Origin of the sequence: Sphingomonas sp. IBVSS2 (assembly GCF_002127225.1) — a bacterium.
In the GTDB taxonomy this organism is placed as follows: Bacteria; Pseudomonadota; Alphaproteobacteria; order Sphingomonadales; family Sphingomonadaceae; genus Sphingomonas.
In genome coordinates this window covers 1-109,278 of record NZ_NFUR01000002.1, presented here as the reverse complement: position 1 = coordinate 109,278, position 109,278 = coordinate 1, and the positions used below count along the sequence as shown (strand labels likewise).

Here is a 109,278-nt window from a genome sequence, read left to right as displayed (position 1 = left end):
GGCGTTCGATGAAGCGGCCGAGCGCAGGGTCCCCGTCGGTCCAGTCGCCGACCAGCACCGTCACCTTGTGCGCGGCCAGCGCCCTGGCGACGGCATCGGTCTCGATCACGGCCTTCTCGTTGACCTTGCAGGTGAGGCACCAGTCGGCAGTGAAATAGGCGAAGACCGGCTTGCCCTGCGCGGTCAGCTCGGCGAGGCGGGCCTCGCTGAACTTCTCGGCGCCCGGCACCGCCCTGGTCTCGGCGGGCACGGCGCCGACCAGGGCGACCGCGCCGAGGGCGAGGACGAGGAGCGGCACCGCCGGCAGCCAGGCACGCGCCTTGCCGCGGCGCTGGCGCAGGCCCGTCCACCACAGGCCCAGCACCGCGAGCAGCGCGGCGGCGAGGCCGATCGTCATGCCGCCCACCCCGGCCTGCCGCCCCAGCACCCAGGCGAGCGCGAGGGCGGTGAGGAACATCGGCACCGAGAGGATACGGCGCAGCGTCTCCATCCAGGCGCCGGGCCGGGGCAGCAGCCGGCGGAAAGCGGGCACGAAGCCGAGCAGCAGGAAGGGCAGCGCGATGCCGAGCCCCAGCCCGCCGAACACCGCCAGCGCCGCGGGCCAGGGCAGCACCAGCGCCGCGCCCAGCGCCGCGCCCATGAACGGGCCGGTGCACGGCGTTGCCACGAAGGCGGCGAGCGCGCCGGTCATGAAGGCGCCGCCGGTTCCCCTGGCGGCCGCGCGGTTGACGAAACCGGGGGCGGAAAGCTCGAACAGCCCGGCCAGGTTGAAGGCGATGCCGGTGACCAAGAGGAGCAGCACCAGGATGACGCGCGGATCCTGCAGCTGGAAGGCCCAGCCCAGCGTCGCGCCGCCCGCCCGCAGCGCCAGCAAGCTGCCGCCCAGTGCCAGGCAGACCAGCACTACGCCGGCGGTATAGGCCAGCGCCTCGGCGCGCGGGCTGCCGCCCTCGGCATTGGCCTTGGCCAGGCTCAGCGCCTTGAGGCTGAGGATCGGGAAGACGCAGGGCATGATGTTGAGGATCAGCCCGCCCAGCACCGCGCCGAGGAACGCGAGCAGCGCGCCGCTCCACGGCATCTGCGCGGGCGCCGTTTTCGCGGCGGCCACGGCGCCGGGCACCGCGCGCACCCAGAAGCCCTGCTTGCCGAACGCCAGCAGCCCCTCGATCGGCCCGACCGACTTCACCCCGGCCGTCTCGACCACCACGCGGTCGCCGTCGCGCGTCACCTTCTGGGGGGCGGCATAGTCGAAGGCCCCGTGCGTGGCGGGAAAGAAATACCCCTCGCCCCGTGCCGTCGCGGCGGCGGGGAACGGAATGGCGAGGCGCAGCGCCTTGCCCTCGACCTGATAGGCCCCTTCCGCGCCGAGCGGCCTGGGCAGCGCCGCGCGCCAGACGTCGAACTGCGCGCGCATGCCGGGAACCACGCTGCCGTCGCCGATCTGGAGCGTCGTCGACAGGTCCGCCTTGCCCGGCACGCAGATCGCATCGGTGCAGACCAGATAGTTCAGCTTCACTCGTATCGGAAAGGCGCCCGTCGCATCGGCCGGGATCCTGAGCGTCACCAGCGGCGCGAACGGGCCTTCATAGACATAGTTCATCAGCCCGGCGATCGTCAGCCGCTCGGGAACCGGATAGCGGATCTCGCCGGTGCTCGCCCCCTTGGGCAGGATCCATTCGGCGCGCGCCGGCAGGCCCGCATCGCCGGGATTGAGCCAATAGGCGTGCCAGCCCTTCTCGGGCACCGAGGCGAGCGCGAGCGTCACCTCGCTGCCGGGCGCGGGCCGATCGCTCTCCGCGACCAGCGTGATCTTCACATGCTCCTCGCCCGGCGCCTGGGCCAGGGCCACGCCGGCAAACAACCAGAGCAACAACGCCATCAATCCGAAACGAACCGCCGCCATGGAGCGTCCTTGCCGTGGAAGAGCTGTTGGCCCAATAGCAGCCCGGCAGGATTTGCACACGCCGGAGGTGGCCAAAGCATGAAGTCGTTCCGTCCGCTCGCAGCGGCAGCCGCCGCGCTGCTCGCAGCAGCCCCGCTCGCCGCTCAGGAAGCCGCGCCGGCGCGTAATGTCCCGTCCCAGGCTCCGCGCGCCGCGCCGTCGCTGGTGGTGGTGATCTCGGTCGACCAGTTCTCGGCCGATCTGTTCGCGGAATATCGCGCCCAGTTCAGCGCCGGCTTCGCCCGGCTGATGTCGGGCGCGGTCTTCCCCTCGGGCTATCAGAGCCATGCCGCGACCGAGACCTGCCCGGGCCATTCGACGATCCTGACCGGCGATCATCCCGCGAAGACCGGGATCATCGCCAATGACTGGACCGATTTCAGCGCGCCCCGCGCGGACAAGACAGTCTATTGCTCCGAGGACGAGAGCGTGCCCGGCAGCACCTCGAACAACTACACCGTCTCGGACAAGCATCTGAAGGTGCCGACGCTGGGCGAGTGGATGAAGCTCGCCGATCCGCAGAGCCGAGTCGTCTCGGTGGCCGGCAAGGACCGTGCCGCGGTGATGATGGGCGGCCACAAGACCGACGAGATCTGGTGGTGGAACGGCAAGGCGTTCGTCTCCTATGCCGGCCGCGCCGAGCCGGCGATGGTCACGCGGATGAACGCCAACGTGACCAAGCGGATCGCCGAGGCGCAGGAGCCGCTCGAGCTGCCGCCCTTCTGCCAGGCGCGCAGCCGCGCCTTCCAGCTCAACCCGAACCGCAGCGTCGGCGACGGCCGCTTCGCGCGCGCCGCCGGCAACAGCACCGCCTTCCGCGCCTCGCCCGAGTTCGACGAGGCGATCGTGGCGACCGCCGCCGGGCTCGCCACCGACATGAAGCTCGGCCAGTCGGGCCATACCGACCTGCTCATCGTCGGCGCCTCCGCCACCGACTATGTCGGCCACACGCTGGGCACCGAAGGCAGCGAGATGTGCCTGCAGCTGCTCTCGCTCGACCAGACGCTGGGCAAGCTCTTCGCCGTGCTCGACAAGACCGGCGTCGACTATGCCGTGGTGCTGACCGCGGACCATGGCGGCCACGACATGCCCGAGCGCAACCGCGAGCATGCCGCGCCGATGGCGGCGCGCGTCGCCAAGGGGCTCGACGCCAAGACGATGGGCAAGGAGATCGGCGCGGCGCTCGGCATCGCCGGCCCGGTGCTGGTGGGCGGCAATTCGGGCGACGTCTATCTCTCGCCCGACCTGAGCAAGGCCGATCGCGCCCGCGTGCAGGCCGAGGCGATCAAGCGCTGGTCGGCCAATCCCCAGGTCGAGGCGGTGCTCACCCGCGCCCAGATCGCGGCGACGCCGATCGTCCACACTCCGCCCGAGACCTGGACCCTGCTCGAGCGCGCCCGCGCTTCCTATGATCAGCAGCGCTCGGGCGACCTGGTGATCGCGCTCAAGCCGCGCGTCACGCCGATCGCCGGCACCGAGGGCGGCTCGATCGCCACCCATGGCAGTTTCTGGGACTATGACCGCCGCGTGCCGATCCTGTTCTGGCGCAAGGGCATGACCGGCTTCGAGCAGCCGCTGTCGGTGGAGACGGTGGACATCGCCCCGACGCTCGCCGCGCTCATCCATGTGCCGGTGCCGGTGGAGATCGACGGGCGCTGCCTGGATCTCGACGCCGGTGCGGGGGACAGCTGCAAGTGACGTAACTTCTCCCTCTCCCCGCAAGCGGGTAGAGGGAGTTACCGCCGCCGCTCGAAGATGCGGATGCCGGGGCCGAGATCGTTCTGGCCGAGCGTGCCGAGCTGGCCGGTAAAGTCCGCGACGAAGGCGGGATTGCCCGGCGCGCCGGGCGCCATGGTGGCGGTGTTGGCTTCGATGCGCAGGCCCGTGCTCGGATAGGTGCGCCCCTCCGCCGCGACCACGATCAGGGCGGAGCTGTTCTCCTTGCGCGGCCCCTGGACGAAGGTGTTGCCGGCGATCAGGCCGGTGCCGCCCTCGGACAGGTCGATCATGTAGTTGGTCTTGTTGCCCCGGCTGTCGTCGAAGCTGTTGCCGGTGATCGTCACCCGGCGGGCGCGCAGCTTGACGTAATGACCGCCGGTGCCGCGCTCGAAACGCGAATTGGTGACGACCACGTCGCCGTCCACCGCGAGATAGATCGCATGGCTGCAATTCTCGGTCTCGCACTGGCCGAGGCCGGCGAAAGTCGTGTGGTCGATGGTGATGCGGCGCACCGTCTCGTGGCCGCCGCCGAGTATGCCTTCCTGGCTGTCGAGGAACATCGAATTGGTGACGGTGAGGTCGCCCATCTCGATGCGGATGCCGGCGCCATTGCCGTCGGGCACCGAAAAGCCGCGAAAGACGATGCCGTCCACCGCCGAGCCCCGGCCACGCAGCACGAAGGCGGCCTTTTCCTCGCAGGTCTGGCTCTCGAAGATCGCGGTGCCGGGCTGGACTGCCTTGAAGGTGATCCTGCCCCCGGTCTGGACCGTGCATTCGCGATAGGTGCCGGGCGCGATCAGGATCGTCGCGGTGCCGTCGCGCACGGCGTTCACCGCATCGTCCAGATGCGCGAAGCCCTGGCCGGTCTCGGCAACGACGAAGGGCGCGCGCTGCTGCTGGGCGGCGGCGGGCGCGGCGATCAGGGCAATGGCCGAGAGAATGGGCAGGCGCATGGCCCCTTCGATAGGACCGCAGGCGTTAAAATTCCTCCCCGAGCTCGTCTCGGGGAGGAATTGCGTTACCGCAGCGTCTTGATGATCCCCGAGAAATCGAGCCCGGCGCCGTCGCCGTCGACGAATGCCTGGTAGAGTTCCTCCGCGCGCGTGCCCATCGGCACGTTAGCGCCGACGCTCGCCGCCGCCTCCAGCGCCAGCTTCAGGTCCTTCAGCATCAGCGGCGCCGCGAAGCCGCCCTGATAGTCGCGGTCGGCCGGGCTTTCGGGGCCGACGCCGGGGACCGGGCAATAGCTCGTCATCGACCAGCTCTGGCCCGAACTGACCGAGGCGATGTCGTAGAAGCGCTGGGCGTCGAGCCCCAGCTTCTCGGCCAGGGCGAAAGCCTCGCACGTGGCGATCATCGTCGCGCCCAGGATCATGTTGTTGCAGATCTTGGCCCCTTGGCCCGCACCGCTGGCGCCGGCATGGATCACGGCCTTGCCCATGTCCGCCAGGAAGGGCTCCGCCCGGCCGAACGCCTGCTCGGTGCCGCCGACCATGAAGGTGAGCGTGCCGGCATTGGCCGCGGCGATGCCGCCCGAGACCGGCGCGTCGACCGCCATCAGCCCGCGCTCGGTGGCCGCCTGCACCATGCGGCGGGCCGTGTCGACGTCGATCGTCGAGCAATCGATCAGGATTGCACCGGGCGAGGCGTTGTCGAGCAGCGTGTCGGTATAGACGGCCTCCACATGCCTGCCCGCCGGCAGCATGGTGATCACCGCCTCGGCGCCCGCGATCGCCTCGGCGGCGCTGGCGGCGGGCAGGCAACCCGCGGCCTTCGCGCGATCGAGCGCGTCCTGCGAGAGATCGAAGGCGCGGACGTCATGCCCCGCCTTGGCCAGGTTCGCCGCCATGCCGCCGCCCATATGGCCCAGGCCGATAAATGCTACGCGTGCCACTTGGTCTTCCTCTCTTCTTATCGGGGGTCAGGTATCGCTTACTTCCCGGTCCAGTTCCCCGGGCGCTTCTCGACGAACGCCGTCATGCCTTCCTTCTGGTCGGCGGTGCCGAACAGCGCGTGGAACAGCCGGCGCTCGAACTGCACGCCCTGGGCCAGGCTGGTCTCATAGGCCGCGTTGACCATCTCCTTGTTGGCCAGCACCGCCAGCGGCGCCATCGCGGCGATCGCTTGCGCGGTCTTCACCGCTTCCTCGACCAGTTCGGCGGCCGGCAGGATGCGGCTGGCCAGCCCGGCGCGCTCGGCTTCCTGGGCGTCCATCATCCGGCCGGTGAGGCACATTTCCATCGCCTTGGCCTTGCCGACGGCGCGGGTGAGCCGCTGCGAGCCGCCCATGCCGGGCGAGACGGCGAGCTTGATCTCGGGCTGGCCGAATTTGGCACTGTCCGCCGCCAGGATGAAGTCGCACATCATCGCCAGCTCGCAGCCGCCGCCCAGCGCATAGCCCGCAACCGCGGCGATGATCGGCTTGCGGGTGCGCGTGAACGCATCCCAGCCGGCGAAGAAGTCGTGGCCGTACATGTCGGCAAAGCCCTGGGCCTGCATCTCCTTAATGTCCGCCCCGGCCGCAAAGGCCTTCTCGCTGCCGGTGATCACCGCGCAGCCCTGCGACGGATCGGCGTCGAACGCCTTCATCGCGTCGAGCAGCTCGGACAGAACCTGGCTGTTCAGCGCGTTGAGCGCCTGGGGACGGTTCAGCGTGATCAGCGTGGCGGCGCCGCGCTGCTCGACGAGGATGGTTTCGTAGGTCATTCAGGCCTCCTGGGGCAGGCGTTCGAGATTGGCGAGGAGCGCGGCGAGCTGCGCGGGAGTCGCATGCTCATGGGCTTCCTCGATCGAGCTGGGGCTATTGTCATAGGGGATCGGCTCGTCGAACTGATCGGTCGCAAGGTCCCAATAGCGTCCGTCGATCCGGTTGTAGAAATGGGTGCCACCCTTGGTGGCAGTCTTGAAGATCTCCCCGCCGAACGCACGCTGGGTGGCGAGCGCCGTCACCGCGCACTGGTTGCGGCACGGATTGGCCGGATCGAAGGCGTCCGCGATCGTCTCGGCGCTCCAGGCGCGTTTGACGGCATGGTAGAAATCGGCGGGGGTGGCGTAGCGCATCAGGGCTCCCATTGCTGATCGGCCGGCAGCGGCGCGAAGATCGCATCGACCATCGCATCGCTGACGCCTTCGAGCGTAGCAGGGTTCCATTGCGGCGCATTGTCCTTGTCGACGATCAGCGCGCGGACGCCCTCGATAAAGTCATGGCTCCGGGCAACGCGGCCGCCGATCGCGAATTCCTGCGCCATCTCCGCGGCGAAGCTGTCCCTCGACCGGCCCTCGCGGACGAGGCGGAGCGAGACCTTCATCGACTGGGGCGATTTGGTGCGGAGCGTCGCGAGCTGGGCGGCGGCCCATTCGCCGCCATCCGCCGCGAGCGCGGCGAACACGCCTTCCACCGTATCGGCGGCGAAGAGCCGGTCGATGATGTCCTGGAAGGCGCGTATCTTCGCGTCGGGCGCCGGGATCGACAGCTCGGCGAGAACCGATTCGACCGATGCCGGATCGGCGGCGATGCGCGCCTTGGCCCCGTCGAGCGCGGCGGCGGGCAGATAATGGGTGGCGAGGCCGAGCGCGAGGCACTCGGCGCCGTCGAGCCGGTGGCCGGTCAGCGCCAGAGACTCGCCGATCTTCCCCGGCAGGCGCGAGAGATACCAGCCGCCGCCCACGTCCGGGAACAGGCCGATGCCGGTCTCGGGCATGGCGAATCGCGTGTTCTCCGTCGCCACCCGGTAGCGCGCCGGCTGCGAGATGCCGACGCCGCCACCCATGGTGATGCCGTCCATGAACGCGACGATCGGCTTGCCATAGGTGAACAGCGCGTGGTTGAGCTGGTACTCGACGCGGAAGAAGTCGCGTGCCTGGCTGCCGTCGCCGGCGCCGCTCGTCGCGATCATCCGGATGTCGCCGCCGGCGCAGAAACCACGCCCCTCGGCATGATCGATCAGCACGATCTCCACCGCGGGATCGTTCCGCCACGCCGTCAGCGCATCGAGCATCGCGCGGCACATGCCGGTGTTGAGCGCATGGATCGCCTTGGGGCGGTTGAGCCGGATGCGGCCCGCCTTGCCTTCGATCTGGAGGATGACTTCAGCGTCCATTTTCGTCCTTCATCAGATTGCCCACCCGCACGCGGGGCCATAGCCTCGCCGCGACACGAGGGAGCGACACGCCATGACCGGAACCGGCACGACGAAGTGGTACAACATGCACAAGGGCATCGGCTTCATCACGCACGACGGGAGCAAGGAGGACGTGATCGTGCGTCTCGCGACGCTGCACGCGGCGGGCCTCGCGCAGCTCGCCGAGGGTCAGCGCCTGGAATTCGAAGCCAGGATGGGCTCGCAGGGGCTGGAGGCCATCATGGTCCGCCCCATCTGACGCAGGGCTCATTGGCGGGTGAGCTCGCGGCCGACGATCATGCGCATCACCTGGTTGGTGCCCTCGAGAATCGAATGGACACGCAGGTCGCGCCAGAAGCGCTCGATCGGATAGTCCATCAGATAGCCATAGCCACCGTGCAGCTGAAGCGCGCGATCGACCACCGAACTGCCCGTGTCGGTCGCCAGCCGCTTGGCCATGGCCGCGAATTTGGTCTTGTCCGGCGCGCCCGATGTCACCTTGGCGGCGGCGAGATAGAGCAGCGCGCGCGCCGCCTCCAGCTCGGTCGCCATGTCGGCCAGGACGAACTGGGTGTTCTGGAAATCCGCGATCGGCTTGCCAAACTGCTGGCGATCCTTGGTATATTGCACCGCCTCGTCGAGGCAGCGCTGGGCGCCGCCGAGCGAGCAGGCGCCGATGTTCAGCCGGCCGCCGTCCAGGCCCATCATGGCGAACCGAAAGCCCTCGCCTTCGCCCCCGATACGATTTTCCACCGGCACCCGGACATTGTCGAAGGTTACCTGGCGGGTAGGCTGCGAATGCCAGCCCAGCTTGCGCTCGTTCGCGCCGAAGCCGACGCCGGGCATGTCCTTTTCGATCACCAGGCACGAAATGCCCTTGGGTCCCTCCTCGCCGGTGCGGACCATGGTGACATAGATCTCGTTCTCGCCCGCGCCCGAGATGAACTGCTTCGAGCCGTTGACGACATAATGGTCGCCGTCCAGCACTGCGCGCGTCTTGAGCGCGGCGGCGTCCGAGCCCGAGCTCGGCTCGGTGAGACAATAGGAGGCGATCCGTTCCATCGTGATCAGCGAGGGCAGATATCTGTCCTTGACCGCCTGGCTGCCGAAACGGTCGATCATCCAACTCGCCATGTTGTGGATCGAGATGAAGGCGCTGGTGGAGGGGCAGCCATAGGCCATCGCCTCCATGATCAGCGCCGCCTCGAGCCGGCCCAGGCCGATGCCGCCGCTCTCTTCCGAGACATAGATCGAGGCGAAGCCCAGCTCCGCCGCCGCCCGGATCGTGTCGCGCGGGAAGATGTGCTTCTCGTCCCATTCGGCCGCATGCGGGGTGATCGCATCGGCGGTGAATTTCCGGGCCATATCCTGGATGGCACGCTGGTCGTCGGTGAGTTCGAACTGGGTCATGGCTGGGTCCTTGGGCCGGAGAAACGCGCCGGCGATGAGAAAGTCGACATCTGCACTCCCCTCCCTGGAAGCGAGGGGTCGGGGGTGGGCGTTTGCGCGCGATACGGCAAAGCGGGAGATAGGCCGTCCGTATTGCCCGGACGGGACCCACCCCTAACCCCTCCCTTCCAGGGAGGGGAACATAGCCGGCGCATGCGCGGCGTCATTTCCCCGCCCCCGGCTTCTCGTGCAGCACGCGCTCGGCGAAGAGCGCATTGGCGACCTTCACGTCGTTGCGCTCGTACCAGCGCGGCTTGGCGAGCTTCTTCTCCCAGGCGAGCTGCTCGATCATCGTGCCCGCCGTCCAGGCGACGTCCGGGCGCTCGCGGTGGATCGGATCGGCATAGGCCTCGTCCGCGCCGATGATCTCCCAGCCGTCCTGGCGCAGCGCGTCGATCAGGTCGCCCAGGAACAGGCCCGCCATGTCGGTCTCGTGCAGCAGCAGGACGTGCGCCGGCGAGCGGCCGAGCGCGCGGCGGGCCAGTTCGTCGCCGAAATCGGCGGACTGGACGTGCGTCTCGACATAAAGGTCGCGCAGCGCGTCCATGTCGACGGCCTTGCCCGCCTTGCGCGCGGCGATGGCCTGGCCTTCCATATTCCAGTCCGAGCCGTCGATCGTCGCATAGCCGTTCATCATCCCGCGCGCGGCCAGCCCGGCGCGGACGGCATCGCGCTTCGCCTTGTCGGGCCCGCCCTCGTCCAGATAGGGGAAGCGCAGCCAGGGACGATACGCCTTGCCCTGCGTCTTCAGATAGGCCTGGGCGCGATCGATATCGGCGAGGAAAGTCTCCGCCGCGACCTTGGACAGCTTCAAATGCGTGTTGGTGTGGTTGCCCAGCACCCCGCCGGCCGCGACATAGGCGGCGATGCGCTTCGGTGCGTCGATCCCGTCGCCGAAATGGACGATCCGGTTGGGATTGAGGAAGAAGACCGGCTGGGGGACGTGGCGCGAGCGAAAGGTCTCGACCAGGCGGGCGGTGCGCTCGTCGGGCGTGAGGAACGCGCCGCGGCCGCGCGGCACGTCGTCGAAACTGAGCGCGATGCGCTTGGCCGCCTGGGGCGGCGTCGACGCGATCACGCTGATCGTGCGCTTGCCCGGCACCACCATCGCCAGCGCGATGCAGGCGATCATCGCCTTGAGCACGAAGCGCAACCCGGTCATCGCCCCTCTCCCCCGGTTCCAGCCATTCCCGCCAATAGACGCTGGCGAAGGGCGGCGCCATAAGGCTGCGCATGGAGCGGCTGTTGCTTATCGATACGGCGATGCGGCTGATGGGGGTGGGCCAGCTGCTGCTGATGGCGCTGGTGGCGGGCCGCAGCGGCGCGCCGGCCCCGATCCGCCGGGCGACGATCGCGCTGCTGGTGTGCGTGGCGGCCTATCTCGCGATCGTTTCGCCCGCCTTGCAGCTGTGGCGCTCGGCGGCCTGGCCGGTGATCCAGCTCTTCTCGCTCAACGCCCCGCTGGCGCTGTGGGTGTTCGCCCATCTGATCTTCGAGCGGCCCGTCGACAGGCGCCTGTTCGCGCTTGCCCTGGGGGTGACGCTGATCGACTGGCTGCTCTTCACCCATGCGCTGTACGTCACCCACCGGATGCCGGTGGCGGCGGGCGCGGTGCAGCACGGCATCGCCTTCCTGCTCGCGGTGCATGCCATCGTCATCGCCATCGCCAATCGCGGCGACGACCTGCTCGAGAAGCGCCGCATGTTCCGGCTGGGCTTCGTGATCGTGGTGGGCGTGCAGACGCTGGGCATCGTGGTGGTGGAAAGCGTGTACGACCTGCTGCGCACCGACATCTGGCTGATGTTGCTCCAGTCGGGCACCGCGCTGATCGCGATCCTGGCGTTCGGCGCCGCGATGCTCACCACCAATGCCGAGCTGCTGTTCGACAAGACCGCGCCGCCGCCCGCCCGGGCCCCGCTGTCGCCGGCCGAGCATGTGCTCAAGCAGAAGCTCGACGCGGCGATGGCCGCCCATGTCCACCGCGAGCCCGGGCTGGGCATCGGCGTGCTCGCCGGCAAGCTGGGCGTCCCCGAGCATCGGCTGCGCGCGCTGATCAACCAGCGGCTGGGCTATCGCAACTTCTCGGACTTCCTCAATTCGCACCGCATCGCCGATGCCAGGGCCTGGCTGAGCGACCCGGCCAGGGTGGACCTGCCGGTGCTCACCCTGGCGATGGACCTGGGCTATGGCAGCCTCGCCCCGTTCAACCGCGCCTTTCGCGACGCCACGGGCACCAGCCCCAGCGAATATCGGCGCGCGGCGATCCTCGATCCCGAAAAAGGCTGATCGATTCCGGAAATGCGCGGCATTTTCCGGGCGCAGCGGGACCGGCGCGGCGCCGCAGCCTAGCAAATCGGCATCCGCTTTCGAGGATGCGACATGCAGCATTGGATCGTACCGCTCGCCGCGCACGGCGCGCACAGCTTCGCCGTCGAACTGGCCCGCTATCTCGTCGCCGCCGGCGGGATGACCGCCATCCTCTGGGCCGGCGCACGCTGGACCGCGGCCCGGCGCATCCAGAAGCGCGCCCCCGCCCGGGGCGACCGGGCCCGCGAGCTCGGCCATTCGCTGCTGTCGGTCGGCATCTTCGCGCTGTGGAGCATCGCCACGCTGGCGATGAACCAGGCGGGGATCATCCATCTCGCCTTCGCCGCCCCGCCCTGGTGGCAGGCGGTGCTGGAGTTCGTGGCCATCGTGGTCGTCCACGACGCCTATTTCTACTGGATGCACCGCGGGCTCCACACCCGGGCGATGTTCCGCCGCGCGCACCTGACCCATCACAAGTCGCGCACGCCCACGCCCTGGGCAGCCTATAGCTTCGCGCCGATCGAGGGCGTGCTGGAGGGCATGTTCCTGCCGCTCTTCCTGCTGTTCGTGCCGATGCACGCGGTCGTGGTGCTCGCCTTCCTGCTCCACCAGATCGGCCGCAACGTGCTGGGCCATTCGGGGCACGAGCTGATGCCGCCGGGATTCACGCGCTTCCCGCTCACCGCCTGGCTGACCACGGCGACGCATCATGACCTGCACCATAGCGGCGGCGGACATAATTTCGGGCTCTACTTCACCTGGTGGGATCGCTGGATGGGCACCGAGCACCCGCGCTACCACGAAGCCTTCGCGGCGGCGGCGCGGCCATGGTTCGGCGCCGGCCGATCTCCGGCCTCCGCCGCGTCCCATGACATCGCGTCCCAGCCATAGACGAAGCGATGCTTGCACGGCGCGGTGGCGGGATCGACGATGCGGAAGCGCGAATATATCGCCGCGTCGCGCGCGTCGCCGGCGAAGACCCGCCCCTGCAACCGGACGATCCGCCGTTCCTCGCCCCGGAAGAAGCGCGCGGGACCATCGACGGCATAGGCGGCGCCCCGCTCATCGCCGAGACGATAGATATGGGTGTCGCCATAGGTCGCGACGAGCGTGCCGCGATCCGCGGGCATCTCCCAAAGCTCGCTCTCGACGATCTCATAGCCCGCGCCGCGCCCCTTGACCCGGGCACGCATCGTCTCGGTCCCCGCCTTGAAATCGTCGAGCATCTGGCCGGCGGGGAGATCGAAGCTGCTATAGTTGAAGCAGATCGCGAGCGGCCCCTTCAACCGCTCGGGCCGTGCTTCGGCACCCTGCGCAAAGGGCAGGACGAGAAGGGCCAGCGCGATCGTCCCCGCCATGCCCTCACCCCATGGTCGGGATGATGAACGCGCTGTCGCCGGTGCCGCCGCCATCGGGCCAGCGCTGGGTGATCGTCTTCACCTTGGTCCAGAATTTCACGCCTTCCATGCCGTGCTGGTTGGTGTCGCCGAACGCCGAGCGCTTCCAGCCGCCAAAGGTGTGATAGGCGACCGGCACCGGGATCGGCACGTTGATGCCGACCATGCCGACATTGACGCGCGCCGCGAATTCGCGCGCGGCATGGCCGTTGCGCGTGAAGATGGCGACGCCGTTGCCATATTGATGGTCGCTCGGCAGCCGCAGCGCCGTCTCGAAATCGGGCGCGCGGACGATCTGGAGGACGGGTCCGAAAATCTCTTCCTTGTACGCCTGCATCTCGGGCGTGACTCGGTCGAACAGGCTCGGCCCGATGAAAAAGCCCTGCTCATGGCCCTGGAGCTGGAAGCCGCGCCCGTCGACCACCAGTTCCGCGCCTTCGTCCACGCCGGTCTGGATCCAGTTCTCGACGCGCTGCTTGTGCGCGGCGTTCACCACCGGGCCGTAATGCGCCTCGGCATCCGTGGACACGCCGACCCGCAGTGCCTCGATCGCCGGGATCAGCTTCTCGCGCAGGGCATCGGCGGTCTTGTCGCCCACCGGCACGACCACCGGCAGCGCCATGCAACGCTCGCCCGCCGAGCCGAAGGCAGCGCCGGACAGGTCCGCCACCACCTGGTCGAGATCGGCATCGGGCATGACGATGCCGTGATTCTTCGCGCCGCCCATCGCCTGGACGCGCTTCCCCGCCTCGACGCCGCGGCGATAGACATAGTGCGCGATATCCGACGAGCCGACGAAGCTGACCGCCGCGATCGCGGGATGATCCAGGATGGCATCGACCATTTCCTTGTCGCCGTGCACGACCTGGAGGATGCCCTCGGGCGCGCCCGCCTCGCGCATCAGCTCCGCAAGGCGCACCGGCACCGACGGATCGCGCTCGCTGGGCTTGAGGATGAAGGCGTTGCCGCAGGCGATGGCGACCCCGAACATCCACATCGGGATCATCGCCGGGAAGTTGAACGGCGTGATGCCCGCACCGATGCCGAGCGGCTGGCGCATGCTGTACACGTCGATGCCCGGGCCGGCGCCCTGGGTGTATTCGCCCTTCAGCACGTGCGGGATGCCGCAGGCGAACTCGATCACTTCCAGGCCGCGCTGGATGTCGCCCTTGGCATCGGCGATCACCTTGCCATGCTCGGAGCTGAGCAGGTGCGCCAGCGCGTCCATATTCTTCTCGACCAGCGCCTTGAACGCGAACATCACGCGGGCGCGGCGTTGCGGGTTGGTCGCGGCCCAGCCGGGCTGCGCGGCCTGGGCGGCGGCGATCGCCTTGTCGAGATCGGCCTGGGTGCCGAGCTGGACCCGGGCCTGGACCTGGCCGGTATTCGGGTCGAACACGTCTCCAGTGCGGGCTTCGCCCGTTGGGCCCTGACGGGCGCCCGCGCCGCCATCATGGCCGACAATGACATGGTCGATGTTACGCATTTCGCTCTCCTGCGGACTCCGCCGGCCCGACTCGTTCGTGTAATTTAATTACGCAGTGGCACAAGCGACGGGCGCTGTCACGCGCCGGCCGATGGGAAAGCTCAGGCCGGGACGCAGCCGATCGGCACGGGGAGCAACCGGCCCTGCGCGTCGCCGATCATCATCACCTCCACGCCGAACGCCGCGCGCAGCGGCTGATGGGCGAGCGCCTCACCGGGCGCACCAAAGGCGATCATGCCGCCGCCGCCGAGCAGCAGCACCGCGTCCGCCACGCGCGCGGCCAGCACCGGATCGGCGAGCGTGACGACGATGCCCGTCCCCTGCGCGGCGGCCGCGCGCAGCTGCACGATCCGGGCGAGCTGCGCGGCCGGGTCGAGCGCGCTCAGCGGATCCTCGGCCAGCAGCCAGCCGGGGCGGGCGGCCAGCGCGGCGGCGAGATCGGCGGGGCCCCGGCCGAGCAGGCGGCGGCGATCCCGCTCGACCAGCACGATCGCCCGGGCGCGCTCGGCCCGGCCCAGGCGGCCGATCAGCCTGCCGCCCAGCCGCACATGGCCGGCATCGGCATCGGCACGGCCGGCGAGCGCGCGCAACAGCAGGACCTTGCCCGCGCCGGCGGCGCCGAGAATCGCCGTCACCTTGCCCGGCACGAGCACCGCATCCACGCCCTGGAGCACGCGGCGCTCGCCCCGGTTCAGGGCCAGATTCTCGATGCTGAGCTTCATTCCCCGCCCTAGGCATCGACAGATGACAACCGGGTTACAGTCCGCAGCGCGTTTTTCGGGAAGAATCGGCCGCAACCCGCGAAAAAATGCGCTTTGTCTCGGTACTGTAACGCTGGGCTAAGTGCGCATTTACCAACCGCCCCCTATCCGGCGGGGGATGTCCTTGGCCGATCCCTCGCCCGCCCCAGGCGGCACCTGGCTTACCGAGCGCGAGCTCAGTCCGCCGTTGCTGACGCTCACCGACACGATGTGGCGGGCGGCGGAGCTGTTCGGCAGCGATCCCGAGCTGCGGCTGGTCGCGATCGTCGACGAACGCGAGCGCCCGCTCGGTGCGATCTTCGAGAAGGACGTGCGGCGGCTGCTGCTCAACCCCTTCGGCCACGCGCTGATGCGCAACCCCTCCTATGGCGCGGCGGTGTCGCGCTATGTCCGCGCCTGCCCGGTGGCGGAGATGACCGACGATCTCGGCCGGCTGATGGAGAGCTACCGCGCCTCGGGCGGATCGGAGGGGATGATCCTGACGCGGGGCGGCCGGGTGCAGGCGACGGTGAACAACCGCCGGCTCGTCCATCTCGCCGCCGAGCGCGAAGTGGCGACGGCGCGCGCCCAGGTGGAGCGTGCGGCGCGGATCGAGGCGGCGAGCCGGCGCTTCGAGGCGCAGGTGGAGGCGCTGTCGCGCGACATGGGCCTGCTCTCGACCGCGCTCGAGGATGGCGCGGTGCTGACGGCGGACCGGGCGAGCGGCGTGGGCGACCGTGCCCTGGCGGTGGCGACCGCCGCCTCGCAGACGAGCGACAACATGGCGGAGATCGCCGCACGCGGGCGCGAGCTGGCCGGCGCGCTCTCCGGGATCGCCCATAATACCAGCGACGCGCGCCAGGCGGCGGCGGCGGTCTCGCAACTGGTGGAGACCGGGAGCGCGCGGACGCGCGACCTGCTCCATTCGGCGCAGTCGATCGATTCGGTGATCGGGCTGATCAGCGACATCGCCCGGCAGGTGAACCTGCTCGCGCTCAACGCGACGATCGAGGCGGCGCGCGCCGGCGAGGCGGGGCGCGGCTTCACCGTGGTGGCGAACGAAGTGAAGCAGCTCTCCACCCAGACCGGCATCGCGGCCGACCGGATCACCGCGCATGTCCGCGAGATCCGCGGCGGGATCGACGAGGTTGCCGCGGGGCACAGCCGCGTCGAGCAGGCGATCGGCGCGATGGCGACGCTGGCCGACGCGGTGGAAAGCGCCGTCGCCCGGCAGGAGGAAGCGACGCGGACGATCGCGCGCAACGTGGACGAGGCAGTGCATGCGAGCACCGGCATCCAGCGCGACGTCGAGGCGATCGGCGGCACGTCGCGCGATGCCTCGGACCAGGCACGGGCGATGCGCGACGTGGCGGGCCGGCTCCATCTCGGCGCTGATGCCCTGTCGGACCAGGTCCATGCCTTTCTGGCGGAACTGCGCGTCGCCTAACCGGCGGCGGTGACGATCTCCACCCGCACCGGCATCCAGGCCCTGTCGTCCCTCCACTGGCCCGCACAGGCTTCGGCCAGGCTGGCGCGCGCCGCCTCGCGCTGGGCGGGCGGAGCGCCGAGCAACGGTGCCGCCGTCGACGAGGAGGCGAGCAGGAAATCGGCCGCAGCCTCAGGCGTTGTGGCGGGCACGGGCAGCGCGCCGTGCCAGCTATGGCTGGCGGCGTCGTGGAAACCGGCGGCATCCAGCAGCGCGATCAGCCTGGCAGGGTCGCCATAGCGGACCGGACCGGGCGCGTCGGGATCCGCGGGCGGCAGTTCGATCACCGATGCGATCGCCGCGCGGATCTGCGCCATGAAGCCGACTTCGGCCGCCGGCCCCCAGACCGCGAAGGCCAGCCGTCCGCCCGGCGCGAGCCAGTGGCGCAGATTGGCGAAGGCCGCCGCCGGATCGTCGAAGAACATCACCCCGAAGCGCGAGGCCAGCCGATCGAACCGCCGCTCGGGCCGATAGCGCGCGACATCGGCCTCGACGAAGCGCGCCACCGTGCCCGCCCGCGCGGTGGCGGCGGCGACCAGGTCGGGCGAAATGTCGAAGCCGGTGATGTCGCTGCCGGCCGGCGCCGCCGCCGCGATGGCGCGCGTCGTGCCGCCGCCGCCACAGGCGATCTCGGCGATGCGGCAGGGCGCATCCAGTGCCAGCGCCGCGATGAACGGCGCATCGACCGGCGCGAGCATCGCTTCCATCCCGTCGAGCTGGTCGCGCCACTGGGCGCCGCGGCCGCCCGCCCAATCATATTCCGAAGCCTTTTCCCGCATGCGGGCCAGGATGCGCCAAAGCGCGGCGCGACGCCAGCGCAAGGCATCAAAAAAGCCGCCAGATCGGTGACCTGGCGGCTTTTCTATATGGTGGGCGCGGCAAGGATTGAACTTGCGACCCCTGCGATGTCAACACAGTGCTCTACCACTGAGCTACGCGCCCATTGGCCTGTCGGCCGAAACGGGAAGCGGGCCTTTAGCGGGCAACACAGACCCGCGCAAGCACGCTTTTCAGTTTTTGCGAGCCGGCACCGCCAGAATCGAAAACCTCAATTGAACCCGGCATTCTCCGCCTCGAACAGCCGATCCACCTCGAGCACCAGGTCGCGCAGATGGAAGGGCTTGGAGAGCACCCGCGCCTGGGGCACCTGCTTGCCCGCCTTGAGCGTCACCGCCGCGAAACCGGTGATGAACATCACCCGCATGTCCGGCGCGATCTCGCTCGCCTTCTGGGCCAGCTCGATGCCGTCCATCTCGGGCATCACGATATCGGTTAGCAGCAGGTCGAAGCGCTCGCTCTCGAGCAGCGGTATCGCCGCGGTGCCGCGATCGACCGCGCTGACCGCATAGCCCGAACGCTCGAGCGCCCGGGTAAGGTATTCCCGCATCACGCGGTCATCCTCGGCCAGCAGAATCCGGATCATGTTCCCCCACTCGAAATCAACAGGACCCCATCCTATACCCGAAGCCCTTAAGATTTTCCGCCCTTATACCATTCCATGCCATTGCGGCAGCGCGATGGCACGCATAGTCATGACGTCGTGACCGGAGAATCCTTCGTCCGCCATGGTGCCGCCGAGCCGCGAAGCCCCGTGATCCTGTCGGTGCCGCATGCCGGGCGCGACTATCCGGACGCGTTGCGCGCCGCGCTGCGCGTGCCGCTGGCGGCTTTGCGGGGACTGGAAGACCGGCATGCCGACGCGATCGCCCTGGCCGCCCGGCGCGACGAGACGCTGTTCGTCGCCACCCGCCCGCGCGCCTGGATCGACCTCAACCGCGCCGAGCACGAGCGCGACCCGCGGCTCGACGACGGCGCCTGGCCGCATGGCGCGCCGCTTTCGGCCAAGCTGCGCTCCGGACTGGGGCTGGTGCCGCGCCGGGTGGGAAATGCGGGCGACATCTGGCAGCGCCGGCTGAGCGCCGACGAAGTGCAGCAGCGCATCCATGCCGACCACCGGCCCTGGCATGCCGCGATCGCCGCGGCGCTGGCTTCGGCGCGGGCGCGCTTCGGCGTGGCGGTGCTGCTCGACGTCCATTCGATGCCGCCGCTCGGCAATCCGGCGGCGGCGGCGCGACTGGTGCCGGGCGACCGGTTCGGCAAGTCGGCGGCGGGACGTTTCCTTGGGCGGATCGAAGGCGTGGCGCGCGCGCACGGCATCCGCACCATGGCCAACACGCCTTATTCGGGCGGCCACATCCTGGAGCGGCACGGCGATCCGCGCCGCGGCGTGCACGCGATCCAGCTCGAGTTCGACCGCGCGCTCTATCTCGATCCGGCGCTCGACCAGCCGGGCCCGGGACTGGCGACGGCGGTGCGGCTGCTGCGCGACATCATCGACGCCGTGGCGGACGAAGCGCTGCCGGGGGCGATCGCAGCGGAATAGCGCCGGTCAGGGAACCATTGACCCGGCCATCCAGAAAAACAGGCCGGCCATCAGGAAATGCGCCATCACCAGCAGCCAATAGAGGCCCGGCTCATACTCCCGGTAGATTGCCGCATCGGGATCGGGGTTGCGAAACACCAGGACACGATGCCGGACGACCGCAACCACACCTTGCCCAAACACGAGACACCCCAGCAGCGACGGCCAGAGCCAGAACCATTTCCAGAACCAGTCCATGCCCGATTCCTACCATGGGCCGGCGGCAAGGCGGCACATAAAAAACCACCTCGTGGTTACCCACGAGGTGGCCAAGGTTCAGGGAGGAGACACGCCCGAAGGCGTGCCGTACGGCCTCGCGAAAGGGGGGACACGACGCCGTACACAGCAAATATAAGTGAGAGGTCGGATAGTTCAAGGGGTCGCGGGAAACCGTTTTCAGCGCGCGATCAGCCGCGCCGGCCCGCCCCCGGAAGCATGCGCACCAGCACCCGGTCGCGCAGGATGAAATGGTGCCGCAGCGCCGCGGCGATGTGGATCACCACCAGCGCCGCCATCAGATAGCCGAGCAGCTCGTGCGCCTCGTGCGCGTTATGGGCGATGCCCGGCGTGGCGGGCAGCACGGGAATCTTGAACAGCCCGAACCAGTTGATCGGGCGCGGACGCTCGGGATTGGAGGAGAGCAGCCAGCCGCTGATCGGCAGGACCAGCAGCAGCGCATAGAGGATGAAGTGGACCGTATGCGCCGTCGCCTTCTCCCAGGCCGGCAGCAACTCGGGCAGGTGCGGCGGCTTGTGCGTGAGCCGCCAGCCGATCCGGCCCAGCGTGAGCACCAGCACGGCGATGCCGACCGACTTGTGGATCGGCATCATGCCCCACGCCCGCGGCATCGCGTCGTGGAACAGGCCGACGATGAGGTTGAACAGGACGAGCGCGGCGATCGACCAGTGGAACGCGATCGCCCCCCGGCTGTATCGATCGCCGCGCGCCGTCACGGTCAGGCGTTCGGCTGGACGAGCTGCGGCTCGGGCATCTTGCCCTGGCGCAGCTGGCGGCCGAAGATGTCGCGCATCAGGCCAAGCGAGAAGAGATGCGCGTAGATGAGCGGCAGCATGCCGTTCTGCACGATCTTGCGCAGCTGGTCGCCACGCATCTCGTTGAGCTTGTTCTCGTCGACCATCATGAAGCCGCGATAGACGAAGGGCTGGGCGGCGCCGTCCGGCTGGATCGTCACTTCGCCGTCGATCAGCAGGTCGAGCTCCTTGAGCTCCTGCATGAACTGGCCGGTACGGGCGCCGGCCTGCTCGAACTGCTCGTTGAACTGCAGGATGTTCTTGGTGGTGTCGCTCGGCTGGCCGTCGACGAACAGGGCCTCGCCCTCGTCGAACGCGCCGACCGTGTCCGAGGTCGGATCGAAGCAGAGCGACAGCTCGTCGCTGTCCGGGCGAAGACGCGCCAGCAGATAGGGATAGCGGCGGATATAGGCCGGGACGTAGAAGTTCGTCTCGTTGAGCGTGCCATCCTCGTCGAAGAAGGTGTTGACGCCCTCGTTCAGGCCCATCAGCGCCAGCGGTACCGGCTCCTCGCCCTGCGAGAAGACGATCGGCATGAAGCGCTGCACCAGCGGGAATTCCTCGACGGTGACCGGCACCGCATGCTGCTTGGCGAGGAACGGCGCCTTGTCGGCGGCGCGAATCTTGAAATCGGCGTGCTGCTGGCTCGAGAGCGGCTCAAGCTCGTTGTAGAACAGAGGCAGCGACTGCTGCGGGGCGGAAGCCATCCTAAATCTCCTGGGAACTAAAAATGCTGATGTCTGGAATCCCGGGGCGAGGGTCTATGGGGTGTCAGCCTCGGGCGCAAGCGCTACGAGCTTGCCGGGATTCAGGATTCCACGGGGATCCAGTGCCGATTTGATCGCTTTCAGTGCCGCGATACGCGACGGCGGGCTCAAACGCTCCAGTTCGGCGCGCTTCATCTGTCCGATACCATGTTCGGCGGAGATCGATCCGCCCTCGGCCACCACCATGTCGTAGACGAGGCGGCTCACCGCGGGCCCGTCGCCGGCATACCAGGCGTCGCGATCGGCGCCCTGCGGCGCGCGGACGTGGAAATGGACGTTGCCGTCGCCCAGATGCCCGAAGGCAGTGGCGCGCGTGCCCGGAAAGCGCCGCTCGGCCTCGGCCGCGGCCGCGAGCATGAAGCGCGGCATCCTGTCGACCGGCACCGATATGTCGTGCTGCATCGCCGGCCCCAGCGCCCGCTCCGCCTCCGAGATCGAATCGCGGATATGCCAGAAGGCCTCGACCTGGGCCTCGCTGGTCGAGATCACCGCGTCCTCGGCCAGGCCTGCCTCGAACACCGGCACGAGCAGCCGCTCGAGCAGGGCGGCGGGCGGCTCGGCGCCCGGCTCGGTCGCCACCGATTCGATCAGCACATGCCAGGCATGCGCGCCGGCCAGCGGCGAACGGGTGCCGGGGATATGGTGGAGGACATGGCCCAGTATCTCGCCCGGGATGATCTCGAAGCTCTCGATCGTGGCGGTGCGCGCCTCCATCAGGCGCAGGATGCGGAGCGCGTCCTCGGGATCCGCGACGCCGACCCAGGCCGCGGCACGCTCGACGATGGCGGGATAGAGGCGCAGCGTCGCGGCGGTGACGATGCCGATCGTGCCTTCCGCGCCGATCAGCAGCTGGGTGAGGTCATAGCCGCGATTGTCCTTCTTGAGCGGGACGAGCCCCTCATGGATCGAGCCGTCGGGCAGCACTGCCTCCACCCCCGCGACGAGGTGGCGCATGTTGCCGAAGCGCAGCACCTGGGTACCGCCGGCATTGGTGGAGACCAGCCCGCCGATCGTCGCGCTGCCCTTGGCGCCGAGCGTGAGCGGGAAGCGGCGCCCCTGCTCGGCCATGGCGGCATGGAAATTGGCGAGGATCACCCCGGCCTCGACCACTGCGAGATTTCCGACCGTGTCGACCGAGCGGATATGGTTCATCCGGCGCGTGGAGAGGAGCAGCGCCGAACCGTCCTCCGGCGGCGTCGCCCCGCCGACCATGCCGGTATTGCCGCCCTGGGGCACGATCTTCACGTCCAGCTCGCCGGCAAGGCGGACGATCGCGGCGACTTCCTCCGTCGATCCGGGCGAGAGCAGCGCCGGCGCGCGACCGTGATACCGGCCGCGCCAGTCCGACTCCCAGGGCTCGATCGTGTGGGGATCCGTGGTCACCGTCTTGGGGCCGAAGCGTTCCAGGATGGTATCGACAAGCTGCTGCTGGGCTGGTGTCATGGCATTTTTGGGCTAGCACGACCGGTGTCAGTTCATCCACTGTTCAAACCTGCAACGTACATAACCAACGCGAAATGCCGAATCCGTTCCTGGTCGCATCCAGCCTCCTGCTTTTCGTCGCTGCGCCCGCCGCGGCGCCCGCAGGCGTGCCCGACTGGAAAGCGGTTACCCTGAACCTTCAGCAAGAGCAGCAGCGCGTGACGATCCAGGTGCCGCGCGTCACCATCACCAGCAGCGCGACCATCATCGTGCGCCGTGCTCCCCATGTGGTGGAGAAGAAGGCGAAGGACTGCGTGAAGGTGCAGGACATCTCCGGCTTCGCAGGCGTGAACACCCAGGACAGCGTCGACCTGGTGCTGCGCGACGGCTCGCTGCTGCGCGCCAAGCTGGGCCGCAAATGCCAGGCGCTCGGCTTCTACAACGGCTTCTACGTCAAGACGAACAAGGACCAGAAGATCTGCGCGGGACGCGATTCGATCCGCACCCGGGCCGGCCGCTCGTGCGACGTGGAGGACTTCAAGACGCTCGCGCTGGAGCGTTGAGCACCTCCGCGCTTGACTTTCCCCGATAAATCCGCAAGCGCGTGAAGGCTTCGCGCGTGGACCTGCCACGCCGATTTTCCGGAAAATTGCATGAGCTTTGCCGATCTCGGCCTTTCTGACGAACTTCTGCGCGCAGTGACCGACGCGGGCTATACCGAGCCCACGCCCATTCAGCGCCAGTCGATCCCCCCGGTCCTCATGGGCAAGGACCTGATCGGCATCGCCCAGACGGGCACGGGCAAGACCGCCGCCTTCGTCCTCCCGATGATCGACATCCTCGGCGAGGGGCGTACGCGCGCGCTGATGCCGCGCTCGCTCATCCTCGAGCCGACGCGCGAGCTGGCCGCCCAGGTCGCCGAGAATTTCGAGAAGTACGGCACCCACCACAAGCTCTCCATGGCGCTGCTGATCGGCGGCGTGCAGATGGGCGACCAGGTGAAGGCGCTGGAAAAGGGCGTCGACGTGCTGATCGCCACGCCGGGCCGGCTGATGGACCTGTTCGGTCGCGGCAAGATCCTGCTCAACGGCTGCAGCCTGCTCGTGATCGACGAAGCGGATCGCATGCTCGACATGGGGTTCATCCCCGATATCGAGGAGATCTGCACCAAGCTGCCCAAGGAACGGCAGACGCTGCTCTTCTCGGCGACGATGCCGCCGGTGATCAAGAAGCTGGCGGACAAGTTCCTCAACGATCCCAAGCGCGTGGAAGTCGCCCGCCCGGCGACGACCAACACCAACATCACCCAGTTCCTCATCGAGACCACGACGATGAAGAAGCGCGAGGTGCTGCGGGCGCTGATCGAGGCGGACGACGTCCAGACCGGCATCATCTTCTGCAACCGCAAGACCACGGTGCGCGAGCTCAACAAGAGCCTGCAGCGCCACGGCATCCGCTCGGCCGAGATCCATGGCGACATGGACCAGCCGGCGCGCATCGCCGAGCTCGAGCGGTTCAAGAAGGGCGATGTGAACATCCTCGTCGCCTCGGACGTCGCCGCGCGCGGGCTCGACATCAAGGGCGTGAGCCACGTCTATAATTTCGACGCGCCCTGGCATCCGGACGATTATGTCCATCGCATCGGCCGCACCGGCCGCGCGGGCGCGACCGGCACCGCCTATACGCTGGTGACCAAGGAAGACGCCGAGAACATCGCCAATATCGAGAAGCTCACCGGCCAGAAGATCGACCGGGTGAAGCTGCGGAACGCGCCCGCCCCCTCCGAGGAAGACGAGCCCGCGGAAGCGCCGCGCGGCCGCCGGCGCAAGGGCGACGAGGACAAGGCACGCAAGCCGCGCTCGCGGAAGGAAGAGCCCAGGCGCGAAGAGGCACGCCGCGAAGAACCGGTCCGCGAGACCCGCGCCCGCGACGAGCAGCCGCGCCGGGACCGCAGCCGCCGCCGCGACGAACGCGACGACGGCCCGGACGAGGGCTGGAACGGCCCCATCCCCGACTTCCTGAACTACACGCTGGCCGAATGATCCGGCGCGCCGGGCTGGCTCTCGCGCTGGTGGCAGCGATGCTGCCCGGCGCGGCGCCTGCCCAGCAAAGCGCCCCGCGGCTCGAGGCGCGCACGCTCGACCGGCTGCCGCTTCCCCTGCCCGCGCCCTATGACCCCGGGCGCGATGCGCGCCGCGACATCGACGCCGCGCTCGCCGGCGCGAGGAAATCGGGCAAGCCGCTGCTCCTCGATTTCGGCGCGAACTGGTGCGTCGATTGCCGCGTGCTGGCGGGCGTGCTCGCGCTGCCCGAGATGCGCGGCTGGGTGGCGCGCAATTTCGTGCTGGTCCAGATCGACATCGGCATGTTCGACCGCAACCTGGACTTGCCCCGGCGCTTCGGTGCCGCCTCCCTCGAAGCGGTGCCGGCGATCCTGGTGATCGACCCGCGCACCGGCAAGCTCCGCAACCGCGACGACATTCTCGGCCTGGGCGATGCCAGGATCATGCAACCCCAGGAAATGGCCGACTGGCTGGCACGCTGGACGCGATGATCGAATATGTGCCCATCGTCGAGAGCCCCTGCGTCAGCATCTGCGTGATGGACGCCGCTACCGGGTGGTGCATCGGCTGCGGCCGCACGCTCGCGGAGATCGCCCGCTGGGGCGAGACCGACCAGGCCGATCGCGACGCGGTGATGGCGGAACTGCCCGCGCGGATGGAGCGGCTGGAGGGGAAGCTCCGCTAGGATCCCGGCCCGATGCGCAAATCCCGTCATCCCGCGCAGGTGGGGATGACGGTGGAGAATATGAATCCTCCCGTCGCCGCCGCAACCATCCGCGCCCGCCGCGATTTGTGACGAACGGGCCGCCGGCGGGACGAACCGCATGGACAGCCGCGGCCCGGAATTGCGATTCAGAGGTGCGACTCCGGCGCGAACGGAGCTTCCAGGGAGGATCGTCATGGATATCGGCCGCAGGGAATTTCTGAAGCTGGGTGGCGCCGGGGCTGCATATGCGCTGCTGCCGGGCGCAGCGGCCGCACCTGCGACCGGGCGCCCGATCATCGACGTGCACATGCACGCCTATCCGGCGACGATGCAGCTTCCTGCCCCGGTCACCAATCCGATCTCGGGCTTCAAGAGCCCGATCCGGACCGGGGCCGACCATCTCGCCGCCTGCATCGCCGAGATGAAGAAGCACAATGTCGTGAAGGGCGTGGTGAGCGGTGGCGACGGCGACCGGCTCCAGGCCGCGATCGACTGGCATGACCGCGACCCCGACCGCTTCGTCGCCGGCGCCGGAATCCGCGGATCGGACGACACGCCGCTGCCGCCGATCGACGTGCTCCGCAAGGCCTTTGCCGATGGCAGGCTCAAGGTGCTCGGCGAAGTGACGTCGCAATATGCCGGGCTGTCGCTCAGCGATCCCAAATATGATCCCTATCTCGCGTTGGCCGAAGAGTTCGACGTGCCCGTCGCACTCCACACCGGCACCATGCCCGCGGGGACCAGCTTCGATCCCTGCTGCACATCGGCGCGGGCCCGCTTCGGCAATCCCGAGCTGGTCGAGGAAGCGCTCAACCGCCACCCCAAGCTGCGCCTCAACATCATGCATGGCGGCTGGCCCTATCTCGACGACACGATCGCGATGCTGATGCTCTACCCGAACGTGAACATCGATACCGGCGCGATCGACTGGCTGCTGCCGCGCCCCGCCTTTCACGCCTATCTGCGGACCTTCGTCGATTCGGGCTTCTCCAAGCGGATCATGTTCGGATCGGACCATATGTATTGGCCCGATGCGATCGGTCTCGCCATCGAAGGGATCGAGAGCGCAGCCTTCCTGACCGAGACGCAGAAGCAGGATATCCTGCACGACAATGCCGTGCGCTTCTACAAATTGTGAGCGCATAGGCCGTATCGACATCAAGCGATGCGAGGCACCTCCCCCGATCCTCTCCCGGAAGAAGAGGATCGGTTGCATGCCATCCGCGCTTCGTCACCCCGGCCGCGTACCGGGGTGACCGAAAGGACCGGCTAGGCCGGCGCCTGTGCCGGCTGCAGCTCCGCCGCCAGCGCATCGTCCTTGGCCGAGGCGCGCTGATAGGCCTCGCGCCCGCTCAGCCGGCCGAAATAGTCGAGGAACGCCGCGCGCTTGGGCAGCGTGCCGAACATCGTGCCCCAGCCGATCGCCGAGCCGACATAGATATCCGCCGCAGTGAAGCGGTCGCCGGCGATATAGGGATGCGCCGAGACGGCCTTTTCCAGCACGTCCACCGTCAGCTCGTAATTGCCATAGCCGAACATGCGGCCCTGCTCCGGCCTGGGGACGAACTGGGCGGCATGGTTGGTCACTGCCTGCTCGACCGGGCCGGCGGCAAAGAACAGCCAGCGATAATAATCGGCACGCTCGCTCGCATCGGGGGCGAGGCCCGCCGCCGGAAAGGCTTCGGCCAGATAGGCGCAGATCGCGGCGCATTCGGTGACGACATGGCCGCCATGGACGATGGCCGGGACTTTCCCCATCGGGTTGATGCCCAGATAATCCTCGCCCTTCATCGTCGTGCCATATTCGACCACCTGCGTCTCATAGGGTGCGCCGGTCTCCTCCAGCGCCCAGCGGACGATGCGCCCGCGCGACTGGGGATGGGTGTAGAAGGTCAGGTCGCCTGTCATGATTTCCCTCCGGATCAATCGAACATAAAGTGAACAAATCAACCGATCGCGTCAAGCGCCGTTCAAAGCGTGGCGAAGGTGGCGAGCAGGCGCTCCCAGGCGCGATTGGCCTGATCCGCGTTGTAGACCTGGCTGTCCGGCGGGCACCAGCCGTGCATCGTGCCCTTGTAGACTTCGATCTCGGCCGGCTGGCTGCTGGCGGCGAAGGCGGCCTTGAGCTTGTCCTTGTCCTCCGGGGCGCGGGCATCGTCATTCTCGGCGATCGCGATCAGCCAATGCGCTTTCATCTGGGGCACCAGCGCGATCAGGCCTTCGGCCGCGAGCCCGCCGCCATGGAAGGTCGCGCCGCCATGGACGCGCGCAGGCACCGCGGCGGCGGTGTACATGACCATCGGGCCGCCCATGCAATAGCCCGTGCTGCCGATGCCGCGCTTGATGTCCACTTCCTTCTGCCGGTCCACCCAGGCGACAAAGGCCTTGGCATCGCGCGTGCTCGCATCCGGCGTGAGCAGCTGGCGCCAGGGACCGACCTTGGCCCGCAGGGCGTCGTCAAAGCCCTGGCCAGGCGTGACGAAGGGTGCCTTGGTCGAGCGGTAGAACTGGTTGACGGTGAGCACCGCATAGCCCGACTGGGCCAGCCGGTCGGCCATCTGGCGGAAGGCCGGCCGCAAGCCGAAAATGTCCGGCCACACGATCACGGCGGGATGCCTGCCGGCCGCCGGCGCGACGAAATAGGCGTCGCAGCTGCCGTCCGGCGTGGCGATGACGACGTCGCGCCCCGCGATCTCGGCCGCACCGGCCGGAACCGGCAGCAGCACCGCGGCACCCATCGCGGCCGCGCCCGCGCCGAACTCACGGCGGGTCAGCAGGAAGTGCGCATTGTCGGCGGCGGTCAGCTCGTCACACATGGGATCCCTCCATGATCGCGGATAGCGCCCCGGCGTGCCGAGTCGCGGCGGCGAGGCTACACGCCCCGCCCGCGTCCGTCATGCCGCGAGGCGATCCTGCCGGGCATGGCGGGCAAAGGGACTGAGGCCGAGCCAGCGCTGCATCTGCGCCGCGATGCCGGGAGCGCCGGTGAGCAGCAGCGTCTCGCGATCGAGCGCGTCCCGCACCGTCTCATACCCCATCCAGATCGCAGTCATGGTCCGCAGATCCGCAGAGACGAACAGATCGATATCATGGCCGGGATCGATCGAGCACAGGTCGACCCCGGATTGCGGATCGACCACCAGCCAGTAGCGGCGACGCGGCTCGGGCTGTTCGGGGAAGCGGAACTGGATCACGCTGCGCCTGGGCGGCAGCGGCGTTGGATCGAGGTTGCGGCGCATGTCCCACATCAGCAGCTGCGCATCGAGATGCTGGAGCGAGAGTTCATATGCCACCCAGCGCTGGCCCCAGATGCCGAACGCCTCGACCACCGGCTCCAGTTCGCGCCCGGCTTCGGTAAGGCGATAGTCGCTGCCGCCCTCCTCGCGCGCGACGATGCCCGCGCATTCGAGTTCCTTGAGCCGCTGCGAGAGCAAGGCGGGCGACATGCGCGGCACGCCGCGGCGCAGGTCGTTGAACCGCGTCGATCCCGCGAACAGTTCGCGCAGCAGCACCACCGTCCAGCGCGTGCACAATATCTCCGCGGCCATCGCGACCGGGCAGAATTGCTTGTAGCTCCCTTGCGTCATTCCTGATCCTTCACGAACGTGCAGGCAGGATAGTTCAGACTCTGTACCGGGCAAGTTCAGTTTCTGAACTGGAGCGCGGCCGGCAGGATGGGTGATTGGTAGCGCGACCAATCGACCGAAAGGGGAATGACGATGGAAGGCAAGGCCATGCCGCGGGACTGGATCGCCGAGGCCCGGATGATCGCGGCGGACATCGCGGCACATGCCGATCGCCACGATGCCGAGGAGAGCTTCGTGGCGGAAGGCTATGCGCGGCTGAAGCAAGCGGGCTTCTTCAAGGCGCTGGTGCCCGAAGCGCTGGGCGGCGGCAGCGCCGATTTCGCCGATGTCTGCGGGGCGATCCGCGTGCTGGGCGCCGCCTGCGGCTCGACCGCGCTCGCCTTTTCGATGCACACCCATCTGGTCGCCGCCGCCGCGTGGCGCCTGAAGCACCAGGATGCGCCGACCGAGGGCCTGCTCCGCCGGGTGGCGGCCGAGGAACTGATCCTCGTCTCGAGCGGCGGATCGGACTGGCTGGAAAGCGCCGGTATCGCCGAGAAGGTGGAAGGCGGCTTCCGCATCACCGCGCGCAAGCCCTTCTCCAGTGGCTGCGAACTGGGCGACCTGCTGATGACCAGCGCGGTGTACGACGATCCCGAGGCGGGGCCGACCGTGCTCCATTTCGGCGTGCCGCTGCGCGCGGAGGGCGTGGCGATCACCGATAGCTGGCACGTGCTCGGCATGCGGGGCACCGGCTCGCACGACCTGATGCTCGACGGGCTGTTCGTCGCCGACGCCGCGATCTCCGGCCGGCGGCCGCAGGGCAAGTGGCACATGCTGTTCCATGTGATCAGCATGATCGCCTTCGCCGCGATCTACTCGGCCTATATGGGCGTGGCGGACGGCGCCCGGCGGCGCGCGCTGGAGATCGCGCGCACCCGGCGGCCCGACTCGCATCTGCTCCAGCGCATCGGCGAGATGGAGAATGCCCATGCCGCGGCGGACATGGCGATGCGCGAGATGATCGCGATCGCGGCCGGCGGCGCGCCGGGGCCGGTCACGACCAGCCGCGCGATGACGTGCCGCACCCTGCTCGGCGACGCGGCGATCGGGACGGTGAGCCGGGCGATGGACGTCGCCGGGGGCGCGGGCTTCTATCGCAAGGCCGGGCTGGAACGCGCCTTTCGCGACGTGCAGGGCGCCCGCTTCCATCCGCTGCAACGCGAGCCGCAGCAGGTACTGGCCGCGCGGGTCGCGCTGGGGCTCGACATCGACGGCTGAGCCCGGCATGCGTCGCCCTCTCAAATGGGGGCGGCGCATGGATCTCCAGGCTTATTTCGCGCGGATCGGGCATGACGGGCCGCTGGCCCCCGACCGCGCGACGCTGACTGCGCTGATGCAGGCGCATCTCGCCGCCTTCCCCTTCGAGAATCTCGACGTGCAGCTGGGGCGACCGGTTTCGATCGAGCCGGGCGCGATCTTCGACAAGCTGGTTGTCCGCCGGCGGGGCGGCTGGTGCTTCGAACAGAACGGACTGTTCGGGCGCGTGCTCGAAGCGCTCGGCTTCGACGTGCGCCGCATCTCGGCGGGCGTGATGCGGCATGTGCACGGCGAAGGCGCGATGGGCAACCATCTGGCGCTCATGGTGGCGCTGGAGAACCGGCCATGGCTGGTCGATGTCGGCTTTGGCGGCATGCAGGCGGCGCCGCTGCCCCTGGCGCCGGGCAGCGAACACCACCCGCCCTATGACGTGGCGCTGCGCCAGGTCGACGGCTGGTGGCGCTTCGAGGAGCGGTATGGCGAGGGTGACCCCTTCAGCTACGACTTCCATGACGCACCCGCCGACGAGGCGCTGTTCGCGCGGCGTTGCAGCGAATTGCAGCGCCAGCCCGAATCGCCGTTCGTCCAGAATCTCGTCGTCCTGCAGCGCCGCGGCGACCGCCACACGACGCTGCGCGGGCGCGTGCTGACCCGGCGGGGCCCCGCGGGCGAGACGCACGAACTGCTTCCCGATGCCGAAGCGCTGGTCGAACGGCTCGAGCGATGTTTCGGATTGCAGGTGCCGGAAGCGGCCGGGCTGTGGGACACGGTCTGCGCCCGCCATGCCGCCTTGTTCCCCGACCAAGCCTAGGGCCGCCGATCGCACCACGGAAGACGCGCAGATACGCGAATCCCCCCGAATCGCGTTCGAGGGGACACCGCCGCGCCCCTTGCCGGGCGGAACAACGAAAGCCGGCCCCGTTTCGGGGGGCCGGCCGGTCGTCAGTTGTTGCTGCTGCTGCGGAACAGCGTCTCGGCGGTGTGCTCGACAGGAGCCGCCGGAGCATCCTCGCCGGCAGCCTCGGCATCGCGGGTCGCGGCCTGGCGCTCGGCGCGGAGCTGCTCGATCAGTGCCTCGCGGTCGCCCTCGAGGCGGGTGTCGACCTGGGCCTCGATGCCGGCGGCCTTCGCCGCCTTGGCGACGATCGCGTCGAGCTCGCGCTGCGAAGTGAGGCCCAGCGTCACCGGATCCTTCGGCACGATGTTGGCGATGTTCCAATGGCTGCGGTCGCGGATCGCGGCGATCGTGGTGCGGGTGGTGCCGATCAGCTTGCCGATCGCGCCGTCCGAAATCTCCGGATGGTTGCGCAGGATCCAGGCAATGCCGTCCGGCTTGTCCTGGCGCTTGGAGACCGGCGTGTAGCGCGGCCCCTTGGTACGGCGGACCTGCTCGGGGCCCTTGAGCATCTTGAGGACGTAGTTCGGGTCCTTCTGGCCCTTCTCGATCTCGTCCATCGTCAGCTCGTGCGCGCGGACGGGATCGCGGCCGGTGAGCTTGGTCGCGGCGGTATCGTCGGCGATCGCCTGGACCTCGAGGATGTGCAGACCGCAGAACTCGGCGATCTGGTCGAACGAGAGCGACGTGTTGTCGACCAGCCAGGAAGCGGTCGCATGGGGCATCAGCGGCTGGGCCACTTACAGTCTCCAGAAATAGAAAGGGCCGCCCTTCACGGGCGGCCTGTAACGGGCCTGACTTAATGCCATGCGCCACGAAGAGCAAGGAAAAGGGGGAGGTAACCAGCGGCAATTACCGTCATTCCGGCGAAAGCCGGGATCTCGTGCGGCGCTTGTCCCGCCTTCGCCCGGGATCCCGGCTTTCGCCGGAATGACGATCGGGTCAGGCCGCGGCCCGTTCGCCGTGCATCGGATGGAGCGCGTTGAGGAACTGGCGGGCGCTGGCTTCCCAGGTGAAGGTCCTGCCATAGGCGGCGCATGCCGCGCGGTCCCTGGTCAGCGCCTCGCCGATCGCCCGGGTGAGATCGGCGTCCATCGCGCCGGTCTCGGGCGTGAGCACGTCGATCGGCCCGGTGACCGGATAGCCGGCGACCGGCACGCCGCACGCCAGCGCCTCGATCATCACCAGCCCGAATGTGTCGGTCTTGCTCGGGAAGACGAACACGTCCGCCGCGGAATAGGCCGAGGCGAGTTCGGCGCCGAACATCGGGCCGAGGAACTTCGCCTCGGGGAAGCGGGCCTTGAGCGAGGCGCGCGCCGGCCCGTCGCCGACCACCACCTTGGTGCCCGGATGCGTAGTCTTGAGGAAGGCCTCGAGATTCTTCTCGATCGCGACGCGACCGACATAGAGCTGCACCGGCCCGTCGAGATCCTGCATCGCAGGATGCGGATCGAGGCCGGGACGGAAATTGGCGAGGTCCACGCCCCGGCCCCAATGCTTCACATGGGAAAGGCCGTGATCGGTCAGCGACTGGCGGATCGAGGGGGTGGAAGCGAGGATCGCCTGGCTCGGCGCATGGAACCACTTGATGTAGCGCCAGATCCACTCGGCCGGCACCCCCGAGCGCGCCGAGACATAGTCCGGGAACTGGGTGTGATAGGCAGTGGTGAAGGGCATTTCGTGCCGGATGCACCAGCGCCGCGCGGCGACGCACAGCGGCCCCTCGGTGGCGAGATGGATCGCGGTGGGCCCGAACTCCTCGAGCATCGCCCCGACGCTGGCGACGCGGGCGAGCGCGAGGCGGATCTCGGGATAGGTCGGGCATGGCAGCGAGTAGAAGAGATCGGGCGAGATCACCTCGACCAGATGGCCCTGTTTCTCGAGCACCCGGCGCACCGATTGCAGCGTGCGCACGACTCCGTTCACCTGGGGCTCCCAGGCGTCGGTCACGATAGCTATCCGCACAGGTCCGACCTCCGTTGCCGTCACGCAGCCGCCAGTCTGACCCCGGATGCTGCCTCGCTCTCGCGTTTCGCCATCTCTTCGGCCCAATGGAGAATTTCCATGGTACCGTCGTAATGCTCAACGAGCGCGGTGCAACCCTCCACCCAATCGCCGTCATTGTAATAGGCGATGCCTTCGATGTCGCGCATCTCGGCAGTGTGGATATGTCCGGCGATCACGCCGTCGACTCCCCGCGCACCGGCTTCGTGCGCGACGATCTCTTCGAACTTCGAAATGAACTCGACTGCGTTCTTCACCTTGGCCTTGGCGTATTTGCTCAGCGACCAATAGGGCATGTCGAGCCAGCGGCGGACCCGGTTCACCAGCCGGTTCAGGCCCATCATCATCTCATAGGCGGCGTCGCCCAGATGCGCGAGCCAGCGATGCGACATGGTGATCGCGTCGAACTCGTCGCCGTGCAGCACGAGCAGGCGCCGGCCATCGGCGGTGGTGTGGATCGCCTGGCGGCGGATGTGCACCCCGCCGAAGTTCAGGCCCGAGAACTGGCGGAACATCTCGTCGTGATTGCCCGGGATATAGACGATCTCGGTGCCGCGCTTCGCCCGCTTCAGGAACCGCCAGACGATGTCGTTGTGCGAATCGGGCCAGTAGAAGCGCTTCTTGAGCGCCCAGCCATCGATGATGTCGCCCACCAGATACATCACGTCGCAATCGACATGGTCGAGAAAGTCGATCAGCATCTCGGCATTGCAGCCGCGCGTGCCGAGATGGATGTCGGAGATCCAGATCGCGCGATAACGCTTGCGCTCGGTGATCGCCTTTTCGGGGATCGACGGAGTCGATGCATGGAAATCCGCAACGTGCTGCGCGTCGAACGGAAGCCTGGTGATCGTGGCCATTTAACCAGCCCTGCAAATGCCCTTGCCTGGCCCGGCTAAATGGCCGCGGAATATTACAATTGGAATCGTTTCGACTTCACGCGGATGTCACAGAAACCTGCATAATCGATCGCTTCCGCTCTGCGAATCAGAGGTTCTACGCATCAGGCGGTGATCGGAATGTGCCGCGGCAACGCCGCCATCCGGTCGAGCCAGGCCCGCAGCGCAGGATAGGGCTGGAGGCTGAACCCGCCCGTCTCCGCGACATGGGTATAGGCGTAGAGCGCGATGTCGGCGAGCGTCGGCCGGTCGATCACGAACCAGTCGCGCTTCGCCAGATGCTCGTCCATCAGCGCCAGCGCCGCTTCGCCCGCCGCCCGCTTGGCCGGCAGCATCGCCCGCTGCACGTCGCTGAGATTGTCGAGGCCGATCCAGACGGTCCAGAAGCGCAGTGTCGCGACATTGGGCTCGTGGTTATATTGTTCCCAGAACAGCCAGCGCAGCATGTCGGCACGCGCGAACCGGTCGTGCGGGATCAGGTCGCTGCCATCGGCCAGGTAGAAACAGGCGGCGTTGCTCTCGGGCAGGAAATCATCAATGCCCACCTGGAGCACCGGGATCCGGCCATTGGCGTTGACCTGGCCCAGAAACTCGGGCGTGCGCGTCTCGCCCTTCACGATATCATATTCGCGCCGCTCGAGCGGCAGCCCCAGATGCGCGGCGGTGAGCCGGATCTTGTAGCAATTGCCCGACGCGGCATATTCGTGAAGCACCAGCGCAGCCATGATTCCCTCCCTTGATCGGTCCGTTCTTCGAACCTGCCGGAGCGCGGCGTCCAATAGAAACAGCCATCTGAAACATAAGCACCACTTATGATCAGATATAGCCGTTCTCTGCACGCCGGCGCACCGTGCGGCGACCAGGCCCCGGTCCGAGCTGAAGTGCTCAGTCGATCGTCAGCACGATCTTGCCGACATGCTCGCCCGATTCCATGCGGGCATGCGCCTCGGCCGCCCGGGCGAGCGGGAACACCGCGTCGATCACCGGCTTGAGCCTGCCCTCGGCCACGAAGGGCCACACCGTACGGTGCAGCTCATCGGCCAGGAGCGCCTTGAACTCGAGCGGGCGCGGCCGCAGCGTCGACCCGGTCAGCACCAGCCGCTTGCGCATGATCTCGAAGATCGGGATCGTCGCCTGCATGCCGCCCTGCACGGCGATCGAGACATGCCGCCCCTCTTCCGCCAGGCACTGGAGGTTGCGCGGCACATAATCGCCGCCGACCATGTCGAGCACGATGTCGACGCCCCTGCCCGCCGTGATCTCCATCACCCGGGCGACGAAATCCTCGGCCTTGTAGTTGATCGCGTGATCGGCACCGATTTGCCGCGCGGCCTCGCACTTCGCGTCCGATCCGGCGGTGACGATGATCGTCAGCCCGAACAGGTTGGCGAGATGGATCGCCATCGTCCCGATGCCGCTGGTGCCGCCATGGACCAGGATCCACTCCCCGTCCGCCGCATAGGCACGCTCGAAGACGTTGCTCCACACGGTGAACAGCGTCTCCGGCATCGCCGCCGCCTCGACCATGGAGAGCGCGGGCGGCACGGGCAGGCACTGGCCCTGCGGCGCCACCGCATATTCGGCATAGGCGCCCCCCGCGATCAGCGCGCAGACGCGCTGGCCCAGCAGCTCGCGCGGCACCTCCTCGCCCACCGCGGCGACGGTGCCGGAAACCTCCATGCCGAGGATCGAGGGCGCGCCGGGCGGCGGCGGATACAGCCCCTTGCGCTGCATCACCTCGGGCCGGTTCACCCCCGCGGCGGCGACCTTCACCAGCACCTCGCCACGCCCTGGCCGGGGCACCGGGCGCGACACCGGCACCAGCACCTCGGGCCCGCCCGGCGCCTCGGGGTCGATTGCCAGCATCGTTTCCGGAAGACCCATCGGCTCGTCGCTTTCGAACGCAGAAGAAACCCCGGGTCTTATTGACATCGGTCCGGCCCCGGTCAACGCTGGGCCATCATGGACGCCGACGAAAATCTTCCGCGTCGCAAGGACGACCTTGTCGCCCAGCTCGCGAAGCAGGACCTCGATCCCCTTTCGGTTGAGGAGCTTAACGAGCGCATCGCGCTGCTCGAGGCCGAGATCGCGCGAAGTCGGAACAAAATTTCATTTGCCCTTAACCACCGCGCAAGCGCGGACGCTCTATTTAAGAAATGAGCGTGACGGCACCGGAGATGGGGCCCAGGCCCATGCAAAACTCCGGTGCGGGGCCGCTGCGCTTGATGCGAGGCCCAACGATCCCGACATGGGGGTCAACGGGCCGCGTATCCTTTCCGGCCCACAGGAGTTGTACCTGAATGCCTAGTTTCGCCTCCGCTCTGGAATCGACACTGCACAAGGCACTGGAGGCCGCGTCCTCCCGTCGCCATGAATATGCCACCCTCGAACACCTGTTGCTCGCGCTCGTCGACGACGAGCATGCCAGCAAGGTGATGAGCGCGTGCGGCGTGGACCTGGGCGAGCTCAAGAACACCGTGGCGCACTATCTCGACACCGAGCTCGAAGCGCTCAAGGTCGACCAGGCGACCGACCCGTCGCCGACCAGCGGTTTCCAGCGCGTCGTCCAGCGCGCGATCCTCCACGTCCAGTCCTCGGGCCGCGACGAAGTGACCGGCGCGAACGTGCTCGTCGCCCTGTTCAGCGAGCGCGAGAGCTATGCCGTCTATTTCCTGCAGCAGCAGGACATGAGCCGCCTCGACGCGGTGAGCTACATCTCGCACGGCGTCGGCAAGGGCGGCACCGGCAGCACCGAAGCGCCCACGCCCAAGGGCGCCGCCGACGAGGACAAGGCCGCCAAGCAGGAGACCAAGTCCGGCAAGGGCGAGAGCGCGCTCAAGCAGTTCACCGTCGACCTCAACGAGAAGGCCAAGGCCGGCAAGGTCGATCCGCTGATCGGCCGCGCCGCCGAAGTGGACCGCACCGTGCAGATCCTCTGCCGCCGCTCGAAGAACAACCCGCTCTATGTGGGCGATCCGGGCGTCGGCAAGACGGCCATCGCCGAGGGCCTGGCGCGCAAGATCGTCGAGGGCGAAGTGCCCGAGGTGCTGAAGGAAGCGGTGATCTACTCGCTCGACATGGGGGCGCTGCTCGCCGGCACCCGCTATCGCGGCGACTTCGAGGAGCGGCTGAAGCAGGTCGTCACCGAGCTCGAGAAGCTGCCGCATGCCGTGCTCTTCATCGACGAGATCCACACCGTGATCGGCGCCGGCGCCACCAGCGGCGGCGCGATGGACGCGTCGAACCTGCTCAAGCCGGCGCTGTCGGGCGGCTCGATCCGCTGCATCGGCTCGACCACCTACAAGGAGTTCCGCAACCATTTCGAGAAGGACCGGGCACTGCTCCGGCGCTTCCAGAAGATCGACGTGAACGAGCCGACGGTCGAGGACACGATCAAGATCCTCGCCGGCCTGCGCACCGCGTTCGAGGAGCATCACCACGTCAAGTACACGCCGGACGCGATCAAGTCGGCGGTGGAGCTCAGCGCGCGCTACATCAACGACCGCAAGCTGCCCGACAAGGCGATCGACGTGATCGACGAAGTGGGCGCGATGCAGATGCTGGTGCCGCCGTCCAAGCGCAAGAAGACGATCACGCCCAAGGAGATCGAGGCGGTGATCGCGACGATGGCGCGCATCCCGCCGAAGAGCGTGTCGACCGACGACACCAAGACGCTGGCCAATCTGGAGACCGACCTCAAGCGGGTCGTGTTCGGCCAGGACAAGGCGATCGAGGTGCTCAGCTCGGCGATCAAGCTCAGCCGCGCGGGCCTGCGCGATCCGGACAAGCCGATCGGCAACTATCTGTTCTCGGGCCCGACCGGCGTCGGCAAGACCGAAGTGGCGAAGCAACTCGCCGAGCTGCTCGGCATCCCGCTCCAGCGCTTCGACATGTCGGAGTACATGGAGCGCCACAGCGTCTCGCGCCTGATCGGTGCCCCTCCGGGCTATGTCGGCTATGATCAGGGCGGCCTGCTCACCGACGCGGTCGACCAGCAGCCGCACTCGGTGCTCCTGCTCGACGAGATCGAGAAGGCGCATCCGGACCTGTTCAACATCCTCCTCCAGGTGATGGACAACGGCAAGCTGACCGATCACCACGGCAAGACCGTCGACTTCCGCAATGTGATCCTGATCATGACCACGAACGCGGGCGCTTCGGACATGACGCGGGAGAGCATCGGCTTCGGCGAGATCAGCCGCGACGATGTGCAGGAGGAAGCGGTGAAGAAGCTCTTCACGCCGGAATTCCGCAACCGCCTCGATGCCATCGTGCCGTTCGATTACCTGCCGACCGCGGTGGTCAGCCGGGTGGTCGACAAGTTCATCCTCCAGCTCGAACTGCAGCTGGCGGATCGCGGCGTGCACATCCAGCTGGACGAAGCGGCCAAGGCCTGGCTCACCGAGAAGGGCTATGACAAGCTCTATGGCGCCCGCCCGATGAGCCGCCTGATCCAGGAGAAGATCAAGCAGCCGCTGGCCGAGGAGCTGTTGTTCGGCAAGCTCGTCCATGGCGGCGAGGTGAATGTGAAGCTGAAGGACGGCGTGCTGAACTTCCAGGTCACGCCGGCGGCCCCCAAGCCGAAAAAGGGCAAGAAGACCGAGGCCGCCAAGGCATCCAAGTAACGGCCTCGGCCATTCGAAGACGATGCGGGCCGGGAGGTGACTCCCGGCCCGCTCTGTTCGTCCGGCCCCGCGGCGGCCCCGCTTTTCCGTCGCAGGCCAGATGGTCGGGCCTGGCGGCGCGGATGCCGAAGGATCAGCGGTCGCGGCTCGCGATTTCGACGCCGCGATTGGCGAGCGCGATGGCGCGATCCACCTGCGGACGCGCCGCGGCGGCGGCCTGCCTGTGGCAGGCGCGGACGGCAGGATTGGACAGCATCGAGCCGGTGGCGCGATCGTCGCCACAGACATGGACGACCGCGCGGTTCACGCGACGATGCAGCGCCTGACGGCCTTCGGCCGTGGCGAGCGCGCCGGCCCGGTACGAAATCTTCACGCTGCGCTGGGCGAGCGCCGGTGCCGCCGGAACCGCGAGCGCGGCGGCGATGAGAAAGATCTTCATGACATGCTCCTGGGCGAGATGGTCTTCTACCCGCTCCTCGCGGCCGGTCTGCCGCCGGCCCGGGCGCGCCCTATTCGCGCGATGCGTAAGCCGCATGATCGGACGGTTACGTCGCGCGGTCTTTGATGTGACGATTGCGATGGGCCAGGCGCATGGCCCCAATGATCAGGGCATGCGCGTCATATATGAACAACACACCCATTGCGTTCCCGCGCCGATACCGCAGGGAAGCCGCGCGCTTCGGGTCGCAGCCATGGTCTTGCCAGGGAGAATCCGAATGCGTTCGATGAAATGGAAGATTGCGGGCGCCGGCTCCGCGCTGGCGGGCACGCTCGCCGCCGGCCTGGTCGTGGCGCAGACGGGCAACGATACCGCACCCGAAGCCCGCTATGTGATGGACGTCGGCACCACCGCCGGCATGATGGGCCAGGCCGATGGGCGCGAGATGACGTTGCGCCTCGGTTCGCGCCTCCCCGCCACGGGCGGTGCGCCCAGGGCCGATCATTTCCTGCCCGAGGGCATGCGCATGGGCGCATCGGTGCCGCTCGCTTCGCCCGAGCCGGGCAAGCCGGGCCCTCGCGACGACGAAGACAGATATGCCTATGACAAGCTCGCGCGGCCCAAGGGGCGGTTGCTGATCTATTGGGGCTGCGGCGCGCATGCCGGGCCCGGCCAGCCGCTCGTCATCGACTTCGCCAGGCTCGGCAAGGGCCAGATGCCGCCCGAGCTGTTCAGCGCGCGCATCCCTGCCGAGGCGGTGCCCCGGGCGAGCACCAGCCGCACCTATGGCGACTGGCCCAACGGCAAGACCGGCGCGAAGGTGGGGGGCAATTCCTCGCTGATCGGCGCGCACCGGATCGCCGGCAACTACAGCCCGGAGATCGGCTTCACGCTCAACCAGGATTTCATGGCCGCGCCGCGCGTGAAGTCCGGCCAGGCGGCCGACGGCTCGGTTCCGCTCAACTGGGCAGCGGTCCCCGCCGCGACGGGCTATTATGCCTGGGCGATGGGCTCGGCCGGCGAGGGCAAGGACGACATGATCTGGTGGGCATCCTCCGCCACGCGCCAGTTCGGCGGCGACCTGTGGGGCTGGCTCTCGCCGGGCACGGTGAATCGCCTGGTGGGCCAGAAGGTGGTGATGCCGCCCAGCCAGACCAGCTGCGCCATCCCCGCCGAAGTGAAGAAGGCCGCGGGCGACGTGATGATGGGCTTCCTCTATGCCTATGGGCCGGAGGCCAGTTTCGCCTTTCCCGAACGGCCCAGGGATCCGAAGATCGCCTGGCGCCCGAAATGGACGGCCAAGGTCCGCTACCGGGCGATGGGCAATTTCATGGCCGGCATGCCCGACATGGGCGACGCAATGCGCGGCCAGCTGTCGGACAGCGACGAGGAACGGCCCGAGCAGAAGCCCAAGCCCTGCAAGCCCAGGCTCGGCGGGCTGCTGAAACGTGCCGCCGGTCTCGGCGACGGCTGCTGAACCGATGCGGCCGGGGGAGCGACGCGCCACCGCGCCGCTCCCCCGGGACCCGCGGTAAGTGGCTGAGCCGGATCATAAAGACGATCCGGTACGCATGTATCTTTACGGGTTGTTCGTCATGTTGGGCGTAGACCCGCGCCATGCTGGCGTTGCGTTTCCTGCGGCTGTCCGTCCTTGTCGGCGCGTTGATCGCGCTGCTGGGCCTGGTCGTGCCTGCGCAAGCCCAAGGCAATGTGGGCCAGGCGCTCAGCATCTGCGTGCTGCGCGACACTGGCGGAATGAACCCGGCCGAACTGATCCGCCACCCCGAGCGCTTCGATTGCAAGACCCCGCAATACCGGCTCGGCCCCGGCAGTTTCTGGGTGATCTCGCGGGACATCGAGCAGCGCTCGCGCGCGTCCAATCCCCTGTCCGTGCGCTTCGCCAGCCTGTGGCAGCGGGGCCTTGCGCTGCATGCGCTCTATGCCGACGGGCGGATGGCGACGCAGCGTACCGACGCCCGCGGCATCACGCCCTGGATCCAGCTCGGCGCGGTCGCCGAGATGCCGCTCGCGCGGCGCGAGGCCAGGGTCGTGCGCCTGCTCTGGCACGTCGAGGGATCGGCCAACATGCGCGGCGTGATGCTGGGACCGCGGCTGGTGACCGGCGCCGAGAGCCAGCAGGCCAACATCGCGCTCACCGCTCTCTATGCCGGTTTCGGCGGCCTGTGCCTGGCGCTGTTCGTCTACAACCTCGCGCTGTGGGGCGCGCTGCGGCACCGTTTCCAGCTCTTCTACTGCGTGATGGCGCTGGGGCTGCTCGGCTATGTCTTCTCTTCCTCCGGCGCGCTGGCCTGGGCTCTTCCGGACATCGCCAACAATGATCGATTGCGGCTCAACTATCTCCTGCTCGGCTTCACCGGGGCGAGCGCGCTGATCTTCGCCCGCAGCTTCTTCGAGGAGCAGGTGTTCGCCGGCTGGCTCAGCCGCTTCATCTATGTGGTGGCGGGAGCGCTGCTCGGCGTGGGGCTGCTCGTCTTCTGCTTTGCGCCGCTGAACGTCCAGATCGTCGATGCCGCCTTCAGCTCCGTCTTCCTGATGCTGGGCGCCGTGGTGGCGCCCATGCTGTGGCGCGCCTGGCGGGTGCGTTCCAATTATCTGTGGCTGTTCGCGATCGGCTGGGGCGCACCCATCCTCACCTCGCTGATGCGGACGCTCGCCAATTTCCACGTCCTGCAATGGAGCTTCTGGCTCGACAATTCGACCTTGCTGTCGATGGCATTGGAGGCGCTGATGTCGAGCCTCGCCATCGCCTATCGCATCAAGCTGCTGCGCGACGAGCGCGACGACGCGATCGCCAGCGAGGTGATGGCCCGCCGCCTGGCCGATACCGACCCGCTCACCGGGCTGCTCAACCGCCGCGCCTTCCTCGCCCAGGCGATCGGCCGGCCGGGCGAGCAACTGCTGCTCATCGCCGACATCGATCATTTCAAGCGCGTCAACGAGACCCTGGGGCATGACGGCGGCGACGAGGTGCTGCGCCTGCTCGCCCGCACGCTGCGCCACAGCGCGCCGCTTGGCGCCCTGGTCGCGCGGCTGGGCGGCGAGGAGTTCGCCATCCTGGCGCCGGTCGATGCCGGCGTCGAACCCGAGCAGCTGCTCGCCCGGCTGCGCACCACACGCATGCCCTTCGATCTTAAGGTCACGGCCAGCATCGGCGCCTGCACCGGCCCGCTGACCAGCGACATCGACTGGAAGACGCTCTATCGCGGCGCCGATATCGCGCTGTTCGAGGCCAAGTCGGCCGGGCGCGACCGCGCCCGATCGGCGCATCGCGAAGCCGCCTGATCCCCTTGCCCGCCCGCGATGCGCGGCGTATGGCCTTTACCATGTCGGGACGAGCCAGGAGGATAGCCTTCGGGGCGCTAGCTGTGCTTGCGCTGCTCGCCTTCGCATCGCCCGATCGCCGCGCCGACATCGCCATCCGGATGCAGCGCATCGACGATCTCTCGCCGCAGCGCCTCGAAGCCGTGCTGGACATCGGCATCTTCGCCGTTTCGGTGCTCATCACCTGGAGCAAACGGCTTACGACTTGACCCCCACAGAGGCTTGCTTACACCTGTGTCAATGACTGACCCCGAACAGATCTGGCGTACCAGCTATCGTCACCCGGGCGCATGGGACACCCGCTTCCCGCCCCAGTCCATGGTCGATCTGTTCGAAGGCAGCGCCCGCGCGCACCCCGATGCGCCGCTGCTCGATTTCATGGGGCGGCGCTACAGCTATGGCGAGACGCTGGACGGCGCCAACCGGGTCGCGTGCGGACTGAAGGCGCTGGGCTATGGTCCGGGCGACCGGATCGGGCTCTTCCTGCCCAATGTGCCGCATTATGTCGCGGCCTATTACGGCATCCTCAAGCTCGGCGCGACGGTGGTCAATTTCTCGCCGCTCTACACGGTCGAGGAACTGAGCCACCAGGTCGAGGATTCGGGCACCAGGCTGCTCTTCACCATCTCGGCCTCGGCCCTGCTGCCCACTGCGCTGAAGGTGCTCGAGCAGAGCGCGCTGGAGCGGCTGGTGGTCGGATCGGTGGCGGGCGCGCTGCCCGCGGCGAAATCCTTCTTCTATCGCCTGTTCAAGCGCGCCGAAGTGACCGAGCGGCCACAGGACGAACGCATCCTCGCCTTTTCCGGGCTGATCGCGAACGACGGCGCCTGCATCGCGCCGAAGATCGATCCCGAGAAGGACCTGGCGCTGATCCAATATACCGGCGGCACCACCGGCACGCCCAAGGGCGCGATGCTGACGCATCAGAACCTGTCGGCCAATGCCCGCCAGGTCGCCCGGCTCGACCCCGAGATGGGCGTGGCCAGGGACACGGTGCTCGCGGTACTCCCCTTCTTCCACGTCTTCGCCAATACCTGTGTGCTCAATCGCACCGTGGTGACCGGCGGCGAGATCGTGATGCTGCCCCGCTTCAACGCGAAGCAGGCCCTGGCCGAGCTGCGCCGCACCCAGCCGCGCGCGCTGCCCGGCGTGCCGACCATGTACCAGGCGCTGCTCGACGCGCCGGGCATGAAGCCCGAGGACTTCAAGTCGCTGCGCTTCTGCATCTCGGGCGGCGCCCCCCTGCCCGCCCAGCTCAAGGAGGAATGGGAACGCATCACCGGCGCGCGCGTGATCGAGGGCTATGGCCTGTCCGAAAGCTCGGGCGTGGTCTCGACCAATCCCTATGACGGGCTCAACAAGCCCGGGACGATCGGCCAGCCGATCCAGGGCACGCGCGTCCGCCTGGTCGACAAGGAAGACCCCAGCCGCCCGCCGCCCGAGGGCGAGCCCGGCGAGATCGTCGTCTTCGGCCCGCAGATCATGAAGGGCTATTGGAACCGCCCCGATGCCGATGCCGATGTCTTTGTCGATGGTCATTGGCTGCGCACCGGCGATGTCGGGCTGATCGACGAGGACGGCTATATCCGCATCGTCGACCGGCTGAAGGACATGATCGCCGTCGGCGGCTTCAAGGTGTTCCCGAGCCAGATCGAGGCGGTGCTCTACCAGCATCCCGCCGTGAAGGAGGCGCTCGTGATCGGCCTGCCGGACGCCTATCATGGCGAGATGCCGCACGCCTATGTGACGCTCGACGAGGATGCCGCGCCGATCGACGGCGCGGCGCTCGCCCAATGGGTCAATGCCCGCATCGGCAAGCACGAGCGCGTCGCCGAAGTGGTGGTGCGCCAGAGCCTGCCCAAGACGATGATCGGCAAGCTGAGCCGCAAGGACCTGATCAACGAAGTGATGGCGGAGCGCCAGGGATGAAGGCGCTGCTGCCCGTGCTGGCGCTCGCGCTCACGGCAGCAGCACCCGCAGCCGAGCAGCGGATCGACGTCGCGCTCTCCAATTTCAAGTTCACGCCGTCGACGATCGCGCTGGTCCATGGCCAGAGCTATGTGCTGCACCTGACCAGCAGCGGCGGGCACAGCTTCGCCGCGAGGGATTTCTTCGCGGCGGCGGCGATGCCGGCGGCGGACCGGGCGAAGATCAGGGACGGCAAGGTGGAGCTCGACAGCGACACGGCCGTCGACCTTCACTTCACCGCGCCCAGGGCCGGCACCTATCCGATCAAGTGCACCCACCTGCTCCATGCGAGCTTCGGGATGACGGGGAAGTTCGTGGTTAGCTGAGTTCCTTTTCCCGAGCTCGCGGGGGAGGAGCCAATCTAATCCCCGGCCTTCACGTCCTTGCCGAACATCACGGCCTTCAGGTTCATGAACTCGTGCATGCCCCAGGGCCCGAGCTCGCGGCCATGGCCGGAGAGCTTCACGCCGCCGAACGGCGCTTCGGGCGTGGAGGCGAGCAGCGAATTGATCGCAGTCATGCCCGACTGGATGTCGCGGGCGAAGCGCTCGATCTCGGCATCGTCGCCGGTCCACACCGACGAGCCCAGGCCATATGGCACGTCATTGGCCAGCGCGATCGCCGCGTCGATGTCCTTGACCTTGTAGACCGCGGCGACCGGTCCGAAGATTTCCTCCTTGGCCACGTCCGATTCGGGATCCATGTCGGTCAGCACGCCCGGCGTCATCCAGGCCCCTTCCCGCGCGATCTTCTCCGCGCCGAAGCGCAGCGTCGCGCCCTCGGCCCTGGCGCGCGCGACCTGTTCGAGCACGGCGTCGCGCTGCGCCGCGCTGGAGAGCGGCCCCATGCCCGTGTCGCGCGCCATCGGATCGCCGATCGTCACGGCCTTCATCCCCGCCTCGAACCGCTCGAGGAACGCGTCGTACACATCGGCATGGACGATCATGCGCTTGGCGCAGATGCAGCTCTGCCCGGCATTCTGGATGCGCGCGGTCACCGCGGTCCTCGCCGCGAGGTCGATGTCGGCCGAAGGCATCACGATCAGCGGGTCCGACCCGCCCAGTTCGAGCACGACTTTCTTGAGTGCGCGGCCGGCCGCCTGCGCCACCTGCGCGCCCGCGCCTTCGCTGCCGGTGAGCGTCACCGCCACGACCCGCCTGTCGGCGATGATCGCCGAGACCTTGTCCGACTTGATGGGCAGGTTCTGGAACAGCCCGTCGGGCGCGCCGGCCGCGCTCATCATCTGCTGGATCAGCGCCGCGCAGCCCTGCACGTTCGAGGCGTGCTTCAACAGGCCGACATTGCCCGCCATGATCGTCGGCGCGAGGAAGCGGACGACCTGCCAATAGGGGAAGTTCCACGGCATCACCGCCAGCACCGGCCCCATCGGCAGCCAGCGCGCCACCGCATGGCCGCCGCCCGCCGTCTGCACCGTCACCGACTCCAGATAGCCGGGACCGTTCGTCGCATAGTGGCGGAACCCGGTGATGCATTTCTCCACTTCCGCCACCGCGCTGGCCAGCGTCTTGCCCATCTCCCTCGTGGCGGTCTCGGCCAGATGCTGCTTGTTCGCCTCCCAGGCGTCCGCGATCCTGCCCAGCAGCTCGGTCCGCTTCTCCAGCGGCGAATCGCGCCAGGAGCGGAAGGCGGCATCGGCACGGGCGAGCGCCATCTCGATCCCGTCCGCGTCCAGCTCGGGGTAGGTGCCGACCGTCTCGCCGGTGGCAGGATTGATGCTGGTGAACATGCGCGCTTCTCCTTGGGCCCGATCCCGTAACGCGCAGCTAGGAAGCGGGATGCGCGGTTGCAATCGCGCCCCGGCCCGGCGCATAGCGAAACCATGGCAGAAGAAGCGGACGTCACCGCGCTCTCGTTCGAGGAAGCGCTGAAGGAACTGGAACGCATCGTCGCGCGGCTGGAGAGCGGCGAGGCGCAGCTCCAGGAAGCGATCGATCTCTATGAGCGCGGCGATCGGCTGCGCCGGCAATGCGCCGCGCGGCTGGATGCCGCCCAGGCGCGGATCGAGGCGATCCGCACCGACGCCGAAGGCCGGGCCGCGGGCACCGCACCCTTCGCCGCCGGCTGAACCACGCCATGGCGCACGCCTCCCTCGCGCTGCAGGCGGCGCTCAAGCAGGTCTCGGCGGAGATGGACCGCCAGTTCGACCTGCTGCTGGCGATTCCCTCCGATCCGCGCGAGGGGCTGTACCGCGCGATGCGCCATGCCGCGATCGGCGGCGGCAAGCGGCTGCGCCCGCTGCTCGTCTCCGCCACCGCGCAACTGTTCGGCGTCGACCGCACCTGCATCGCCCGCACCGCGCTCGCGCTGGAATGCATCCATGTCTATTCGCTGATCCATGACGACCTGCCGGCGATGGACGATGACGACATGCGCCGCGGCAAGCCGACGGTGCACCGGGAATTCGACGAGGCGACCGCGATCCTGGCCGGCGACTGCCTGCACGCGCTCGCCTTCGAAGTGATCGCGGACGAGCGCACGCACCCCGATCCCTTTGTCCGCATCGAACTTTCGGGCACGCTCGCCCTCGCCGCCGGCCCGGCCGGCATGGCGGGCGGGCAGATGATGGACCTGGAAGCCGAGAAGACCAGCTTCGACCTCGCCACCGTCACGCGGCTTCAGGCGATGAAGACCGGCGCGCTGATCAGCTGCGCGGTGGAGAGCGGCGCGATCCTGGGCCGGGCGCCGCAGGAGGGCCGCACGGGCCTACGCGGCTATGCCCGCGACGTGGGCCTCGCCTTCCAGATCGCCGACGATATCCTCGACGCCGAGGGCGACGAGGCGCTGGTCGGCAAGAAGCTGGGCAAGGACGGTGCGGCAGGCAAGGAGACCTTCCTCTCGCTGCTCGGCATGGACCGTGCGCGGGAGCAGGCGCGGATGCTGGTCGAGCAGGCGATCGCGCATCTGAAACCCTATGGCGCCGAGGCCGATCTGCTGCGCGATATCGCGCGCTACACATTGGAACGCGACCGGTGACTTATTCTTGCCGTCATCGCGACGGAGGAAAGGACCTATGACTGTGCGCACCGGCGTCTATCCCGGCACCTTCGATCCGATCACGCTCGGCCATATGGACATCATCCGCCGCGGCGCGAAGCTGTGCGACCGGCTGGTGATCGGCGTGACCACCAATCCCTCCAAGAACCCGATGTTCACCGTCGAGGAACGCATGGAGATGGTGAAGCGCGAAGTGGCGGGGATCGCGGGCGAGATCCATGTCGTCAGCTTCGATTCGCTGCTGATGGACTTTGCCGAGCGCGAGGGCGCCAGCATGATCGTCCGCGGCCTGCGCGCCGTCGCCGATTTCGAATATGAATATCAGATGGCGGGAATGAACCAGCAGCTGAACAGCCGGATCGAGACGGTCTTCCTGATGGCCGATGTCTCGCTCCAGCCGATCGCCAGCCGGCTGGTCAAGGAAATCGCACTCTATGGCGGCGATATCCGCAAGTTCGTTCCGTCCGCCGTCAATGCCGAGATGACCGCGCGCATCGCCGCGATCGGTCGCAAAGGGAGTGGTTGAGGCCGCGCTATTGGTCTAGACCGCCTGTCGAGGGTGTATCCGAGTGGGGAATTTGATGCGTTTGCTTGCCGCACTGGCCGTTTCGGCCTTGATGATGTTCACCACGCCTGCGCTCGCCCAGGGCGGCGGCAAGGCGCGCAAGCCGGCCGCCGAGCCGCTCAAGGGCGTGAGCGCGGAGGATGTGAACAGCATCTATCCGGCCGTGGTGCCCGCCGACCCGGCCGAGACCTGGGTGCTCGACCTGTCGACCGGCGGCCGCGTGCTGATCCGGCTGCGCCCCGATGCCGCACCCAAGATGGTCGAGCGGATCAAGACGCTCACGCGCCGCCATTTCTATGACGGGCTGACCTTCCACCGCGTGGTCGACGATCCCTACAACATGGCGCAGGGCGGCGATCCCAAGGGCAATGGGACCGGCGATTCCGACCTGCCCAACGTGCCGGCCGAGTTCAACAACCTGCCGCATGTGCGCGGCACCGTCGCTGCCGCCCGCCGCGGCGCGCCGGAACACGCCACGCCCGCGCAGAAGACCGAGGCCGAGAACAGCGCGAACAGCCAGTTCTACATCATGATGGCGCCAAAGCTCGCCTTCGATCACGACTATACCGTGTTCGGCCGCGTCGTTGCCGGCATGGAATGGGTCGACAAGATCGAACGCGGCGAACCGCCGGCCAACCCGACGAAGATCGTCCATGCCTATATCCAGTCCGACAACCCGCCGCCCTATGCCAACCTGCCGGCCGATGCTCCCAAGGCATTGCCGCCGGGCGAAGTGAAGGCGACGCTGCCGCAGTAACGCGCGCCGGCCCGGCAAGTGCATACGTGAACGTAGACCTTTTCGACTTCGAGCTTCCGAACGACCGGATCGCGCTGCGCCCCGCGGCACCGCGCGATTCGGCGCGCCTGCTCGTGCTCGACGGCGCCGGGACGCGCGACCTGCGCGTCACCGACCTGCCCGGCCAGCTGCGGGCCGGCGATTGCCTGGTGTTCAACGACACCCGCGTGATCCCCGCCCAGCTCGAAGGGCTGCGCGGAGAGGCCCGGATCGGCGCGACGCTCCACAAGCGCGAAGGGCCACGCCGCTGGCGCGCCTTCATCCGCAACGCCAAGCGGCTGCGCGACGGCGACACGATCGATTTCGGCCAGGGCGTGACCGCCATGGCGGGCGGCCGCGCCGAGGACGGCAGCTTCGCGCTCGACTTTGCCGGCGACGAGCCGGTCGAGCTGCTGCTCGAGCGCTGCGGCCGCATGCCGCTGCCGCCCTATATCGCGTCGAAGCGCGCGACCGACGCGCGCGATGCCGAGGATTACCAGACGATGTTCGCCGCCGAGCCGGGCGCGGTGGCGGCACCGACGGCGGCGCTGCATTTCACGCCCGGATTGCTCGCGGCGCTCGACGCGGCGGGGATCGGCCACACCACGCTCACGCTGCATGTTGGCGCGGGCACCTTCCTGCCGGTCAAGGCCGAGGACACGGCGGAGCACCGGATGCATGCCGAATGGGGCCGCATCGACCAGGCCACGGCGGACCGCCTGAACGCGGTCCGCGCCGCGGGCGGCCGCGTGATCGCGGTAGGCACGACGAGCCTGCGCCTGATCGAGAGCGCTGCCGGGGAGGACGATGTGATCCGCCCCTTCGAAGGCGACACCGCGATCTTCATCACGCCGGGCTATCGCTTCAAGGGCGTGGACGGGTTGATCACCAACTTCCACCTGCCGCGCTCGACGCTGTTCATGCTGGTGTCGGCGCTGATGGGGCTCGACCGGATGCAGGGCGCCTATGCCCATGCCATCGCCGAGGGCTATCGCTTCTATTCCTACGGGGATGCATCGCTGCTGCTGCCGTGAGAGGATAGCCATTCTCGATGGGAGGCTTTCTTTTGGAGCGCCTCGAAGAGCCGCGTCCGCGGAAACTCTCGAGCAACCCCAGCAAGCCGCCGGTGTTCCGAGGGCCAATGCAAGCGCGGCCCCTCCCCCCGGCCCGCGCCGCCGGCACCCCGCCCCACCTTCGCCACAGATTGCGGCTTGGGTGCGCGCGCGGCAGGGTCCTCTTCGCCGCGAATCGGAAGGATCCCCATGCGTTCGTTGTTCGCCCTCGCGCTTCTCGTCGCGACTCCCGCCTTCGCGCAGGGGCGGACGCGCATCCCCACGCCCGAGAGCGGCAGCGCTGCCCCGATCGGCGCCAGCACGCCCCAGCAGCCCGCCTTCACCGTGATCGTCGAACCGGTGGCGATGATGATCGCCGCCTTCGATGCGGACGGCGACGGCAAGGTGACTCGCGCCGAATTCGATACGGGGCTCAAGCGCAGCTTCGACGCCGTCGATACCCAGCACCAGGGCTGGCTGGGCTATATCGCCTACTCGGACTGGCAGGAGCGCTGGATGGGCGATCGCAATACCGTGCCCAGCCCCTTCGAAGTCGATCGCGACGGCGACAACAAGGTGAGCTTCGCCGAACTCGTCGAACGTTTCGACCTGCTCTTCAAGCGCTTCGATGCGGACAGGAACGGCGTGATCGAACGCAAGGAACTGGTCACCATTCGCCCGCAGGTGATGATGGGTCCGGGCATGGGCCGGGGCAAGAAGGGCCGCGGCCCGAATTGATGTCCTAGCATCACATGCCGGGACGGAGCTAAGAGCGAAACGATGGCCGCGCATCACGACCATAACCACAGCCATAATGGCCATAGCCATGCGCCCGCGGACTTCGGGCGCGCCTTCGCCATCGGCACGGTACTGAACCTCGGCTTCGTCGTCGTCGAAGGCGGGGCCGGCTTCATCACCCATTCGATGGCGCTGCTGGCGGATGCCGGACACAATCTGTCGGACGTGCTCGGGCTGCTGATCGCCTGGGGCGGCGCCGAACTCGCCAAGCGCCCGGCCTCGCCGCGCTTCACCTATGGCCTGCGCGGCTCCTCGATCCTCGCCGCGCTCGCCAACGCCGTGCTGCTGTTCGTCGCGGTGGGCGCGATCCTGCTCGAGGCGATCCAGCGCCTTTCGGAACCACGCGAAATACCCGGGCTGACGGTGATGATCGTCGCCGGCGCCGGCATCGTCATCAACCTGTCGACCGCCCTGCTCTTCGCCCGCGGGCGCAAGGGCGACGTCAACATCCGCGGCGCCTATCTCCACATGGCGGCCGATGCGGCGGTCTCGGCGGGAGTGGTGGTCGGCGCCGCGCTGATGCTGCTCACCGGCGCCGAATGGATCGACCCGGTGGTCAGCCTCCTCATCGTCGTCGTCATCCTGTGGAGCACCTGGGGGCTGTTCACCGAATCGCTCACCATGGCGCTGCAGGCGGTGCCCAAGGGCATCGATTCGGCGGCGGTGGAATCGGCGCTGGCGGACCTGCCCGGCGTCAGCCGCGTCCATGACCTCCATATCTGGCCGATGAGCACCACCGAGGCGGCGCTGACCGCGCATCTGGTGATGCCGGAGGGCCATCCGGGCGACGCGTTCCTGATCGCACTGCAACATCGGCTGGCGCATGACTTCCGGATCGATCATACGACCGTCCAGATCGAATTGGGGGATGGGGCGGAATGTCGCATGCATGGGAATGGACACGCGCATGAGTGATGCCGCGCCCATCCGGCTGGTGATCTTCGATTTCGACGGCACGCTCTCCGACAGCGGCGACTGGTTCCTCTCGGTCGTCGACGAGCTGGCGAAGCGGTTCCGGTTCCGCACCGTCCAGCCGGACGAAGTGGACATGCTGCGCCACAAGAGCTCGCGCGAAGTGATCGAGTTCCTCGGCATTCCGAAGTGGAAGCTGCCGCTGATCGCGCGCTACCTGCGCCGGCTGGTCGGCCGCAACACGCATGAGATCGAGCTTTTCCCGGGCACGCCCGACCTGCTCGAACAGCTTACCGCAACCGGGGTGAAGATCGCCCTCGTCACCTCGAACGCCGAGGCCAATGCCCGCAAGATCCTGGGCCCGGTGCACGCCGCGCGGATCGATTGCTTCGCCTGCGGTTCCTCGCTGTTCGGCAAGGCGCCCAAGTTCCGCCGGGTGCTCAAGAAGATGGGCCTGAAGGCGCACGAAGTGCTGTCGGTCGGCGACGAGACGCGCGACATCGACGCGGCGCGCGAAGTGGGCATGCGCGCGGGATCGGTGCTCTGGGGCTATGCCGCCGAGGACCTGCTCGTCGCGATGCGCCCCGACGTGATGTTCCGCACGCCGCAGGACATCATCGACTATGTCGCCGCGCATCGTTGACGGGGCCTCGAAATCTTCCTTTGACCCGCCAGGGACCTCGCGATCGTTGAACTCGCCGCCCCTGTCTGTAGAGTGACGGGCATGGAACGATTGCGTTGGACCTGGATCTGGCTTCCGCCCTTCGCGGGCGCGGCCAGCGTGCTCTTCGGCGGCGTCGTCGACATACCGCCGCTGCTGCTCGGCCTGGTGCTGATCATCACCGTGCTGGCCGCCGTCCATCATGCCGAGCTGATCGCGCACAAGGTGGGCGAGCCCTTCGGCACCTTCCTGCTCGCGCTGGCGGTTACGGTGATCGAGGTGGGCCTGATCCTCACGCTGATGCTCCAGGGCAAATCGGGCGCGGAGACGCTGGCGCGGGACACGGTCTTCTCGGCGGTGATGATCATCCTGAACGGCCTGATCGGCGCGTTCATCCTGCTCGGCGCGCTGCGCCACCGCGAACAGAGCTTCCAGCAGGTCGGCGTCAGCGCATCGCTGGCGACGCTGTGCACGCTGACCGTGCTGACGCTGGTGCTTCCCAATTTCGCCGCCTCCACGGGCCCCTTCTATGCGCCGTCGCAGCTCGCCTTCGTCGCGATCGTCTCGCTGCTGCTCTATCTCACCTTCGTCGCCGTGCAGACCGTGCGGCACCGGGACTATTTCCTCCCGCCCAACGAGGAAGCCGCCGACCTGGAGGCGCATGCCCCGCCGCCGAGCGGGCGCCAGACGCTGCTGTCGGGCGTGCTGCTCGTCGCCTGCCTCGTCGAAGTGGTGCTGGTCGCCAAGGCGCTCGCGCCCGCGATCGAGGACGGCGTCGCCGCGGCTGGCGCCCCGCACGCCGTGGTGGGCGTGGTGATCGCGATGCTGGTGCTGCTGCCGGAAAGCGTGGCGGCGGTCCGCGCGGCGATGGCCAACCGGCTGCAGACCAGCCTCAACCTCGCGCTCGGCTCGGCGCTGGCGACCATCGGCCTCACCATCCCGGCCGTGGCGGTGCTGTCGCTGTCCCAGGGCCTGCCATTGGCACTCGGCCTCGATTCGCGCGGCATCGTCCTGCTTTCGCTGACCCTGCTCGTGACCACCCAGTCGCTCGCCACCGCGCGGACGACGGTGCTGCAGGGCGTGGTGCACCTCGTCATCTTCGGCGTGTTCGTCTTCACCACCCTGGTGCCCTGATCCGGCCGGAGCGATTGCCCCGCGAGCCCGCCGCGCACGGATATACTTGACTCAATCAATTATATCCGTGCAATCTTGCCGTATGGAACAGGCCATCGAACAATTCCGCGCCTTCAACCGGGCGCACACCCGCTTCGCCGCGGTGCTCGCGCCGCGCTACATGGACAGCGAGCTGGGCGTCGCCGAAGCGCGGCTCCTCTATGAGATCGCCGGCCGCCAGCCGGTGCTCGCGATCGAGTTGCAGGAAGTGCTCGGGCTCGACGCCGGCTATGTCAGCCGCGCGGTCAAGCGCTTCGAGGAGCGCGGCTGGGTTGCCCGGGCGCGCGGGGCGGAGGATGCGCGTCGGCGGCCGATCGCCCTGCTCCCCGCCGGCCGGACGGCGTTCGATGCGCTCGACACGGCCACGCGCGCGCACAGCCGGCGCCAGCTCGAATCGCTGGGCCCTGGCGGCGGCCCGCTCCTCGGCCATCACCTCGCCGCCGCGCGGGCGCTGATCGAGGGCGGCACGGGCAACTGGACCATCCGCACGCTCCGCACCGGCGACATGGGCACGATCGCCAGCCGCCAGGCGATCTTCTATGCCGAGCATTATGGCTGGGAGCGGCCGATGGAGCTGCTGCTGAACGATGTCACCACCGGCTTCCTGCGCGATTTCCAGCCGGGACGCGAGCAATGCTGGGTCGCCGAGCGCGGCGGCGAGATGCTCGGATCGGTGATGCTCGCCGATGGCGGCAAGGGCATCGCCAAGCTGCGCCTCCTTTATGTCGAGAGCCATGCGCGCGGGCTGGGCATCGGCGATGCGCTGGTGCGCCACTGCGTCGAATTCGCGCGCGCCGCGGGCTATGCGCGGCTCGACCTGTGGACGCACACCATCCTCGCAAGCGCCCGGCGCATCTATGCGGCCCAGGGCTTCGAGCTCGTCGACAGCGCGGCCCATACGATGTTCGGGGAACCGGTGATGGGCGAGACCTGGTCGCTCGACCTCAGCCGAGATGCACCGCCAGCCAGACCGTAGCGCGGTCCCCGGCGGTCCAGGTCACCCAGTGGCGCTGTCCCGCGGCGATCAACAGATGATCGCCCGGATGCAGCACCAGCTCGTCCCCCTCCTCGATCCGCAGCCCGGCCGCGCCCTCGAGAAGCAGCACCCACTCGTCCCAGTCCTGCACCATGGGCGCGTCCTCCGGAGTCGCCTGCCCCTGCGAGACGATGCGCTCGATGCGGATGCCCGGGCGGCGCAGCAGCTCGGTGAAGATTTCGCCCGCGCCGGCATCGGGCAGGTCGGCGAGAAGGTTCGCGGTCATCCCCCGCCGTTGCGCTCCCCCGCCAAAGGAGGCAAGGGCTCGCACATGCCCCGTTTCGAGTTCACCATCCACGCCACCGACGGCAAGGCGCGCCTTGGCACCATCGCGATGCCGCGCGGCGAAATCCGCACGCCTGCCTTCATGCCCGTCGGCACCGCCGCCACCGTCAAGGCGATGAAGCCCGCCGACGTCCGCGCCGCGGGCGCCGACATCCTCCTCGGCAACACCTATCACCTGATGCTGCGGCCCGGCGCCGAGCGCGTCGCGCGGCTGGGCGGCCTGCACAAGTTCATGGGCTGGGACCGGCCGATCCTCACCGATTCGGGCGGCTATCAGGTGATGAGCCTGGCGGACCTAACCACCCGCAGCGAAGAGGGCGTCGCCTTCAAGTCGCACCTCGACGGCTCGCGCCACATGCTGAGCCCCGAGCGTTCGATCGAGATCCAGCGGCTACTCGGCAGCTCGATCACCATGGCCTTCGACGAACTCGTCCCCACCACGTCGACCCGCGAGGTGCAGGCCGCGGCGATGGAGCGATCGATGCGCTGGGCGAAGCGCAGCCGCGACGCCTTCTTCGCCGCCGAGGACCATGCCGCACACAATGCGATCTTCGGCATCCAGCAGGGCGCGCTCGACGAGGGGCTGCGCAAGGCGTCGGCGGACGCACTGCTCGACGTGGGGTTCGATGGCTATGCGGTGGGCGGCCTGGCAGTGGGCGAAGGCCAGGACGCGATGTTCGGCGTGCTCGACTATGCGCCCGGCCAGCTGGACGCCGCCAAGCCCCGCTACCTGATGGGCGTCGGCAAGCCCGACGATATCGTCGGCGCCGTCGAGCGCGGGATCGACATGTTCGACTGCGTGCTTCCCACCCGCTCCGGGCGCACCGGCCAGGCCTTCACGCGCACGGGCCCGATCAACATCCGCAACGCCAGGTTCGCCGAGGATCAGGGGCCGCTCGACCCCGAATGCCCCTGCCCCGTCTGCGCCACCTGGAGCCGCGCCTATCTCCACCATCTCGTCCGCGCGGGCGAGATTCTCGGCGCGATGCTGATGACCGAGCATAATATCTGGTTCTACCAGGTGCTGATGCAGGATCTGCGCGCCGCGATCGGCGAGGGCCGGCTTGCCGCATTCGCGAATGGCTTCCGCGCTTCCTACCATGGTGGGCGGGACTAGGGTGAGAACCCGATCGGCGGACGCCGGATGACGAAGAGGGGGATTTGATGCTGCCGATGCTCCGCTTGCTCTCGCTCGTCGTCGGCGGCTTCACGGCCTGGCGCGTGCTGGGCGGCCAGATGACCAGCACGCTGTTCAAGGTGCCCGATCTTGCCGTGGGTGCGGTGATGGTGCTTGCCGCGCTGATCCCGAACAAGGGCGCGGCGCCGGCCCTGGTCGCCGCCAATGCCTATGCGTTCGGCGTCTTCTCGGTCGCGCTTGCGGGCTATCTGGTGCCGAGCAAGCCGGTCGAACCGCTGCTGATCGCCGCCATGGCGGTCAATCTGGTCGTGATCCTGCTGCTCCTGCCCAGGCTGGGCGGCGGCGGCCGCTAGGGTAAAAATTACCTTTACCATCAAGTGTTTCGTCCTGGGACGCGGGGAAATCCGGGGGCGCGGGCGACGCTGAAATCGGCTATTGCCGCGCACGGGCGAACGGCCCGGGCGGGGTAGGCGCGACTTTGTTCTGGCGGCGTTTCTCGAAGATGCAGGCACGCGGGATCGCGGCGGCGCTGGTCGCGTCGCTGATCGGCGCCGGCTTCTCCGCCCAGGCGCTGGCGCCCGCAAGCACGCCGAAGGCCGAGCCCAGGCCGGTCGCGACCGGCTATGAAGCCGAGGACCATTTCCCCGGTGCCGCCTTCTATTATGCCGTCGACGACGATGCCGCGGTGGGCGCCGGCACGACCGGCACCGCCAAGCTTCCCGACATGCCGATCCCCGCCGACGCGGTGGATGCGCCGGTCGACGGATCCATCCAGCCCGCACTGCCCTTCCACCTCGCCGGCAACGGTGTGGACAAGGCGCGCGCGCTCCAGTGCCTGACCACGGCGATCTATTACGAAGCGGCGAACGAGCCGGCCGACGGGCAGCGCGCGGTGGCGCAGGTCATCCTCAACCGGGTGCGCCATCCGGCCTTTCCCGCCACCGTGTGCGGCGTGGTGTTCCAGGGATCGGAGAAGCGCGGCTGCCAGTTCAGCTTTGCCTGTGACGGCGCGATGGACCGCGCGCCCTCCCGCACGGCCTGGGACCGCGCCGCCCGCGTCGCCGCCGCCGCGCTCTCCGGCCAGGTGTTCGCGCCGGTGGGGATGGCGACGCATTACCATACCTATGCCGTCACGCCCGTATGGAACCGTGGCCTGGTGATGACCGGTGTGTTCGGCGCACATTTCTTCCACCGCTGGAAGGGCTGGTGGGGCACCGCCGCCGCCTTCCGCCAGGCCTATCGCGGTGGCGAGCCATTGCCCGCGCCGCATGTGCGGACCGACTTGGCGGCGGTGATGGCGCCCATGGTGCCGATGCCGGCCGTGGCAACGATGCCGGCCATGGCGGGCAAGATCGCTACGCCGATCACGACGCCGCGCGAGGCGATCCAGCCGGCCTATGCCCAGAGCGGCACGCCCATCGGCGGCTATGCCCCCAGGCCCCTGCCCGCCGCCACGCCCGCGGACGACGGCGAATCGCAGATTCTCGACAAATGGAAGGACAGCGGCAAGCCGCTGCGCTGACCGGATATGGCAACGGGCCCCGCCTCGCGGCGGAGCCCGTCCTGGCCAGGTTCCCCGGGGGATCAGGGAAGGGGAACCTGCTAGGTCTTTCCTATATCCTTACCAGCGACGCTCGCGATCGTGCTTCTGGTATCGGATGCGGGCCGAAAGGGCATCGAAGCGGCGATCGAGGTCGCGGCGCTCGGCGAGCGTCAGGCCCGGGCGCGAGCGGCGATATTGGGCCTCGAGCCGGGTCAGGCTGTTGAACTCGGCGCGGAGGCGGGCCGCCTCGCTGCGGCTGAGCTGGCCCGAGCGCACGCCCTGGTTGATGCGGGCCTCGAGATTCGCCTGGCGGCCGTTGATCGACTGCCATGCCTGATAGGCGGGCGCCGGATGCGGCGCGGCCATCGCGGCGGTCATCGGAACGGCCGAAGCGGCGATGCCGAGACCAGCCAGCATGAGGGTCAACTTCTTCATTTTACGCTCCTCTTTTGAAACCGGGCCGCCCCTGCGGCCTGAAACCGGTTATGGGTGGCGGCTGTCGCATGCTTGTCCCCATCCCCGTGCATTTGTGTCGCAAGCTGTCGCGCGCGCGGAGGTTCCGTTCATCTTCGGGAGGACGCGGCTCCGGCGCGGCGACCGGAGGGTCGGTGGAATCGATTGACGCGGGTCGCCGCGCCCCTAGATTCCCGGCCGGAGACGAAGAGGAAGCAGATGGCGCTCTCGATTGCCGAACTGACGCTGGTGGAGCAGCGCGTGACCAACGACGCACCAAGCGTGGTGGTGGCCTATCTGCTCTGGCTGTTCCTGTGGTTCGTCAGCGCCCACCGCTTCTATCTGGGCAGGCCGGTCTCGGCGATCCTGCAGATCCTGTCCTATTTCGTGCTGATCGGCTTCGTCTGGGTGCTGATCGACGCGCTGCTGATCCCCGGCATGATCCGCGCGCGCCAGGACGAGATCCGCCGCGACATGATGCGCGCGCTCGCCCGCGCCTGAGCGGCGCGTCTCGGGCCCCGGCGACTAAGCCGCGATCAGCCGCTCGGCCTGGGCGCGCGCTTCGTCGGTGATCTCCGCGCCGGAGAGCATGCGCGCGATCTCCTCGCGGCGCGCGGCCGCATCGAGCGGCGTGACTCCGGTGCGCGTCACCGTCCCGTCATGGCTCTTGGCGATGAGCAGATGGCGGGCGCCGCGCGCCGCCACCTGCGGGCTGTGCGTCACCACCAGCAGCTGTGCCGTGTCCGCCAGCCGGGCCAGCCGCTCGCCAATGGCACTCGCCACCGCGCCGCCGACCCCGCGATCGATCTCGTCGAAGATCAGCGTCCGCGCCCCGCCCTCTTCGGCCAGCGCCACTTTCATCGCCAGGATGAAGCGCGAAAGCTCGCCGCCCGAGGCGATCTTGACCAGCGGCGCGAACGGCGCGCCCGGGTTGGTCGAGACTTCGAACTCGACCCGGTCCATGCCGAAGGACGACCAGCCGGCCTCGTCCTGCGGCTCGACCACGGTGCGGAAACGCGCGGCATCGAGCTTCAGGGGCTTGAGCTCCGTCGCTACCGCGGCATCGAGCCGGGCCGCGGCCATGGCACGCAGCGCGGACAGCGATTTCGCCGCATCGGCATAGGCGCGGTGCGCGTCCGCCACCACCGCTTCCAGTTTCGCGATCCCCGCCCCGCCGCTCTCGACCCGCTCCAGCCGGCCGGCCAGCTCTTCCAGCAGCACCGGCAGCTCATCGGGCTGCACCCGATGCTTGCGGGCCAGCCCGCGCAGCTCGAACAGCCGCGCCTCGTCCGCCTCCAGCGCGGCGGGATCGAAGGCCAGCGCCTCGGCGGCGATGTCCACCCGATCCTGCGCCTCGGCCGCCTCGGTGATCGCGCGGTCGATCGCGGCGAGCGCTTCGGCAAGCGCGTCGTGATCGCCGGCGATCCGTTCCAGCACGCGCGCCGCCTGGCGGAGCTGGCTCAGCCCCCCTTCCGAACCGTCGAGCAGCTCGGCGATGCCCTGCAACTCGCCCGCGACCTTCTCGCCGCGCTGCATGGCGGCACGGCGCTCGGCGAGCACTTCCTCCTCGCCCGCCCCGGGCGCGAGCGCCGTCAGTTCGGCGACGGCATGTTCCAGCCATTCGCGGTCGCGCTCGGCCAGGTCCTGCTCGGCCCGCGCCACCGCCAGCGCCGCCTCGGCATCGCGCCAGGACTTGTGTGCGATCGCCACCGGCCCGGGATCGCAGCGCCCGAACGCGTCGAGCAGCGCACGGTGGCCGCGCGGATTGAGCATGCCGCGATCGTCATGCTGGCCGTGGATCTCCACCAGATGCGGCGCCAGTTCACGCAACAGGCCGGCGGAGGCCGGCTGATCGTTGAGAAAGGCGCGGCTGCCGCCATCGGCCTTGACGATGCGCCGGACGATCAGCGGCTCGCCCGGCTCCAGCTCCAGCCCGTTCTGGTGGAAGATATTGGCGACTTCGCCGTCCCGCGCCGGCACCTCGAAGGTCGCGGTCACCACTGCCTGCGCTGCGCCCTGGCGCACCAGCCCGGTCTCGCCCCGCGCGCCCAGCGCCAGCCCCAGCGCATCGAGCAGGATCGACTTGCCGGCCCCGGTCTCGCCGGTGAGCACGCCGAGCCCGGCCCCGAACTCCAGGTCGAGCGCCTCGATCAGGACAACGTCGCGAATGGCCAGCGCAGTCAGCATGCGCCTGCCCCTATCGCAGGAACTTAACAGGAACGAAAGCCCCGAGCATCAGCTCGCAGGCTTGGTCGCCGCCTGGGCCTGCTGGACCTTGCCCTTGTTCTCTTGCATCAGCTTGTAGGCATGGTTGTACCAGTCGGTGCCCGGATAGTTGGCGCCGAGCACGGCCGCGGCCTTCTCCGCCTCTTCCGGCACGCCGAGCGCGAGATAGGATTCGGTGAGACGCATCAGCGCCTCGGGCACGTGCGTGGTCATCTGATACTGGTCGACCACGGTGCGGAAGCGCAGCGTCGCCGAGAGCCACTGGCCACGCGTCTCGTAGAAGCGGCCGATCTCCATCTCCTTGCCCGCGAGATGGTCGCGGACGAGGTCGATCTTCAGGCGCGCATCGGCGGCATATTTGGTGTTCGGATAGCGGCGGGTCAGCTCGCCCAGCGAATCGAGCGCCTGCTGGGTGATCTTCTGGTCGCGCTGCACGTCGCTGATCTGCTCGTAATAGCACAGGCCGATCAGATAATAGGCATAGGGCGCGTCGCGATTGCCCGGGTGGACGGCGAGGAAGCGCTGCGCCGACGAAATGGATTCGGTATAGTCGCGGTTCAGATAATAGCTGAACGCGCCCATCAGCTGCGCGCGGCGGGCCCAGACCGAATAGGGGTGCTGGCGCTCGACTTCGTCGAACAGCGCCGCGGCCAGCTTGTACTGATGCTGGTCGAGCTTCTGCTTGGCCGTGGAATAGAGCGTGCCGACGTCGCGCGCGACATAGGGGAGGTCCTTGCCGCCGCCCTTCTTGGCGCAACCGGCCATCGAGAGCGCGAGAACCGGGAGAAGAGCGAGCGCGAGCGCGCGGGTGGTGGGAGTACGCATGGGTGGGGGTCTTAGCCCGGTCCAGTGGCGTCAAACAATCCTTTTCGCGGCGGGATTGCGGCGGACCCGCGACAGGCGCCGCGCGTTGCGCTAGCGAGCGCTGATTCGGGAGGAAATTCGTGACCGCCACCTTGCTCGCCACACACCGCGTCGACAAACCCTGGGGCCGCCATCGTCTGTGGCCGGGCTTCGCCGATCCCGCGGCGGACGGCGAGCCGGTGGGCGAGATCTGGTTCCAGACGCCGGGCGACAGCACGCCCGACCTGCTGATCAAATATCTCTTCACCAGCGAGAAACTGTCCGTCCAGGTCCATCCCGACGACGCCCAGGCGCACGCCGCCGGGCTGCCGCGGGGCAAGGACGAATGCTGGGTGATCCTCGATGCCGAGCCCGATTCGACGATCGCCCTGGGCACCAAGCGGCCCGTCGACCGCGAGACGCTGCGCGCCGCCGCGCTCGACGGCTCGATCGAGGACCTGCTCGACTGGAAGCCGGTCAAGGCGGGCGACTTCTTCTATTCGGGCTCGGGCACGATCCACGCGATCGGCGCCGGGATCACGCTGGTCGAAGTGCAGCAGAACAGCGAGACCACCTATCGCCTCTACGATTATGGCCGCCCCCGCGAACTCCATCTCGACCAGGGCATCGCCGTCTCCGATCCCGTCCCCTACACGCCGCATCCGATGCCGGGGCGCGTCGCGGACGGCCGGGAGATCCTGGTCGAGGGGCCGAAATTCGTGCTCGAGCGCTGGGAAGGCGGCGCGCGCGCGCTCAGCCTGCCCCAAGGCGTCACCGGCTGGCTGATCCCGCTGCGCGGCGAAGGCGTGGTGGACGGCGTGGCGTTCCGCGCCGGCGAATGCGTGACCCTTCACGGCAGCGCCAGCCTCCATGCCGAGGCGGGCAGCGACCTGCTCTTCGCCTATCCGGGCGATACGCGGCTCTGAGCCATGGCCATGCGATGAACGGGAGGTAGTTTCCCGTTCACGCAACTCGCCCCTTTGCGGTACGTTGGTCGGCAGGAACCATAAGGAGGACTCCCCATGCGTATCCTTTATGCCATTGCGATCGCCGGCGCGGCCATTGCCGCCGCGCCTGCCACCGCGGCCCCCATCGCCAACGCGCCGCTCGCGATCGCGGCCGTGACCGCAGCCGCGCCGCAGGACTGGCGCGACCGCGACCGTCGCGATCGCCGGGACCATCGCGGCAACCGCGATTGGCGGGGCGATTGGCGCGGCTACCGCAACTACGACTATAATCGCCTCCCGCGGGGCGAGCGCTATTACAATCCGTCGGACTATTATCGCGACGGCCGCTATTATCGCGAGCGCCGCCTGACCCGGAACGACCGCATCTATCGCGGCAATGACGGCCGCTATTATTGCCGCCGCTCGGACGGCACGACCGGCCTGATCGTCGGCGGCGTCGCCGGCGGCCTGCTCGGCAACGCGCTGTCGGACGGCCGCAACGCGACGCTCGGCACGCTGCTCGGCGCGGCCGCGGGCGCGGCGCTGGGCTCGTCGGTCGATCGCGGCGAGGTGCGCTGCCGCTAAGGGCTTGCCACGCAGGCAGAGAGGGGCCCGGCGGAAACGCCGGGCCCTTTTCTCATGCGCACACGGCGCGGATCAGAAGATGAAGCCGCCCAGCCAGAGGCGGACGATGCCGACGATCGCGACGACGACATTGAGGTTGCGCCCCGTGTTCGAATCCGAAAGCGCCCCCAGCGCGATGCCGATCACCGCGACCGGGATCACCATGTAGTTGAGCCAGCCGAGCAGCGGGATCAGCGCGATCAGCATGAGCGGCAGGGCAATGATGCCAACGAGGATCGAGAGCAGGTTCAGCATGGCCGCCGCTATATCCCATCCAAGGTGTATTATCAATATATAACAGTTACGCCACGAGCGGGATCAGCACCTCGATGCGCTTGAGGCGCGCGGGCGTGAAGGGCGAATTGTAGAAGGCATGCTCGACCGGCCCGGCGGGGCGTAGGCCCATGTCGCCGATCCAGGCGCGCAGTTCCGCCTCGTGCGCATCGAGCTGGCCGTCGCTGTCCACGCCGGTGAAGCGCAGCGCGGCGATCCGCCGGGCCGGGAGCGCGCGCAGCCGCACGCCGGCGGACGGATCGGGCAGGGACTCGATGCTCGCATCGGCAGGCATCACGAAGCGCGTGCGCCAGCCGCGCCCGTCCTCGTCGCCGTCGGACAGCACCGGCACCGTCATCGGCAGGCGCCCGCCCGCGCGCCCCCGGCCGAACACATAGTCGGCAAGCCGGGTGAAGCCGACGGAGAGCGCCGCCTGGCGAAGCCCCGGCACCACCGCCTCGGCGACGATCAGCCGGGGATAGTCGCGCACGCTGAACGCGCCCTCGCGCGTGACGGTGCTGAACGCGGCCTCGTCCTCGGGCCTGAAGAGCAACGCATATCCCACACCGGCGGCAACCGCGGCGGCAACGCCGGCGCCGACCATCTTCGCATTGAGCTGCATGCAAACCCCATCTGATCGCTGCTGCAGATACGCATATGGGCGGCCGGAGTTCCGCTTGCCGTCGCCCTCCAGACCGGCCGGAATTCGCCTTGGCCAAGGCTTCCTTAACCTTCCTCGGGCATGAAAACGGCCCAAAGGAGCGTTCGAGATGGTCCGCCGACAGTATTTCCTGATGCTTGCCCTGCCTCTCGCGCTGGCGGGGTGCGGCAGCCGCGGGAGCCTGGGCGACGCCGCCGATACGGAGAGCGGCAACGCGGCCGATCCGGCGCTGGCCAGCGCGCTGCAGGACCAGATCATGGTCGACCCGCAGCTCGGCCGCCAGGCCAATGGCGACGCGATCCGCCCGCCGGGCCAGCCCTATTCGGGCGGCGTGCCCAACGACAATGTCGCGGCCAACGGCAACAAGATCGACAACGGCCCGCTGCTCAAGACTCCGGCCCCGACCCAGGCGACCAAGGAGTGCACCCAGTGCGCCGCAGCGCGCGAGGCGGTGACGCTCGGCGGCCTCGCCGCGCGCCAGAAGGATCCGAAGTCCAACCAGTGCGCCGCGTCGCTGCAATATGCCGCGGGCTGGGCGCAGCGCCTGCCCCGCGACCTGCCGCTCTACCCGCAGGCCCGCGTGACCGAGGCGGCGGGCAGCACCGCCGGCAAGTGCCAGCTGCGCGTGGTGAGCTTCTCCTCGCCCCAGCCGATGCAGGTGATGCTCGACTGGTATTACACAAGGGCGATCCGCTCGGGCTATACCAGCGAGCATCAGGTCGACGGCCGCGAGCACATATTGGGTGGCACGCGCGACAAGGACGGCGGGGCATATGTGCTGTTCCTCACCGCCCGTTCCGACGGCGGGACGGACATCGACATGGTCGCGAACAACGGGATCTGACCCTCTAATTCCTCCCTCGCGCAGCGGGGGAGGTGGCGCGCGCAGCGCGACGGAGGGTGTTCCATCCACAGGCGATCCGCTCGCGGCCAGCCCCCTCCACCACCGCCTTCGGCGGCGGTCCCCCTCCCCCGCTTCGCGAGGGAGGATCTGCTTTGGGTTCCCCTCCCCGCGATAACAGGCTAACCGCTCGGGATGCCTGCCCTTCTCCTCGTCATGCTCGGCGGCGCCTTCGGTTCCGGTGCGCGCTTCCTCACCGGCAAGCTCACGCTTGCCTGGTTCGGGCCCAATTATCCCTGGGGCACGCTCGCCGTGAACCTGATCGGCGGCTTCCTCATGGGCGTATTCGTGGGCACGCTCGCCAAGCTCGGCCAGGGCGGCGAGCAGTGGCGCCTGCTGATCGCCGTCGGCGTGCTCGGCGGCTACACCACGTTCTCGGCCTTCACCCTCGACCTGATGAACATGATCCAGCGCGGCGACTACGGCATGGGCCTGGCCTATGTCCTCGCATCGGTCGTCGGCTCGGCGCTTGCGCTGTTCGCGGGCCTCAGCATCCTGCGAGCACTGCCATGACCCTTCGACCCGCACAGGACGTCCGCCAGTTCACCGTCAAGGCCGATGACGACGGCATCCGGCTCGATCGCTGGTTCAAGCGGCACATGCCGGATGCCAGCTTCAACACCGTCTCGCGCTGGGCACGCACCGGCCAGCTGCGCGTCGACGGCGCGCGCGCCAAGCCGGGCGATCACGTCTCCGAGGGCCAGGTGATCCGCGTGCCCCCGGCCGAAGCCGCCAAGCCCGAAAAGCCCGGCCGCCCGAAGCGCGAGCGCATCAAGCTCAGCGAGGAACAGATCGACTTCGCGCGCAGCCTGGTGATCCACCGCGACGATGCGGCGCTGGTGCTCAACAAGCCGCCGGGCCTGGCGACGCAGGGCGGCACCAAGACCACCGAGCATGTCGACGGACTGCTCGACGCGCTCCAGTTCGAAGCGGAGGGCCGCCCCAAGCTCGTCCACCGGCTCGACAAGGACACGTCGGGCGCGCTGCTCGTCGCCCGCACCGCCCGCGCCGCCGCGGCCTTCTCGAAGAATTTTTCCAGCCGCACCGCGCGGAAAGTCTATTGGGCGCTGGTGGTCGGCGTGCCCAGCATCGAGGACGGCATCATCGACCTGCCGATCGGCAAGCAGCCGGGCACCGGCGGCGAGAAGATGCAGGTCGACGAGAAGGAAGGCCAGCCGAGCCGCTCGCGCTACCGGGTGATCGGCCGCGCCGGCAACCGCGCCGCCTGGGTGGAGCTCCAGCCCTTTACCGGGCGCACCCACCAGCTGCGCGTCCACATGGCGGCGATCGGCTTCCCGATCGTCGGCGACGGCAAATATGGCGGGCCCGAGGCGTTCCTCACCGGCGGGATCAGCCGCAAGATGCACCTCCATGCGCGCCGCATCCGGGTCGATCATCCCGATGGCGACAAGATCGACGTGCGCGCGGCGCTGCCCCACCATTTCGCCGAATCGCTCGCCACCCTGGGCTTCGAGGAAGCGGAGGGCGACGCGCTGCAACTGGACGACGGCCCCGCCCCGCTCACCCGGGAGCAGCAAAAGGCCAATGCGCGCGCGCATGCCAAGACGGTCCGCAAGGAGCGCCGCGGCGAACGGCGCGGCCGCGGTGAAGGCCCCAGCGGCGACAAGCCCGCGCCCCGCAGCGGCGGCAAGCCGAGCACGCGCAAGCCGCCCGCCGCCAAACCGGGCGGCAAGCCGGCGGCTCGCAAGCCTTCGCCGCGCGGCGCCCGGCCCGGCCCGCGCGCCGGCGGCGACAGGCCGCGCACGCCCCGGAGCCGCTGATGCATCCCCATCCGGCCTTCCGCTGGGAGGACCGCCCGGCGATCCGCGAACTGGTCCGCGACATCGGCTTCGGCGCGATCTTCGCCACGACGCCCGATGGTCCGCGCGTCGCGCATGTGCCGGTGGTGTGGCTGGGCGACGACACGCTCGGCTTCCACCTTGCCCGCGGCAACGGCCTCGCCCGCCATCTGGACGGCGCCACCGCCCTGTTCAACCTGCAGGGGCCGGACGCCTATGTGAGCCCGGACTGGTACGGCACCGGCCCGGACGAGGTGCCGACCTGGAACTATGTCGCGGTCGAACTCGAAGGCCAGGTGACGCGCACCGACGAGGGCGGGCTGGTCGCGATTCTCGATGCGATCAGCCATGCGCAGGAACGCCGCCTCGCGCCCAAGCCCGAATGGACGCTGGACAAGGTCGATCCCGCCAGGGCCGCCAAGCTGCTCACGGCGATCATCGGCTATCGGCTGGAGATCCGGGCCTGGCGCGGCACCCGCAAGCTTGGCCAGAACAAGCCCGACGCCGCGCGCCTGGCAGCGGCGGACGCGCTCGACGCGCAGGGCCGCCACGCCGTCGCCGCGCTGATGCGGGAGGCGAAGTGACTTCGCCCATCTTCCCTTCTTTCTCGCGAAGCGGGGGAGGATTTCCGTGAACCGTCTCGCCGTATTCGATTGCGACGGCACGCTGGTCGATTCGCAGGCGAACATCTGCCGGGCGATGGAGGCCACCTTCGCCGCGCACCGGCTCGACCCGCCGGATCGCAGCGACATCCGCCGCATCGTCGGGCTCAGCCTGGTGCCGGCGATCGCCCGGCTCCTGCCCGAAGCCGGCGCCGATCTGCACGAAGCGATGGCGGCCGAATACAAGCGCGCCTTCTTCGCGATGCGCGCCTCCAACGCGCTCGATCCCGAACCGCTCTACGACGGCATATTGGAGACGATCGAAGCGCTGGACGAGGCCGGCTGGCTGCTCGGCGTCGCCACCGGCAAGTCGGACCGCGGCCTGGGCCTGATCCTCGAGCATCACGGCATCCGCCAGCGCTTCGTCACGCTGCAGACCGCCGATCGCCACCCCTCCAAGCCGCATCCAGCGATGCTCGAGCGCGCCATCGCCGAAGCCGGCGCCGCGCCGGAGACCACGGCGATGATCGGCGACACCAGCTTCGACATGGCGATGGCGCGCGCCGCTGGCGCCCATGCCCTTGGTGTGCTATGGGGATACCACACGTCCGGGGAGCTGCTCGGCGCCGGCGCGCATCACGTCGCCGACCATGCCAGCCAGCTCTTCGCGCATCTGGAGACGCTATGACAGACGCCGAACGCCTGGCGATGAAGCGCTACTACATCATCGTCGCGGTCAACATGCTCGGCACCGCCGGCGCGGTGATCGGGCTGCTGGTCGCCGGCCGCGCGCAACATTATGGCATGACGGTCTTCGGCGGCGCGATCCTGTTGTCGTCGCTCTATTTCATGGCGGTGGTGCCGCGCTTCCTCGCGCGCCGCTGGAAGACGCCCGCGGAGGCGACGCCCGAGGCATGAAGCGCTTCTGGAAGGAAGTCACCGTCGAGGACGGCCAGGTGGCGCTCGACGGCAAGCCGGTGCGCACGCCCGATCGCGCGCCGCTCGCCCTGCCCACCCCGGCGCTGGCAGAGGCAGTGGCGGACGAATGGCGCGCCGTCGGCGAGACGATCGATCCGCGCGCGATGAAGCTCACCGGGCTCGCCAATGCCGCGATCGACAAGATCTCGGCCGATCCCGCGCCCTTCGCCCAGGGCCTCGCCGCCTATGGCGAGAGCGACCTGCTCTACTATCGTGCCGATGGCCCCGAGCCGCTGGTCGCGCGCCAGGCCGAGGCCTGGGACCCGCTGCTCGACTGGGCGCAGGGCCGCTACGACGTGCATTTCGAGACAGCGACCGGCGTGATGCACAAGGCCCAGCCCGAAGCGACCGTCGCGCGGCTGGCCGACGCGGTGCATGCGCTCGACGCCTTTCACCTCGCCGGGCTCTCGCCGGTGGTGACGGTGAGCGGCACACTGGTCGGCGCGCTGGCGCTGCTCGAAGGCGCGGCGAATGCCGAGACGCTGTGGCAGGCCGCGCATGTCGACGAGCTGTGGCAGGCCGAGCAATGGGGCGAGGACCCGCTGGCGGTGCAGGCCCGCGATGCGCGACGAGCGGATTTCGACGCGGGCGTGCGGTTCCTGGGGTTGCTGTAGGCAATTCCTCCCCGAGCTTGTCTCGGGGAGGGGGACCATCGCAAAGCGATGGTGGAGGGGCCGTCGGCGAAGCCGGCGGTTCCACCGCCGCCCCTCCACCACGCCCTACGGGCGCGGTCCCCCTCCCCCAGACGAGCTGGGGGAGGAACTAAATCAGAGGCCCAATGTCAGCCGCTTCGTACCACCAGCACACAGATGTACGTCAGGCGCCGGATGCCCCAGCTGGCCGCGGCAGCGCCCAGGCGAGCACCGCGCCGGCCGCGATCCAGCTCGCCAGGTCGCTCACCCAGAGGTAGAAGAAATAGCCCCAGGGCGCGTGGTTGAAGATCGGCTGGCCGAGATCGGAATAGGCCGTCACCGCCAGCGCCACCATCGCCACCAGCCTGAGCCGCCCGGCGAAATCCAGCCCGCCGGCCACCGCACGCAGCGCGAACCCCGCAAGCAGCGCGCAGACGATCGCCAGCACCAGCCCGCCGATCAGCGCGCCGCTGTCCGGCATCGCGAAGCCGCCGGTGTTGAACATCACCATCGCCGTCGGCCCCTGGCCATAGAGCTGGGTGCCCTGGGGCGTGCCCGCCCAGGGTATCGGATAGGCACCGCTGCCGAGCGGCCCGAGATGCTGGGCGAGCGCCGCCTGCACCGCGGCCGTCGTCGCCGCATCGGTCTGGGAAAGCGCGAGCAGGCTGAGGGGCGTTCCCCAGAAGATGAAGCCCACCAGCCACATGGCCAGCCCGCCGAGCGCGCCGCCGAGGAACAGTCTTGTCATCGATACCTCCCCCTGTTGGGAAGGCTACTTCATCAACCCGCGGATGAATCCGATCAAGCCCGTCTGGCGCGAGCGCTTCAGCCGCTCGGCGTTCAGGATGGTGTGGACCGAGCGATAGCATTGGTCGGCATCGTCATTGACCAGCACATAGTCATAGCCGTCCCAGTGGCTCACTTCGTTGGCCGCGCGCGCCATGCGGGCGTCGATCACTTCGGTGGTGTCGGTGGCGCGGTTGATCAGCCGCTGGTGCAGCTCCTTGAACGACGGCGGCAGGATGAAGACGCGGACCACGTCGCCCCCCGCCAGCTGGAAGAGCTGCTGGGCACCCTGCCAGTCGATGTCGAACAGCACGTCGCGGCCCGAATCGAGGATCGCCTCGACATGCGCGCGCGGCGTGCCGTAGCGATGATCGAACACATGCGCCCATTCGAGGAACTCATGGTTCGCGACCATCTCGCGGAATTTCTCGAGATCGACGAAATTATAGTCGACGCCGTCCTTCTCCCCCGGGCGCATCGCGCGGGTGGTGTAGGAGACGGACATCTGGAGATGGTCGTCGGCGGCGAGCAGCTTGCGGGCGATCGTCGACTTGCCGGCGCCCGAGGGCGAGGAAAGCACGAACAATACGCCGCGGCGCTTGAATCCGTGCGGGTCGGTCTCGGTGCGATGGGGCATGGGCGCCTTTGGCTTGGGAGTCCCACCCGCGTCAAGTCATGCGAGTCGACTCAGGCCGGTGCGTTCCACCGTCGCGAGAGCCGGTGCGCGCCATAGGCGGCGGCGCCGAGCACGATCGCGGCGGGCACGATCTTCTTCGCGGCCTTCCAGGCAAGCACCCCGGCAACGGCGCCCAGCGCCCCGCCTTCGCCGTCCGCCCGGTCGATGCGGTTGCCGATCCAGCCTGCGATCACGTCCCCGATCATATGCGCTCCCTTGGTGGTGATGGGGGAGCAAGCGATTGAAAGGGTTCAAAGTTCCCCTCCCTTGCAGGGGAGGGGTCAGGGGTGGTTGGCGTGCTCGCGATACGGAAAGGCCCAGCGACACGGCTCCATATCGCCAGGCCTCTACCCACCCCTCGATCCCCTCCCTTGCAGGGAGGGGAAGTACGGAATCACCGCCCGATCATCGTCTCGGGCCGCACATATTGGTCGAACGTCGCCTCGTCGACGAGGCCCAGCGCCAGCCCGCTCTCCTTGAGCGTCAGGCCCTTCTCGTGCGCGTTCTTGGCGATCTTGGCGGCATTGTCATAGCCGATCGCCGGCGCCAGCGCGGTCACCAGCATCAGCGAGCGATCGACCAGCTCCTTGATCCGCGCCTCGTTCGCCTTGGCGCCGTCCACCGCGCGCTCGGCGAAGCTGACCATGCCGACCGACATCAGCTCGATCGAGCGCAGCACGTTCGAGCCGATCAGCGGCTTGAACACGTTCAGCTCGAAATGGCCCTGCATGCCGCCGACGGTGACCGCCATGTGATTGCCGATCACCTGCGCCGCGACCATCGTCAGCGATTCGCTCTGGGTCGGGTTCACCTTGCCCGGCATGATCGAGCTGCCCGGCTCGTTGGCCGGCAGGTCCAGCTCGCCCAGGCCCGAGCGCGGGCCGCTGCCCAGCAGGCGGATGTCGTTGGCGATCTTGGTGAGCGACACGGCCAGCGTGTTGCACGTGCCCGACAGGTTGACCAGCTGGTCCTTGGTCGCCAGCGCCTCGAACTTGTTCGGCGCCGTCACGAAGGGCAGGCCGGTGATCTTCGCGATCTCGGCCGCCACGTCCTCGGCATAGCCCGGAGGGGCGTTGAGCCCGGTGCCGACGGCAGTGCCGCCCAGCGCCAGCTTGAAGATGTCGAGATCGAGCACCGAGGCGAAGCGCGCCCTGGCCGACTCCAGCATCGCGGCATAGCCCGAGAATTCCTGGCCGAGCGTCAGCGGCGTCGCGTCCTGCAGGTGGGTGCGGCCGATCTTGACGATGTGATCCCAGGCCTTGACCTTCGCCTCGATCGAGGCGTGCAGCCGGTCGAGCGCCGGATAGAGCTTCAGCGTCACCGCGCGGGCGGCAGCGATGTGCAGCGCGGTCGGGAACGAATCGTTCGACGACTGGGCCATGTTGACATGGTCGTTCGGATGGATCGGCGACTTGCCGCCGCGCTTGCCGGTGAGGATCTCGTTGGCGCGGCCCGCGATCACTTCGTTGACGTTCATGTTGGTCTGGGTGCCCGAGCCGGTCTGCCAGATCACCAGCGGGAACTGGTCGTCGAGCTTGCCGTCGACGATCTCCTGCGCGACCTGGTCGATCACCTCGGCGATCTTCGGGTCGAGCCCGTGCTTCACGTTCACCCGCGCCGCGGCCTGCTTCACGATCGCCTGGGCGTGGACGATGCCGAGCGGCATCCGCTCCATCTCGCCGAACGGGAAATTCTCGATCGAGCGCTGGGTCTGCGCGCCCCAATAGGCGTTGGCGGGAACTTCGATCGCGCCGATCGAATCGGTTTCGGTACGGGTGGTCACGCTGGCTGGTCCTCTTGTCCGTTCCGCGCTCCCCTAGCCCCTGGGCCGCCGCGATTCCAGCGCTCAGGGATTCTGCGTACGCGTTAACCAAGAGTGCGTTTTTGGCTGCCTAAAAGCGAATCATGTACGTCGATGCGTCCATGGCTGCCCGCGCGGCGAAAGAACGCCAGCCGCGCAAGAACCTGCTGCTCGCCGCCACGATCGAGGCGGACGGGCTCAGGGTGCCCGTCCGCATCCGCAATCTCTCCGAGGGCGGAGCGATGGTGGATGGATCGGCCCTTCCCCGCACCGGAACCCTGCTGACGCTCACGCGCGCGGAGATCGAAGTCGGCGGAAGAGTGGTGTGGCAGACGCAGGGCCGGTGCGGCGTCGCCTTCGATACGACCGCGATCACCGTCGACGAATGGGTCTCCGGCAATCGCGTCGCGAGTTTCCAGGGCCATCGCGGCCAGGCCCGCGTCGATGCGATCCAGCAGGCGGTGCGCAGCGGCACCGAGCTGCCCGCGGAACCGGCCATGGCCGGCGCCGCGCCGGACCTCGCCAATCTCGGCACGCGCCTGGTCGAGGAAATCTACCATGTCCGGGAATTGCTAGACCGGCTGGGCGAGCGGCTGATCGACGACCCGCACGTGATCGCCACGCACATGGCGTCGCTGCAGAATCTCGATCGCGCCAGCCAGATCCTCGATCACCTCGGCGCGATCCTGGGCGCGGACGATCCCGCCGCCGCGGTGGACGGCGTGGCGATGCAGGAATTGCGCGCGCGACTGATGCGCTGAGGGTGGATTCGAGCCTCTGTTTCCTTTGTCATGCTGAACTTGTTTCAGCATCCAAAGTGCCGCGAAGGATATCGCCCGTGGACCGTTGGGCCCTGAAACAAGTTCAGGGCGACGGAAAATTCGAAGCGGCCCAGCCCCTCGGAACGAGGCGAGCGCCGCCCTATTTCTTCCGCTTGAAATCCACCGATACGACGTTCGAGCCGTCCTCGACCGGCTTGGCCGGCGGCTCGTCATTCTCGGCCTCGTCATGCTGGGGCTCGGGCTCGTCGCCGCCATCGGCCGCCTGGAAGCGCAGCTCGAAATTCACCGCCGGATCGTGGAAGCCGGTGATCGCCGAGAAGGGGATGTTGAGCATCGCCGGCACCTGATTGAAGCTCAGGCCCACCGAGAATTTGTTGTCGTCGACCTTCAGGTCCCAGAATCGATGCTGCAGGACGATGGTCATCTCGTCCGGGAAGCGATCGATCAGGCGCTGCGGGATGTCGACCCCCGGCGCGTGCGTCTTGAAGGTGATGTAGAAATGATGCCCGCCGGGCAGGTTTCCACCCGAGTCGGCGACCGAGCCCAGCACGCGGCCGACCACGGCGCGCAGGGCTTCCTGCACGATCTCATCATAGGGAATCAGGCTGTCAGGCACGTTGCCGGTCATGCCCCTTGGGTAGCGTACCGGGCAGCGCGGTCAAGATTGCATGCGCGGCAACCATCGCTATGTGGGACGCCATGCGCACCGCCACCGTGAGCCGCAAGACGAGCGAGACCGCCGTCGACGTCACCGTCAACCTCGACGGTACCGGCGCCTATGCCGTTTCCACCGGGATCGGCTTCTTCGACCACATGCTCGAGCAGCTCAGCCGCCATTCGCTGATCGATCTCGACGTGAAGACGGTGGGCGACCTGCATATCGACCAGCACCACACGGTGGAGGATACCGGGCTGGCGATCGGCGAGGCCATCGCGAAGGCGCTGGGCGACAAGAGGGGCATCCGGCGCTATGCCGACGCGCTCTCGCCGATGGACGAGACGCTCACCCGCGTCGCGGTGGACATTTCGGGCCGCCCCTATCTCGTCTGGAAGACCGCGTTCAGCCAGAAGCGGCTCGGCGAGATGGACACCGAGATGTTCGAGCACTGGTTCCATTCCTTTGCCCAGACGGCCGGGCTGACGCTCCATATCGAGACACTTTACGGCACCAACAACCATCACATCGCCGAAGCCGCGTTCAAGGGCTTGGCCCGGGCGCTGCGCGAGGCGGTGGAGATCGATCCGCGCAAGGCGGATGCGGTGCCCAGCACCAAGGGGGTGCTGTGAACGATTCCATCAAACTCCCCTCCCTGGAAGGGAGGGGCTGGGGGTGGGTCGCGTCCAGGCGATACTGCGGCGTCGCGCTGACCGGCGTCGTATCGCGTGCATCACCCCACCCCCGCCCCCTCCCTTCCAGGGAGGGGAGAGAATGACCATCGCCCTGATCGACTATGGCGCCGGCAATCTCCACTCGGTCCACAACGCCCTGAAGGCGGCGGGCGCCGCGGACGTCGCGGTCACCGCCGATCCCGCGGCGGTGATGCGGGCCGACCGCGTCGTCCTGCCCGGCGTCGGCGCATTCGGGGCCTGTGCCGCGGGGCTGCGGGCGATCCCCGGCATGATCGAGGCGCTGGACGTGCGCGTCCGCCGCGAGGGTGCGCCTTTCCTCGGCGTCTGCGTCGGCATGCAGCTGATGGCCGATACAGGGGAAGAGCTGGGCACCCATCCCGGCCTGGGCTGGATCTCCGGCACCGTCCGCGCGATCGCGCCCGCACCCGGCATCCGCGTGCCGCACATGGGCTGGAACGACGTCGTCCCCACGCATTCCCACCCGCTGATCGAGCCGGGCCAGGCCTATTTCCTGCACAGCTTCGCCTTCACCGGCGACGCGGTGCTCGCCACTACCGACCATGGCGGCCCGGTCACGGCCGCGATCGGCCGCGACAACATGATCGGCGTCCAGTTCCACCCCGAGAAAAGCCAGCGCTACGGCATCGCGCTGATGGAAAGGTTCCTCGCTTGGCACCCCTAGACCCGGATGGCCTGATCATCTTCCCCGCGATCGACCTCAAGGCCGGCCAGGTCGTCCGCCTGGCCGAAGGCGACATGGCCCGCGCCACCGTCTATGGCGACGATCCCGCAGCCCAGGCCGAGCGCTTCGCCCAGGCCGGCGCGGAATGGCTCCACGTCGTCGATCTCGACGGCGCCTTTGCCGGCGAATCGGTCAACGGCGCCGCCGTCGCCGCGATCCTCGGGCGCTTCGGCGGCAAGATCCAGCTCGGCGGCGGGATCCGCAACCGCGAATCGATCGAGCGCTGGCTCGACCTCGGCGTCCGCCGCGTGGTGATCGGCACGGCCGCGCTGGAGAATCCGGACCTGGTCCGCGAAGCCGCGCGCGACAATCCCGGCCGGATCGTCGTCGCCGTCGACGCGCGCGACGGCATGGTCGCCACGCGCGGCTGGGCCGATGTGTCGGACGTGTCGGTGGCCGACCTCGCGCGCCGCTTCGAGGATGCCGGCGTCGCCGCGCTCCTCTTCACCGATGTCGGCCGCGACGGGCTGCTTAAGGGCTGCAACGTCGAGGCGACGGTCGCCCTGGCCCGCGCGGTCTCGATCCCGGTGATCGCCAGCGGCGGCGTGACCGACATCGCCGACATCCACGCGCTGCGCCCGCACGTCGCGGATGGGGTGGAAGGCGTGATCACCGGCCGCGCCCTCTATGACGGCCGGCTCGACCTGAAATGGGCGATCGAAATGGGCCGGGCATGAGGTTCGCGGGAAGACGCAACGACGCGACGATTCTGTTCACGCGGAGACGCGGAGGCGCGGAGCAATCGCGTTGCTGCGCCAGCGGTCCCTCCTTCCCGTCGCATGCCAAGGACCTCGCACAAGAGGTCGCGGCTGACGCCGCAAGACAGCCTGCCCCTTCCGCGCCTCCGCGTCTCCGCGCGAGCAAATCTCTTCTTCTTCGTAGCGTCGTCGCGTCGTCGCGCGAACAATCTCCCCGCGCCCTCGCTCTCTATCGCGAGCAAATCGCATGACCGTCCGCGCCCGCGTCATTCCCTGTCTCGACGTCGCCAATGGCCGGGTGGTCAAGGGCGTCAACTTCGTCGATCTGGTCGATGCCGGCGATCCCGTCGAGCAGGCGCGCGCCTATGACGCGGCGGGGGCCGACGAGCTCTGCTTCCTCGACATCACCGCCAGCCACGAAGCGCGCGGCACCATCCTCGACGTGGTCCGCCGCACCGCCGAGGTCTGCTTCATGCCGCTCACCGTCGGCGGCGGCGTGCGCGGCGTCGAGGATGCCCGCGCCCTGCTGCTGGCCGGCGCCGACAAGGTGGCGGTCAATTCCGCCGCCGTCTCGCGTCCCCAGGTCGTCGCCGAGATCGCCGAGAAGATGGGCAGCCAGTGCGTCGTCGCCTCGGTCGACGCGCGCCGCACCGCGCAGGGCTGGGAAGTCTTCACCCATGGCGGCCGCAAGCCCACGGGCATCGACGCAGTGACGCACGCCCTCGCCCTCGCCCATCTCGGTGCCGGCGAGCTGCTGATCACCTCGATGGACCGCGACGGCACCCGCGACGGCTACGACCTGGAGCTGATCCGCACGATCGCCGACCAGGTGACGGTGCCCGTGGTCGCCTCGGGCGGAGTCGGCACCCTCCGCCATCTGGTGGAGGGCATTCGCGACGGCCATGCCAGCGCGGTGCTGGCGGCCTCGATCTTCCATTTCGGCGAGGCCAGCATCGCCGACGCCCATCGCGCGATGGCGGCCGCCGGGATCCCGGTGCGCAGCCCGGTCGTCGGTTAGCTTTACATTCACCAATTCCGCAAGCCGAAGCTTAACCATCGAAAGCGGCGGAAAATGCCGGTTTCGGCAAAGCGGCCGGTTTCTTGCTCCCTCCCGAAGACAATCAAAGAGGGAATCAGGACAATGATCCGTAACTTCGCCAATCTGGCCGCGTTCGGCCTCCTCGTTACCCTGTCTGCCACACCGGCCTTCGCCATGGACAAGCCGCCCGTCGATCCGGGCACGCCCTCCAGCAGCAGCAGTGGTGGCGGCACCACGAGCAGCAGCAGCGGCGGCTCGGGCAGCCCCACTTCGATCCCGGAGCCGGGCATGCTCGGCCTGTTCGCACTCGGCACCATCGGTGCGTTCGTCGCGCGCCGGGCCCGTCGCCGCAGTTAACGATTTGTCGGGGCGTTGCGACTAAGGTCGCGTACCATGCGCAACGCCCTGCTTCCCCTGCTGCTGCTCGCCGCCATGCCCGTGCTGGCCGCCGACGAGCCGCCGCACACCGGCCGCGCCGGCACGCGCTCGATGCCCGAGCTTTCGGACCTGGCGCTCGCCGCCTGTGCCGCCGGCGGCATCTGGTTCGCCCGCCGCCAGCTGCGCGCGCGCTTCCGCAAGACCGCGCCCCGGGATTGAAGCCCGAGGATTGACAGGCGCGTCCGGCTCCCGCAGCCGGGGGCCATGGCCGACTCCCTGGATGCCCTCGAAGCCGTGATCCGCGCCCGCCGCATGGCGAGCCCCGACAGTTCCTATGTCGCGAAGCTCACGCATCGCGGCCGCGCCAAGATCGCCCAGAAGCTGGGCGAGGAAGCCACCGAGACCGTGATCGCGGCGATCCGGGACGATCGCGAGGAACTCACCAAGGAAGCGGCCGACCTCGTCTTCCACCTGCTCGTGCTGCTGGCCGATGCCGGCCTGGGCCTGGACGACGTCCGCGCCGAGCTCGCCCGCCGCGAGGGCGTGTCGGGAATCGCGGAGAAGGCAGGGCGCTCGGCATGAGCGCTCCCCTTCCGCTTGCGGGAGGGGCCGGGGGAGGGCATGTGCACCCCGAGACCGCGCGACGGGTGGGAGGACATCCCCTCCCCTAACCCCTCCCGCAAGCGGAAGGGGAACAAGATGCCCATCGACGCCACCCAGTCCTATGACGACCAGAACGTCTTCGCGAAGATCCTGCGCGGCGAGATCCCGTCGCGAAAGGTGTTCGAGGACGCGTTCGCCCTCGCCTTTCACGACATCAATCCGCAGGCGCCGCACCATGTGCTGGTGATTCCCAAGGGCGCCTATGTCTCGTGGGACGATTTCTCCGCCCGGGCGAGCGAAGCGGAGATCGCCGGCTTCGTCCGCGCGGTCGGCCAGGTCGCGCGCGAGGCAGGGTTCGTGGCGCCGGGCTATCGCCTGCTCGCCAATACCGGGCTCGACGCGCATCAGGAGGTGCCGCATCTCCATGTCCACATCTTCGCCGGCAAGCCGCTCGGCCCGATGCTGGCCCGCTAGCCGAAACCGCCGGATCCGGGGAGCGTCATGCACTTCCAGCACACTTTCCATCTCGCTTCCTATCTCGACACGCTGGTCAGCTATGCGCTCGCGCTGGTGCTGGGCGCGCTGATCGGCGCCGAGCGCCAATATCGCCAGCGCACCGCCGGGCTGCGCACCAACGCGCTCGTCGCGCTCGGCGCGGCGGCGTTCGTCGACCTCGCCCAGAAGCTTGCCGGCGATGTCGAGGCGGTGCGGGTGATCGCCTATGTCGTCTCGGGGATCGGCTTCCTCGGCGCGGGCGTGATCATGAAGGAGGGGATGAACGTCCGCGGCCTCAATACCGCCGCCACGCTCTGGTGCTCCGCGGCGGTAGGCGCCTGTGCCGGCACCGACATGGCGGCGGAGGCAGCGACGCTCACCGTCTTCGTGGTGGCCGGCAACACCCTGTTGCGGCCCGTCGTCAACGCGATCAACCGCATCCCGCTGGCCGGCGGCACGCTGGAGGCGACCTATTCGGTCATCCTCACCACCGATCCGGCCGATGCGCCGGCGCTGCGCGACCTGCTCGTCGATCACCTGGAGCTGATGCGCTATCCCGTGGCCGATACCGAGATCTCCGAGCGATCGGAGGAACTGGTCGAGATCCGGGCGACGCTGGTCAGCACCGGGGCGGCCGATGCCGATCTGGATGCGATCGTCGCGCACCTGGCCAAGACGCATGCCGTGCAGCACGCCACCTGGGAAGTGCAGACCCACGACTGACCGGCGGACCGGCGCGCTTGCCAAGGGCGCCGCCACCTGCTTGCCTCGCCGCCATGCGCTATCTCAACCTCGCCGTCGCGATCGTCGCCGAAGTCACCGCGACCTCGTTCATGAAACAGTCCGAGGGGTTCACCCGGCTCGTCCCTTCGGCGGTCACCATCCTCGGCTATGCGATCGCCTTTTATTTCCTCTCGCTCACCCTACGCGAGATTCCCACCGGCATCGCCTATGCGATCTGGTCCGGCGTCGGCATCGTGCTGATCGCGGCGATCGCCTGGGCATTCCAGGGCCAGAAGCTCGACCTGCCGGCGATCCTCGGCATGGCCCTGATCATCGCCGGCGTGCTGGTGATGAACCTGTTCTCCCGGGCGGCGGCGCATTGAGCCGAATCGCGGCCTTCACGAAGGGCCGGCGCGGGGATACCGGAACCGGGGGGCCGCACAGCAATAACTTTGTGGACTTCCACGATCGCCGGGCCGCACGACTCGCCGCTTTGCGCCACTAAAGGATTGCCTCCCCCGGTTTTGCGGCTAGGCTCCGCGCTTTCATCCAAAAGGGGCGGCGGGACAAACCGCCGTTGAGGGGACCATCCAATGATCTTCGGGCGCGTAAAGCCACTCGATGCCATCCTCGCCACTGCCGAGAAAAAATCGCTCCACCGTTCGCTGGGGGCTTTCCAGCTCACCATGCTCGGCATCGGCGCGGTGATCGGCACCGGCATTTTCGTTCTCACCGCCGAAGCCGCCCAGCGCGCGGGCCCCGGCATGATGGTGAGCTTCATCATCGCCGGCGTGGTCTGCGCCTTCGCGGCGCTCTGCTATGCCGAGATGGCCGCGATGGTCCCGGTCTCGGGCTCGGCCTATACCTATAGCTATGCCGTGATGGGCGAGCTGATCGCCTGGATGGTCGGCTGGGCGCTGATCCTCGAATATGCCGTGGCCGCGGGGGCGGTCTCGGTCGGCTGGTCCGGCTATGTCGTCGGCCTGATCGAGCACAGCTTCCACATAAACATACCCCAAACGCTGGTCACCGGGCCGTTCGACGGCGGACTGATCAACCTGCCCGCGATGCTGATCGCCGGCCTGGTCACCTGGCTGCTGGTGATCGGCACCAAGGAGAGCGCCACGGTCAACGCCATCCTGGTCGCGATCAAGATCACGGCGCTCACCGCGTTCATCGTGCTGGCCGTGCCGGTGATGAACAGCGCGCAGTTCTCGCCCTTCGCGCCCACCGGCTTCATCGGCGTCTCGATGGCGGCGGCGTCGATCTTCTTCGCCTATGTCGGCTTCGACGCGGTCTCCACCGCGGCCGAGGAGACCAAGAACCCGCAGCGCAACATGCCGATCGGCCTGATCGGTTCGCTCGCCATCTGCACCATCTTCTACCTGCTCGTCGCCGCCGGCGTGATCGGCGCGCCGGGCCTCAGCACCCAGCCGGTGATGGACGCCGCCGGCCATGCGCTCGAGCCGGGCAGCCGCGAACTCGCCGCCCAGTGCGCCACCCGCGCCGCCGAAGGCTTCAAGGACGTGGTCTGCTCGAAGGAGGCGCTGGCCTTCACCCTGCGCGAGATCGGCTGGCCGCAGATCGGCAACCTGCTCGGCCTCGCCGCCGGCCTGGCGCTGCCCTCGGTCATCCTGATGATGATGTTCGGCCAGACCCGCATCTTCTTCGTGATGAGCCGCGACGGCCTGCTCCCCGCCGCCTTCTCGAAGATCCACCCGCGCTTCAACACGCCGCACGTGATCACGATCATCACCGGCGTGGCGGTGGCGCTGTTCGCCGCCTTCTTCCCGGTTGGCCAGCTCGCCAACATCTCGAATTCGGGCACGTTGTTCGCGTTCGCCGCGGTGTCGATCGCGGTGATGGTGATCCGCAAGACCGATCCGGACCGCAAGCGCCCGTTCAAGACGCCGTTCGTGTTCCTGACGGCGCCGATCGCGATCCTGGGCTGCCTCTATCTGTTCATCAGCCTGGACCACAAGAGCATCATCCTCTTCCTGTCCTGGGCAGTGATCGGCCTGCTCGTCTATTTCGGCTATAGCCGCTCGCGCAGCCATGTCGGCCGCGGGATCGTCGACGTGCACGAGCCCGAGGCCTATGACGAGCTGGACCCGCCGGTGCCCGGCACCCGCTGAGGGCGCCGTTTCCAGGCAAAAGAAAAAGGGCCGGAGGAGCGATCCTCCGGCCCTTTTCCTATCTTTGCGGAAGCCGGGATCCCGGGCGAAGGCGCGGGACAGGAGCCGCACGAAACCCCGGCTTCCGCCGGGGTGACGGCTTGGGCTCAGGCCAGTTTCTCGGCCGCCAGTTCCTTCAGGTCCACCTCGGCGCGGGCGCCGTAATGCTGGATGATCTCCGCGGCGCAGAGCGCGCCCAGGCGCAGCGAATCCCGCACCGAGCGGCCCTGGGCCTGGCCATGGAGGAAGCCGGCCGCGAACATGTCGCCCGCGCCGGTGGTGTCGACCAGCCGGGCGATCGGCTCGGCCGGAACCTCGACCCGCTCGCCGCCGACCAGCGCGATCGCGCCCTTCTCGCTGCGCGTGACGACCAGCACCGGCACCTTGCCGTGCAGGTGCTGCACCGCCGCCTCGAACTCCTCGCGCTCGCACAGCGCCAGCAGCTCGTTCTCGTTGGCGAACAGGATGTCGATCATCCCGCCCTCGATCAGCTTGCGGAAATCGTCGCCATGGCGCGAGATGCAGAACACGTCGGACAGGGTGAAGGCCACCTTGCGGCCGGCGGCGCGGGCGATCTCGATCGCCTTGCGCATCGCGGCGCGCGGCTCCTCGGGGTCCCACAGATAGCCCTCGAGATAGAGGATCGCGCCATTGGCGATCAGTTCCTCGTCGAGCGCGGCGGCCGGCAGGAACTGCGAGGCGCCGAGGAACGTGTTCATCGTGCGCTGCCCATCGGGCGTGACGAAGATCAGGCAGCGGGCGGTGCTGGGCTGGCCGGGGCGCACGGCGGTGTCGAAATCGACGCCGGCGGCGCGGATATCGTGCGCGAAGACCTGGCCCAGCTGGTCGTCGGCCACCTGGCCGATGAACGCGGTCCTGCCGCCCAGCGCGGCGATGCCCGCCACGGTGTTCGCCGCCGAACCGCCCGAGATCTCGCGGCCCGGGCCCATCCGGGCATAGAGCGCGTCAGCGTCCTCGGGCGAGAAGATGAGCTGCATCGAGCCCTTGGCGACGCCGATCTCCTCGATGAAGCTGTCCTCGGCCTGGGCGAGGATGTCGACGATCGCGTTGCCGATGGCGACGACGTCATAAGTCGGGCTGGTCAAACTGGTGCTCCAAAAAGATTGCGCGGACGCCCTAGTGGCGGGCAATAGAGGATGCAATGATTCAGGCCTTCTTCCTGTCGCTGGGCCAGCTGTTCGACCGGCCGATACTGGCTGTCTTCGTCAAGTCCGTGATCCTGACATTGGTGCTGTTCGCCGCGGCGAGCGTCGGCCTGTGGTTCGGCATGCATGCGCTGGCCGACGGGATCGCGGCATGGCTGGGGGGCTGGAGCGGCTCGGACGCCTTTGCCGACATCGCCACCATCCTGATCGTGCTCGTCGCCCATTGGCTGATGTTCCGCGCCATCGCGGTGGCGGTGATCGGCATCTTCGCCGACGAAGTGGTCGCCGCAGTGGAGAAGAAACACTATCCCGGCGCCCATGCCCAGGCGCACGACCTGCCCTTTGGCCGCGCGCTGGCGATGGGCCTGGGCTCGGCGCTGCGGCTGATCGGCGTGAACCTGCTGCTCTCGCCGCTCTACCTGGTCCTGCTCGTCACCGGCGTGGGCACGGCGCTGGCCTTCTTCCTGGTCAACAGCTGGCTGCTCGGCCGCGACCTGGGCGACATGGTCGCGGCGCGGCACATGCGGCGCGACGAGCTGCGCGGCTGGCGGCGGCGCACCGGCATCGGCCGCTTCGCGCTGGGCGCGGCGGGCACCGGGCTGTTCCTCGTCCCGATTTTGAACCTGGTCGCCCCGGTGCTCGGAGCCGCGATGGCCACCCATGCATTCCACCGCGGGAGGCGGGCATGAAGAGACTCATCCTGATCGGTATGCTGGCGCTGGGCGCCTGTAGCGAAGGCGGCGTGATCCCGCCGCCGCGCGCCGGCTATGTCCCGGTGCCGAGCGCCCGGCCCGCGCCGGGCCCGGCGGCGCCGCTGCCGGGCAATATCGGCGCGCTGCGGGGCGCCACCGCGCCCGGGCTGATCGCGCGCTTCGGCAAGCCCCAGCTCGACATGAGCGAAGGCACCGCCCGCAAGCTCCAGTTCGCCGGGCCGATCTGCGTGCTCGACACCTATCTCTATCCCCAGAAACGCGGCGAGCCGGTGGTGACGCATATCGACGCCCGCCAGCGCGACGGCCGCCCGATCGACGAGGCGAGCTGCGTGGCCGCACTGAGCGGCGGACGACCCGGCGGACGGTGAGCTTCCTCTCCCCTTCCGCTTGCGGGAGGGGTCGGGGGAGGGGCTATAGTATTTCCGGACGCGGCGGGGGAGGACATGCCCTCCCCTAACCCCTCCCGCAAGCGGAAGGGGGACTTAAGCGGCCCAGCGCCCAGCCCGCCGCCTCGCGCACCGTCTCGTCAGGATCGTCGAGCAGCGCCCGCACCGGCGCGATCAGCGCCGCGCTGCCGCTGTTGCCGGCCGCGATCAGGCAGTTGCGCATCATCCGGTCGCGCCCTATCCGCTTGATCGGCGAGCCGGAAAACACCTCGCGGAACCCCGCATCGTCGAGCGCGAGCAGGTCCGCCAGCGCCGGCACGGTCAGCTCCGCGCGCGGCGCGAAGGCCAGGTTCGCCTGGGCCGCGCGCGCGAACTTGTTCCAGGGGCACACCGCCAGGCAATCGTCGCAGCCATAGATGCGATTGCCGATCCCGGTGCGGAATTCCTCGGGGATCGGCCCCTTGTGTTCGATCGTCAGGTACGAGATGCAGCGCCGCGCATCGAGCCGATAGGGTGCCGGGAACGCATCGGTCGGGCAGGCCGTCTGGCAGGCATCGCAGCTGCCGCACGTGGTGCGCACCGGCGCATCGGGCGCCAGTTCCAGCGTGGTGTAGATCGCGCCGAGGAACAGCCAGCTGCCATGGGTGCGGCTCACCAGGTTGGTGTGCTTGCCCTGCCAGCCCAGTCCCGCCGCCTCGGCCAGCGGCTTTTCCATCACCGGCGCGGTATCGACAAAAACCTTGAGTTCCGCGCCGGGCGCGGCGCCGACCAGCCAGCGGCCCAGCTCCTTCAGCCGCCGCTTCATCACGTCGTGATAGTCGGCGCCCTGGGCATAGGTGGAGATGCGGCCCACCTCACCCTCCCCCGCCAGCGCGAGCGGATCGGTGCGCGGCGCATAGCTCATGCCCAGCGAGATCACCGACCGCACCTCGGGCCACAGCCCGGCCGGGCGCTCGCGGTGGTGCGCGCGCTCCTCCATCCAGAGCATCGAGCCGTGGCGGCCTTCCTCCAGCCACTGGCGCAGCCGCTCGGCGGTCTTCGGCGCGGCATCGGCGCGCGCGATCCCGCAATCGGCGAACCCGATTTCCGCCGCTTTGGCCTTTATTCGTGCTTCCAGTGGCTTGTGCTGTTCCACGCGGACCCGCTACCACGTTTTGGTGGTTTACGGCACCAGCCCGCTCCCCCACCCGGCCACCCATGGAATACTGCCGTTGGGTGGCCGGGTGGGGGAGCGGGCTGGTGCCGTCCTCGGCGTGGCCGAGACACTGATGGAGACACTCTTTTGTCTGGCGAATTGGCCGTAAGCGCCCGGGGGCTCGTCAAATATTTCGGAGATCGGCGCGTCGTCGACGGCGTCGACATCGCAGTTCCCAAGGGGCTCGTCTATGGCGTGCTCGGCCCGAACGGCGCCGGCAAGACCACGACGCTGCGCATGCTGCTCGGCATCATCGAGCCGGACGAGGGCGCCCGTTCGATGCTGGGCCGATCCCATCCGCGCGACGCCAGCGACCTGGTCGGCTATCTCCCCGAGGAGCGCGGCCTCTATCCCAACATGAAGTGCCGCGAGGCGATCGCCTTCATGGGCGCGCTGCGCGGCCTGCCCTGGGCGACGGGGCGCAAGCGCGCCGATGCGCTGCTCGACAATGCCGGCCTCGGCCATGCCAAGGACGAGAAGATCCGCAAGCTCTCCAAGGGCATGGCGCAGCTGGTCCAGCTGCTCGGCTCGGTGGTGCACGAACCCGAGCTGCTCGTCCTGGACGAGCCTTTCTCCGGCCTCGATCCGGTCAACCAGGAAAAGCTCGAGAAGCTGATCCGGGCCGAGCGCGATCGCGGCGCGACGATCCTCTTCTCCACCCATGTCATGGCCCATGCCGAGCGCCTCTGCGACCGGCTCTCGATCATCGCCGGCGGCAAGGTCCGCTTCGAGGGCACGGTGAACGACGCCCGCGCGACGCTGCCGATGAAGGCGCACTATACGCCGCACCACAATGTCGAGGGCGCGCGCGCGCTGCTCCCCGCCGATGCCGAGCGCGAAGGCGATGGCTGGCGCTTCACCCTGCCCGCCGGCGGCGTCGAATCGCTGCTCGTGAAGCTGATCGACGGCGGCTACGGCGTCTCGGGCCTGTCGATCGAGCGGCCGGGGCTGCACGACGCCTTTGTGCGGATCGTCGGCGCGGATGCCCTTGCGGATCAGGAGGAAGCGGCGTGAGCAAGTTTTCGCGCATGCTGCGCCAGGCGCTGACGGTCGCGCGCCGCGATTTCACCGCCACGGTGTTCACGCCCACCTTCCTGCTCTTCCTGTTCGCCCCGGTGCTGATGATCGGCTTCGGCACGGTCGGCGGGATCGGCGCCCAGTCGATCGTCGGCGACGATTCGCAGATGCGGATGGTGGTGATCGCACCGCCCGCCCAGGCGCCGACGCTGCTCGAGACCGACAAGCAGCTGCGCACCCTCTTCCCCAGGAAGAGCGAGCTGATGCCGCCGCCGCTCACCATCGAGGCGCCGACGGGCGATCCCGCCGCCCAGGCCCGCGCCTATTTCGACAGCGACAAGGTCGATACCGCGGCAGTGCTCTTCGGCCCGCTCGACAAGCCGGAGGTGCTCTATGCCAGCCGCGGCTGGACCGAGGCGCAGTTCCTCGCGCAGCTCGCCGAGCAGAGTCTGCGCGCGCAGAAGCTGGGCAGCGCCGCCCCCGCCAGCACCGTCACCCAGACGGTGGTGAAGCGCGGCCAGGGCTCGCCCAGCGGGCGCGGCCAGGCGGCGTCGATCGGCGTGTTCGCGATGTTCTTCCTCACCTTGTTCCTCTCGGGCCAGGCCGTGGGCACCATGGCCGAGGAGCGCTCGAACAAGGTAATCGAGATACTGGCGGCCGCGGTGCCGCTGGAGAGCGTGTTCTTCGGCAAGCTGATCGGCATGTTCGGCGCCGCAGTGCTGTTCGTGCTGTTCTGGGCGACGATCATCATCAACGCCACCAGGCTGCTCCCGCCCGAGATCGCCGGCAGCTTCCCCAGCCTCGTCGCGGCGATCGGCGCGCCCGCCTATGCCTTTCTCTTCATCGCCTATTTCACCATGTCCTACATGCTGCTCGGCGCGATGTTCCTCAGCATCGGCGCGCTGACTTCCACCCAGCGCGAGCTGCAGATGCTCTCGCTGCCGATCACCATCTTCCAGATGATGATGTTCGGCCTGGCGCTGGGCGCGGCGACGCGGCCCGGCAGCTGGATCGAGACGGCGGCGCAGGTCTTCCCGTTCAGCTCGCCCTTCGCGATGATCGGGCTGGCGGGGAGCGCGCCGGCGATCTGGCCACATCTGCTCGCGCTGGGCTGGCAGGCGCTGTGGGTGGCGATCATCATCACGGTGGGAGCGCGGGTGTTCCGCCGCGGCGTACTCAAATCGGGCAGCCCCAAGCGCCGGACGAAGATCGAGGCGGCCCTCTGATTAAATTCCTCCCCCAGACAGGCTGGGGGAGGAATGAGACGGTCAGCCACCTCCACTATTGACACTTCTGTCAATTAGGCGTTTCCTCCGGGCAAACGCCAGGAGAGGCAGCATGGCTACGCTTGTGACCGAAGCCGGAGTTTCCGAAACCGTCGATCCGCTCGACGTCAGCCGGCCCGAACTCTACCGCGACGATGTCTGGCAGGCGCCGTTCCGCGAGCTGCGCGCCCGGGGCGGGATCTATCATTGCGAGAACAGCGCCTTCGGCCCCTATTGGTCGATCGCCACCTACAAGCCGATCGTCCAGGTCGAATCGCTGCCCGACCTCTATTCGTCCGAGGCCGGCGGCATCACCATCGCCGACATACAGGAAGGCGACATCAAGATGCCGATGTTCATCGCGATGGACCGGCCGAAGCATACCGACCAGCGCCGCACCGTCGCCCCCGCCTTCACGCCGAGCGAGATGGTGCGGATGAGCGACAATATCCGCATGCGCACCGCCGAGATCCTCGATTCGCTGCCCGTCGGCCAGGAGTTCGACTGGGTCGACAGCGTCTCGATCGAGCTGACCACCCAGATGCTCGCGCTCCTGTTCGATTTTCCCTGGGAGGAGCGGCGCAAGCTCACTTACTGGTCGGACTGGGCGGGCGATATCGAGATCGCGAAGGATCCCGTGCGCAAGGAGGAGCGGCGCCAGATCCTGTTCGAATGCGCCGCCTATTTCGGCAATCTCTGGCAGGGCAAGCTGGGCAAGGAGCCGAGGCCCGACCTGATCTCGATGATGATCCATTCGGACGCGATGAGCCACATGGACCAGATGGAGTTCCTCGGGAACCTGATCCTGCTGATCGTCGGCGGCAACGACACGACGCGCAATTCGATGAGCGCCTTTGCCTGGGGGCTCGAGCAATTCCCCGAGGCCCGCGCGAAGCTCGAGGCCGATCCGGGCCTGATCGGCAATGCCACGCAGGAGATCATCCGCTGGCAGACGCCGCTCGCGCACATGCGCCGCACCGCGACGCAGGACACCGAGCTCGACGGCCACAAGATCCGCGCGGGCGACAAGCTCGGCCTCTGGTATCTCTCGGCCAATCGCGACGAGAGCATCTTCCCCGATGCCGACCGGATCATCGTCGACCGCGAGAATGCCCGGCGCCACCTCGCCTTCGGGCACGGCATCCATCGCTGCGTGGGCGCGCGGCTGGCCGAGCTGCAGATCGGCATCCTGATGGAGGAGATGGCGAAGCGCCGCCTGCGCGCCAACGTGCTGCGCGAGCCCGAGCGCGTCGCCGCCTGCTTCGTGCACGGCTACAAGAAGATGGCGGTGGAGCTGTCGCACTATTGAGGGCGGCAATCCCCCTCCCTGCAAGGGAGGGGTTAGGGGTGGGTCGATGACCGCGATACGGTATCGACTGGTTGCTACGTTACCGTACCGCCAAGCCTCCACCCACCCCCAATCCCTCCCTTGCAGGGAGGGGAGTGAAGGTCCACATTCCTCCCATGGAAACTGGCCGTCGCGCCTTCCTCACCGTCGCCGGCATCGGCGCCCTCACCGCCGCATGCGGCGGCGGCGCACCCGCCCAGGCGGCGCAGAAGTTCGAATTCACCCTCACCGATGCGGAGTGGAAGAAGCGGCTGAGCCCGCTCGCCTACCAGGTGCTCCGCCAGGGCGCGACCGAGCGGGCCTTCACCAGCCCGCTCAACAAGGAGCACCGCGCCGGCACCTTCGTCTGCGCCGGCTGCGCGTTGCCGCTCTATGCCTCGACGACCAAGTTCGACAGCGGCACCGGCTGGCCGAGCTTCTGGCAGCCCTTGCCCAAGGCGGTGATCACCCGTGCGGACAATTCGCTCGGCATGCGCCGCACCGAAGTGCTCTGCCGGCGCTGCGGCGGGCATCTCGGCCATGTCTTCGACGACGGCCCACCGCCAACCGGCAAGCGCTATTGCATGAACGGCGCGGCGCTGGCGTTCGTGGCGAAAGGTTAGTCCCCTTCTATTCCCCTCCCTGGAAGGGAGGGGAGCAAATACGAAAAGGCCCGGGCGATGCCGGGCCTTTCCATATCCACCTTGGCGAAACGATCAGCCCGCGTCGGGCGTCTCGTTCTTCGCTTCCGCCATCAGGTCGCTGAGGTCGAGGTCGAGCGACGGCTTGAAGTCGTCGTCGAAGTCGTGCGGCGCGCCGCCCGAATAGATGAAGCCGTTGACCGGATAGACCGAGGTGCCCAGGCCGCCCATCGGCGCGAACCACACCTTCACTTCGCTCCAGTCGCCTTCGGGCGAGACGTCGACGGCGCGGACGTTGCGCTCGATGCCGCCGGCGCGCGACCAGTTGGCATGGGTGAGCAGCACTTCACGATCGCTGACGACCTGGCTGACCATCGCGACATGGCCGAGCGGCATGCGGGCGGTGCGCTGGAACGACATCACCGAACCGACCTTCGGGGTCTCGCCGCGCTGGTAGCGGCCGGCAGCCTGCGACCACCAGGTCCAGGCATTCCCGTGAATGTTCACTCCGGAGATTTCGCGGGCATAGGGCGCGCACTGCCAGAAGGTACGGCCCTTGGCCGAAGCCGCCTGGGGGGCGACCATCATCAGGGTGCAAACAACCATCAGCGCGAAACGCGCTGCGAAAACACGGAAATTCATGGACCCCCCGGTCAGGAAGCAGTCTGATGAACAGCGACTGACCAGATCATGGGACGGAAGTATAGGCCCGCGGCCGGTCGATGGGACGAACCGTTGCGACGAGTCGATGACTTGCGGATTCGCGCCCATTTGCGGGGAACCGCGCCCGCGAACCCGCCGCCGAAGCGCCAGGGCCGGCCTGCAGGGCCTAGGTGCTAACCCGGACCCGGATACGCCCCGGATGGGCAGCTAGCCCCCGCAACCCCATCAGTATGTGCAGTTTTCCACAAGCGGGACTTCGGTTCATCGCATGCATGTTGCGCCGCGGAATCAGTTGGTTTCCTATAATGAACAGGGGACGACGACTGGTTCAGCGGCTCGTTAACCATATTGTCGCAGTATCGGTCTCGGAGGGTCACGATCTGGGCGGGAGTATTGAACCATGGGAGCAAGGGCGAAACCGGCGGAAGGCGCGATGACGCTGGCCGAAATGAAGGAATTCGCGGGTTTCAGCGCGGCGACGCAGCGCTATGTGCGCCGCTCGCTCGACATTGGGCTGGACCGCGACGACGCGATGGCGCGCTGGTCGCGCGACGTGGTCGAGGCCGCCAGCATCCGCGCCCAGGCGCATGTCTATGAGCGCCTCCACGAAGTGCGCGCGCTGATGCCCGACGACAGCGACTTCGACTCCATCGAGCCGTTCATGTCGCCGCTCGTCGCCATCGCCGCCTTCGACCTGAGCCAGGGCCGCCTGACCAGCTTTTCGAGCTTCCGCTTCCTCTACGAGCGGCTGATCGGCGCCGAAGTGCGCCCGTGGCTCCCCTCGGCCTTCTGCGCCGCGGCCGCGTTGCCGCATCTGCATCCGGACCTGCGCCGCAAGCTGCTCCAGTCGATCAGCGAAGCCGCGGCCACGGCCTCGGGCTGGTCGAACCGCCAGCCGAGCTTCTATCCGGCCTGGGTGGAGAAGGTCGACACGGCGTCGCTCTCGCATTGATTCGCGCCTTCCTCCCCCTCGAAGCCGGGGGGAGGAACCGGCGTTCATCTGCAGGTCCGCCAGCCCCATTCCCCCCGCTCCGCCTCGTCGAGGTGCAAATGGTCGCGGTGCGCCGCATTATAGTCCGGCGAGAGCACCGTCGAGAACAGCTTGCAGGCGCCGGTGCGTATTTCGCGCAGAAAGGCGGCCTTCTCGCCCCCTTCCCCCCAATCCTCCGCCACGCCGATCCGCGTCCCGTCCGCCAGGCGGAAAGCGGCGATGTCGATCGCATCGGCGGTCGCATGCTCGCTCCAGTCGCCGGCGCTGCGGCCGTACATGCGGCGGCAGGAATAGCTGCCGAGATGCTCGATCCGGGCCACCGCCGCGCCGAAATGCCGCTGCGCGGCGGGCTGGACGACTTCCCATTCCCAGAGCGACAGCGCCGCGGCGACCGGGCAGGAGGTGCCGGGGGCGGCCGGCACGAAGGCGATCCCCCGCGATCCTCCGGGCGCGAAGCGCACCCCGTCCGCATAGCCGCATTGCGGCGCGTCGCCGGCAACCCTGGCCAGCGCCGTGTAGCGCACCCCGGCGGCACGCAGCAGCGCCCGGCACTGGGCATAGTCGCCCGCCAGCCCGGCGAGCTTGCGGCCGGTGAAGACGCCGATCGGCCGGCGCAGGTCGAGTCGGGTCCAGGGCAGGTCCTGCGGCCGGTCGCGCAGCGCGGCCCAGGTGAGAAACGCTCCGCCGAGCAGCACCGCGATCAGGATCGCCGCCATCACGGCACGGCGGACACGCCTCACATGCGGATCGCCTGGTCCAGGGGCTGGGCGGTGACCGGATAACCAAGATCATCCGGAATGCAGAGGTGGCGTTCGCCGTCGCGTTCCTCGATCCAGGGCGTGACGGTGCGGATCGGATACGCGCGGGCATCGGCGACCGCATCCTCGTAGCGTGCGAACAGCGCCAGCCGGTCGAGATTGCGGCGCGTGGGGAAGATGATGTGCGCCTCGCCCCGATCAGCGGCGTCGAGCACCGCGCGCGCGCTCGCCCAGAAGACGCGGACATTCTCGTTGCCGTCGACCTGCGGTTCGGCCCCTTCCGGCGCGCGGGCGAGGTAGAAGCGCGTGTCGAACACCTTGTGGTGCACGCCCCGGGGGAGCCAGCGCGCGAAAGGCACCAGCCGGTCCAGCGCGAGCGCGGCACCGGCTTCGTCGAGCAGATCGCCCATCGGCTCGCCGGCATAGAGGCGCTGGCGCAGCGCCGGCATGTCTCCCGCGGGATCGAGGCCGATGGCGACGCCCGCTTCCTCCAGCGTCTCGCGGATCGCGGCGATGCGCGCGGCATTCTCCTCGACATCGCCGGCATGGCGGCCGGCCAGGACGAAATCGCCGGGATCGACGCGGCCGCCGGGAAAGACCAGCGCACCGCCCGCGAACGACATCGCCGCCGCGCGCTCGACCATCAGCAGTTCGGGCGGCCCGTCACGGGCCTCGCGCATCACGATCACGGTGGCGGCGGGAATCGCCTGTTCGTCGGTCATGGGACCGGGTCTAGGCCGTGCGGCGGGCGGTGGACACCCCATTCCTCCCCGAGGCAAGCGGGCGGAGGAACTGGCGCGCTACCACCCCGCCATCTTCAGCCGCACCCTCGCCACCCTGTCGGACGAAGTGACGAACAGCGTCCGCCCATCCTCGCCGAAACAGCAGTTCGCGGCCGCCTTGCCCGTCGCGATCAGCCCCAGCTTCCTGCCGTCGGGCGCGATCACATGGATGCCGCCCGGACCGCTGGCGAACAGATGGCCGCTCTTCGCCACCTTCATCCCGTCGGGCAGGCCCGGCAGCTTGCGCGCCGCTTCCGCCGAGAAGTCGACGAACGGCGCCAGCGCGCCCATCGCCGAACCATCGGCCGCCAGTTCGCAGCTGAAGATCCGTGCATCCTCGGGATCGGACTGGCTGACATAGAGCCGGTCGAGCCCCGGCGAGACGGCGATGCCGTTCGGCCGCTTCAGGCTCTTGTCGATCAGGCGCAGGCCGCTGCCGTCGGGATTGACGCGAAAGACGCCGTTGAACGCCAGCTGCTTGAGCGGCGACGCATCGCCCTCGGCCAGGCCATAGGGCGGATCGGTGAAATAGATGCTCCCGCCCGGCCCGATCGCCAGGTCGTTGCAGCTGTTGAACTTCCTGCCCTCGAATGCGGCGGCGACGATCGTCTTCCGCCGGGTCGCCAAATGTACCCGCGCGATGGCGCGCGTACCCGAATCGGCCATCAGCAAGTCGCCCCGGGCATCGAGCACCATCCCGTTCGACCCGGCCTCGCGCACGCCCGCCGGGATCGGCCCGGCCAGGCCCGAGGGGTTCAGGAACGGCCTGGCGCCCTCCCCTGCACGCCAGCGATACGCGATGTTCGCCGGCACGTCAGAGAAGAGCAGATAGCCGCCCCGCTTCACCCATACCGGCCCCTCGGCCCATTTGAAGCCGGTGGCGATCACCTCGATCGGGCTGGCCGTGTCGATGAGCGCGTCGAGCGCCGGATCGAGGCGCGTGATGCCCCCGATCCTCTCGCCCAGCGCCACCCCGGGCGCCACGGGCAGCGCCGCCATGCCGGCCAGAACCGCGCGCCGTGTCGTATCGGTCATTCTCTTCTCCGTCCTGCCCGCGGGATCGCCCGGCCCCGGCGCACCGAGCGGTATATCGTCCCGGCCCGCCGCCTGTCGCGCAATCCTTCCGCGCCCGAACTGCGCGGCGGGATGCCGGAATCACCCGGTCAATCGAAGCGCGCGCGGAAACAGGCACGAAGCGCCGCATGCGTCTCCGCCGCCCTTGCCAGCAATGCCGGATCGGCTTCGGCCTGGCGAGGATCGGGCGGGCGCAGCGCGGCAGCGTCGATCGGCGCCTCGACCAGCACCGCGAGCCGGGGCGCATAATGGCGCGGGCTGGCGCACAACGCATCATAGTCGAGGAACAGCTGGCGCTCCTGCACCCGGGCCGGTGCCGAAAGCAGCGCCTGGTGCACGCTGTCCCACAGCTTCAGCCAGTAATCGACGCGGCTCGCGTCCTCGTCGCGGCCGGGTGCGCCGTCGAACAGGAAGGGCCGGTGATCCGCGCCGAACTCGTGATGGCCGAGCCAGGTCATGAAACGGCGGCGGAACGGGTCCTCCTGCGCCAGCATGGCCGCCCGGCGATGCTGCGACAGCAAGGACAGCGCCTGCTGCAGGGGATCGCGGAACGGATGGACCAGAAGGGCGTCGGGAAAGCTGGTGGCGAGCCCTTCGAGGCGCAGGATATTGTTATTGTTCTTCGATAGATAGCGAGTGCCGCCATGGCAGAGGAGCACCAGGCGCACATAGTCGCGAAAGGCAGCGAGCGTGTCCGCCTGGGGCGCGACCGGGGCCAGGCCGTCGCGCCGCAGATAGCGGCTCCCCTCGCGCGTGCGCCAGAAGATCTCCTCGATCGCCTCGGGGCTGTCGAGATCATGGGTCAATCCGTCGCCATGGCCGCGCTCGCTCGCCTCGACATGCCGCTTGCCGCCCAGCCTGGCCCAGCTGTTCGGCGCAAGCGGAAACGGAAGGTCGCGATAGGACGGCGCGGCGAAGCTGCCGCCCTGGTGGAGCAGCCGGGTGAGGATCGACGTGCCCGCGCGCGCCAGTCCGGCGATGAACACCGGGCGCCGGACGGGCACCGCCGCTATCCGCTTGCGGTGGGTGGCGCGCTCGATGTCGAAGGTCGCTTCGAGCAGGGCGGGCGAACCCAGGGCGATGCGGTGGAGGAGCTTGTCAGCCCCGCTGTACACGCGGGATCACCTGCCAGCGCAGCACGGCATAACCGAGCGTGAAGGGCATCAGTGCCAGCCTTGTCGCCCAGTCCGTCCGGAAGGCCGCGATCTCCGGCCAGTTGGCGTCCAATGCCAGCACCACCAGCAGCGGGGCGGCGGCGGCGAACAGCAATCCGCCGGCACGCATCGCCCGCACGAACATGCGGCCCGAAAGTATCCGGAGCGCCCGTTCCTTGCCCCATTCGGAAACGCCCCGGCGGGCGAGCAGCCGCATGGCATGCTGCCCACAGGCGGCGAGCTCGCGAAAGGCCGGGATCAGCGGCAGGGCGCGAGCCAGTTCGAGCATCGCGACGACGGCGAGGAAGAACAGGATCACCGGGCACGCCCGCGGATGCGGCGGACCAGCCGCTTGATCGGGTACCAGACCACCGAGACGATCGCGAGCAGGATCGAGCCGATCAGCCCGAAGGCGACTCCGATCGCCCCCAGCCCCAGCCCTGGGCCGGTATAGGCCTGGGCCGCGAGCGGTGCCGAAAGGGCGAAGGCAAACGACAGGAAACGAAGGATTTTCACGAACATTTGGCATTCACCGTAGCTTGAATGGCCGGGCCATCGGTGGTGGGATCGAGATAGCGCGCCCAGGAAAGGGCCATGCGCCGCTCGGCGGAATCGGCGGAGATGTAGCGCCAGCGCACCGCGCCCTGGGGCGACATGCGGACGAGGCGCCCCTGCTCGGTCTCCTCGATCATCGCATCGCCATTGGCGAGCGGGGTGCCCCGGCCCTGGGCGCGGGTGGCGATCCGGTTGGCGGCGAAGCCCCGATCCCAGGGCGAGCTGGTCTCGCCGCTGGACAGGTCATGGACGAGTAGGCGGTTGTGCCCGTTCACGCGCTCGTCGGGATAGCCCATCAGGGTGTTGTTATCGAACACCGAAATGCGGTGATCGTCGAGGATGCTGACATCGTGCTGGAAGCGCCACGGGCCGATCTTCCACCACAGGATCTCGCCGGTGGCCGGCCGGTAGAGCGCGATCAGCGAGAGGTTGCGGATGCTGAGGAACAGGTCCCCCTTCTTCCAGAAACGGCCGTCCGCCATCGCCGGCTGGATGTCGTTGAGATGGAAGGGATCCTGCACATAGGGCCGGCCGCGCCACAGCTTGGCCAGCCCGTTGCGCTCGAGGATGTCGGCGATGCGGTCGACGTTGCGCAGCTTCCCCTCGGGCGAGACCCGCGCCACCGCATCGTCCCAGAAATCGGCCCTTACCCCCGGCTCGCGCGGCACCGGATAGCGATAGGGCACCCAGAGATCGCCGTCCGGGCCCAGTTCGGTGGAATGGCTGAAGATGCCGTCCAGCGACCAGAGCAGCTTGCCGCACGCGTCGTAGCGGGCAAGCGGCGAGCTGTCGTGCAGCACCAGGCTGCCATCGGCGAGCAGCAGCGGGTGCATCAGCCGGTTGCGCGCGGCATTCTTGTCGCGATGCACGTCGGTGAGCGCGGAAGCGAAGCGCGAGCGGGCATTGGCCGCGTCGACATCGGGCACGAACTCGCGCACCACCGCGCCGTCCGCGAGGCGAACGAGCTGCACCACCGATCGCTTGCGGCGGGGTTCGAAGGGCGAGATCAGCGCATAGCCGGCATCGACGAACCCCGGATCGCGGGAGAAGCCGCCCGGCAGCTTCTCATAGGCGCCGTGGAAATAGGGCGCGTTGCTGCGGAACAGGTGCTGGATCGTGTCCGGCACGCGCGCCAGCGTGATCGCGACGCGGCCGACCGTGCCCGACTTCTCCCACCCGTCGACGATCGCGCCCGTGGCCATCGCCGCGAGCGGAACGAACAGCAGCGTCAGGACCAGGCTCCACAGCGGCACGGGCCGGGCAAGCAGGCGCTCCAATGCGCCGCTTTCCGCTTCGACCCGAACTTGCTGATCCCGACCCATTCGCCCTCCCCGCTCGGGCACGTGGTTCGGCGGCGCGGGTGTCGGCGGGATTTCGGTACGTCGCTGGCGCGTTTCCGCTTTGTGGCCGTGTTAGACGGGCAAGGTCACCAGCGCGGAAAGACCGCCCTCTTTCCGGTTGCGGAGGATGAGGTCCCCGCCATGCGCGCGCGCCACCGCGCGGGCGCTGGCCAGGCCCAGGCCGATCCCGCCGGTATCGCGGTTGCGCGAACGTTCGCCGCGGAAGAAGGGCTCGAACACGCGATCCAGGTCTTCCGGCGGCACGCCGGGCCCGTCGTCGCACACCTCGATCAGCGCCTGGCCGTCAGCCTCGACCAGCGAGACTTCGGCGCTCCCGGCATATTTGAGCGCATTGGTGACGAGATTGTTGAGCATCGCCTTGAGCGCCGGCGAATTGCCCTCGACCACCACCGGGTCGCCCGGCGCAAGCGTCACCGGCGCGCCGCGATCGCTCATGTCGTCGGTCACCGTCTCGGCTAGCGAGCGCAGGTCGAGCGGCTTGCGCACGCCCTGCTTGGTCGTGTCGCGCAGATAGCTCAGCGTCGCGGAGATCATCGCCTCCATGTCGCGGATATCGCCTTCGCAGGCCTGGCGCAGCGCGTCGGGCGCCGCCTCCAGCCGCAGTCCGAGGCGCATCAGCGGCGTGCGCAGGTCATGCGCCACCGCGCCGACCACGGTGGCACGGTCATCGACATAGCGATTGAGCCGGGCCTGCATCCGGTTGAACGCCGCCGCGGCATCGGCGATTTCCGTCGGCCCTTCGATCGCGATCGGCGCGGCCCGGGGATCGCGGCCGAGCCGCTCGGCGGCTTCGGCAAAGGCGCCGATCGGCTTGGCGATACGGTGGGCGAGCGCCCAGGCAAAGGGCGCGACCGCCGCCGCGGACAGGATCAGCCACCACAGCACGAACAGGCGCCATGGCTCGAAGCTGTGGTTCGAATCGATCAGGGTCCACTGCCCGTCGTCCTTGCGGAACGCGGCGGAGAAATCGCCGATGATCACCACGGCCCGCGCCGCCTGGTCGCTGGCCGGCGGGACGGCGCGCGGCACGCTGGCGCGATCATAGATCTTCTCGCGCTGCATGAACGGCGTGGGGAAGCTGATCCGCACCCGCTCCACCGGCACTTGCAGCGCCTTGGCCAGGGCGAGTTCGATGCGCTCGCTCCGGGGATTCCAGGCAGTCGCCTCGATGAATGCCGGGTGGGATATCCGGAAATCGCTGTCCGGATCGCCGATGCCGCGCATCGCATTCGCGATCTGCCCGACGCTGTAGACCTTGGTCGACGGCGTCTGCACCGCGATCAGCAGGCCGAGATTCATCAGCTGGGTTATCGCCACGCAGGCGACCATCAGGACGAAGACGCGCAGGAACAACGGGGAACCCGCCCCCCCGCGCCGCTGCTTCACGCGCGAACCACCTTTGGCACGAACAGATAGCCTTCGTTGCGCACCGTGCGGATGATCTCGTCGCCGCCCGAGCGCAGCTTGCGGCGCAGGCGGCTCACCTGCACGTCGATCGCACGGTCATAGGCATCCGAATCCGGGCCACGGGCCGCGGCGAGCAGCGCCTCGCGGCTCAGCACGCGGCGCGGACGCTCGATGAACACGCGCAGCACCGCGAACTCGCCATCGGTGAGGCCGACCAGCACGCCATTCGGATCGAACAGCTCGTGGCTGCCGAGATCGATGCGCCAGCCCTCGAAGACATAGACGTCGCCGCTCTCGTTCGTGGCGATCGCGCCGCGCTTGCGCAGCGCCGCGCGCACCGTGGCAAGGATCTCGCGCGGGCTGCACGGCTTGGGCAGATAATGGCCGGCGCCGACCTCGAGGCCCAGGATGCGATCCTGCTCCTCGCCAAGGGCGCTCAGGAAGATGATCTCCGGCCCATCGGCGCGCGCGATGCGGCGGCAGGCGGAAAGCCCGTCCTCGCCCGGCATCATGATGTCCAGGATCACGAGATCGACCGGCGTGCGCGCGAGGATCTGATCCATGTCGCGCGTGCTGGACGCAGTCTCCACCTTGTAGCCGCGCGAACCGAGGCTGTTCGCCAGCAGCATGCGGATGTCGCGGTCATCGTCCACGACGAGCAGGGTCGCCGAATCGTCCTGGGAAGTCACGGTAGCAAGCATGATTTCAGCTTCTACGACAAAATGCGTCTAGGGTGTTGCGCGAATTTGTAACAAGATTCACCCGAGCCTGGTCGCGATCGGGACTCCCCGCTTCAAAGTGAGCGTTACCGGCGTCTTTTCGGCGATTTCGGCGAGGCGGGCATTCTGCTCGGCATCGGTGCCGGTGATCGTCAGGATGCGCTCGATATTGAGCGTCTCGCCCTGGCCGTGAAGGAACAGGGCGACCTCGATATTCTCCACCGGCCACGCCTTGCGCTCGGCATACATGCGCAGCGTGATCGCCGTGCATGCGCCCAGGCTGCCCAGCAGCAGCTCATAGGGCGCCGGCCCGGCATCGCCCCCACCCCGCGCCTCGGGCTCGTCGGCGACAAGGCCGCGCTTTCCGAAGCTGATGTCCGTGGCATAGGGCGCGGCGCGCCCGATCTTGGCGATGGAATGAGTCATGCGGGCAAGATTAGGACGGGATGTTCTTCCCGTCATCCCCGCGCGAGCGAGGATGACGGGAGGAGATCCTCAGCTCTTCTGCCAGCCGCCGCCCAGCGCGCGGAACAGGTCCACCTGCGTCTCGGCGATAAAGGCGTCGGCCTGTGCCAGGTCCGCCTCGGCATCGGCGAAGGTGCGTTCGGCATCGAGCAGGGCGAGCGAATCGATATCGCCCTCGCGCTGGCGGGCGCGGGCGATGTTGACTGCCGCCTCGGCCTCGTTGCGCGCCGCCTGGAGCGCGGTGCGCCGGCCGAGCGCATGGCCATAGGCGGAGAGCGCCGTCTCGGTCTCCTGCAGTGCGTTCAGCACCGTGCCGTCGAACGTGGCGAGCGCGGCCTTGCTGTCCGCCTCCGCCCCGGCGACGCGCGCGCGCGCCGGGCCGGGGTTGACCGCCCAGTTGATCAGCCCGCCAAGAAGCCAGCGCAGCGGGCCCGCGCCGAACACGTCGCCGAAATCGGTGCCGGTCGAACCGCCCGAAACGCCGAGCGTGATCCGCGGATAGAGGTCCGCGGTCGCCACGCCGATCCGCGCAGTGGCGGCGGCCAGGCGGCGCTCGGCGGCGCGGATGTCCGGCCGGCGCGCCAGCAGCGCGGCGCCGTCGCCGACCGGGATCGGCTGGCCGAGACGCAGCGTCGCGCTGCGCGCGCCCGCCACCGCCGGCAGGTCGGCCGGCGTGCGGCCCGTGAGCGTGGCGAGGCGGAACAGCGCGGCATCGCGCGCGGCCTGGAGCGCCGGCACCTCGGCCTGGCGCTGGTTGCGGAGCGCGCCGATCCGGGCAGTGTCGAGCCGGGTGGCCAGGCCCACGCCGCGGCGGCGCTCGGTCAGGTCGATCGACTGGTCGAGCAGCTTGACGATATGCTCGGCCACCCCCAGCCGCTCGGCGGACGACGCCGCATCGGCATAGGCGCGCGCGGTCTCGGCAGCGACGATCACGCGGACCGCATCCGCATCCGCCTCGGCCGCGCCGACATCGCCGCGCGCCGCCTCGGTGCCGCGGCTGAGACGGCCGAACAGGTCGGCCTCGTAGCTGACGCTCAGCCCGGCATCGACCTGCCAGTCCTCGCGCGGCGCGCCGGGCAGGCGCTGGGCAGCGGGCAGGCGCCCGTAATTGGCGCCGGCGCTCAGGCTGGCCTGGGGCAGCTGGTTGGCCTTGGCGCCGCGCAGCACCGCGCGGGCCTTCTCGATCCGCGCCACGGCGACGCGGATATCGGTGTTGGCGGCCAGCGCGTCGGCGACGAGCTGGTCGAGCACCGGATCATTGTAGAGCCGCCACCAGTCGCCCTGCACGGGCGCGGCGGTCACTGCCGGATTGGCCGCGACGAAGTTGCCGGCCGCGGTCTGGGGCGGCGTCGGCGCGACATAGTTCGGACCGGCGGCGCAGGCGGCGAGCGCCAGGGCCGAGGCGGTTGCGAGGAAGATACGGTAGGTCATTTCATTTCCTCCTTCCCGCCGCTCCGGGACCGGCCCGGAGCGGCGGCAGGGTTTCACTCGGCGGGCTGCAGCGCCGGCTCGTGGCCGCCTTCGTCCTGCGCCTTGCGGTTGCCGCGCATCTTCGCGATGCGATCGCCCAGCGCCCGGCAGACGACGTAGAAGGTCGGCGTGAAGAGCAGGCCGAACGCCGTCACGCCCATCATCCCGAAGAACACCGCGGTGCCCAGCGCCTGGCGGAGCTCCGCACCCGCCCCGCTCGCGATCAGCAGCGGCACGGCGCCGAGGATGAAGGCGAACGACGTCATCAGGATCGGCCGCAGGCGGTCGCGCGCGGCACGCACCGCGGCCTCCACCGGCGACAGCCCGTCCTGCACCTCCGCCTGGTGGGCGAACTCGACCACGAGGATCGCGTTTTTAGCCGCCAGTGCAATCAGCACCACGAGGCCGATCTGCGTGAGCACATTGTTGTCCATGCCCCGCAGATTCACGCCGGCCATGGCCGCGAGCAGACACATCGGCACGATCAGGATGATCGCCAGCGGCATCGTCAGGCTTTCATATTGCGCCGCCAGCACCAGGAAGACGAACACCACCGCCAGCGCGAAGACCAGCCCGGCCGTGCTGCCGGCCATCTTCTGCTGGAAGGCGATGCCGGTCCATTCGGCACCATAGCCCGGAGGCAAGCTGCTCGCGAGCTTCTCCATCGTGTCGAGCGACGCGCCCGAGCTGTAGCCGGGGGCGGTATCGCCATCGACTTCCACTGCCGGGAACAGGTTGTAGCGCGTCACGCGATACGGGCCGGTCTTGTTCTCGAAGGTCGAGACCGAACCGATCGGCACCATCGCGCCCGAGTTCGAACGGGTCTTCAGGTTGGCGATGTCCGCCTCGGTCGCCCGGAACGGCGCATCGGCCTGCGCGGTCACGCGATAGGTGCGGCCGAGCATGTTGAAGTCGTTCACGAAGGCCGAGCCGAGATAGACGTTCAGCGCCTCGAACACCCGCTCCGGCGGCACGCCGAGCATGTCCGCCTTGCGCCGGTCGATATCGGCGAAGACGCGCGGGGTGGCCGTGTTGAAGAAGGTGTAGATCTGCTTCAGCCCCGGAGTCTGGTTGGCCTGGCCGATCAGCCCGAACGCGGTCTTGCCCAGTTCGTCATAGCCATGCTCGGCGCGGTCCTCGATCATCATCCGATAGCCGCCGGCCGAGCCGATGCCCTGGATGACGGGCGGCGGGACGACGAGCAGCATCGCCTCGTTGATGTCGGCGGTGCGCTGGCGCGCCTCGTTCATGATCCCGTCAAAGGTGACGCCGAGCTTCTTGCGCTCGTCGAAGGAGAGCAAGGGCACATAGGCGGCGGCCGAATTCGGGGCGAGCGTCTGCGACGGGCCGTCGAAACCGGCGAGCATCACCGATCCCTTCACGCCCTTGATCGGCAGGATGCGGGCGACGACCTTGCGCATCACTTCGTCCGTCCGCTCGAGCGACGAGCCCGGCGGCAACTGGATGACGGTGAGGAAGTAACCCTGGTCCTGCTGCGGGATGAACCCCACCGGCGTGACCCAGAACATCCCGATCGTCGCGGCGATCAGGCCGACATAGGTGAGCATCATCCGCTTCGGCCGGGTGACCAGCACGCGAGTGAGCTTGGCATAGCCGACGCTCATCCGCTCGAAGCCGTTGTTGAACGCATCGGCGCCGCGGCGCACGATCCGGCCGATCGGCCCCTTGGGCTCGCCTTCGTGATGCTGCAGCAGCAGCGCCGCCATGGCGGGCGACAAAGTGAGCGAGACGAGCAGCGAGATCGCGGTCGCGGCCGAGATCGTCACGGCGAACTGCTTGTAGAAGGCGCCCGACAAACCGTTGAGGAACAAGGTCGGCAGGAACACCGCGAGCAGCACCAGCACGATCGCGACGAGCGCGCCGGACACTTCGTCCATCGAAGTGCGCGCCGCCTGGAGCGGGGTCATGCCGCGCGCCAGGTTGCGCTCGACATTCTCCACCACAACGATCGCGTCGTCGACGACGATGCCGATGGCGAGGACGAGGCCGAACAGCGAGAGGTTGTTGAGCGAATAGCCGAGCGGCAACAGCACCGCCATCGTGCCGATCAGCGAGACCGGGATGGCCAGCACCGGGATGATCGCCGCGCGCCATTTCTGGAGGAAGACGATGACGACGAGCACGACGAGCAGGATCGCTTCGCCCAGCGTGTGATAGACCGCGTCGATCGACTGCGAGATGAACTCGGTCGGGTTGTAGATGACGCGATATTCCAGGCCCTTGGGGAAGTTCTTGGACATCGCCTTGAGCTGGTCCTGCACCGCATTGGCAGCGGCGAGGGCGTTCGAGCCCGGACGCTGGAACACGGCGAGGATCACGGTCGGCTTGTTGGAGAGATAGGTGTTGGACGAATAGTCCGCCGCGCCCAGCTCGACGCGCGCCACGTCGCTCACGCGCACCTGGTGCCCATCGGCATCGGTGCGGATCACCACCTGGCCGAACTGCGCCGGGTCCTTCAGGCGGCCCTGCGTCTCGATGTTGAGCTGGAAGGCATTGCCCGTCGGCGTCGAGCCCGGCTGGCCGAGCGTGCCCGCGGCGACCTGGACGTTCTGCGCGCGCAGCGCCTGGACGATGTCGCCCGCGGTCAGGTTGAGCGCGGCGGCGCGGCCCGGATCGATCCACACGCGCATCGCATAGTCGCGCGCGCCGAACATGCGCACGTCGCCCACGCCTTCCACGCGCGCCAGGCGGTCCTTCACCTGGGTCAGCGCATAGTTGGAGATATATTCGCGATCGACGGAATTGTCCGGCGAGATCAGGTTCACCACCAGCAGGAAGTCCGGCGTGGTCTTGCGCGTCACGACGCCCAGGCGCTGCACTTCCTCGGGCAGGCGCGGGATCGCGACCGCGACGCGGTTCTGCACCAGCACCTGCGCCGAATCGAGGTTGGTCCCCGACTTGAACGTGACGGTGATGGTGACGTTGCCGTCGCCGGTCGATTGCGACGACTGGTAGAGCATGTCGTCGACGCCGTTGATCTCCTGCTCGATCGGCGCGGCGACCGTCTCGGCGACGGTCTCGGCCGAGGCGCCGGGATAGGAGGCGGTGACCGTCACCGTCGGCGGGACGATGTCGGGATATTGGGAAATCGGCAGCGCGAGATAGGCGATCGCACCGATGATCGTGATCACGACCGCGATGACGGCCGCGAAGATCGGGCGCGTGATGAAGAACCGCGAGAGGCGCATGGGGCCACTCCTCGAAAAAGAGGTCTGAAACGAAGAAAGTGTCAGCCGCCGGACCCTGGGGAGATCCGGCGGCTGACGGTCAACGGGCGAAGGTTGCTTCGCCCGTCACCGGCGCCGTGAGGGCCGGCGCCTGACTGGTTGCGGTCGGCGCGATCTTGCCGGGCTTCGGGTTCACCTTGCCGCCCGGAGCCGCGAACTGCGTGCCCGAGATCACCACCTTGTCCTGGGCGGTCAGGCCCGAGCGGACGATGCGCAGGCCGTCGACCACCGGGCCGAGCGTCACCGGCTTCGGCGCGACGGTGCCGTCCTTGCCGACGGTGAGCACGAGCTTGCGCGCCTGATCGGTCTGGATCGCGGTATCGGGCACCATCAGCGCCTGGGTGGTGCCGCCGGCCGATAGGCGCATGTTGCCGAACATGCCGGGCGTCAGGAACATGCCCGGATTGCTCAGCACCGCGCGCCCGCGGATCGTGCCCGACTTGGGATCGAGGCCGTTGTCGGTGAAGTCGAGCTTGCCCTTCCACTTATAGTCGGTCTCGTCCTGCAGGCGGATCTCCACCGGCGACTCCTGGGCGCCCGTTTCCTTCGCCCGCTTGGTCTTGAGGAACAGCGCCTCCGAACCGTCGAAGGTGAAGTAGATCGGGTCGAGCGCGTTGATCGTGGTCAGCAGCGAACCGCCCTGCCCCTCGCCCGCCGCGACCAGGTTGCCCGGATCGACGCGGCGGTCCGAGATGCGGCCGGCGATCGGCGCGCGGACCTGGGTGAACTCCATGTCGAGCGCGCGGCTGCGCACCCGCGCCTGCGCCGCGGACACCGACGCACCGGCGGCGCGAACCCGGGCCTGGAGCCGTTCGACATCGCTCTTCGACACCGCCTCGACCGACACCAGCCGCTCGGCGCGACCCAGGTCGGAACGCGCGAGCGCGAGATCGCTCTCGGCGCTGGCCAGCCCGGCACGCGCCTCCGCGAGCGCGGCGGCAAAGGGACGCTGGTCGATGGTGAAGAGCAGCTGGCCCTTCTGCACGATCGCGCCGTCGGTGAAGTGGACGCCAGTGATCGCGCCCGAGACGCGCGGGCGCACCTCGACCGCGCGGCTCGGCTCGAAGCGGCCGACATAATCGTCCCATTCGTTGACGTCGCGGACCAGCGGCGTGGCGACCGTCACCACCGGCGGCGGCGGCGCGGCCATCGCGGCGGGCGCGTCCTTGCTGGCGACGCTGAGCCCGGCGGCAACCAGCACCACCGGCAGCGCGACGAGGCTGCCGCGCTGCCACAACGGCATGCGGCGGAGGCGCTCCGAGACGCCCGGCTTGTTGTCGCCCGTCTCGGATTCGATGCGCGTGATCATGTTCATTGGAATCGCTTCCCCTGATTCAGGGCTGCCCGGCCGCGACTGATCGAGGCGAGCAGCGTTTCATATTGCTCGGGCGTGAAGCCCGCTTCGTGGAAGGCGCGGATCTCGTGGCGCGGCACGGCATAGCCCTTGTGCCAGGCGAGCACCGACATGCGGCGCAGCGCCTCGAGTTTCTGGTCCGCGAGTTTCGGATTGGGCACCTCGCCCCCGAAGATCATGCCCAGCGCCACCGAGAGGCGGCCGGGCTTCTCCAGCGATGCCAGCCGGTCGTGCTGCGCGATCGCGACGACTTGCCATTCGAGCGCGGAAAGGCCGCTGACCGGGAGGACATCGGCAGGCACCGCGATCGGGCTGCCCTGGAGCGCGGCGAAGTTGAGATAGGCCATGATCGTCTCCTCCTGCTTGTTGCCCGGCGGAAGGCAAAAGCCTCCCCGTGCCACGCGGAACGGTTTCCGCCTGCATTTCCGGTCATCCCCAACCGGCACGAGACGAGGCTTTCGCGCAGACGCACATGTCTGCGGCGCACCGTCCCGGTCCTGTCTAAATTCTGCGCTGCTGGAGTGATGGCCCGGGGCATCGGCCCCTTGTCGTCGCTTCGGCAGCTTCCCTCATTCTATACTGACTGGTATAGAAATCGTGCTGCGTTGCGTCAAGGGCATTTTTATACCGGCCGGTACTTTTTTGTCGAGATGGGTGAGAAAAAACTTTCCGGGCCCCTCAAATTCCTCCCCGAGCTTGCCTCGGGGAGGGGACCGCCGCCAAAGGCGGTGGTGGAGAGGCGGCGGTGAAACCGCCGTCTTCGACGGCGGCCCCTCCACCATTGCGGCGCAGTGGTCCCCCTCCCCCAGCAAGCTGGGGGAGGAATTGAACAGCCTACCTGCTCGGCCAGCAGGCCAGGCTGGTGTCGATCAGTGCCTTGAGGTCGACGCACGAAGTGCCGCCACCCGCCTGGAGCGCAATGCCCTGCAGCAGCGCGGTGAGATAGGCGGTGAGCCCGATCACGTCGGTATCGGCGGGCAGATCGCCTTCGTCCTTGGCACGCTCGAACCGATCGATCAGCCCCTGCTTCACGATCGCGCCGCGCTTCAGCACCTCGGCACGGATAGACTCCGCCTCGGCTCCACAGGCCACCGAGTTGATCACGCCCATGCAGCCCTTGGGGTCGCACGAGCTCATCTGCATCTCGAGCGCGCCGATCAGCAGCCGCTCGGCGACGCCGCGCGCGGTCGGCGCATCCAGCGCCTTGCCCATATAGTCGAGCTTCTCGCGCTGATAGAGATCCAGCGTCTTCTTGAAGAGCGCTTCCTTGTTGCCGAACGCCGCATAGAGGCTCGGCCGGGTGATGCCCATCGCCTCGGTGAGATCGCTCAGCGAAGCGCCTTCATAGCCCTTGCTCCAGAAGACGCGCAGCGCCGCGGTCAACGCCGAGTCGGTGTCGAATTCGCGGGGGCGCCCCTTGGCGACGGCACAGGCGGTGATTTCCATAATGACCGGTACATAATGTTGATGGACCCAAAAGTCCAATGCCTTGCGGCGCCTCCGCATTCCACCCCGGTTAACCACTGTATTTTCACGGGTGTGAACTTGCCGGTCGGTGGGATTACGCGCTTCCCATGGTTGAATCCACTCGACTCACCAGTTGGCGGAAACATATGGCGCCCGCCCTGCAAGTTGCCGATGCGTGCCACGGGCCTTCGTGCGGACCTGCCGAACTGACAAACGAGAAGATCGCGGGGCGCTTCGGCAGCATTTGGACGGCAATGGCATCGCATCGTCCGCGACAACCGTCGCGCATGGGCCACACCCTTCATTTATTCGCTTCGTTCCGTTTGCACCAAAATGGAGTAATTTAGATGGACGGCCAGCGTCTGGTGCACATCATCGACGATGAGGACAGCGTCCGGAACTCGATCGGGTTCATGCTGCGGACCACGGGCTATGCCGTGCGCCTCTGGCCGTCGGGCGCAGCGTTCCTCCGCGAGCTGCGCACCGTCGAGCCGGGCTGCGTCCTGCTCGACATCCGCATGCCCGAAATCGACGGGCTGCAAGTCCAGCAGCTGCTCAACGAGCGCGGCGCCGCCATGCCGGTGATCGTGCTCACCGGGCATGGCGACGTGGCGATCGCGGTGAAGGCGATGCGCGGGGGCGCGGTCGACTTCCTCGAAAAGCCGTTCGAGGCCGATCGCCTGCTGAACGCGATCGACAAGGCCTTTGAGCGCATGCGCGAATCGAACGGCGCCTCGCGCACCGACGCGGCCCGCACCCAGCTCGCCAACCTCTCCGCGCGCGAGCGCGAAGTGCTGGACGGGCTCGCGGCCGGCTTTCCCAACAAGACCATCGCCTATGATCTCGGCATCTCGCCGCGCACGGTGGAAGTGCACCGCGCCAATCTGATGCAGAAGCTCGGTGCGCGCAGCCTCTCCGAAGCGCTGCGCGTCACCTTCACCGCCGAGATGGGCGAGATCCAGCGCCCATAGGCGTCAGAACCAGCCGGCGGTCTCGCCCAGCATCAGGATACCCGCGGCGATGAACAGCACCGCGGCGATACCGTGCACCAGCCGCAGCGGCACGCGCTTGAGCAGTGCGTTGCCAAGGAACACCGCCGGCACATTGGCCAGCATCATGCCCAGCGTGGTGCCGGCGGTGACCGCCCAGACATTATGGAACTTCGCGCCCAGCGCCACCGTGGCGAGCTGGGTCTTGTCGCCCATCTCGACCAGGAAAAAGGCAATGGCGGTGGTGAGGAAGGCGCCGAAGCGGGCCGGCCTGTCCTCGATATCGTCGATCTTGTCGGGGATCAGCGTCCACAGCCCCATGGCGATGAACGAAGCGGCGATCAGGTAGCGGAACCAGGCGCCCTGGAGCAGCGCGGCGGCTTCCGAGCCAACCAGGGCGGCAAGGAAATGATTGGCCAGGGTCGCGACCAGGATGCCGAGGATGATCGGCACCGGCTTCTTGAAGCGCGTGGCGAGCAGGATGGCGAGCAGCTGGGTCTTGTCGCCGATCTCGGCGAGCGCGACGAGCGCGGTGGAACTGAGCAGGGCTTCCAAGGGACATACTCCGGGCCGGACGGAGACGAAATCCAACGACATCGCATCTCCCCGCCCGGCAAGAGCGGAGATGCGACGCCATTGGTCTCGCCCGAACGGTGACCCGTCCCTCCCGCGCCATGGCCTCTCGGCCAAGTATGTTGACGCGGGAGCCCGCGCGACGGCGCGGCTGGCTACTCCCCAAATAGCGAGTTGCTGCCGGGGCAGCACCTGCCCGGCCTAGGGCAGGCGCCCGTGAAAATCCAGCGCTTTGTGGTTCAGCCCGCCAGGCAGAGCAGCGGATTCTCGACCGCGGGCACTGCATCCGGTTCGCTGCGCAGCGACGCGAGCAGGTCGCCGATCGAGCGCACCGGCGTCGAATCGAGGAAACGGCTGCCCCAGTCGCGTGCCAGCGCCGCGGCATCGGCCCCGGTATCCGCCAGGATCGAAGGAAAGGCGATGCGCAGGCGAGGCCCGGCGAAGAGCTGCTCGGGCGAGGCGGTCACCGCCGATCCCAGCGGCCGGACGAACACCGCGCCGGCGACCTTCTCGACATAGGAAGCCGGCGAGAGCCGCGCCCACCAGGTCACCGCGAAACAGCCGATGCCGTGCGCGACCAGGATCACCGGGCGTTCCGTCAGGCGCACCGCCTCGTCGAGCCGCGCGGCCCACAGGTTGCGCCCGCCCCCGCCGAGCTCGATGATCTGCCCGGCATGCGCGAGCAGGCTGCGGGCGGGACGATCGGCACGATCATAGATGGTCAGTGTCGGAAGCGACGGATCGAAGAGGCCATTCTCGGGCATTCGCTTATCTCCCAGCGGGGCGGGAAGGCACGCTCAACGAGTCGTCAGCCTATTCCTACTCCACCACTATGCAATCACCCCTGCGCCAGGATGTTTTCCCGGCGCGCCGAAATAGTCGGCCGCTCTGTGACTCTCCCGTGTCCGAATATTGCAGAAAGTTCATCTTGCGGAGAACTGTCGGCCACCCGGGCGGGTGCAGTCTCGCCTCTCCACAAGCAGGAGAGTGCCAATGTTCAGGAAGTTGATGATCGCCGGAGCCTCGCTCGCCATGCTCGCCGCGGCGACGCCTTCGATCGCAGCAGCGCCGTGCCGCGACGCGCATGGCAAGTTCATGAAGTGCCCCACCAAGCCCGCGGCTACACCCGCCAAGCCCGCAGCCAAGCCGGCGGCCAAGCCCGCGGCCACGGCTGCCAAGCCTGCGCCCGCGCCCGCCAAGGCGACTCACTGCAAGGACGCCAAGGGCAAGTTCGTGAAGTGCGGCACGGCAGGCGCCAAGCCGGCCTGACCACCCTCTTCTGGTCCGGCCGCTTCCCTCTGGCCGGGCCCGGATCATTTCCTACCAGCAACTCCGAAGCCGGCGGCGACCCCGCCGGCTTTTCGTTCGTCAGCCCCGCGCGCGATCGATCCGGCTTCGTCGCAATAGGCGCCGCCTCGGTCGCTTAACGGAGGAAGCTGCCCCCCGCTCCCCGCAGCGTGCCCCCTGCGCCCGTGCTTCAATCGTGAAGGCGGCGCAGCGAGCGGGCGGGCTGCCGGGCGACATCCTGGACGATCGGGTCGGCGAAATTTCCCAAGCGAAATGGCCAGAGCGCGATGCAGCCCCGCCGCGCGAGCGAAAGAGGGAGTGGTCCGCCACGCGAGCAGCCTGAGCACAGGCTGCCGCCGCGGCCACAAGCAAAAGGGCTGACAATGATAAATCGAACCAGGACCATCACCCGGCTGTTGCGGGACTCGACGGCGCTTTGCGGCGTCATGCTGATCGCCACGCCGGCGATCGCACAGGAAGCCGCCCCGGCGGCGGCATCCGCACAGGGCACGGCTGCTCCCGCGGCCGCACCGGCTGCCCAGGAAGCACCGGGCGACCAGATCGTCGTCACCGGCTCGCTGATCCGGCGCACCGACACGGAAACGCCGTCGCCGGTCACCGTGCTTTCGGCCGAGACGCTGGAGCAGCGCGGCCTCAATACCGTCACCGAAGCGCTGCAGCGCCTGTCGGCCGGCAATGCCGGCACGATCACCCAGGGCTGGAATGCGGGCGGCAATTTCGCGGCGGGCGCGAGCGCGATCTCGCTGCGCGGCCTCACCGTCCAGGCGACGCTCACCATCTTCGACGGCCTGCGCATGGCGCCCTATCCGCTGGCGGACGACGGCCAGCGCAACTTCGTCGACCTGAACACCATCCCCAGCGCGATCATCGAGCGCATCGACGTGCTGAAGGACGGCGCCTCGTCGACCTATGGCGCCGACGCGGTGGCCGGCGTGATCAACGTCATCACCAAGAAGGAGATCAAGGGCCTGCACG

At 68.4% G+C, this 109,278-nt stretch carries 123 protein-coding genes, 1 tRNA gene and 1 riboswitch (1 of these 125 only partly in view); of the genes, 65 read left to right on the top strand and 59 right to left on the bottom strand.

Features of this window, described 5'->3' with window-relative positions; all coding sequences use genetic code 11:
• Positions 1–1,903, bottom strand: partial view of a protein-disulfide reductase DsbD gene (locus tag CAP40_RS06555; RefSeq protein ID WP_086128600.1) — the 5' portion only. The gene continues 110 nt to the left of window position 1, outside the view; the window shows 1,903 of its 2,013 coding nt (coding positions 1–1,903); it begins with the start codon at positions 1,901–1,903; its stop codon lies off the left edge, out of view.
• Between the two features lie 78 nt (positions 1,904–1,981).
• Between CAP40_RS06555 and CAP40_RS06550 the strand changes: the two genes are divergently transcribed.
• Complete coding sequence (locus tag CAP40_RS06550) at positions 1,982–3,640, top strand: alkaline phosphatase family protein (RefSeq protein ID WP_086128599.1); 1,659 nt, start codon at positions 1,982–1,984, stop codon at positions 3,638–3,640.
• A 38-nt stretch (positions 3,641–3,678) separates the two neighbouring features.
• On the opposite strand, the gene CAP40_RS06545 is transcribed toward CAP40_RS06550, so the two are convergent.
• The 5 genes from CAP40_RS06545 to CAP40_RS06525 all read right to left on the bottom strand — a co-directional run bounded on the left by CAP40_RS06545 (position 3,679) and on the right by CAP40_RS06525 (position 7,761).
• Complete coding sequence (locus CAP40_RS06545; RefSeq protein WP_086128598.1) at positions 3,679–4,614, bottom strand: right-handed parallel beta-helix repeat-containing protein; 936 nt, start codon at positions 4,612–4,614, stop codon at positions 3,679–3,681.
• A gap of 65 nt (positions 4,615–4,679) precedes the next feature.
• Positions 4,680–5,555 carry a 3-hydroxyisobutyrate dehydrogenase gene (gene mmsB, locus CAP40_RS06540; RefSeq protein WP_086128597.1) on the bottom strand — a complete coding sequence of 292 codons (876 nt, stop codon included), beginning with the start codon at positions 5,553–5,555 and terminating at the stop codon, positions 4,680–4,682.
• 38 nt (positions 5,556–5,593) lie between these two features.
• Positions 5,594–6,367 (bottom strand): enoyl-CoA hydratase, encoded by a 774-nt coding sequence (locus CAP40_RS06535; protein WP_086128596.1) that lies wholly within the window; start codon positions 6,365–6,367, stop codon positions 5,594–5,596.
• On the bottom strand, positions 6,368–6,721 hold the full coding sequence (locus CAP40_RS06530) for a hypothetical protein (protein ID WP_179187955.1): 354 nt from the start codon (positions 6,719–6,721) through the stop codon (positions 6,368–6,370). It lies immediately after the preceding gene.
• Positions 6,721–7,761, bottom strand: a complete 1,041-nt coding sequence (locus CAP40_RS06525; protein ID WP_086128595.1) for an enoyl-CoA hydratase/isomerase family protein — start codon at positions 7,759–7,761, stop codon at positions 6,721–6,723. Before CAP40_RS06525 ends, CAP40_RS06530 begins: the two co-directional genes overlap by 1 nt.
• A gap of 73 nt (positions 7,762–7,834) precedes the next feature.
• On the opposite strand from CAP40_RS06525, the gene CAP40_RS06520 reads away from it, so the two are divergent.
• Positions 7,835–8,041: a cold shock domain-containing protein gene (locus CAP40_RS06520; RefSeq protein WP_086128594.1), complete on the top strand. Its 207-nt coding sequence runs from the start codon at positions 7,835–7,837 to the stop codon at positions 8,039–8,041.
• 8 nt (positions 8,042–8,049) lie between these two features.
• On the opposite strand, the gene CAP40_RS06515 is transcribed toward CAP40_RS06520, so the two are convergent.
• On the bottom strand, positions 8,050–9,192 hold the full coding sequence (locus CAP40_RS06515) for an acyl-CoA dehydrogenase family protein (RefSeq protein ID WP_086128593.1): 1,143 nt from the start codon (positions 9,190–9,192) through the stop codon (positions 8,050–8,052).
• 202 nt (positions 9,193–9,394) lie between these two features.
• Positions 9,395–10,393 (bottom strand): polysaccharide deacetylase family protein, encoded by a 999-nt coding sequence (locus tag CAP40_RS06510; RefSeq protein ID WP_086128592.1) that lies wholly within the window; start codon positions 10,391–10,393, stop codon positions 9,395–9,397.
• Between the two features lie 83 nt (positions 10,394–10,476).
• Here CAP40_RS06510 and CAP40_RS06505 point away from each other — a divergent pair, with 83 nt between their 5' ends.
• Positions 10,477–11,517, top strand: a complete 1,041-nt coding sequence (locus CAP40_RS06505; protein ID WP_218822115.1) for a helix-turn-helix domain-containing protein — start codon at positions 10,477–10,479, stop codon at positions 11,515–11,517.
• A gap of 93 nt (positions 11,518–11,610) precedes the next feature.
• Positions 11,611–12,429 (top strand): sterol desaturase family protein, encoded by an 819-nt coding sequence (locus CAP40_RS06500; RefSeq protein WP_256924055.1) that lies wholly within the window; start codon positions 11,611–11,613, stop codon positions 12,427–12,429.
• On the opposite strand, the gene CAP40_RS06495 is transcribed toward CAP40_RS06500, so the two are convergent.
• From CAP40_RS06495 to CAP40_RS06485, 3 genes are all read right to left on the bottom strand, one after another.
• Positions 12,333–12,896, bottom strand: coding sequence for a hypothetical protein (locus tag CAP40_RS06495; RefSeq protein ID WP_086128590.1), 564 nt, complete (start codon positions 12,894–12,896; stop codon positions 12,333–12,335). The two genes, CAP40_RS06500 and CAP40_RS06495, sit on opposite strands and share 97 nt — an antisense overlap.
• A 4-nt stretch (positions 12,897–12,900) precedes the next feature.
• Entirely contained in the window at positions 12,901–14,421 is a 1,521-nt protein-coding gene (locus CAP40_RS06490) for a CoA-acylating methylmalonate-semialdehyde dehydrogenase (protein ID WP_086128589.1), read from the bottom strand.
• 101 nt (positions 14,422–14,522) lie between these two features.
• Positions 14,523–15,143: an ABC transporter ATP-binding protein gene (locus CAP40_RS06485; RefSeq protein WP_086128588.1), complete on the bottom strand. Its 621-nt coding sequence runs from the start codon at positions 15,141–15,143 to the stop codon at positions 14,523–14,525.
• A gap of 157 nt (positions 15,144–15,300) precedes the next feature.
• On the opposite strand from CAP40_RS06485, the gene CAP40_RS06480 reads away from it, so the two are divergent.
• Positions 15,301–16,608, top strand: coding sequence for a methyl-accepting chemotaxis protein (locus CAP40_RS06480; protein WP_086128587.1), 1,308 nt, complete (start codon positions 15,301–15,303; stop codon positions 16,606–16,608).
• Here CAP40_RS06480 and CAP40_RS06475 read toward each other — a convergent pair.
• The 3 genes from CAP40_RS06475 to cpdR form a co-directional block, all read right to left on the bottom strand.
• Entirely contained in the window at positions 16,605–17,468 is an 864-nt protein-coding gene (locus CAP40_RS06475; RefSeq protein ID WP_086128586.1) for a trans-aconitate 2-methyltransferase, read from the bottom strand. The two genes, CAP40_RS06480 and CAP40_RS06475, sit on opposite strands and share 4 nt — an antisense overlap.
• A 46-nt stretch (positions 17,469–17,514) precedes the next feature.
• Positions 17,515–17,589, bottom strand: a tRNA-Val gene (locus CAP40_RS06470).
• Between the two features lie 106 nt (positions 17,590–17,695).
• Positions 17,696–18,070, bottom strand: a complete 375-nt coding sequence (cpdR, locus tag CAP40_RS06465) for a cell cycle two-component system response regulator CpdR (RefSeq protein ID WP_086128585.1) — start codon at positions 18,068–18,070, stop codon at positions 17,696–17,698.
• Between the two features lie 75 nt (positions 18,071–18,145).
• Here cpdR and CAP40_RS06460 point away from each other — a divergent pair, with 75 nt between their 5' ends.
• A complete protein-coding gene (locus CAP40_RS06460; protein WP_086128584.1) occupies positions 18,146–19,030 on the top strand; it encodes an N-formylglutamate amidohydrolase in 885 nt (294 codons plus the stop codon).
• Between the two features lie 6 nt (positions 19,031–19,036).
• Here the strand turns inward: CAP40_RS06460 and CAP40_RS06455 are convergent, their stop codons facing one another.
• The 4 genes from CAP40_RS06455 to CAP40_RS06440 form a co-directional block, all read right to left on the bottom strand.
• Complete coding sequence (locus CAP40_RS06455) at positions 19,037–19,267, bottom strand: hypothetical protein (RefSeq protein ID WP_086128583.1); 231 nt, start codon at positions 19,265–19,267, stop codon at positions 19,037–19,039.
• 209 nt (positions 19,268–19,476) lie between these two features.
• Positions 19,477–20,022, bottom strand: coding sequence for a cytochrome b (locus CAP40_RS06450; RefSeq protein ID WP_306298548.1), 546 nt, complete (start codon positions 20,020–20,022; stop codon positions 19,477–19,479).
• 2 nt (positions 20,023–20,024) lie between these two features.
• The gene (locus CAP40_RS06445; RefSeq protein WP_086128581.1) at positions 20,025–20,807 is read right to left on the bottom strand and encodes a SapC family protein; all 783 of its coding nucleotides are present in this window, start codon (positions 20,805–20,807) and stop codon (positions 20,025–20,027) included.
• A gap of 54 nt (positions 20,808–20,861) precedes the next feature.
• Positions 20,862–22,310: an FAD-binding oxidoreductase gene (locus CAP40_RS06440; RefSeq protein ID WP_086128580.1), complete on the bottom strand. Its 1,449-nt coding sequence runs from the start codon at positions 22,308–22,310 to the stop codon at positions 20,862–20,864.
• Between the two features lie 74 nt (positions 22,311–22,384).
• On the opposite strand from CAP40_RS06440, the gene CAP40_RS06435 reads away from it, so the two are divergent.
• From CAP40_RS06435 to CAP40_RS06415, 5 genes are all read left to right on the top strand, one after another.
• Positions 22,385–22,852 (top strand): hypothetical protein, encoded by a 468-nt coding sequence (locus CAP40_RS06435; RefSeq protein WP_086128579.1) that lies wholly within the window; start codon positions 22,385–22,387, stop codon positions 22,850–22,852.
• A gap of 90 nt (positions 22,853–22,942) precedes the next feature.
• A complete protein-coding gene (locus tag CAP40_RS06430) occupies positions 22,943–24,331 on the top strand; it encodes a DEAD/DEAH box helicase (RefSeq protein ID WP_086128578.1) in 1,389 nt (462 codons plus the stop codon).
• Positions 24,328–24,843: a thioredoxin family protein gene (locus tag CAP40_RS06425; protein ID WP_086128577.1), complete on the top strand. Its 516-nt coding sequence runs from the start codon at positions 24,328–24,330 to the stop codon at positions 24,841–24,843. The genes CAP40_RS06430 and CAP40_RS06425 overlap by 4 nt, the downstream gene beginning before the upstream one ends.
• Positions 24,840–25,037: a DUF1289 domain-containing protein gene (locus CAP40_RS06420; RefSeq protein ID WP_086128576.1), complete on the top strand. Its 198-nt coding sequence runs from the start codon at positions 24,840–24,842 to the stop codon at positions 25,035–25,037. The genes CAP40_RS06425 and CAP40_RS06420 overlap by 4 nt, the downstream gene beginning before the upstream one ends.
• A gap of 214 nt (positions 25,038–25,251) precedes the next feature.
• A complete protein-coding gene (locus CAP40_RS06415) occupies positions 25,252–26,196 on the top strand; it encodes an amidohydrolase family protein (protein ID WP_179187953.1) in 945 nt (314 codons plus the stop codon).
• A 131-nt stretch (positions 26,197–26,327) separates the two neighbouring features.
• Here CAP40_RS06415 and CAP40_RS06410 read toward each other — a convergent pair whose 3' ends face one another.
• The 3 genes from CAP40_RS06410 to CAP40_RS06400 form a co-directional block, all read right to left on the bottom strand.
• Entirely contained in the window at positions 26,328–26,966 is a 639-nt protein-coding gene (locus CAP40_RS06410) for a glutathione S-transferase family protein (RefSeq protein WP_086128574.1), read from the bottom strand.
• A gap of 62 nt (positions 26,967–27,028) precedes the next feature.
• A complete protein-coding gene (locus CAP40_RS06405; RefSeq protein WP_086128573.1) occupies positions 27,029–27,874 on the bottom strand; it encodes a dienelactone hydrolase family protein in 846 nt (281 codons plus the stop codon).
• A 78-nt stretch (positions 27,875–27,952) separates the two neighbouring features.
• Entirely contained in the window at positions 27,953–28,645 is a 693-nt protein-coding gene (locus tag CAP40_RS06400) for a helix-turn-helix domain-containing protein (RefSeq protein WP_086128572.1), read from the bottom strand.
• A gap of 132 nt (positions 28,646–28,777) precedes the next feature.
• Between CAP40_RS06400 and CAP40_RS06395 the strand changes: the two genes are divergently transcribed.
• On the top strand, positions 28,778–29,905 hold the full coding sequence (locus CAP40_RS06395) for an acyl-CoA dehydrogenase family protein (RefSeq protein WP_179187951.1): 1,128 nt from the start codon (positions 28,778–28,780) through the stop codon (positions 29,903–29,905).
• A gap of 37 nt (positions 29,906–29,942) precedes the next feature.
• Positions 29,943–30,755 (top strand): arylamine N-acetyltransferase, encoded by an 813-nt coding sequence (locus tag CAP40_RS06390; protein ID WP_179187949.1) that lies wholly within the window; start codon positions 29,943–29,945, stop codon positions 30,753–30,755.
• A 131-nt stretch (positions 30,756–30,886) separates the two neighbouring features.
• Here the strand turns inward: CAP40_RS06390 and CAP40_RS06385 are convergent, their stop codons facing one another.
• The 5 genes from CAP40_RS06385 to CAP40_RS06365 all read right to left on the bottom strand — a co-directional run bounded on the left by CAP40_RS06385 (position 30,887) and on the right by CAP40_RS06365 (position 35,626).
• The gene (locus CAP40_RS06385; protein ID WP_086128569.1) at positions 30,887–31,579 is read right to left on the bottom strand and encodes a DUF1013 domain-containing protein; all 693 of its coding nucleotides are present in this window, start codon (positions 31,577–31,579) and stop codon (positions 30,887–30,889) included.
• A 202-nt stretch (positions 31,580–31,781) separates the two neighbouring features.
• Positions 31,782–32,804, bottom strand: a complete 1,023-nt coding sequence (locus CAP40_RS06380) for a glycosyltransferase family 1 protein (protein WP_086129337.1) — start codon at positions 32,802–32,804, stop codon at positions 31,782–31,784.
• Between the two features lie 20 nt (positions 32,805–32,824).
• Complete coding sequence (locus CAP40_RS06375) at positions 32,825–33,703, bottom strand: UDP-2,3-diacylglucosamine diphosphatase (RefSeq protein ID WP_086128568.1); 879 nt, start codon at positions 33,701–33,703, stop codon at positions 32,825–32,827.
• Between the two features lie 143 nt (positions 33,704–33,846).
• Complete coding sequence (locus CAP40_RS06370) at positions 33,847–34,467, bottom strand: glutathione S-transferase family protein (protein WP_086128567.1); 621 nt, start codon at positions 34,465–34,467, stop codon at positions 33,847–33,849.
• A 160-nt stretch (positions 34,468–34,627) separates the two neighbouring features.
• On the bottom strand, positions 34,628–35,626 hold the full coding sequence (locus CAP40_RS06365; RefSeq protein ID WP_256924054.1) for an NAD(P)H-quinone oxidoreductase: 999 nt from the start codon (positions 35,624–35,626) through the stop codon (positions 34,628–34,630).
• A 78-nt stretch (positions 35,627–35,704) separates the two neighbouring features.
• Between CAP40_RS06365 and CAP40_RS06360 the strand changes: the two genes are divergently transcribed.
• Together CAP40_RS06360 and clpA are read left to right on the top strand one after the other, a co-directional pair.
• Positions 35,705–35,902 carry a DUF1192 domain-containing protein gene (locus CAP40_RS06360; RefSeq protein WP_086128566.1) on the top strand — a complete coding sequence of 66 codons (198 nt, stop codon included), beginning with the start codon at positions 35,705–35,707 and terminating at the stop codon, positions 35,900–35,902.
• Between the two features lie 140 nt (positions 35,903–36,042).
• Positions 36,043–38,367: an ATP-dependent Clp protease ATP-binding subunit ClpA gene (gene clpA, locus CAP40_RS06355; protein ID WP_086128565.1), complete on the top strand. Its 2,325-nt coding sequence runs from the start codon at positions 36,043–36,045 to the stop codon at positions 38,365–38,367.
• A 133-nt stretch (positions 38,368–38,500) separates the two neighbouring features.
• Here the strand turns inward: clpA and CAP40_RS06350 are convergent, their stop codons facing one another.
• Positions 38,501–38,806, bottom strand: coding sequence for a UrcA family protein (locus tag CAP40_RS06350; protein ID WP_179187947.1), 306 nt, complete (start codon positions 38,804–38,806; stop codon positions 38,501–38,503).
• A gap of 277 nt (positions 38,807–39,083) precedes the next feature.
• Between CAP40_RS06350 and CAP40_RS06345 the strand changes: the two genes are divergently transcribed.
• From CAP40_RS06345 to CAP40_RS06330, 5 genes are all read left to right on the top strand, one after another.
• Entirely contained in the window at positions 39,084–40,283 is a 1,200-nt protein-coding gene (locus tag CAP40_RS06345; protein WP_256924051.1) for a hypothetical protein, read from the top strand.
• A 140-nt stretch (positions 40,284–40,423) separates the two neighbouring features.
• The gene (locus CAP40_RS06340) at positions 40,424–42,109 is read left to right on the top strand and encodes a diguanylate cyclase (protein ID WP_086128563.1); all 1,686 of its coding nucleotides are present in this window, start codon (positions 40,424–40,426) and stop codon (positions 42,107–42,109) included.
• Positions 42,110–42,192: 83 nt separating this feature from the next.
• Positions 42,193–42,357 carry a hypothetical protein gene (locus CAP40_RS20375; protein ID WP_167297877.1) on the top strand — a complete coding sequence of 55 codons (165 nt, stop codon included), beginning with the start codon at positions 42,193–42,195 and terminating at the stop codon, positions 42,355–42,357.
• Between the two features lie 31 nt (positions 42,358–42,388).
• A complete protein-coding gene (locus CAP40_RS06335; RefSeq protein WP_086128562.1) occupies positions 42,389–44,077 on the top strand; it encodes a long-chain fatty acid--CoA ligase in 1,689 nt (562 codons plus the stop codon).
• Positions 44,074–44,442 carry a hypothetical protein gene (locus CAP40_RS06330; RefSeq protein ID WP_086128561.1) on the top strand — a complete coding sequence of 123 codons (369 nt, stop codon included), beginning with the start codon at positions 44,074–44,076 and terminating at the stop codon, positions 44,440–44,442. Before CAP40_RS06335 ends, CAP40_RS06330 begins: the two co-directional genes overlap by 4 nt.
• 35 nt (positions 44,443–44,477) lie before the next feature.
• On the opposite strand, the gene CAP40_RS06325 is transcribed toward CAP40_RS06330, so the two are convergent.
• Positions 44,478–45,863: an NAD-dependent succinate-semialdehyde dehydrogenase gene (locus CAP40_RS06325; RefSeq protein ID WP_086128560.1), complete on the bottom strand. Its 1,386-nt coding sequence runs from the start codon at positions 45,861–45,863 to the stop codon at positions 44,478–44,480.
• Between the two features lie 93 nt (positions 45,864–45,956).
• Here CAP40_RS06325 and CAP40_RS06320 point away from each other — a divergent pair, with 93 nt between their 5' ends.
• The 10 genes from CAP40_RS06320 to CAP40_RS06275 all read left to right on the top strand — a co-directional run bounded on the left by CAP40_RS06320 (position 45,957) and on the right by CAP40_RS06275 (position 54,043).
• Positions 45,957–46,202 (top strand): exodeoxyribonuclease VII small subunit, encoded by a 246-nt coding sequence (locus tag CAP40_RS06320; protein WP_086128559.1) that lies wholly within the window; start codon positions 45,957–45,959, stop codon positions 46,200–46,202.
• An 8-nt stretch (positions 46,203–46,210) separates the two neighbouring features.
• Entirely contained in the window at positions 46,211–47,110 is a 900-nt protein-coding gene (locus tag CAP40_RS06315) for a polyprenyl synthetase family protein (protein WP_086128558.1), read from the top strand.
• 37 nt (positions 47,111–47,147) lie between these two features.
• Positions 47,148–47,657: a pantetheine-phosphate adenylyltransferase gene (coaD, locus tag CAP40_RS06310; protein WP_086128557.1), complete on the top strand. Its 510-nt coding sequence runs from the start codon at positions 47,148–47,150 to the stop codon at positions 47,655–47,657.
• A gap of 55 nt (positions 47,658–47,712) precedes the next feature.
• Positions 47,713–48,453, top strand: a complete 741-nt coding sequence (locus CAP40_RS06305) for a peptidylprolyl isomerase (protein WP_256924050.1) — start codon at positions 47,713–47,715, stop codon at positions 48,451–48,453.
• 26 nt (positions 48,454–48,479) lie between these two features.
• Positions 48,480–49,505, top strand: coding sequence for a tRNA preQ1(34) S-adenosylmethionine ribosyltransferase-isomerase QueA (gene queA, locus CAP40_RS06300; protein WP_086128556.1), 1,026 nt, complete (start codon positions 48,480–48,482; stop codon positions 49,503–49,505).
• A 228-nt stretch (positions 49,506–49,733) separates the two neighbouring features.
• The gene (locus tag CAP40_RS06295) at positions 49,734–50,261 is read left to right on the top strand and encodes an EF-hand domain-containing protein (protein ID WP_086128555.1); all 528 of its coding nucleotides are present in this window, start codon (positions 49,734–49,736) and stop codon (positions 50,259–50,261) included.
• A gap of 42 nt (positions 50,262–50,303) precedes the next feature.
• Positions 50,304–51,236: a cation diffusion facilitator family transporter gene (locus CAP40_RS06290; RefSeq protein WP_086128554.1), complete on the top strand. Its 933-nt coding sequence runs from the start codon at positions 50,304–50,306 to the stop codon at positions 51,234–51,236.
• On the top strand, positions 51,229–51,876 hold the full coding sequence (locus CAP40_RS06285; protein ID WP_086129333.1) for an HAD hydrolase-like protein: 648 nt from the start codon (positions 51,229–51,231) through the stop codon (positions 51,874–51,876). Before CAP40_RS06290 ends, CAP40_RS06285 begins: the two co-directional genes overlap by 8 nt.
• A gap of 81 nt (positions 51,877–51,957) precedes the next feature.
• On the top strand, positions 51,958–53,028 hold the full coding sequence (locus CAP40_RS06280; RefSeq protein ID WP_086128553.1) for a calcium:proton antiporter: 1,071 nt from the start codon (positions 51,958–51,960) through the stop codon (positions 53,026–53,028).
• An 82-nt stretch (positions 53,029–53,110) separates the two neighbouring features.
• Positions 53,111–54,043, top strand: coding sequence for a helix-turn-helix domain-containing GNAT family N-acetyltransferase (locus tag CAP40_RS06275; RefSeq protein ID WP_086128552.1), 933 nt, complete (start codon positions 53,111–53,113; stop codon positions 54,041–54,043).
• On the opposite strand, the gene CAP40_RS06270 is transcribed toward CAP40_RS06275, so the two are convergent.
• Entirely contained in the window at positions 54,012–54,329 is a 318-nt protein-coding gene (locus CAP40_RS06270) for a cupin domain-containing protein (RefSeq protein ID WP_086128551.1), read from the bottom strand. The genes CAP40_RS06275 and CAP40_RS06270 overlap by 32 nt on opposite strands.
• 45 nt (positions 54,330–54,374) lie before the next feature.
• On the opposite strand from CAP40_RS06270, the gene tgt reads away from it, so the two are divergent.
• The 3 genes from tgt to CAP40_RS06255 all read left to right on the top strand — a co-directional run bounded on the left by tgt (position 54,375) and on the right by CAP40_RS06255 (position 57,048).
• Positions 54,375–55,505: a tRNA guanosine(34) transglycosylase Tgt gene (tgt, locus tag CAP40_RS06265; RefSeq protein WP_086128550.1), complete on the top strand. Its 1,131-nt coding sequence runs from the start codon at positions 54,375–54,377 to the stop codon at positions 55,503–55,505.
• Positions 55,506–55,552: 47 nt separating this feature from the next.
• On the top strand, positions 55,553–55,879 hold the full coding sequence (locus CAP40_RS06260; protein ID WP_086128549.1) for a hypothetical protein: 327 nt from the start codon (positions 55,553–55,555) through the stop codon (positions 55,877–55,879).
• A gap of 125 nt (positions 55,880–56,004) precedes the next feature.
• Positions 56,005–57,048, top strand: coding sequence for a cell wall hydrolase (locus tag CAP40_RS06255; protein WP_256924049.1), 1,044 nt, complete (start codon positions 56,005–56,007; stop codon positions 57,046–57,048).
• Between the two features lie 99 nt (positions 57,049–57,147).
• Here the strand turns inward: CAP40_RS06255 and CAP40_RS06250 are convergent, their stop codons facing one another.
• Entirely contained in the window at positions 57,148–57,504 is a 357-nt protein-coding gene (locus tag CAP40_RS06250) for a hypothetical protein (protein WP_086128547.1), read from the bottom strand.
• A 237-nt stretch (positions 57,505–57,741) separates the two neighbouring features.
• On the opposite strand from CAP40_RS06250, the gene CAP40_RS06245 reads away from it, so the two are divergent.
• Complete coding sequence (locus CAP40_RS06245) at positions 57,742–58,023, top strand: TM2 domain-containing protein (protein WP_086128546.1); 282 nt, start codon at positions 57,742–57,744, stop codon at positions 58,021–58,023.
• Between the two features lie 24 nt (positions 58,024–58,047).
• Here CAP40_RS06245 and recN read toward each other — a convergent pair whose 3' ends face one another.
• The gene (recN, locus tag CAP40_RS06240; protein WP_086128545.1) at positions 58,048–59,709 is read right to left on the bottom strand and encodes a DNA repair protein RecN; all 1,662 of its coding nucleotides are present in this window, start codon (positions 59,707–59,709) and stop codon (positions 58,048–58,050) included.
• Positions 59,710–59,757: 48 nt separating this feature from the next.
• On the bottom strand, positions 59,758–60,573 hold the full coding sequence (locus CAP40_RS06235) for an outer membrane protein assembly factor BamD (protein WP_086128544.1): 816 nt from the start codon (positions 60,571–60,573) through the stop codon (positions 59,758–59,760).
• A gap of 119 nt (positions 60,574–60,692) precedes the next feature.
• On the opposite strand from CAP40_RS06235, the gene CAP40_RS06230 reads away from it, so the two are divergent.
• Complete coding sequence (locus tag CAP40_RS06230) at positions 60,693–61,517, top strand: class I mannose-6-phosphate isomerase (RefSeq protein WP_086128543.1); 825 nt, start codon at positions 60,693–60,695, stop codon at positions 61,515–61,517.
• Between the two features lie 96 nt (positions 61,518–61,613).
• Positions 61,614–62,123 (top strand): glycine zipper 2TM domain-containing protein, encoded by a 510-nt coding sequence (locus tag CAP40_RS06225; protein ID WP_179187943.1) that lies wholly within the window; start codon positions 61,614–61,616, stop codon positions 62,121–62,123.
• Positions 62,124–62,195: 72 nt separating this feature from the next.
• Here CAP40_RS06225 and CAP40_RS06220 read toward each other — a convergent pair whose 3' ends face one another.
• Positions 62,196–62,417, bottom strand: coding sequence for a hypothetical protein (locus tag CAP40_RS06220; RefSeq protein WP_086128542.1), 222 nt, complete (start codon positions 62,415–62,417; stop codon positions 62,196–62,198).
• Positions 62,418–62,463: 46 nt separating this feature from the next.
• A complete protein-coding gene (locus CAP40_RS06215; protein ID WP_086128541.1) occupies positions 62,464–63,057 on the bottom strand; it encodes a heme-binding protein in 594 nt (197 codons plus the stop codon).
• A gap of 148 nt (positions 63,058–63,205) precedes the next feature.
• Here CAP40_RS06215 and CAP40_RS06210 point away from each other — a divergent pair, with 148 nt between their 5' ends.
• The 7 genes from CAP40_RS06210 to CAP40_RS06180 all read left to right on the top strand — a co-directional run bounded on the left by CAP40_RS06210 (position 63,206) and on the right by CAP40_RS06180 (position 67,990).
• A complete protein-coding gene (locus tag CAP40_RS06210) occupies positions 63,206–63,940 on the top strand; it encodes a hypothetical protein (protein WP_086128540.1) in 735 nt (244 codons plus the stop codon).
• Between the two features lie 192 nt (positions 63,941–64,132).
• On the top strand, positions 64,133–64,510 hold the full coding sequence (gene crcB / locus CAP40_RS06205; RefSeq protein WP_086128539.1) for a fluoride efflux transporter CrcB: 378 nt from the start codon (positions 64,133–64,135) through the stop codon (positions 64,508–64,510).
• The gene (locus CAP40_RS06200) at positions 64,507–65,778 is read left to right on the top strand and encodes an RluA family pseudouridine synthase (RefSeq protein WP_086128538.1); all 1,272 of its coding nucleotides are present in this window, start codon (positions 64,507–64,509) and stop codon (positions 65,776–65,778) included. The genes crcB and CAP40_RS06200 overlap by 4 nt, the downstream gene beginning before the upstream one ends.
• On the top strand, positions 65,778–66,380 hold the full coding sequence (locus tag CAP40_RS06195) for an FMN-binding negative transcriptional regulator (RefSeq protein ID WP_086128537.1): 603 nt from the start codon (positions 65,778–65,780) through the stop codon (positions 66,378–66,380). The genes CAP40_RS06200 and CAP40_RS06195 overlap by 1 nt, the downstream gene beginning before the upstream one ends.
• A gap of 46 nt (positions 66,381–66,426) precedes the next feature.
• Positions 66,427–67,086, top strand: a complete 660-nt coding sequence (locus CAP40_RS06190) for an HAD-IA family hydrolase (protein ID WP_086128536.1) — start codon at positions 66,427–66,429, stop codon at positions 67,084–67,086.
• Positions 67,083–67,316, top strand: coding sequence for a hypothetical protein (locus CAP40_RS06185; protein WP_086128535.1), 234 nt, complete (start codon positions 67,083–67,085; stop codon positions 67,314–67,316). The genes CAP40_RS06190 and CAP40_RS06185 overlap by 4 nt, the downstream gene beginning before the upstream one ends.
• Positions 67,313–67,990 carry an ATP12 family chaperone protein gene (locus CAP40_RS06180; protein ID WP_086128534.1) on the top strand — a complete coding sequence of 226 codons (678 nt, stop codon included), beginning with the start codon at positions 67,313–67,315 and terminating at the stop codon, positions 67,988–67,990. The genes CAP40_RS06185 and CAP40_RS06180 overlap by 4 nt, the downstream gene beginning before the upstream one ends.
• Before the next feature lie 202 nt (positions 67,991–68,192).
• On the opposite strand, the gene CAP40_RS06175 is transcribed toward CAP40_RS06180, so the two are convergent.
• The 4 genes from CAP40_RS06175 to fumC all read right to left on the bottom strand — a co-directional run bounded on the left by CAP40_RS06175 (position 68,193) and on the right by fumC (position 71,253).
• Positions 68,193–68,756, bottom strand: a complete 564-nt coding sequence (locus CAP40_RS06175) for a hypothetical protein (RefSeq protein ID WP_086128533.1) — start codon at positions 68,754–68,756, stop codon at positions 68,193–68,195.
• A 24-nt stretch (positions 68,757–68,780) separates the two neighbouring features.
• Positions 68,781–69,431, bottom strand: a complete 651-nt coding sequence (gmk, locus tag CAP40_RS06170; RefSeq protein ID WP_086128532.1) for a guanylate kinase — start codon at positions 69,429–69,431, stop codon at positions 68,781–68,783.
• 50 nt (positions 69,432–69,481) lie between these two features.
• Positions 69,482–69,676 carry a hypothetical protein gene (locus CAP40_RS06165; RefSeq protein ID WP_086128531.1) on the bottom strand — a complete coding sequence of 65 codons (195 nt, stop codon included), beginning with the start codon at positions 69,674–69,676 and terminating at the stop codon, positions 69,482–69,484.
• Between the two features lie 188 nt (positions 69,677–69,864).
• Positions 69,865–71,253: a class II fumarate hydratase gene (fumC, locus tag CAP40_RS06160; RefSeq protein WP_086128530.1), complete on the bottom strand. Its 1,389-nt coding sequence runs from the start codon at positions 71,251–71,253 to the stop codon at positions 69,865–69,867.
• Between the two features lie 122 nt (positions 71,254–71,375).
• On the opposite strand from fumC, the gene CAP40_RS06155 reads away from it, so the two are divergent.
• A complete protein-coding gene (locus CAP40_RS06155) occupies positions 71,376–72,032 on the top strand; it encodes a PilZ domain-containing protein (protein WP_086128529.1) in 657 nt (218 codons plus the stop codon).
• Between the two features lie 160 nt (positions 72,033–72,192).
• On the opposite strand, the gene CAP40_RS06150 is transcribed toward CAP40_RS06155, so the two are convergent.
• Positions 72,193–72,681: an SspB family protein gene (locus CAP40_RS06150; protein ID WP_086128528.1), complete on the bottom strand. Its 489-nt coding sequence runs from the start codon at positions 72,679–72,681 to the stop codon at positions 72,193–72,195.
• A 71-nt stretch (positions 72,682–72,752) separates the two neighbouring features.
• Between CAP40_RS06150 and hisB the strand changes: the two genes are divergently transcribed.
• From hisB to CAP40_RS06095, 11 genes are all read left to right on the top strand, one after another.
• Positions 72,753–73,340, top strand: a complete 588-nt coding sequence (hisB, locus tag CAP40_RS06145) for an imidazoleglycerol-phosphate dehydratase HisB (RefSeq protein ID WP_086129331.1) — start codon at positions 72,753–72,755, stop codon at positions 73,338–73,340.
• 142 nt (positions 73,341–73,482) lie between these two features.
• The gene (gene hisH, locus CAP40_RS06140) at positions 73,483–74,085 is read left to right on the top strand and encodes an imidazole glycerol phosphate synthase subunit HisH (protein WP_086128527.1); all 603 of its coding nucleotides are present in this window, start codon (positions 73,483–73,485) and stop codon (positions 74,083–74,085) included.
• An 11-nt stretch (positions 74,086–74,096) separates the two neighbouring features.
• Positions 74,097–74,822 (top strand): 1-(5-phosphoribosyl)-5-[(5-phosphoribosylamino)methylideneamino]imidazole-4-carboxamide isomerase, encoded by a 726-nt coding sequence (hisA, locus tag CAP40_RS06135; protein ID WP_086129330.1) that lies wholly within the window; start codon positions 74,097–74,099, stop codon positions 74,820–74,822.
• A 268-nt stretch (positions 74,823–75,090) separates the two neighbouring features.
• Positions 75,091–75,861 (top strand): imidazole glycerol phosphate synthase subunit HisF, encoded by a 771-nt coding sequence (gene hisF / locus CAP40_RS06130; protein WP_086128526.1) that lies wholly within the window; start codon positions 75,091–75,093, stop codon positions 75,859–75,861.
• 123 nt (positions 75,862–75,984) lie between these two features.
• Complete coding sequence (locus CAP40_RS06125) at positions 75,985–76,239, top strand: PEP-CTERM sorting domain-containing protein (RefSeq protein WP_179187941.1); 255 nt, start codon at positions 75,985–75,987, stop codon at positions 76,237–76,239.
• A gap of 36 nt (positions 76,240–76,275) precedes the next feature.
• Complete coding sequence (locus CAP40_RS06120; protein WP_086128524.1) at positions 76,276–76,479, top strand: hypothetical protein; 204 nt, start codon at positions 76,276–76,278, stop codon at positions 76,477–76,479.
• A gap of 45 nt (positions 76,480–76,524) precedes the next feature.
• Complete coding sequence (locus CAP40_RS06115; RefSeq protein WP_086128523.1) at positions 76,525–76,842, top strand: phosphoribosyl-ATP diphosphatase; 318 nt, start codon at positions 76,525–76,527, stop codon at positions 76,840–76,842.
• Positions 76,843–76,959: 117 nt separating this feature from the next.
• A complete protein-coding gene (locus tag CAP40_RS06110; RefSeq protein ID WP_086128522.1) occupies positions 76,960–77,337 on the top strand; it encodes a histidine triad nucleotide-binding protein in 378 nt (125 codons plus the stop codon).
• A 27-nt stretch (positions 77,338–77,364) separates the two neighbouring features.
• Positions 77,365–78,081 (top strand): MgtC/SapB family protein, encoded by a 717-nt coding sequence (locus CAP40_RS06105; protein ID WP_086128521.1) that lies wholly within the window; start codon positions 77,365–77,367, stop codon positions 78,079–78,081.
• A gap of 53 nt (positions 78,082–78,134) precedes the next feature.
• Positions 78,135–78,464, top strand: coding sequence for an SMR family transporter (locus tag CAP40_RS06100; RefSeq protein WP_086128520.1), 330 nt, complete (start codon positions 78,135–78,137; stop codon positions 78,462–78,464).
• A 210-nt stretch (positions 78,465–78,674) separates the two neighbouring features.
• On the top strand, positions 78,675–80,216 hold the full coding sequence (locus CAP40_RS06095; protein WP_086128519.1) for an amino acid permease: 1,542 nt from the start codon (positions 78,675–78,677) through the stop codon (positions 80,214–80,216).
• A 146-nt stretch (positions 80,217–80,362) separates the two neighbouring features.
• Here the strand turns inward: CAP40_RS06095 and CAP40_RS06090 are convergent, their stop codons facing one another.
• Positions 80,363–81,361 (bottom strand): adenosine kinase, encoded by a 999-nt coding sequence (locus CAP40_RS06090; RefSeq protein ID WP_086128518.1) that lies wholly within the window; start codon positions 81,359–81,361, stop codon positions 80,363–80,365.
• Positions 81,362–81,417: 56 nt separating this feature from the next.
• Here CAP40_RS06090 and CAP40_RS06085 point away from each other — a divergent pair, with 56 nt between their 5' ends.
• Positions 81,418–82,110: an EI24 domain-containing protein gene (locus CAP40_RS06085; RefSeq protein ID WP_086128517.1), complete on the top strand. Its 693-nt coding sequence runs from the start codon at positions 81,418–81,420 to the stop codon at positions 82,108–82,110.
• The gene (locus CAP40_RS06080) at positions 82,107–82,502 is read left to right on the top strand and encodes a hypothetical protein (RefSeq protein WP_086128516.1); all 396 of its coding nucleotides are present in this window, start codon (positions 82,107–82,109) and stop codon (positions 82,500–82,502) included. Before CAP40_RS06085 ends, CAP40_RS06080 begins: the two co-directional genes overlap by 4 nt.
• 85 nt (positions 82,503–82,587) lie before the next feature.
• On the opposite strand, the gene queG is transcribed toward CAP40_RS06080, so the two are convergent.
• The gene (gene queG / locus CAP40_RS06075) at positions 82,588–83,655 is read right to left on the bottom strand and encodes a tRNA epoxyqueuosine(34) reductase QueG (protein WP_086128515.1); all 1,068 of its coding nucleotides are present in this window, start codon (positions 83,653–83,655) and stop codon (positions 82,588–82,590) included.
• A 147-nt stretch (positions 83,656–83,802) separates the two neighbouring features.
• Between queG and CAP40_RS06070 the strand changes: the two genes are divergently transcribed.
• From CAP40_RS06070 to msrB, 4 genes are all read left to right on the top strand, one after another.
• Entirely contained in the window at positions 83,803–84,729 is a 927-nt protein-coding gene (locus CAP40_RS06070) for an ABC transporter ATP-binding protein (RefSeq protein WP_086128514.1), read from the top strand.
• On the top strand, positions 84,726–85,958 hold the full coding sequence (locus CAP40_RS06065; RefSeq protein ID WP_086128513.1) for an ABC transporter permease: 1,233 nt from the start codon (positions 84,726–84,728) through the stop codon (positions 85,956–85,958). The genes CAP40_RS06070 and CAP40_RS06065 overlap by 4 nt, the downstream gene beginning before the upstream one ends.
• A 112-nt stretch (positions 85,959–86,070) precedes the next feature.
• On the top strand, positions 86,071–87,306 hold the full coding sequence (locus CAP40_RS06060; protein ID WP_086128512.1) for a cytochrome P450: 1,236 nt from the start codon (positions 86,071–86,073) through the stop codon (positions 87,304–87,306).
• A 155-nt stretch (positions 87,307–87,461) separates the two neighbouring features.
• Entirely contained in the window at positions 87,462–87,947 is a 486-nt protein-coding gene (gene msrB, locus CAP40_RS06055) for a peptide-methionine (R)-S-oxide reductase MsrB (RefSeq protein ID WP_086128511.1), read from the top strand.
• 93 nt (positions 87,948–88,040) lie between these two features.
• On the opposite strand, the gene CAP40_RS06050 is transcribed toward msrB, so the two are convergent.
• Positions 88,041–88,607: a CHAP domain-containing protein gene (locus CAP40_RS06050; RefSeq protein WP_086128510.1), complete on the bottom strand. Its 567-nt coding sequence runs from the start codon at positions 88,605–88,607 to the stop codon at positions 88,041–88,043.
• Positions 88,608–89,028: 421 nt separating this feature from the next.
• Between CAP40_RS06050 and CAP40_RS06045 the strand changes: the two genes are divergently transcribed.
• Positions 89,029–89,580: a hypothetical protein gene (locus CAP40_RS06045; protein WP_086128509.1), complete on the top strand. Its 552-nt coding sequence runs from the start codon at positions 89,029–89,031 to the stop codon at positions 89,578–89,580.
• A gap of 44 nt (positions 89,581–89,624) precedes the next feature.
• Here CAP40_RS06045 and CAP40_RS06040 read toward each other — a convergent pair whose 3' ends face one another.
• The 15 genes from CAP40_RS06040 to CAP40_RS05970 form a co-directional block, all read right to left on the bottom strand.
• Complete coding sequence (locus CAP40_RS06040) at positions 89,625–90,359, bottom strand: extensin family protein (RefSeq protein ID WP_373384855.1); 735 nt, start codon at positions 90,357–90,359, stop codon at positions 89,625–89,627.
• On the bottom strand, positions 90,356–91,099 hold the full coding sequence (locus CAP40_RS06035; RefSeq protein WP_086128507.1) for an NUDIX domain-containing protein: 744 nt from the start codon (positions 91,097–91,099) through the stop codon (positions 90,356–90,358). Before CAP40_RS06035 ends, CAP40_RS06040 begins: the two co-directional genes overlap by 4 nt.
• 78 nt (positions 91,100–91,177) lie before the next feature.
• Entirely contained in the window at positions 91,178–92,194 is a 1,017-nt protein-coding gene (locus CAP40_RS06030; protein ID WP_086128506.1) for an SMP-30/gluconolactonase/LRE family protein, read from the bottom strand.
• 128 nt (positions 92,195–92,322) lie between these two features.
• Positions 92,323–93,348 carry a sulfotransferase gene (locus CAP40_RS06025; protein WP_086128505.1) on the bottom strand — a complete coding sequence of 342 codons (1,026 nt, stop codon included), beginning with the start codon at positions 93,346–93,348 and terminating at the stop codon, positions 92,323–92,325.
• Positions 93,332–93,706: a hypothetical protein gene (locus tag CAP40_RS06020; protein ID WP_086128504.1), complete on the bottom strand. Its 375-nt coding sequence runs from the start codon at positions 93,704–93,706 to the stop codon at positions 93,332–93,334. Before CAP40_RS06020 ends, CAP40_RS06025 begins: the two co-directional genes overlap by 17 nt.
• Complete coding sequence (locus CAP40_RS06015) at positions 93,703–93,909, bottom strand: hypothetical protein (protein ID WP_086128503.1); 207 nt, start codon at positions 93,907–93,909, stop codon at positions 93,703–93,705. The genes CAP40_RS06020 and CAP40_RS06015 overlap by 4 nt, the downstream gene beginning before the upstream one ends.
• Complete coding sequence (locus CAP40_RS06010; protein ID WP_086128502.1) at positions 93,900–95,264, bottom strand: arylsulfotransferase family protein; 1,365 nt, start codon at positions 95,262–95,264, stop codon at positions 93,900–93,902. Before CAP40_RS06010 ends, CAP40_RS06015 begins: the two co-directional genes overlap by 10 nt.
• A gap of 90 nt (positions 95,265–95,354) precedes the next feature.
• The gene (locus CAP40_RS06005) at positions 95,355–96,689 is read right to left on the bottom strand and encodes a cell wall metabolism sensor histidine kinase WalK (protein WP_256924046.1); all 1,335 of its coding nucleotides are present in this window, start codon (positions 96,687–96,689) and stop codon (positions 95,355–95,357) included.
• Positions 96,686–97,411: a response regulator gene (locus CAP40_RS06000; RefSeq protein WP_086128501.1), complete on the bottom strand. Its 726-nt coding sequence runs from the start codon at positions 97,409–97,411 to the stop codon at positions 96,686–96,688. The genes CAP40_RS06005 and CAP40_RS06000 overlap by 4 nt, the downstream gene beginning before the upstream one ends.
• A 57-nt stretch (positions 97,412–97,468) precedes the next feature.
• Positions 97,469–97,855, bottom strand: a complete 387-nt coding sequence (locus CAP40_RS05995) for an OsmC family protein (protein WP_086128500.1) — start codon at positions 97,853–97,855, stop codon at positions 97,469–97,471.
• Between the two features lie 69 nt (positions 97,856–97,924).
• Positions 97,925–99,325, bottom strand: coding sequence for an efflux transporter outer membrane subunit (locus tag CAP40_RS05990; protein ID WP_086128499.1), 1,401 nt, complete (start codon positions 99,323–99,325; stop codon positions 97,925–97,927).
• Between the two features lie 53 nt (positions 99,326–99,378).
• On the bottom strand, positions 99,379–102,573 hold the full coding sequence (locus CAP40_RS05985) for an efflux RND transporter permease subunit (RefSeq protein ID WP_086128498.1): 3,195 nt from the start codon (positions 102,571–102,573) through the stop codon (positions 99,379–99,381).
• Between the two features lie 79 nt (positions 102,574–102,652).
• A complete protein-coding gene (locus CAP40_RS05980; protein WP_086128497.1) occupies positions 102,653–103,927 on the bottom strand; it encodes an efflux RND transporter periplasmic adaptor subunit in 1,275 nt (424 codons plus the stop codon).
• A complete protein-coding gene (locus CAP40_RS05975; protein ID WP_086128496.1) occupies positions 103,924–104,313 on the bottom strand; it encodes a hypothetical protein in 390 nt (129 codons plus the stop codon). The genes CAP40_RS05980 and CAP40_RS05975 overlap by 4 nt, the downstream gene beginning before the upstream one ends.
• 487 nt (positions 104,314–104,800) lie before the next feature.
• Positions 104,801–105,412 (bottom strand): TetR/AcrR family transcriptional regulator, encoded by a 612-nt coding sequence (locus CAP40_RS05970; protein WP_086128495.1) that lies wholly within the window; start codon positions 105,410–105,412, stop codon positions 104,801–104,803.
• A gap of 368 nt (positions 105,413–105,780) precedes the next feature.
• On the opposite strand from CAP40_RS05970, the gene CAP40_RS05965 reads away from it, so the two are divergent.
• Entirely contained in the window at positions 105,781–106,404 is a 624-nt protein-coding gene (locus CAP40_RS05965) for a response regulator transcription factor (RefSeq protein WP_086128494.1), read from the top strand.
• 3 nt (positions 106,405–106,407) lie between these two features.
• Here CAP40_RS05965 and CAP40_RS05960 read toward each other — a convergent pair whose 3' ends face one another.
• Both CAP40_RS05960 and CAP40_RS05955 read right to left on the bottom strand, forming a co-directional pair.
• Positions 106,408–106,977 carry a TMEM165/GDT1 family protein gene (locus CAP40_RS05960; protein WP_086128493.1) on the bottom strand — a complete coding sequence of 190 codons (570 nt, stop codon included), beginning with the start codon at positions 106,975–106,977 and terminating at the stop codon, positions 106,408–106,410.
• Positions 106,978–106,989: 12 nt separating this feature from the next.
• Positions 106,990–107,172, bottom strand: a riboswitch (yybP-ykoY riboswitch).
• Positions 107,173–107,234: 62 nt separating this feature from the next.
• Positions 107,235–107,759, bottom strand: a complete 525-nt coding sequence (locus tag CAP40_RS05955; protein ID WP_086128492.1) for an alpha/beta hydrolase — start codon at positions 107,757–107,759, stop codon at positions 107,235–107,237.
• Positions 107,760–107,988: 229 nt separating this feature from the next.
• On the opposite strand from CAP40_RS05955, the gene CAP40_RS05950 reads away from it, so the two are divergent.
• Both CAP40_RS05950 and CAP40_RS05945 read left to right on the top strand, forming a co-directional pair.
• Positions 107,989–108,264 carry a hypothetical protein gene (locus CAP40_RS05950; RefSeq protein WP_144034246.1) on the top strand — a complete coding sequence of 92 codons (276 nt, stop codon included), beginning with the start codon at positions 107,989–107,991 and terminating at the stop codon, positions 108,262–108,264.
• Between the two features lie 401 nt (positions 108,265–108,665).
• A partial coding sequence (locus CAP40_RS05945) for a TonB-dependent receptor (protein WP_179187939.1) occupies positions 108,666–109,278 on the top strand: 613 nt, incomplete at its 3' end.

Coding starts and splice junctions, on each gene's coding strand:
- CAP40_RS06550 (WP_086128599.1), top strand. CDS start 1,982: ATGAAGTCGTTCCGTCCGCTCGCAGCGGCAGCCGCCGCGCTGCTCGCA.
- CAP40_RS06545 (WP_086128598.1), bottom strand. CDS start 4,614: ATGCGCCTGCCCATTCTCTCGGCCATTGCCCTGATCGCCGCGCCCGCC.
- CAP40_RS06535 (WP_086128596.1), bottom strand. CDS start 6,367: ATGACCTACGAAACCATCCTCGTCGAGCAGCGCGGCGCCGCCACGCTG.
- CAP40_RS06530 (WP_179187955.1), bottom strand. CDS start 6,721: ATGCGCTACGCCACCCCCGCCGATTTCTACCATGCCGTCAAACGCGCC.
- CAP40_RS06525 (WP_086128595.1), bottom strand. CDS start 7,761: ATGGACGCTGAAGTCATCCTCCAGATCGAAGGCAAGGCGGGCCGCATC.
- CAP40_RS06520 (WP_086128594.1), top strand. CDS start 7,835: ATGACCGGAACCGGCACGACGAAGTGGTACAACATGCACAAGGGCATC.
- CAP40_RS06515 (WP_086128593.1), bottom strand. CDS start 9,192: ATGACCCAGTTCGAACTCACCGACGACCAGCGTGCCATCCAGGATATG.
- CAP40_RS06510 (WP_086128592.1), bottom strand. CDS start 10,393: ATGACCGGGTTGCGCTTCGTGCTCAAGGCGATGATCGCCTGCATCGCG.
- CAP40_RS06500 (WP_256924055.1), top strand. CDS start 11,611: ATGCAGCATTGGATCGTACCGCTCGCCGCGCACGGCGCGCACAGCTTC.
- CAP40_RS06495 (WP_086128590.1), bottom strand. CDS start 12,896: ATGGCGGGGACGATCGCGCTGGCCCTTCTCGTCCTGCCCTTTGCGCAG.
- CAP40_RS06490 (WP_086128589.1), bottom strand. CDS start 14,421: ATGCGTAACATCGACCATGTCATTGTCGGCCATGATGGCGGCGCGGGC.
- CAP40_RS06485 (WP_086128588.1), bottom strand. CDS start 15,143: ATGAAGCTCAGCATCGAGAATCTGGCCCTGAACCGGGGCGAGCGCCGC.
- CAP40_RS06480 (WP_086128587.1), top strand. CDS start 15,301: ATGTCCTTGGCCGATCCCTCGCCCGCCCCAGGCGGCACCTGGCTTACC.
- cpdR (WP_086128585.1), bottom strand. CDS start 18,070: ATGATCCGGATTCTGCTGGCCGAGGATGACCGCGTGATGCGGGAATAC.
- CAP40_RS06460 (WP_086128584.1), top strand. CDS start 18,146: ATGCCATTGCGGCAGCGCGATGGCACGCATAGTCATGACGTCGTGACC.
- CAP40_RS06455 (WP_086128583.1), bottom strand. CDS start 19,267: ATGGACTGGTTCTGGAAATGGTTCTGGCTCTGGCCGTCGCTGCTGGGG.
- CAP40_RS06445 (WP_086128581.1), bottom strand. CDS start 20,807: ATGGCTTCCGCCCCGCAGCAGTCGCTGCCTCTGTTCTACAACGAGCTT.
- CAP40_RS06440 (WP_086128580.1), bottom strand. CDS start 22,310: ATGACACCAGCCCAGCAGCAGCTTGTCGATACCATCCTGGAACGCTTC.
- CAP40_RS06435 (WP_086128579.1), top strand. CDS start 22,385: ATGCCGAATCCGTTCCTGGTCGCATCCAGCCTCCTGCTTTTCGTCGCT.
- CAP40_RS06430 (WP_086128578.1), top strand. CDS start 22,943: ATGAGCTTTGCCGATCTCGGCCTTTCTGACGAACTTCTGCGCGCAGTG.
- CAP40_RS06425 (WP_086128577.1), top strand. CDS start 24,328: ATGATCCGGCGCGCCGGGCTGGCTCTCGCGCTGGTGGCAGCGATGCTG.
- CAP40_RS06420 (WP_086128576.1), top strand. CDS start 24,840: ATGATCGAATATGTGCCCATCGTCGAGAGCCCCTGCGTCAGCATCTGC.
- CAP40_RS06415 (WP_179187953.1), top strand. CDS start 25,252: ATGGATATCGGCCGCAGGGAATTTCTGAAGCTGGGTGGCGCCGGGGCT.
- CAP40_RS06410 (WP_086128574.1), bottom strand. CDS start 26,966: ATGACAGGCGACCTGACCTTCTACACCCATCCCCAGTCGCGCGGGCGC.
- CAP40_RS06405 (WP_086128573.1), bottom strand. CDS start 27,874: ATGTGTGACGAGCTGACCGCCGCCGACAATGCGCACTTCCTGCTGACC.
- CAP40_RS06400 (WP_086128572.1), bottom strand. CDS start 28,645: ATGACGCAAGGGAGCTACAAGCAATTCTGCCCGGTCGCGATGGCCGCG.
- CAP40_RS06395 (WP_179187951.1), top strand. CDS start 28,778: ATGGAAGGCAAGGCCATGCCGCGGGACTGGATCGCCGAGGCCCGGATG.
- CAP40_RS06390 (WP_179187949.1), top strand. CDS start 29,943: ATGGATCTCCAGGCTTATTTCGCGCGGATCGGGCATGACGGGCCGCTG.
- CAP40_RS06375 (WP_086128568.1), bottom strand. CDS start 33,703: ATGGCCACGATCACCAGGCTTCCGTTCGACGCGCAGCACGTTGCGGAT.
- CAP40_RS06370 (WP_086128567.1), bottom strand. CDS start 34,467: ATGGCTGCGCTGGTGCTTCACGAATATGCCGCGTCGGGCAATTGCTAC.
- CAP40_RS06365 (WP_256924054.1), bottom strand. CDS start 35,626: ATGGGTCTTCCGGAAACGATGCTGGCAATCGACCCCGAGGCGCCGGGC.
- CAP40_RS06360 (WP_086128566.1), top strand. CDS start 35,705: ATGGACGCCGACGAAAATCTTCCGCGTCGCAAGGACGACCTTGTCGCC.
- clpA (WP_086128565.1), top strand. CDS start 36,043: ATGCCTAGTTTCGCCTCCGCTCTGGAATCGACACTGCACAAGGCACTG.
- CAP40_RS06350 (WP_179187947.1), bottom strand. CDS start 38,806: ATGAAGATCTTTCTCATCGCCGCCGCGCTCGCGGTTCCGGCGGCACCG.
- CAP40_RS06345 (WP_256924051.1), top strand. CDS start 39,084: ATGCGTTCGATGAAATGGAAGATTGCGGGCGCCGGCTCCGCGCTGGCG.
- CAP40_RS06340 (WP_086128563.1), top strand. CDS start 40,424: ATGCTGGCGTTGCGTTTCCTGCGGCTGTCCGTCCTTGTCGGCGCGTTG.
- CAP40_RS06335 (WP_086128562.1), top strand. CDS start 42,389: ATGACTGACCCCGAACAGATCTGGCGTACCAGCTATCGTCACCCGGGC.
- CAP40_RS06330 (WP_086128561.1), top strand. CDS start 44,074: ATGAAGGCGCTGCTGCCCGTGCTGGCGCTCGCGCTCACGGCAGCAGCA.
- CAP40_RS06325 (WP_086128560.1), bottom strand. CDS start 45,863: ATGTTCACCAGCATCAATCCTGCCACCGGCGAGACGGTCGGCACCTAC.
- CAP40_RS06320 (WP_086128559.1), top strand. CDS start 45,957: ATGGCAGAAGAAGCGGACGTCACCGCGCTCTCGTTCGAGGAAGCGCTG.
- CAP40_RS06315 (WP_086128558.1), top strand. CDS start 46,211: ATGGCGCACGCCTCCCTCGCGCTGCAGGCGGCGCTCAAGCAGGTCTCG.
- coaD (WP_086128557.1), top strand. CDS start 47,148: ATGACTGTGCGCACCGGCGTCTATCCCGGCACCTTCGATCCGATCACG.
- CAP40_RS06305 (WP_256924050.1), top strand. CDS start 47,713: ATGCGTTTGCTTGCCGCACTGGCCGTTTCGGCCTTGATGATGTTCACC.
- CAP40_RS06295 (WP_086128555.1), top strand. CDS start 49,734: ATGCGTTCGTTGTTCGCCCTCGCGCTTCTCGTCGCGACTCCCGCCTTC.
- CAP40_RS06290 (WP_086128554.1), top strand. CDS start 50,304: ATGGCCGCGCATCACGACCATAACCACAGCCATAATGGCCATAGCCAT.
- CAP40_RS06285 (WP_086129333.1), top strand. CDS start 51,229: ATGAGTGATGCCGCGCCCATCCGGCTGGTGATCTTCGATTTCGACGGC.
- CAP40_RS06280 (WP_086128553.1), top strand. CDS start 51,958: ATGGAACGATTGCGTTGGACCTGGATCTGGCTTCCGCCCTTCGCGGGC.
- CAP40_RS06275 (WP_086128552.1), top strand. CDS start 53,111: ATGGAACAGGCCATCGAACAATTCCGCGCCTTCAACCGGGCGCACACC.
- CAP40_RS06270 (WP_086128551.1), bottom strand. CDS start 54,329: ATGACCGCGAACCTTCTCGCCGACCTGCCCGATGCCGGCGCGGGCGAA.
- tgt (WP_086128550.1), top strand. CDS start 54,375: ATGCCCCGTTTCGAGTTCACCATCCACGCCACCGACGGCAAGGCGCGC.
- CAP40_RS06260 (WP_086128549.1), top strand. CDS start 55,553: ATGCTGCCGATGCTCCGCTTGCTCTCGCTCGTCGTCGGCGGCTTCACG.
- CAP40_RS06250 (WP_086128547.1), bottom strand. CDS start 57,504: ATGAAGAAGTTGACCCTCATGCTGGCTGGTCTCGGCATCGCCGCTTCG.
- CAP40_RS06245 (WP_086128546.1), top strand. CDS start 57,742: ATGGCGCTCTCGATTGCCGAACTGACGCTGGTGGAGCAGCGCGTGACC.
- recN (WP_086128545.1), bottom strand. CDS start 59,709: ATGCTGACTGCGCTGGCCATTCGCGACGTTGTCCTGATCGAGGCGCTC.
- CAP40_RS06235 (WP_086128544.1), bottom strand. CDS start 60,573: ATGCGTACTCCCACCACCCGCGCGCTCGCGCTCGCTCTTCTCCCGGTT.
- CAP40_RS06225 (WP_179187943.1), top strand. CDS start 61,614: ATGCGTATCCTTTATGCCATTGCGATCGCCGGCGCGGCCATTGCCGCC.
- CAP40_RS06220 (WP_086128542.1), bottom strand. CDS start 62,417: ATGCTGAACCTGCTCTCGATCCTCGTTGGCATCATTGCCCTGCCGCTC.
- CAP40_RS06215 (WP_086128541.1), bottom strand. CDS start 63,057: ATGCAGCTCAATGCGAAGATGGTCGGCGCCGGCGTTGCCGCCGCGGTT.
- CAP40_RS06210 (WP_086128540.1), top strand. CDS start 63,206: ATGGTCCGCCGACAGTATTTCCTGATGCTTGCCCTGCCTCTCGCGCTG.
- crcB (WP_086128539.1), top strand. CDS start 64,133: ATGCCTGCCCTTCTCCTCGTCATGCTCGGCGGCGCCTTCGGTTCCGGT.
- CAP40_RS06200 (WP_086128538.1), top strand. CDS start 64,507: ATGACCCTTCGACCCGCACAGGACGTCCGCCAGTTCACCGTCAAGGCC.
- CAP40_RS06195 (WP_086128537.1), top strand. CDS start 65,778: ATGCATCCCCATCCGGCCTTCCGCTGGGAGGACCGCCCGGCGATCCGC.
- CAP40_RS06185 (WP_086128535.1), top strand. CDS start 67,083: ATGACAGACGCCGAACGCCTGGCGATGAAGCGCTACTACATCATCGTC.
- CAP40_RS06180 (WP_086128534.1), top strand. CDS start 67,313: ATGAAGCGCTTCTGGAAGGAAGTCACCGTCGAGGACGGCCAGGTGGCG.
- CAP40_RS06175 (WP_086128533.1), bottom strand. CDS start 68,756: ATGACAAGACTGTTCCTCGGCGGCGCGCTCGGCGGGCTGGCCATGTGG.
- gmk (WP_086128532.1), bottom strand. CDS start 69,431: ATGCCCCATCGCACCGAGACCGACCCGCACGGATTCAAGCGCCGCGGC.
- CAP40_RS06165 (WP_086128531.1), bottom strand. CDS start 69,676: ATGATCGGGGACGTGATCGCAGGCTGGATCGGCAACCGCATCGACCGG.
- CAP40_RS06155 (WP_086128529.1), top strand. CDS start 71,376: ATGTACGTCGATGCGTCCATGGCTGCCCGCGCGGCGAAAGAACGCCAG.
- CAP40_RS06150 (WP_086128528.1), bottom strand. CDS start 72,681: ATGACCGGCAACGTGCCTGACAGCCTGATTCCCTATGATGAGATCGTG.
- hisB (WP_086129331.1), top strand. CDS start 72,753: ATGCGCACCGCCACCGTGAGCCGCAAGACGAGCGAGACCGCCGTCGAC.
- hisH (WP_086128527.1), top strand. CDS start 73,483: ATGACCATCGCCCTGATCGACTATGGCGCCGGCAATCTCCACTCGGTC.
- hisF (WP_086128526.1), top strand. CDS start 75,091: ATGACCGTCCGCGCCCGCGTCATTCCCTGTCTCGACGTCGCCAATGGC.
- CAP40_RS06125 (WP_179187941.1), top strand. CDS start 75,985: ATGATCCGTAACTTCGCCAATCTGGCCGCGTTCGGCCTCCTCGTTACC.
- CAP40_RS06120 (WP_086128524.1), top strand. CDS start 76,276: ATGCGCAACGCCCTGCTTCCCCTGCTGCTGCTCGCCGCCATGCCCGTG.
- CAP40_RS06115 (WP_086128523.1), top strand. CDS start 76,525: ATGGCCGACTCCCTGGATGCCCTCGAAGCCGTGATCCGCGCCCGCCGC.
- CAP40_RS06110 (WP_086128522.1), top strand. CDS start 76,960: ATGCCCATCGACGCCACCCAGTCCTATGACGACCAGAACGTCTTCGCG.
- CAP40_RS06105 (WP_086128521.1), top strand. CDS start 77,365: ATGCACTTCCAGCACACTTTCCATCTCGCTTCCTATCTCGACACGCTG.
- CAP40_RS06100 (WP_086128520.1), top strand. CDS start 78,135: ATGCGCTATCTCAACCTCGCCGTCGCGATCGTCGCCGAAGTCACCGCG.
- CAP40_RS06095 (WP_086128519.1), top strand. CDS start 78,675: ATGATCTTCGGGCGCGTAAAGCCACTCGATGCCATCCTCGCCACTGCC.
- CAP40_RS06085 (WP_086128517.1), top strand. CDS start 81,418: ATGATTCAGGCCTTCTTCCTGTCGCTGGGCCAGCTGTTCGACCGGCCG.
- CAP40_RS06080 (WP_086128516.1), top strand. CDS start 82,107: ATGAAGAGACTCATCCTGATCGGTATGCTGGCGCTGGGCGCCTGTAGC.
- CAP40_RS06060 (WP_086128512.1), top strand. CDS start 86,071: ATGGCTACGCTTGTGACCGAAGCCGGAGTTTCCGAAACCGTCGATCCG.
- msrB (WP_086128511.1), top strand. CDS start 87,462: ATGGAAACTGGCCGTCGCGCCTTCCTCACCGTCGCCGGCATCGGCGCC.
- CAP40_RS06050 (WP_086128510.1), bottom strand. CDS start 88,607: ATGAATTTCCGTGTTTTCGCAGCGCGTTTCGCGCTGATGGTTGTTTGC.
- CAP40_RS06045 (WP_086128509.1), top strand. CDS start 89,029: ATGGGAGCAAGGGCGAAACCGGCGGAAGGCGCGATGACGCTGGCCGAA.
- CAP40_RS06035 (WP_086128507.1), bottom strand. CDS start 91,099: ATGACCGACGAACAGGCGATTCCCGCCGCCACCGTGATCGTGATGCGC.
- CAP40_RS06030 (WP_086128506.1), bottom strand. CDS start 92,194: ATGACCGATACGACACGGCGCGCGGTTCTGGCCGGCATGGCGGCGCTG.
- CAP40_RS06015 (WP_086128503.1), bottom strand. CDS start 93,909: ATGTTCGTGAAAATCCTTCGTTTCCTGTCGTTTGCCTTCGCCCTTTCG.
- CAP40_RS06010 (WP_086128502.1), bottom strand. CDS start 95,264: ATGGGTCGGGATCAGCAAGTTCGGGTCGAAGCGGAAAGCGGCGCATTG.
- CAP40_RS06000 (WP_086128501.1), bottom strand. CDS start 97,411: ATGCTTGCTACCGTGACTTCCCAGGACGATTCGGCGACCCTGCTCGTC.
- CAP40_RS05995 (WP_086128500.1), bottom strand. CDS start 97,855: ATGACTCATTCCATCGCCAAGATCGGGCGCGCCGCGCCCTATGCCACG.
- CAP40_RS05990 (WP_086128499.1), bottom strand. CDS start 99,325: ATGACCTACCGTATCTTCCTCGCAACCGCCTCGGCCCTGGCGCTCGCC.
- CAP40_RS05985 (WP_086128498.1), bottom strand. CDS start 102,573: ATGCGCCTCTCGCGGTTCTTCATCACGCGCCCGATCTTCGCGGCCGTC.
- CAP40_RS05980 (WP_086128497.1), bottom strand. CDS start 103,927: ATGAACATGATCACGCGCATCGAATCCGAGACGGGCGACAACAAGCCG.
- CAP40_RS05975 (WP_086128496.1), bottom strand. CDS start 104,313: ATGGCCTATCTCAACTTCGCCGCGCTCCAGGGCAGCCCGATCGCGGTG.
- CAP40_RS05970 (WP_086128495.1), bottom strand. CDS start 105,412: ATGGAAATCACCGCCTGTGCCGTCGCCAAGGGGCGCCCCCGCGAATTC.
- CAP40_RS05965 (WP_086128494.1), top strand. CDS start 105,781: ATGGACGGCCAGCGTCTGGTGCACATCATCGACGATGAGGACAGCGTC.
- CAP40_RS05955 (WP_086128492.1), bottom strand. CDS start 107,759: ATGCCCGAGAATGGCCTCTTCGATCCGTCGCTTCCGACACTGACCATC.
- CAP40_RS05950 (WP_144034246.1), top strand. CDS start 107,989: ATGTTCAGGAAGTTGATGATCGCCGGAGCCTCGCTCGCCATGCTCGCC.